This window comes from Rhizobium leguminosarum bv. trifolii WSM2297 (assembly GCF_000271845.1).
Map to the genome: position 1 here is coordinate 164,265 of NZ_JH719395.1, position 110,256 is coordinate 274,520.

The window sequence follows — 110,256 nt, forward strand, 5'->3', positions numbered from 1 at the left end:
AGGGCGGCGAGCGCTGCCGCCGTCGCCAGCCGGTTCATGCCGAAATGATTGCGGATCTTGTCGAAGGCCTGCGCTGTTCCGGCCGTCGAGATCACATAGCCGGTGCGTGAGCCGGCCAGTCCGTAGGCCTTCGAGAAGGTGCGGGTGCGAACGACGTTCGGCAGCTCGATCAGCGAGGCGATCGACGGCAGCGACCCTGCCGGCCCGGTCTCGCTATAGGCTTCGTCGAGCACCATCAGCGTCGTCTCGGGCAGCGCCCGGGCGAAAGCAACAATGCTGTCGGCATCCCACCAGCTTCCCATCGGATTGTCGGGATTGGCGAAATAAACGAGCGGCGCATTCTCCCGCTTGACGGCATCGAGCAGGCCGGCGAGATCCTCGCGGTCGTTGGCGTAGGGAACGCTCACCAGCCGGCCGCCGAAGCCGGCGACGTGGAAATTGAAGGTCGGATAGGCACCGAGCGAGGTGACGACGGGCGCGCCGGGTTCGATCACCAGCCGGACGATCTGGCCGAGCAACTCGTCGATGCCGCTGCCGATGGCGATATTGGCGGCCGAGACGCCGAGATGGTCTCCAAGCGCTTGCCGGAGCGCGAAATTCTCCGGGTCATTGTATTTCCAGATATTGCCGGCCTCCTCGCGCATTGCCGCAAACACCGATGGGGCGGGGCCGAAGCCGTTCTCATTGGCGCCGATGCGAGCCGAAACGGCAAGTCCGCGCTGGCGCTCGATGGCCTCGGGACCGACGAAAGGAACTGTGGAGGGCAGGGCGCCGACAATAAAGGTGAAGCGCGAAAAGGCGGACATGCGAAGGCGGTTTCCCGGATATATTGACGATCGGCGCAACAATAGGCCCGGGCACCGCCGACGCAAGCAAGATTATTTCTGCAACCAACTGGCTGTCGGGCTATTCACGCCCGGAAGATCGGCGCCCGCCGGGCGGCGATGGCTTCCATGTTGCCGACAAGGAAATCGGTGCGGACGACGCGGCGCAGAACCTCGGGGTCCATGATGTTGATGAACCGCACTCCGATGCGTTCCTTGTGGCGGTAGACCTCGGCGCAGCCGATCCGGTAGGCGAGGCCGAGAATGTTGAGATAATAATGTTTCGGCAGACCGGCGGTGGTCGACACGACGAAGGTGGCGCCGCCCTGCGAGATATCGATGATCTCGGCGCTGCGCATCGAGACGCCGGTGAGGCACGGCCGGACGGCGACGATGCGGGCGGGCCGCTTGACGCTAAATTCTTCCCAGCGCAGGTCGTAGACAGCGGACTTGACCGTCGCAAGGTGTGTGGCGCGGAGCATAGTCATCTTACATTCTCCGTCAGTCAGGGCACATTTGGGGTTCTTGCTCCAGCCAACGTCACATGAATGTTTTGCACATTCGTCAAAGATAAAATGACAATTTTAACGAGTTTAAATTTTGTTCCCAAGCGGGACGCCTGATGTGCATTATCGGGACGCGAGCTTAGCTTCCAGCTCCAAGGCAAATGGTGCCGGCATAGGCGAACAGCGCTGTTTTCCTCGTCGATCTCTCGAACCTGCTTTCGACGCAGAAGAGGCCGCCCCGATCGCCGCCGTCCGATTTCGGCGCAATTTTTCCCGAACTCTTTCAATTGCCGGGCGTTCTGCCTTGATCGATGACGCACGGCGCGCTTCGAATGACGACGCGAGGAGTTGAAAATGACCAACGTCAAAATCCCTTGGGAATCATGGGTCGTGGTCTGCGACGGAGCCAAGGCTCTGATCATGCAGAATGCCGGCGATGCCCAGCTGATGAACCTGAAGGTGCTGGAAACCCTGACGCAGCCGAGCACGCCGGATCGCGAGATTGGCGCCGACAAGCCTGGCCGGACCCATGCAGCAGACGGCTTCAGCCGCAGCGCTGTCGAGGAGACCAGCTGGCAGGACCAGGCCGAAGCCGAATTTCTGAAACAGGTCGCGGAAAAGCTCGACGAGTTGGTACAGGAAAAGAGCGCCCGTCGCATCGTCGTCGTTGCACCGCCGAAAGCGCTCGGCACATTGCGGCCGGCGCTCCGCGCCGATACGCAGGCCGCGATCACCGCTGAGGTGGCGAAGGATTATACCAATATGCCGGTCGACGAAATCCAGCGGCATCTCGCTGCCTGAGGCGGCAAGCCGATCTCCCAGAAAACAAAGGTATAGATGAAACGCGGGTCTTACGGCCCGCGTTTTCGCGTTATATCGACGGTCTCCGCCCGGCAAACAACTCTTCATGATCGGCAAACAGCGCCGCCAGGCGGTCGATGACAATCCTGACCTCGGGCCGCTGCCGCTCGTCGTCATGCGCAACGATCCACATGTCGTAAGTCAGCTCGTCGATGAGAGGCCCGGCGCGGACGAGCTTGCGGTCCCGATCGCCGATGAAACAGGGGAGCACGCCGCGGCCAGCACCCCCGCGGATCAGGTAAAACAGCATATGCGGCGTGTTCGTCCAGCTGGTGATCCAGTAATCCGGCTGTTCGAACGTCCATTTGTCCGCCGGCGTGACGGCGGTATCGGTGCCGAGCGAGATCCAGTTGCAGTTGGCCTCGTCATAATCTGCCGCCTGGTAGGCCGCATGCGCCACCTTGACCGAGCGGCGGATCGCGACGTTACCGCTGTCCGGCCTGTTATGGCCAACGGCGATATGCGCCTCGCGGTAGGTGAAATCGACGCCTGCGTCGCGGGTCTTGTAGCACATGCGGAAGCTGTCCTTCGGCGTCCAGACGCTGGCGAGATGGTCGGCGATGAAGCGTGAGGTCCAGCTGTCGGCCGCCGTCGAGACGATCGGCAGCGTCAGAACCTCGCCGCGCCAGTCGGAGATCGCACTCGCCGCATCCTGCATCAGCCGGACGCGGTCGAGCAGCTCCTGCCCGTCCCTGGCCAGTAGATAACCGGTGGGGCCGCGGTTAAACAGCGATCGGCCGGTCACCCGTTCAAGCGCCAGCATGCGACGGCCGATGGTCGGCGCGCTGAGCCCGGTGCGCGCCGCTGCTGCCGAAAGCCCGCCGCCGGTTGCGACATGGAAGAAAAGTTGCAGGTCGTCCCAGCTGGCATCTTTCATGGATGAAAACCCCCTTTCCCCAGCGCCTCTACATCGGCAGGGCGCAAAGACCTAGCTCCAGTGCTTGAGCCAATAGATGGAGGATGAAGCAATGCTTCTCAACTGGGTTGTTCTCTTCAATGAATTGCAAATCTATAATCGGCGGGCGCGCCGCGATCCCTTCGCCGACCCGCTCGAGGGGCCGCAATGGCGCGGCTTGCTCTGGGCCGCTTCCGCCATCGCGCGTCTGGCCGCAAGGCAGGGCCGGGAGAGAAAGCCGTTGCGCTGCGATACATCGCGGCCGGAAAGCCTCAGCTTTCGAAGCTCAGCCGCAGCACGTGGTGCAGGAATTCCGGATTGAGCAGCATGTTGAAGCTGACCGTTACCCATTCACCCTCGCGCTTGACCATGGTCGAGCCGATCTCGTCATGGATGCCGAGGATTTCGAGGAAGAAATGGCTCGGCATTTCCAGGTTCGGGCTCACTTCGAGCAGTGCGCCGGCGAGCGTGATCGTCCGGATAAGGCAGCGCACCTGCGTTCCGGTGCTGAGGTGATGGCCGACGAAAATGATGTTGCCGGGCCGGTCGAGATTGAATTCCCTGTAAGCACGTTCCGGCTTGGGGTGTTCTGTGTCGAGGTGCATCTGAAAGGCCCTTTTAGCCTCCGCTTGTTCTACCACAGGATATTAGCTGAAGAATGCTGACAGTTCCTGAAGAGCATCGTTAAGATTGAAGCCTTTTGCAAAACCCGCGGGAGAATCGCACCGATTTCGTCCAGATTTGCCCCAAATCTGCTCATTCCGTGGTGCCTGCGCCATTCTTGACATGTCGGCGGCGTTCGCGCATACAAAGGTCGGTTCGAGGCACCGGCCGCTCGCGGATGAAAATCCATGGTGAAGCCCTCGCGATCATGGTCACGGCCCTTGTGCATGCTGACTGGCGGCAATGCGAGCTCCCATCCACAGTCGAAGAGCATGCCTTGCGAAGGCTCACTCCATGACGACGACCTATCCTGCCATTGACGAACTGAAGGCCCAGGCCAAGCGCTTGCGCCAGGCGATGAACGATCGCGGCACCGCGCTGACCCACAGTGCGGCCCTCGAAATGATTGCCCGCCAGCACGGCGCGCGCGATTGGAACACGCTGGCGGCCCTTGCGGCAAAGCCGAATGCCGGTCCGAAGACGCAGCTCTTCGTCGGCGCCCAAATTCGCGGCCGTTATCTCAATCAGCCGTTCACCGGCGAGATTCTGGCGCTTTCGGCCCTGCCGGGTGGCGATCTCCACCGGATCACCATTCATTTCGACGAAGCGGTTGACGTCGTGACTTTCGAGAGCTTTTCGGCCTTCCGCCGGCGTGTGACCGCGCAGGTCGATGCCGACGGCGTCTCGCCGAGAAAGACCTCGAACGGCGTGCCGCATCTGGTGCTCGATCTCTAAATTTTTCGATTTCTTCGAGACCATCCGTATCCGCATGATTTCAACCCGGATCGGATCGCGCTCGATATCGCACGGATTCTCCATGACCGATCTTTCCAAAAGCAATGGCTTTCTCACTGGCTGGCTGCCGGGCGTCTTCATCAAAACGGCGGCTCCGATCGTCGCGATCACCACCGTCAACGGCCTCTTCAGCGTCGTCGACGCCTATTTCCTCGGCGCCTATGTCGGCCCGGACGCGCTCTCTGCCGTCAGCCTGATTTTCCCGGGGCTGATGCTGTTGATCGCTTTGCAGTCGCTCGTTTCGAACGGCATGGCGAGCATTCTCGCCCGCCGGCTCGGCGCCGGTGATCGCCAGGGCGCGGGCAGGGTATTTGCCGGCGCCCATACGCTGGCTCTGGCCGTCACCCTGATCCTGAACATGCTCTACTGGACCACCGGCCGGCAGATCATCGATACCGGTGCTGCCGGCAACACCGCGGTGGCCGATGGCGCCATGCTGTTCATGGGCGCCATGATTGCCTTTGCGCCGGTGAGCTTCTTCCTGTCGCTGCATCTCGACGGACTGCGCTGCGAAGGCAAGATCGGTTTCATGACGCTGGTGACGCTGGCGGCCTCGCTGCTCAACATCCTCGCCAACTGGCTGTTCATGGCGGTGATGCATTGGGGCGTGCCCGGTTCGGCGGCCGGCTCCATCGCATCGCAATTCGTCTGCCTGGCAGCCGTACTTGCCTACCGCTGGCGTCAGCCGGCGGCACTCAGGCCTTCCCGAGGATTCGGCCTTGCCGAATGGCGCGGCATCCTCGCCTTCGGCGCGCCGATGAGCCTCGGCTTCATCGGCATATCGCTCGCATCAGCCGCCATTCTCGTCAATATCTCGCTGTGGAGCACAGGTGATTATGCCGCGACGGTTGCCGCCTACGGCATCATTACCCGGATCCTGACCTTCACCTATCTGCCGCTGCTCGGCCTCAGCATCGCGCTGCAGACGATCGCCGGCAACAATCACGGCGCCGGCCTCGGGCTTCGCGTCGGCCGCAGCCTGCAGATCGCCATGCTCGCGGCACTCATCTATTGCACCCTGGTGGAGATCGCCGTCGAACTGATGGCCGGTCGCCTCGGCGCCGTGTTCGTCGCGGACCCCGCCATAACAGCCGAGGTCAGGCGAATTCTGCCCTGGACGATCGCCGCCTATTTCCTCTTTGGGCAGATGCTGATCCTGTCGTCCTATTTCCAGGCGATCGGCGATGCGCCGCGCGCGGCGATCTTCGGCCTGTCGCGGCCCTATCTGCTCACCCTGCCGCTCACCTTCCTGCTGCCCTTTATCTTCGGCGAGCAGGGGATCTGGATGGTGCCGGTCTTTGCCGAGGCCGGCATGGTCGTTCTTGCCTTGCTGGTGCTGTCGCATAACGCCAGACGCCGCGGCTGGCGCTACGGGCTTCTTCCCGTTTGAAAAGTGCGGCCAAAGAACAGACCCCGAAGTTGCACACCAACTCCGGGGCTGTTCACCGGCGCCTGTGCCTGATGTCGTCTATTCCCCGCCTGTTGAAGCGGACGATCTCGCGGCTTCCGCCTCGTTGAGCGCCTCGGCGCATTCCTGGCAGCAGACCTCGACGCTCTTGCCGCCGAGCTTCACGGTGATGGTCTCGGCGCCGAGTTCGCAGTCGCAGGCAGCGCATGTTGTCTTCTTCATCGGATGATCCTCCTGTTGATCGTCCCCGGATCGGGACAGGCTGATAAGATCATCGAAGACGGTATCGCCGCTGTCGAAATCTTTAGCGATCGATCTTCATCTTCGCCGCAGCTGCGCCGCGCGCTGAAATTCGCCCGGGCTTTGCCCGAAGGCCTGCTTGAAGGAAGCGCTGAAATGGCTGTGGCTGGAAAAACCGAGATCGAGCCCGAGCGCCGTCAGATCCTCATACTGGCCGAGCAGATCGAGGGCGCGGGCAAGCCGCAGCCTGAGCTGATAGCGATAGAGCGGGGTGGCCTCGACCTGCTGAAAGACCTGGGTGAGATAAACCGGCGAGACGCCGACTTCGGAGGCGATCTCGGCGAGCGTCCAACGCCGGGCAAGATCGGAGGAAAGCACCAGCTTTGCCCGGTCGACGAGTTTCTGCCGGCCGGCGCTGGCGCCCGCTGCATGTGACGTGCGCTCGCCGAGCGAGCGGCGCACCAGCGTCAGCGCCAGTGTTTCCGCCTCCAGCGTTTCGGCGATGTTGCGGCTGAGACCGTGCCGCAGCAGAGCGACCAGCGCCTGAGCGCGCGGATCGATCCGCCGGCGCTGGCGGCGGAAGGAAAAGGACGGGCCGGGCTGCACCTGGTCTTTCGGTGCGAGTTCTTCGAGTAGGTCCTCGTCGATCGCCAGGTCGATGCAGGCATCGCCGCCTTCGATCGGATGGCTGATCCGATATCCCTGGCCGGCATTGAAGAACAGCACCTGATTGGCTTCGGCTACTGTGTCATTGCGGCCGACATGCCGCATGAAGACGCCGCGATAGGGATAGACGAGGCTCGTCTTGTGGGCGCATTCCTCGTCGCTCTTATGGCGGCACTCGCCATTGCAGACGATATCACGAATGGTGACCATCTTCGTTTGCAGGAGCGGTGCTGTTGAAAACTGCGACATCTCATCTTCCCGGTCACACAGGCCGCCACGAGGCGGCCTGGACACAATATCACAACTGATGCCTGTATTTCAGTAGCGACTATAGACGTGAACGTCGCTTTCTGTCTGCCCCCTGGAAAGGCCGATATCCTTCAGCTGCTCGTCGGAGAGCTCCATCAGCGCATTGCAGTTGCGCCGTTCGTCCATCTTGCGCGCCAGCCAGCGGACTGCCGTGACTGTTGCATGAAGCAGGCCGGGCCGCATAGCACGCGAAGAGCGGTTGCTGCGGGCCGGTATCGTGAAATTCGAGCACTGCATGATGATCCTCCATCCTTGTTGGATGGAGGCAGTGAACCATCAGCGGCGGTTTGGCGCTGTCAGATTATTTAGCGATCTGAGGCATCCCTCAAGCCTTGATCAGCCACTCGTGCTCGACGGCATTGTGGAATTTCCAGATGCGCTTCGGCCCGGCCATGACGTTGAGATAATAGAGATCGTAGCCATGCGTTGCCGCGCAAGGGTGATAGCCCTTCGGCACTAGCGTCACGTCGCCATCCTCGATCGCCATTACTTCGTCGAGCGAGCGGTCGTCGGTATAGACTCGCTGGAAACCGAAGCCCTGCGGCGGGTTGAGGCGATGATAATAGGTCTCTTCCAGGAAGCTCTCGTTCGGCAGGTCGTCCTGGTCATGCTTGTGCGGCGGATAAGAGGAGGTATGGCCGCCCGGCGTGATCACCTCCACGACGAGCAGCGAATGCGCCGAGCTGTCATCCTCCGGCATGATATTGTTGACGTAGCGCACATTCGTGCCCTTGCCGCGCGTGAACTGCGAATGCGTGCCGGGTGGGATTTCTTTGGCTTGGTACGTGCCGCCGCCGGGCGCCGAGCAGACGGCGAGCTCCAGATCGGTCTCCGCCGTCACCGACCATGTCGATTCCATCGGGATGTAGAGCGCATGCGGCGCGCCTTCGAACGGGCTCATGCGGCCGCCGAGCGTGCCGAAATCCTTGGTGCCGGCCGAGGCCTTGCCCTTGCCGGTTACCCAGACGAGGCAGACTTCCCGATCGCCGGTCTCTCCCGAAACCGTCTCGCCCGGCTTCATCCGGTGCAGGTCGAAACCCACATAAGTCCAGCCGGCATTCTCCGGGGTGACATGGGTGACGCGGCCATGCGTGCCCGATGGTTTCACCTTGAGGTTTGGCATTGGTGTTTTCCTTCGTTACTTGGAAAATTCCCCTCCCCAACCCCTCCCCACAAGGGGGAGGGGCTAACCTGCCGTGCTGTCTCGCCCATATTACGGCGTTCCGGGGCCGCTGTCTGGTGCGGGGCGTTGCCTCAAGTTAAGTCCCTCCCCCTTGTGGGGAGGGGTTGGGGAGGGGTCTTTCGTTCCCTTATCCCTTCGGGAAACCTTCGGTCTCGACCGTGTAGCCCGCAGCCGTCATGACGCGCATCAGTTCAGCATGGCCGATCTCGGCCATTTTCTGCGGCGGCGCCTTGCGCGGATCCTGTTCGGCTTCGACGACGAACCAGCCCTCATAGCCGTGATCGGCGAGCCGCTGGACGATGGCTCCGAAATCGAGCGAGCCGTCGCCGGGCACCGTGAAGGCGCCGAGCGCCACCGCATCGAGGAAGGACTGGCGGCTGCGGTCCAGCCCGTCGACGACAGCCTTGCGGATGTCCTTGACGTGAACATGGTTGATGCGGGCGTGGTGATTGTCGATGGCGCGCAGCACGTCGCCGCCGGCAAAGGCGAGATGGCCGGCATCCAGCAGCAGTGGAATGCCTTCGCCCGAAGAGCGCATGAAGGCGTCGAGTTCCGGCTCGGTTTCAACCACGGCGGCCATGTGATGGTGGTAGGAGAGCGGCATGCCCTGTTCGGCGCACCATTCGCCGAACTCCGTGACGCGGCGCGCATAGGCCCTCATCTCGTCGTCGGAAAGGCGCGGCTTGGTGGCGAGCGGCTTGGAGCGGTCGCCCTGGATGGAGCGGCCGACCTCGCCATAGACGATGCAGGGCGCATTGACCGCCTTGAACAGGTCGATCATCGGCGCGATGCGGTCCTTGTTGGCCGAAAGCTCCTCATTGACAAGCGTGCCGGAGAACCAGCCACCGCACAGCGTCACGTCGGCGGCGCGCAGGATGGGCAGCATCTCCTGGGGATTGCTGGGGAAACGGCGGCCTTGCTCCATGCCGGTGAAACCGGCGCCGCGCGATTGCCGCAGGCATTCCTCGAGCGATACATCGTCGCTGAGCTCGGGAAGATCGTCGTTCCACCACGCGATCGGCGACATGCCGAGTTTGGCCTTCATCAACATTCTCCTTAAAAGCATTGTGGAAGAGCCGGGACCGCTCTTCCTGATAAATGACACCAATCGAATCAGCCGATGCGCTGGGCGGCGCGTGCTTCGACATAGCCCTTGCGCGCCTCGTTGACCTCACCGCGAGGGCTGACCTCAGGCACCGCGACATCCCACCAGTGGCCGCCGGCCTCCGTGGTCATAAGCGGATCGGTATCGATGAGGAAGACCGAGGTGCGGTCGTTCTTCTTCGAATCAACGATCGCCTGTTCCAGCTCGGCGATCGAGCCGACCTTGACGGCGATGGCGCCCATGCTCTCGGCATGCGCGCGGAAATCGATCTCCGGCATCACCTCGTGATAGGAGTCCTTGAGCAGATTGTTGAAGTTGGCGCCGCCGGTTCCCATCTGCAGCCGGTTGATGCAGCCATAGCCGCGATTGTCGAGCACGACGATGTTGAGCTTGAGGCCGAGCATGACCGAGGTCGCGATCTCGGAATTCATCATCATGTAGGAACCGTCGCCGACCATGACGACGACATCGCGTTCAGGACGCGCCATCTTGGCGCCAAGCCCGCCGGCGATCTCATAGCCCATGCAGGAAAAGCCGTATTCCATGTGATAGGTGCCGGGCGTCGTCGCCGGCCAGAGCTTGTGCAATTCGCCGGGAAGGCCGCCCGCAGCGCAAAGCAGCGTGGTGTTGTCGCCGCCGATCGAACGCACCACCGCGCCGATCACCTGCGCATCGGAGGGCAGGGCGGCATTGGTCGTCGCCATCGCCCTGACAGCGGCCTCCATCCACACCTTCTTTTCCGCCGCTGCCTTTTCGGTCAGTGCTGCCGGCGCCTTCCAGCCGGCAAGCCCTGCCGAAAGTGCCTTCAGCCCTTCGCGGGCATCAGCCACCAGCGGATGGCTGTCATGCTTCACCGCGTCATAGGCGGCGATATTCAACCCGATCATCTTGAGCCTGTCGTTCTTGAACAGCGCCCAGGAGCCGGTGGTGAAATCCTGGCAGCGCGTGCCGACGGCGATGACGAGGTCTGTCTCTTCGGCGATCGCGTTCGCCGCCGACGTACCGGTGACCCCGACCGAGCCGAGCGCCAGCGGAAGCGTCTCGTCGATCGACGATTTACCGGCCTGGGTGACGACGACGGGAATGGCGTGGGCCTCGGCAAACGCGGCAAGCTCCTTCGTCGCCTGCGAATAGAGCACGCCGCCGCCGGCAACGATCACCGGCTTTTCAGACGCCTTGATCAGCGCGATGGCATTGGCCAGCTCGTCCGCATCCGGCTGCGGCCGGCGGGTCGTCCAAACTTTTTCGTCGAACAGGCTTGCCGGATAATCGAAGGCTTCGGCCTGAACGTCCTGGCAGAGCGACAATGTCACCGGGCCGCAATCGAGCGGATCAGTCAGGACCTGCATGGCGCGCTTCAGCGCCGAAATGATCTGCTCCGGGCGGGTGATGCGGTCGAAATAACGCGAAACCGGGCGGAAGGCGTCATTGGCCGAAACCGTGCCGTCGCCGAAATCCTCGATCTGCTGCAGCACCGGATCCGGGGCGCGGTTGGCGAAAACGTCGCCCGGCAGGAAGAGAACGGGAATACGATTGACGTGTGCCACGCCGGCAGCCGTCACCATATTCAGCGCGCCGGGGCCGATCGAGGTCGTGCAGGCCATGAAGCGCGTGCGGAAATTCGCCTTGGCATAGGCGATCGCGGCATGCGCCATGCCCTGTTCATTGTGGGCGCGATAGGTCGTCAGTTCGCCGCGCACCTGATAGAGCGCCTCGCCCATGCCGGCGACGTTGCCGTGACCGAAGATTGCCCAGACGCCGCCGAAGATCGGCACTTTCTTGCCGTCGACGACGGTCATCTGCTTTTTGAGGAAATGCGCGACGGCCTGCGCCATCGTCAATCGTATCGTCTTGCTCATCGGGTCCTCCCGCAAATCTTCGCGTTTTTCCCCTCCCCAACCCCTCCCCACAAGGGGGAGGGACTAACCTGCCGTGCCGTTTCACGCGTATCGCAGCGTCTCTTCCAGCAGGGCCGTTGCCGCCTAGTGCGAGGCGGCGCCTCAAGTTAAGTCCCTCCCCCTTGTGGGGAGGGGTTGGGGAGGGGCTTTCCTATTAATGCGCGCGCGTCTTCAACCACGCCTCTGTCAGTTGCCGGAAGCGGCCGGCCATATCGGCGATCGCCTCCTCGTCATTCATGGCTCCCGAGAGCCAGGCGCGCGCCGCATCGGCAAAGATCGTCCGGCCGACGGCAAAGCCCTTCACCGAGGGAGCGGCCAGCGTCGCCTCGAAGCAGGAGATCAGCTCGTCGGCGGGCGCTTCGAGCCCGAGCAGCACGATACCACGGCACCACGGATCGTTTTTGGCGATCACGGCATCGATCTTCTTCCAGGCTTCGCTCGAGGCCTGCGGCTCCAGCTTCCACCAGTCCGGCTTGATGCCGAGTGCATAGAGTTCTTCCAGCGCGGTCGCGATCGTGCCGTCGTCGAGCGGCCCGTTCTTGCCGGCGATGATCTCCACCAAGAGCTCGCGCCCGACCTTGCGCGCGGCCTCGAACAGCGTGCGCAGCTTCTCCTGCTGCTCGCTCTTCAATTCGGCCGGATCGTCGGGATGATAGAAGCACAGGCACTTGATGCAATGGCCGAGCGGCCATTCTACCAGTTGCGAGCCGATATCCTGGCTGAATTCGAAGCGCAGCGGCTTCGAGCCCGGCAGTTCCACCGGCCGGCCGATCCAGGAGAAATTCTTCGTCGCCGCATCGAAGAAGGCGTCGCGGCCAAAGCGTTCGTCGATCAGCATGCCGTAGCCGTCGCGTCCATTCGAAACCCGCGCCGCTGCCGAGACCGCCAGCCGCTTGAAAGCGACGATCTTGTCGTGGCCGACGCCGAGTTCGTCGGCGACGCTGACCAGCTGTGAACGGTGGTCGATCGCCAGCGCCATCAGCAACGGGATTTCGCCGCGCCGGGTCGATGCCCAATGGATATGATTGATCGCCTCGTCCTTGCGCAGCGCCCGATGTTGGCTGCCGTTTTTCAGGAAGAAGTCGAGTTCCGCCCAGGTCGGATATTCCGGCGAGCAGAGCAGGCGGGAGACGGCGAAGGCGCCGCAGGCATTGGCCCAGGTGGCGCAGGTCTTCAGCGGTTCGTCGCGCAGGAAGCCGCGCAGGAAGCCGGACATGAAGGCATCGCCGGCGCCGAGCACGTTGAAGACTTCGATCGGAAAACCCTCGCCGACGATGCCGGCTTCGAGGTCGTCGGCGATCGGCCCGTCATAGACGATGCAGCCCATGGCGCCGCGCTTGAGCACGATCGTCGCCGGCGATAGGCGGCGGATCTCCTTCAGCGCGCCGAGCACGTCGTCGGCGCCGGAGGCGATCAGGATTTCCTCCTCGGTGCCGACGATGAGATCGCAATCGGGCAAGGTCTCCTTCATCTTCGAAGAGACCCTGTCGGATTTCACGTAGCGTTCGAAGCCTTCGGCATGGCCGGCAAGGCCCCAGAGGTTCGGCCGGTAATCGATGTCGAAGATCACCTTGCGGCCGTTCGCCTTGGCGATGCGGATCGCCTTGCGCTGCGCGGCCTCGGTATTCGGCCTGGAAAAATGCGTGCCGGAAACGAGAACGGCGCGCGACGATCTGATGAAGTTCTCATCGATGTCGCCTTCGTCGAGCGCCATGTCGGCGCAGTCGGAGCGATAGAAGATCATCGGCGACACGCCCTCGGCCTCGACCGCCAGCAGCACCAGCGCCGTCAGCCGCTCCTTGTCGGTGACGATGCCGTCTGTTGCCACGCCTTCGCGCGCCGACTGGTCGCGGATGAAGCGTCCCATCTGCTCGTCGCCGACGCGGGTGATGAGGCCGGATCTGAGGCCGAGCCGCGCCGTGCCGATGGCGATATTGGCCGGGCAGCCGCCGACGGATTTGGCGAAGGAGCCGATATCCTCCAGCCGCGAACCGATCTGCTGGCCATAAAGATCGACCGAGGAGCGGCCGATGGTGATTACATCAAGCGCCGGCTCCGGCTGTGTGCCCGGATTCGATTGTACCATGATGTCCTCCCGCTAGATTTTGCGCGGCTTCCAGTGCCTGCGAATTTGTGAATAATGAAACATCGGTTCCGATATTTTGTCAATTCGGAATGTTTATTCCATTTTCGTTTTTCCAGCTTTTGAATGCTGAGGCTTGCGCCGCCGCTCGGCGATGGCCACCGGCAGCGCCATCGTCAGCGCCATCGAGGCTGAAAGCGAGCGGAAGCCAGCGAAATCGGCTTCCGCCACTTCGAACCAGTGCGTGGCGCAGGCGGCAAGCGGCGAGAAGGCCGAATCGGTGATGGCGATGACGGGCACGCCGCGGTCGGCAAGCTCCTGGCTCTGGCTGAGGCTGTCGGCCGCATAGGGCGAGAAGCTCGCGGCGATCGCCGCATCCCTGGGTGTTGCAAACTGGACCATTTCGGGATCGACGCCGTTCGGCGAGGCGACGATCTGGTGGCGGATGTTGAGCTTGGAAAAAGCGTAGGTCATGTGCGCCGTCAGCGGATAGGAGCGCCGTTTGGCGATCAGATAGATCGTCTCGGCGGCGGCAAGGATATTCACCGCTTTCGTGAATGTGTCGCTCTGCACCGTCGCCGCCAGCCGGTTGACCGACTGGCTGGCCGCGGCAATGAAGCCGGAGAGCAGATTGGCGTCCTCGTCGTCGCCGCTCGCCTGCTCCAGCGTGACGAGCCGCTCTTCATAGCTCAGCGTCCGGTCGCGCAATCGTTCGCGAAAGATGCTCTGCAGGTCGGAGAAGCCTTCGTAACCCAGATGATGCGCCAGGCGGACCAGCGTCGAGGGCTGGACGTCGGAGGCGGCGGCAATGCTCGCCGTCGTGCCGAAGGCGATTTCATCGGGATTACCGAGTGCGAAGGCGGCGACCTGTGCCAGCCGCTTCGGCATGCTTGTCTTGCGCTCGATGATGGTGCTGCGCAGGCTTTCGAAGTCGCGCGGTACACGCGCCTGTCTCTGGGGATCGTTATCCATGCTTGCGGCTCACGAATGAAACAAATATTCCATATTGCCGAGCATAGACGATTTCAAATGACACGCCTAATTGTTTTTAATCGCCTGTAATTCAAGGGTTTTAAACAGGAAATTCGGTGAGGGAGGCGGAAATGCCGACGGAGGGTCCCTTGTCAAAATGATCTAAATATTCCAAAAATTGCCGCACAGTTCCTGGAGGAGTCGGAAATGAAGCCACTTGGCATCGGGTTGATCGGCACCGGTTATATGGGCAAGTGCCATGCGTTGGCGTGGAATGCTGTGAAGACGGTGTTCGGCGATGTCGAGCGTCCGCGTCTCGTGCATCTGGCCGAAGCCAATGCCGGGCTTGCAGAGGCGCGTGCTGGTGAATTCGGCTTCGAGAAGGCGACGGCCGATTGGCGGGCGCTGATTGCCGACCCCGAGGTCGATGTCGTCTCGGTCACCACCCCCAATCAGTTCCATGCCGAGATGGCCATTGCAGCGCTTGAAGCCGGCAAACACGTGTGGTGTGAAAAGCCGATGGCGCCGGCCTATGCCGATGCCGAGCGCATGCTGGAAACGGCGACGGAGTCCGGCAAGGTTGCAGCGCTTGGCTATAATTACATCCAGAATCCCGTCATGCGGCACATAAAGACGCTTATTGGTGAGGGCGCCATCGGCACGGTCAACCATATCCGCGTCGAGATGGACGAGGATTTCATGGCCGATCCCGATGTCTTCTTCTACTGGAAGAGCGAGCTTTCCGCCGGCTACGGCGCGCTCGACGATTTCGCCGTGCACCCGCTGTCGCTGCTCTGGTATCTGTTCGGCCATGTCGAGGCCGTCATTACCGACATGGTCAAGCCCTATGCCGACCGGCCGCTGAGCGGGGGTGGTCGGCGTGCCGTCGAAAATCACGATGCCGCCAACGTGCTGATGCGGCTTGGCGGCGGCATCTCCGCCGTGTTGATGGCGAATCGCGCCGCCTGGGGCCGCAAGGGCCGCATCGCCCTGCAGATTTATGGCTCGAAAGGCTCGATCGTCTACGACCAGGAGCGAATGAACGAATTCGACCTCTATCAGACAGAGGGCCGCGGTTCCGAACAGGGCTTCCGCAAGATACTGGCGGCGCCCGCCCATCGGCCTTATGATCGCTTCATCCCGGCACCCGGCCACGGACTCGGCTTCAACGATCTGAAGATCATCGAATGCCGCGAGCTGATCCGGGCAATATCGGGCGAGCCGTCGTCGATCGTGACATTTAAAGACGGTCTCAGGATAGAGAAGTCGGTGCATGCCATGGCACAGTCGTTCCAGGAGCGTCGCTGGATCGAGATCGGCTGAAGGTAAGAAGCCGCTTTCCGTTGACGGCGTGCAGAGCAGGGAATAGGCCTTGGCGTTGTTGTCGGGCGCAGTTTCAGGAGTGGGATCGTGACGGATAGACTGGTGATCATCGGCGCAGGGCAGGCCGGTTTCGCATTGGCGGCCAAGCTGCGTGCCTTGAAGGACACGCGCCCGATCACCCTTATCGGCGCCGAAGACGTCGCGCCCTATCAGCGCCCGCCGCTTTCGAAGAAATACCTGCTCGGCGAAATGGCTTTCGACCGCCTGCTGTTCCGCGCCGACCATTGGTATGGCGACAATGATGTCGACCTTCGCCTTTCCACATGGGCCGAACAGATCAAGCCGGACAGCAAGCAGGTTCTGCTGCAGGACGGCTCCGTTCTCGACTACGGCACGCTGGCGCTGACGACAGGCTCGACGCCGCGCCGGTTGCCGGCGGCCATCGGCGGCGATCTGGAAGGCGTCTATGTTGCCCGCGACAAGCGCGATGCCGATCTGCTTGCCGAGGAGATGCGCCCCGGTCGCCGCGTCCTTATCATCGGCGGCGGTTATATCGGTCTCGAGGCGGCAGCCGTTGCCCGCCACCGCGGCCTTGAGGTCACCGTTATCGAGATGGCCGATCGCATCCTGCAGCGGGTCGCGGCGAAGGAAACCGCCGACATCATGCGTGGGATCCATGAGACCCACGAGGTGGTGATCCGCGAGAAGACCGGGCTCAAGCATCTGGTCGGCAAGGATGGCCGCGTCACCGGCGCCGCATTGTCCGACGGATCGGTGATCGATATCGACTTTGCTGTCGTCGGCATCGGCGTCGTGCCGAACGACCAGCTTGCCAAGGAAGCCGGCCTCGAAGTCGCCAACGGCATTGTCGTAGACGATTTCGCCCGCACTTCCGATCCGGCGATCTTTGCTGCCGGCGATTGCGCGGCCCTTCCCTGGCAGGGTGGCCGCATCAGGCTCGAATCGGTGCAGAATGCCGTCGACCAGGCCGAAGCGGCGGCAGCCGTCATCGCCGGCGGCAGCGAGCCCTATGATCCGAAGCCATGGTTCTGGTCCGACCAGTATGATGTCAAGCTGCAGATCGCCGGCTTCAATCTCGGTTATGACGAAACGCTGCTGCGCCCCGGCGCCCGCGAAGGCGCACATTCGGTATGGTACTTCAGAGAAGGCCTGCTGATCGCCGTCGATGCGATCAACGACGCGAAAGCCTATGTGACCGGCAAAAAGCTGCTGGAATCAGGCACCAATCCCGACAGAGCGATTCTGGCCGACCCTTCAGCCGATCTCAAGAGCCTGCTCGGCTGAGCCAATGCAGGCAGTCCGGAAATTTACAGCGGTTCCGGGAAAACGCATCAACGAGGAGCTAAAGCGCGTCGCATGAATCAAATTGGGTACGACGCGCTTTAGGAGAACATCTTCAAGGATTGCCGCCGGCGAGACCATTGTGACGGTGCGCGATCCTGTCGTCCGCCGGGCCGGGTGGGGCGAATGCCGCCGCTGCATTTCTTCTGGTGAAACCTGAAAAAACCCTTGCATTCACAGACCGGTCACCATAGTTAGGCCGCACCGGAGAGGTGGCCGAGTGGTCGAAGGCGCTCCCCTGCTAAGGGAGTATACGTCAAAAGCGTATCGTGGGTTCGAATCCCATCTTCTCCGCCATTTTGATTTTCCCAGTTCAGATCGATCCTTTAGTCTCCCGTCAGAGCATCGCCTTCGCTTAGGCGGCTATCTCTCGTGGCCGCTGGACGGCAAGGCTTGATGGCCACTCGATGAGAAAATGCCTCCGTCTTCAGCGAGAGAATCGCCAGTCGGAATCACCGCCCGCTCGCATGTCCCGGCAAGCACTGTAACCGGATCAGTGCATCTTCGGTTACGCTTACAGCGGTGGAGATATCCCCTCCAGCATCCGGATATCGTCAAAAAAACGTCGCAAATGTGTTGCGAAGCCCATGTCCAGTTGGCGGTTCATCTGACCTAAGTCGCCGCAAAATCAGGGTTTTCTTAACAAAGCATAAAGGAAATCGCGGCGGTTTGCCCAACTTGTGTCCTTTCAGCAACAGAATGTCGGGAAGGCTTCCCCAAACCCCCCATCCGAGCAAGTTGGTGATTGCGTGACGGCCGCCGTCTTGTATTTTCACCCTCGGAAGCAAGGGCGACTGATCGTCCACTTCTTGAAACACGGGAATGGGGCAGGGAACGCTGCTCAGCGAAAGATCCCAAACCCGATCGAAACTTTGAATTGGAGGTCATTTATGAACATCAAGAGCCTTCTTCTCGGCTCCGCTGCTGCTCTCGCAGTAGTTTCCGGTGCTCAGGCTGCTGACGCTATCGTTGCTGCCGAGCCGGAACCGGTTGAATACGTCCGCGTCTGCGACGCTTACGGCACCGGCTACTTCTACATCCCGGGCACCGAAACCTGCCTCAAGATCGAAGGCTACATCCGTTTCCAGGTTAACGTTGGCGATCGGGTTGGCAATTCGCTGACGCGCGGTAACGACTCCGACTGGGATGCGGTTACTCGCGGTCAGGTTCAGTTCACTGCCAAGAGCGACACCGAATACGGTCCGCTGACCGGTGTTATCGTCATGCAGTTCAATGCTGACAACGCCACCGATCAGAGCGCCAAGCTCGACTCCGCTTACCTCGATATCGCTGGCTTCCGCGCTGGTCTCTTCTACAGCTGGTGGGACGATGGTCTCTCTGGCGAAACCGACGACATCGGCTCGCCGGTCACGCTGCATAACTCCATCCGTTATCAGTACGAAACCGGTGATTTCTACGCTGGCATCAGCGTCGACGAGCTGGAAGACGGCTTCTACAAGACGGACGAAGACCCGAACAACGTCGGCGTTGCCGTTGGTCTCGGCGGCAAGGCTGGTGCCTTCAGCTACCAGATCACTGCCGGCTACGACGTCGACAATGAAGAAGGTGCTGTCCGCGCAATGGGTACGGTTGACATCGGTCCCGGTACGCTCGGCCTCGCTGCCGTATACGCTACTGGCCCGAGCTCCTACTACACCAAGGCTGAATGGGCTATCGCTGCCGAATACGCTATCAAGGCAACCGACAAGCTCAAGATCACTCCTGGCGTCCAGTACTACAGCAACTACTACGTTGCTGGCGACGACTTCAGCGATGACGACGCTTGGAAGGTTGGTCTGACGGTTGATTACCAGATCGTTGATAACTTCTACGCCAAGGCTTCGGTTCAGTACCTCGATCCGGACAATGCTGACGACTCCACGACGGGCTACTTCCGTCTGCAGCGTTCGTTCTAATCTGATCTGACTTCGGTCAATCAGGAAAGCCCGGCTCTCTGAGCCGGGCTTTTTGCATTGGGCGGATCGCGCCTCTGCCCGCCGCCCGGCTTCGATGAGACAAATTCATGTCGCCCGGAAGTGTGCGGCGCTTCCCGGATAATGAAATGCATCAGTACAACGAGCGAAAGCGCGGCGCTTGATTCAAATGAGACCAGTGCGGCGCGCTTTATCGGCAGGAGGCGAGAAAAGCTCGAATCGCTGCGGGGATATTGCCGAGATGCAGAAGAGGCGCATGTCCTTGTCCTTCGGCGGCATGAAGGATCATGCCCGGATGCCGCCGTGACATTTCGTCTGCGGTTTCCCGTGAAAGCAGAGACGTATTTTCGCCGCGGATCAGCATCAGCGGTAAGTGCGCCAGGCGCTCGAATTGCTCCCAGAGATCGGGCAGCGGCTGGCTGAAATCGATCGATTTCAGCGCTTCGGCGATCGCCGGATCGAAATCGGCCACCGGCCTTCCGCCGCCATCGCGATAAAGCGCTAGCGCCATCTCGCGCCAGTCTTGCTCCGCAAGCGCGGCAAAGGACGCGCCATGATTATCCCTCAAGATATCGACCGCCTCACCCCAGTCTATCGGTTTTCTGCCGCTGTTGAGGTAGTCGCGGATCAGCGCCAGCCCCTCGGCCTCGAGCACGGGCCCGATATCGTTGAGAATGACCGCTTCGAGAAGATCCGGCCTGGTCGCCGCGAGCAGATGCAGGATCAGCCCGCCCCGGGACGTGCCGATGAAGACCGCCCGCTCGATGCCGAGCGCCGCGCAGGCGGCAACGACGTCCCCGGCTTCCATAGTAAGATTGTAGTTCGCTTTGTTCTCGTCCCGCGCCGAATTTCCCCGTCCGCGCGAATCGAGCGCGATGACCCGGTGCGGTGCTGTCATGTCCCGGGAGAGAAGCAGCGCCAGCCGATGAAAATCCCGCGTATTGCGGGTGAGGCCGGGCAGGCAGATGACCGGCAGCCGTCCGGCAGCCACCGTCTCGTCCGGCCGATAGTCGCGGGCATAAAGCGTCAGACCATCGGGAGAGGTGTAAAACCGTTCCTGGAAACCGCTTGGATTCGTATCCGGCATCGCATCCCTCGAGAGTTGTTGATCCCGAAGATGTAGCCTGCTTTTCGAGCCGCGCCAAACGGCTTCAGGAGGCGCTGCGTCCGCCGATGAGGTCGCGCTCGATATCTGTGGACTGGCCGAGACGAGCTTTGTAGACCTCGTAATTCTCCATCACCCGCTGGACGTAGTTCCGCGTTTCGGGGAAGGGGATGCGCTCGATCCAATCGACGATCTCGTCGATCGATTTGCCGCGCGGATCGCCGTAGCGGCCGATCCATTCCGGTACCCGCTTCGGCCCGGCATTATAGGCGATGAAGGTGAGGATATAGGAGCCGCCGAAGGCGTCGATCTGCTCGCCGAGATAATGCGCGCCGAGCGTGGCGTTGTAGCCGGCATCGGCGGTCAGCTTGTCTTTCGAATAGGCGATGTTGTGGCGCTTGGCCACCGCCTGGGCCGTCCCAGGCAGAAGCTGCAGCAATCCCCGTGCATTGGCCGCCGAAACGGCCGCCGGGTTAAAGGCGCTTTCCTGCCGGGCGATGGCATAGGCAAGCGCCTTGCCTGAGCCTGAAATATTGGCGTTCGCGGGGATGACGCCCACCGGAAAGGCGAGCGCTGCGACATCGATGCCGCGGCCATAGGCGATCTTGCCGATCTGCAGCGACAGATGATGATCGCCGGATTGCTCGGCCTGTGCCGCAAGCACTGCCAGTTCACCGGGGCTCTGCAGTTGGTCGGCGAGAGCGAGATAGAGAATGTCGGCCCGCCAGCCATGGCCGGCGGCTTCCAGCCGGGCGATGGCCTGCACGGCTTCGCGTGCCTGGAAGTGTTGTCGGTCGGCCGTGCTCGGCGAGGGATAGGTAACGTTCAGCGTTTTTTGCCCCAGCCGTTCTGCCGCGAGCTGGCCATAGAAAGTGCCGGGGAAGGTCGCAGCCTTCGCATAGAATTCGCTCGATTTGCCAGGACCTCCGGCCTCCGCCGCTCGTCCCAGCCAATACCAAGCGCGGGAAACCGAGATCGGTCCGTTCGAGGTCTGGAGGATCTTGCGGAAATGTTTTTCCGCCGTTGCCGGATCCTGCAGGCCACGAAGCGCGTACCACCCGGCATGGAATTCAGCCTCGACAATATCCGTCGGGCTCGTTGCAGCGTAGTTTGCGACGATGCGATAGGCAGGCTTGAACTGTCCCTGGTCGACGAGGCCGCGGCTGACGATGCGCTGCTCGTTCCACCACTCGCCGGAATTGACGAGCTCGCTGCGCTCGGGCGGCATCTGTCCCAGCAGTGCCGCCGCCTCGGCATATTTGTCCTGCTTGCGCAGATATTCGATCCGCGCAAACAGCAGGCCGGCATCGCTGCGCCATCGCGCATCGACGGCGTCGAGCAGCGCGCCGGCATTGCCGGCTTTGGCGTCGACGGCGGCCCATGCCTTGTAGAGCGTTTGAGCCTGGCCCATGTCGCCGAAGCGCTTGGCCTGCGCCACCCGGCCGCGATACATCAGATAGTCCATCCGAGCCTTATGGTCGGCCGGCGTCAACAGCGCGGAAAATTCGATGAGGATCTTGTCCTCGGTCGCCTTGTCGAGAGCCTCTCCGCGCCAGACCTTGCGGATATATTTTGCTGCCTGCGCCTGTTTGCCTGTTGCAACCAGCGCCCGGCCGAGGATGACGGCGCCCTGCATCGTCTCAGGCGCGGTATCGCCGAAGGCGGCAAGCACAGCCGATGGGGCGGGGTTTTCGTCATAGAGCGCGCGTTCGGAATAGGCACGCAGCCGCGAAAGGCCCGGCCAGCTCTTGAGCTCCTGCGCAGCACCGGCGATTTCATAGGAGGGAACGCCCCTCAATCCGGAAACGGCGATCGCCCAGGTGAGGATATGGCGGTCGAGCGTACCCGCTTGCATATTGTCGCGGATCGATAGCGCCAGCCGCGGATCCTTGTCGGAAAGCGCGTCGAGGCCGGATTTCAGGTCGCCGTTGACGGGCGCGATGGCCGGATTGCGCGGAATGGCGCCGGTTGTGATCGATTCCGGCATGGATGTTTCGGGAACGAAGCCGATCGGCTTCACAGCGGGCATGGCCGTGCTCTCGCCGGGAAGCGGCGACGCTACGCTGCTCCACGCAGCGGCAATAAAGCCGAAGGCGGACAGAATCAGGACAGCTTTCTTCATCCAGGATCTCGCAACGAAAACACGCCCTGCCATTTGGCTAGAGGCATCTTAACGAAACCTTACCGTACCAGGTAAAATTCATTCACATCTGCTATCGGAATTTGCCCTAAACCGAACTCTACGCGCTTGTCGCGATGATTTCGGCGCTCTATGGTGCGCAAAATATTCATGGAATGCGGCCGAAGCAAGGATTTGGTCGTGAGGAGCTTTGCATGTTCAATGGGTCCATTCCCGCCCTCGTCACCCCCTTCACCGATGCCGGACTGATCGACGAAGGCAGCTTCGCCGCGCATGTCGACTGGCAGATCAAGGAAGGCAGCAGTGGTCTCGTTCCTGTCGGCACGACGGGCGAATCCCCGACGCTGTCGCATGCCGAGCACAAGCGGGTCGTGGAATTGTGCATCGAGGTTGCTGCAAAACGCGTTCCCGTCATGGCCGGCGCCGGCTCGAACAATACAGGCGAGGCGATCGAGCTTGCCCAGCATGCCGAAAAGGTCGGTGCGGATGCGGTTCTGGTCGTCACTCCTTACTACAACAAGCCGACGCAAAAGGGCTTGATCGCGCATTTTTCGGCGATCGCAAAGGCTGTCGATCTGCCGATCTATATCTACAATATCCCCGGCCGCTCGGTGGTCGACATGACGCCGGAAACGATGGGCGCGCTCGCCAAGGCGCATGGCAATATCGTCGGCGTCAAGGATGCGACGGGCAAGATCGAGCGCGTCTCCGAACAGCGCATCACCTGCGGCAAGGATTTCCGGCAATTGTCCGGCGAGGACGCGACGGCGCTCGGCTTCAACGCCCATGGCGGCGTCGGTTGCATTTCGGTCACGGCCAATGTCGCCCCGCGCCTCTGCGCCGATTTCCAGGCGGCGACGCTGAAAGGCGACTATGCCAGCGCGCTGGAATATCAGGATCGGCTGATGCCGCTGCACAGGGCGATCTTCCTGGAACCCGGACTTTGCGGCGCCAAATACGGGCTCTCCCGGCTTGGCCGCATGAGCCGCAACGTCCGCTCGCCGCTGTTGTCGACGCTGGAGCCGGCAACGGAAGCGGCGATCGACGCCGCCCTTCGCCATGCCGGGCTGCTGAACTGAGGAGACCGGCCGTCTTCACAAGGCCGGGTCGTTCCCTTACATAGAGGGCAAGCAATGAGGGCGCAGCTTTTGCGCCCCGAAGGGAATATTGTCATGGCCCCCAAAGGCAGCCAGCGCGTGGTGAACAAGGTCGTGGCCGAAAACCGCAAGGCCCGCTTCAACTACGAGATCATCGATACTTATGAGGCCGGCCTCGTGCTGATGGGCACGGAGGTCAAGTCGTTGCGCGAAGGCAAGGCCAATATCGCCGAATCCTATGCGTCGGACGAGGGCGGCGAGATCTGGCTGATCAATTCCTACCTGCCGGAATATCTGCAGGCGAACCGCTTCAATCACGAACCGCGCCGGCGCCGCAAGCTGCTGCTGTCGGGTCGCGAGATCCATCGCCTGCGCTCTGCCGTCAACCGCGAGGGCATGACGCTGATCCCGCTGAAGATCTATTTCAACGATCGCGGTCGGGCGAAGATGGAACTGGCGCTCGCCAAGGGCAAGAAATTGCACGATAAGCGCGAGTCCGAGAAGGAGCGCGATTGGAACCGGCAGAAGAGCCGCCTGCTGAAGGATAACGGCTGACGATTGCCGTTTTGCATGGCAACCATAGGGTTACGGTTACTCGGTTTCGGGATAACCGGCCAGATCAGTCCTCGAAGTCGCTGGCCGGCGCGACTTCGGCAGGGCGCGGGGCGCGCTCGGCGGGATCACGACCGATTTCAGCCTTCAACGACAAGAGATCGATGAAATGATCGGCCTGGCGGCGCAGGTCGTCGGCGATCATCGGCGGCTGGGTCGCCATGGTCGAGATCACCGAAACCTTGCGGCCCCTGCGTTGCAACGCCTCGACGAGGTTGGTGAAGTCGCCGTCGCCCGAGAAAATGACGAGATGATCGACCGTTTCGGACTGTTCCATCGCGTCGATCGCAAGCTCGATGTCCATGTTGCCCTTGATCTTTCTGCGACCCATGGAATCTGTGAATTCCTTGGCGGGCTTGGTCACGACCTTATAGCCATTATAGTCGAGCCAGTCGATCAGCGGCCGGATCGAGGAATATTCCTGATCCTCGATCAGAGCGGTATAATAGTAAGCGCGCAGGAGATAGCCGCGTTTCTGGAATGCTTTCAAGAGCTTGCGGTAATCTATGTCGAAACCGAGGCTCTTGGATGCAGCGTAGAGATTGGCGCCGTCAATGAAGAGTGCAATTTTTTCGCGTGGGTCAAACATCGCTTACCAATCCAATGAGAGCAATCGAAATCCGCAGGACCAAAATTCAATAAAATCAATGAGTTGTGTTTTTGATTTTGCTCTGATCCATACTTTAACAATTATTCATATATGAAAGATTTAGGGCACGATTCGGCATATTCCAAGCAACCTCAGGTGGAATTGTGACATTCTCCATGGAAATTTAGCTCAGCCGCTTATAAAGACGAGGGGAGCCGGAATGAAAAACTTGTATTTGCCCGGTTTTAATTGTATCGGGCGTGCTAATCCCGAAATGACGACCGTAAAGGACAGGCAATGGCCCGTGTCACAGTTGAAGATTGCATCGACAAGGTGGAGAACCGCTTCGAGCTGGTTCTGCTCGCCAGCCACCGCGCCCGGCTGATTTCTCAGGGCGCCTCGATCACCATCGATCGCGACAACGACAAGAACCCGGTCGTGGCGTTGCGCGAAATCGCCGACGAGACGCTTTCGCCCGATGACCTCAAGGAAGACCTGATCCATTCGCTGCAGAAGCATGTCGAAGTCGACGAGCCCGAGCCCGATCCGGCCAGCATGATCGCCGCCGGCGGTGTCGCCGCAGCCGACAGCGAGGAGCAGGACGACCTGCCGGAAACGATCACCTTCGACCAGATGTCGGAAGAAGAACTGCTTGCCGGCATCGAAGGCCTGGTGCCGCCTGAGAAGAGCGACGACTACTAAGCGGGCAGGCTGATCCCAGGTCGTATGTGATCCCGGTCGCATGCGAACCGAAAATCATGCGATGCGAAAGAGCGATGATTACCAATCGTCAATCTTGCGCCTTTATTGCTTAGGCATATTATTGCCCATGTGTGCGCCAATCGTTGATTGGCGCGCTTTTATTTTTACCGGAGTGGCTTTGGAATGATGCGGCAGTACGAGCTCGTGGAGCGGGTTCAGCAATACAAGCCCGATGCCAATGAAGCACTGCTGAACAAAGCCTATGTCTACGCCATGCAGAAGCATGGCCAGCAAAAGCGCGCCAGCGGCGATCCCTATATTTCCCACCCGCTCGAAGTCGCCGCTATCCTCACCGACATGCACCTCGATGAATCGACGATCGCAGTGGCCCTGCTGCACGATACGATCGAGGATACGACGGCGACCCGCGCCGAAATCGACGAACTCTTCGGCGAGGATATCGGCCGCCTGGTCGAGGGTCTGACCAAGATCAAGAAGCTCGATCTCGTCACCAAGAAGGCCAAGCAGGCCGAGAACCTGCGCAAGCTGCTGCTCGCCATATCAGACGATGTGCGCGTGCTGCTCGTCAAGCTTGCCGATCGCCTGCACAATATGCGCACCCTCGATCACATGTCGGCCGACAAACGTGCCCGCATCTCCGAGGAGACGATGGAAATCTATGCGCCGCTCGCCGGCCGCATGGGCATGCAGGATATGCGCGAGGAGCTGGAGGAACTCTCCTTCCGCCATATGAACCCGGAAGCCTACGACACCGTCACCAAAAGGCTGGAAGAGCTTTCCAAGCGCAACGAGGGCATCGTTAAGAAGATCGAGGCAGAACTGCGCGACCTGCTTGTCGCAAGCGGCCTGACGAGCGCCTATGTCAAGGGCCGGCAGAAGAAGCCCTATTCGGTCTTCCGCAAGATGCAGTCGAAGTCGCTTTCCTTCGAGCAGCTTTCCGATGTCTACGGTTTCCGATTGATCGTCGAGGACATTCCGTCCTGTTACCGGGCGCTCGGCATCGTCCACACCCGCTGGCGCGTCGTGCCCGGCCGCTTCAAGGATTATATCTCGACGCCGAAGCAGAACGATTACCGTTCGCTGCACACCACCATCGTCGGCCCCTCCAGCCAGCGTATCGAACTGCAGATCCGCACCAAGCGCATGCACGAAATCGCCGAATTCGGCATCGCCGCCCACACGCTCTATAAGGACGGCGCCACCAATGCCGACGGCGACATCCTCTCGCGTGAATCCAATGCCTATTCCTGGCTGCGCCATACGATCGAGGCTCTGGCCGAGGGCGACAGCCCGGAGGAATTCCTCGAACACACCAAGCTGGAGCTCTTCCAGGACCAAGTCTTCTGCTTCACGCCGAAGGGCAAGCTGATTGCCTTGCCGCGTGGCGCCACGCCGATCGATTTCGCCTATGCGGTGCACACCAATATCGGCGATACCACGGTCGGCGCCAAGATCAACGGCCGCATCATGCCGCTGGTGACGCGGCTTGCCAATGGCGACGAGGTCGAGATCATTCGCTCCGGCGTGCAGGTCCCGCCCGCCGCCTGGGAGGAGATCGTCGTCACCGGCAAGGCGCGCGCCGCCATCCGCCGCGCCACCCGCATGGCGATCCGCAAGCAATATGCCGGCCTCGGCCACCGCATTCTCGAGCGCACCTTCGATAGGGCCGGCAAGATCTTCTCCCGCGAGGCGATGAAGCCGGCGCTGCACCGTCTCGGCCAGAAGGATGTCGAGGATGCGATCGCTGCCGTCGGCCGCGGCGAGATGTCCTCGCTCGATGTGCTGCGCGCCGTCTATCCCGACCATCAGGATGAGCGCGTCACAGTGAAGCCTTCAGGCGACGACGGCTGGTTCAATGTTCGCAGCGCAGCCGGCATGATCTTCAAGATCCCCGGAAAGGCCAAGCCCGGGCTAGACGGCCGCCATCCGGAAGTCGACACGGACGTCGATATCGGGCCGATCCGCGGCCTGTCCGGCAATGTCGACGTCAAGTTCGCGTCAACGGGCGCGGTGCCCGGCGATCGCATCGTCGGCATCATGGACCAGGGCAAGGGCATCACCATCTATCCGATCCAGTCGCCGAGCCTGCAGCGCTTCGACGATCAGCCCGACCGTTGGATCGACGTCCGCTGGGATCTCGACGAAGCCAACAAGTCGCGTTTCATGGCGCGCATCATGGTGAATGGGTTGAATGAGCCCGGCACGCTTGCCAAGGTCGCCCAGACGGTTGCAGGCCTCGACGTCAATATCCGCTTGCTGAATACGGTGCGGGTCGCGGCCGATTTCACCGAAATGATGCTCGAGGTCGAGGTCTGGGACCTGCGTCAGCTCAATCAGCTGCTCGCCCAGATGAAGGAACTGGACTGCATCGCCACGGTCCGGCGGCTCTACGAGTAGGCTTTTGTTAATCCTGTCCGCCCTTGAACCGATAAATTGCACATTTTGTGATCGTTTTGTGGTCGGGATGGCACATGGAAACGGCAAGCAATGCGCTTAACGCATGGCTGTCTCCATGTTGCGGCGGTGGTAATTAACCTTTGCCGCGACTATCTTCTGGTCATCGAAACGTAAACAGAAGATGAGACAAGATAATGTTTGACCCTATCAGGAAAATCGCTCGCGCCCTTCGCGCTCCGACTGCCCAGGAACGTGAAATGGCTTATTTGAACGGCTCGTTCGATCGTATCGATCTCGAGTTTCGTCAGCGCCAGGTCGACCGCGGTCTGTTCCGCAATCGCTGATACTGAACTTTATACTTGAACCGAGTGAGGGACGTTATGCATAACGGACGCCCCTCGGCATGAACAAGCTCTTCTCTGCTGAGAGGACTGAGCTGTTTTTTCGGCGGTATCATTTGCCGCCCTTGTCATGGTCAGGTGCGCTGCACTAAATACCGGCCATGTTATTTCGCCGTCGCAAGCCCGCCGGGTTCAAGGAAAAGATGCGAGAGCTTCTATGGCCCCGCAAAGGTTTCCTTCGCCCGCTCCGTTACCTCTCAATGCGCATCCTGCGCCTGAGCGCTTCGCCGCACGCGGTTGCGGCCGGCGTCGCTGCCGGTGTCTTCGTCTCGTGGACGCCTTTCATCGGCGTGCATTTCGTCATGGCCTTCGTCATCACCTATTTCCTCTCCGGCAGCATGGTGGCCGCCGCCCTCGGTTGCGCCGCCTTCGGCAATCCGCTGACCTATCCCTTCATCTGGGGCATCACCTGGGAGATCGGGCATCTACTGCTCAGCCGTGAGGATCATCTGGCCGGTCAGGCGATTGATTTGGCCGCTCTGTTTCACAAGCTGAACTTCAGTGAGCTATGGAGGCCGGTGCTGGAACCGATGCTGGTCGGCGCCATTCCGCCGGCGATCGTCACCTCCGTTGCGCTCTATGCGCTGACATTCTACACCGTGAAGGGTTTTCAAACGCGCCGCCACACCCGGCTGCTGGAGCGGGCGCGTCTGCGTCTGGCGAGCCCTGCCGGCGACATGCCCAGCGTATGAACCTGGTCAACAAATCTTAAGCGACGGAAGGTTCCGGCATGATCATCGGCATTGGCAGCGATCTGATCGACATTCGCCGCGTCGAGAAATCCATCGAGCGCTTCGGCGACCGTTTCACCCATCGCTGCTTCACCGAGATCGAGCGCGCGCGGTCCGACCGCCGGGCAAATCGCGGTGCCTCCTATGCCAAGCGTTTTGCCGCCAAGGAGGCTTGTTCCAAGGCGCTCGGCACCGGCATATCCCAGGGCGTCTTCTGGAAGGACATGGGCGTCGTCAACCTGCCGAGCGGCAAGCCGACCATGGTTTTGTCGGGTGCTGCCGCCCTGATCCTCGAATCGATGCTGCCCGCGGGCCACAGGCCCGCCATTCATTTGACAATAACGGATGATTATCCCTTGGCGCAGGCCTTCGTGATTATCGAGGCGTTGCCCGAGAGTCTGTGATCGCGACCCCGGAAGCGTTGACGCGACCTCTCGTCGCTTTTGACATTGTCGCCATTGCCGCAACCGGCCGAAGCCGCTAGAGAGAACGACAGAAAAAATTGCGCCTCCGCGGCGTCTTGAAGGAATAAGACTGCGTGTCCGAAAAAGTCGAAGCCAAGCCGAACGCCCTCTGGGAAAATATCAAGGTCATTATCCAGGCGCTGATTTTGGCGATGGTGATCCGAACGGTGCTGTTTCAGCCCTTTACCATTCCGTCCGGTTCGATGATGCCGACGCTGCTTGTCGGCGACTACATCTTCGTCAATAAGTTCGCTTACGGCTATTCGAAATATTCGTTGCCCTTCTCGCCCGACATCTTCAGCGGCCGCCTGTTCGGCGCCGATCCGAAGCGCGGTGACATCGTCGTCTTCCGCTTCCCGCCGAACCCCGAGGTTGATTACATCAAGCGCTGCATCGGCCTGCCGGGCGACCATGTCCAGGTTACGGACGGCGTGCTCTACGTCAACGGAAAGCCGGTTCCGAAGGTGGCCGACGGTACCTTCACGTCGGATTACAAGCTTGATCCGGGCGCCGATGTGCCGGTCTTCCGCGAAACGCTCGACAGCGGCAAGACTTACGACACGCTCGATCAGTCTCCCGTGTCGCGCGGCGATAACACCCGCGAGTTTATCGTGCCGGAAGGCCATTATTTCATGATGGGCGACAACCGCGACAACTCGCTCGACAGCCGCTTCGACGTCGGCTTCGTGCCGGCCGAGAATCTTGTTGGCCGCGCCAGCGTCATCTTCTTCTCGCTCGGCAACGACACCTCCTTCCGCGAAATCTGGAAATGGCCGACGAACATGCGCTGGGACCGCCTCTTTAAGGTTGTTGAATGAGCAAGGCGCAGACGCTTTCTGCGGCAGACCGCGCAAAGCTTGAAGGCCTGATCGGTCACGACTTCGCCGAAAAGGAACGCCTCGACCGGGCGCTGACCCATGCCAGCGCCCGCACTGAGAAGGGCGGCAATTACGAACGGCTGGAATTCCTCGGCGACAGGGTGCTCGGTCTCTGCATTGCCGAACTGCTGTTCCGCACCTTTGGCACGGCGGGGGAAGGCGAACTCTCGGTTCGCCTCAACCAGCTGGTCAGCGCCGAAACCTGTGCCGCGGTCGCCGACGAACTCAATCTTCATCTCTATATCCGCACCGGCGCCGATGTGAAGAAATTGACCGGCAAGCGGATGATGAACGTGCGCGCTGATGTCGTCGAAAGCCTGATCGCCGCGATCTATCTCGATGGCGGCCTCGAAGTTGCCCGCCGCTTCATCCTGCGCTACTGGCAGGGCAGGGCGGTCAGGGCCGATGGCGCTAAGCGCGACGCCAAAACCGAGCTGCAGGAATGGTCGCACGCGAAATTCGGAGTCACGCCCAACTACCGGGTTGATGAACGCAGCGGACCGGATCATGATCCGCGTTTCAAGGTGACGGTGGAAGTTGCTGGCATAAAGCCGGAAACCGGCGTAGAGCGATCGAAGCGTGCCGCGGAACAGGTTGCGGCGACGAAGATGCTTGAGCGCGAAGGCATTTGGCAGCAATCGCCTGCCGGAAACTGACGGGACAATGACACAAGAAGAAGATATCGCGGCCGAAGCTGCCGCAGAACCCAATGGTCCGACACATTCGGGCTTCGTCGCGCTGATCGGGCCGACCAATGCTGGCAAGTCGACGCTGGTGAACCGCCTCGTCGGCGCCAAGGTCTCGATCGTCAGCCATAAGGTGCAGACGACACGCGCCATCGTCCGCGGCATCGCCATCCACGACAACGCCCAGATCGTCTTCATGGATACGCCCGGTATCTTCAAGCCGCGCCGCCGGCTCGACCGCGCCATGGTGACCTCGGCCTGGGGCGGGGCGAGGGATGCAGATCTGATCGTGCTCTTGATCGACAGCGAGCGCGGCCTGCGCGGCGATGCCGAAGCCATTCTCGAAGGCCTCAAGGAAGTCCGGCAGCCGAAGATCCTGCTGCTCAATAAGATCGACCGCGTCAACCGCGAGGATCTGCTGGCGCTGGCGGCCGCGGCTAACGAGAAGATCGCCTTCGAGCGCACCTTCATGATCTCAGCCGAAAATGGCTCCGGTTGCGATGACGTTATGGACTATCTGGCGAAAACGCTGCCGGAGGGGCCGTGGTACTATCCGGAAGACCAGATCTCCGATCTGCCGATGCGCCAGCTCGCCGCCGAGATTACCCGCGAGAAGCTGTTTCTGCGCCTGCACCAGGAGCTTCCCTACGCCTCGCACGTTGAAACGGAAAAGTGGGAAGAGCGCAAGGACGGCTCGGTGCGGATCGAGCAGGTGATCTATCTCGAGCGCGACAGCCAGAAGAAGATTGCGCTCGGCAAGGGTGGTGAAACCATCAAGGCGATCTCGACTGCGTCGCGCAAGGAATTGTCGGAGATTCTCGAGCAGCCGGTCCATCTCTTCCTGTTCGTCAAGGTTCGTGAGAATTGGGGCGATGATCCGGAGCGGTTCCGCGAAATGGGTCTCGATTTCCCGAAATAAGCATGGCAAGGATTTCGTCGGTTAGCCGCCAGCCCCTTGTTTCCGCATAAAAAATCCGCTTCGCTGACGGAACAATTCAGTGGCTTGTGCATTCCTTAATGAACGGCGCGCCACGGACGGCGCGCCGATTTTGCGACGGCAAGGGCAAACATGGTGACGTCGAGACCGATCCACTCTTTCAAGACCCCTTGCCAGCAATGTCCTTTGCGGCCCCTGCCGCATTTCAGGGAATTCAGCCGTGACGAGCTGGAATTCGTCTCGCATTTCAAGAGGGGCGAGCTTGCCGTCGATGCCGGCTCCACCATCCTCGTCGAGGGCGCTCATAGCGCTCATCTCTTCACGGTGCTTTCCGGCTGGGGCTTTCGCTACAAGATGCTGGAGGATGGGCGCCGCCAGATCCTGAATTATATCATGCCGGGCGACCTGATCGGCCTGCAGGGAACCATTGCCGGCGAGATGCAGCATTCCGTCGAAGCGCTTTCGCCGGTCTCTCTGTGCGTCTTCGAGCGCGACAGGCTGATGACGCTCTATAACAAACATCCCTCACTCGCCTTCGACATCACCTGGATCGCCGCGCGCGAGGAGCGCATTCTGGATGAACACCTGCTCTCCATCGGCCGCCGCACGGCACTGGAAAGAGCAGCCTACCTGATCGCTTTCCTGTTTGAGCGTGGCCGGAAGCTAAATCTCTTCAATGGCCGCAAATTCATTCCCATCACCCAGCAGCACATTGCCGATACACTCGGCCTTTCCATCGTCCACACCAACAAGACCTTGAAAAAGCTTGGTGAACGCGGGTTGATCCGCTGGCAGGAGCGCGGCTGTGAAGTGCTGAACGGCGAGGAATTGATGGCTATTTCCGGCTGGGAAGGGCTCGGAGAGAGCAAGCGCCCATTCATCTAGCCAAGGGCCTTATGTCTTTTTTAAATGCGCATTAGCTTTTGGGAAAATAAGGTCGGCCGTCATCTTTCCTCGATTTGATTCTAATCGGCCGGGCAAAATGGTTTATTCAGAAATGGTGGCGGAATTCACCGATGGCGTGCCATGCGGGGCACCGGAGGGCAATGATGTTGGCGAAACGGCCAGGGCGCTGCTGCAGGCGCCCGATGGGGTGCATGGAATCATGAGCGCAATCCGTGTTCTGGTTCTTGAAGACAGTCTGATCATTGCGATGGAGGCGGAGGATATGCTGCGCCTGGCCGGCGTCGAGAATATCGATATCGTCGGCAGTGTGGAGCAGGCGAGGGCTGTCATCGCCGCGGAGACATATGATTTCGCCCTTCTCGACGTCAATCTCGGCGAAGGCATGAGTTTCGGATTTGCCCGTCATCTTCTCGATCTCGACATTCCCTTCGGTTTCGTCAGCGGCTATTCCGATACCGGCGATTTCCCGCCCGATCTGCAGCACATTCCGCTTCTGGTGAAGCCTTTCGACGAAACGGCGATGCGTGAATTCCTGCTGAGGCTTTTCCCGGCTGTCGTCTGACGCGGTCCATGACAGCAGCCAGGCCTTTCCGATTTTCGGGGTTATGCGCTAGGATGGATTCGTCAGCCGTAAGGACTTTCTTTCGATGCAGTGGCAGGACCATGCGATCATCCTGGGCGTCAAGCGCCATGGCGAGACGAGTGTCATCGCCGAGGTGATGACGCGTGATCGCGGCCGCCATCTCGGCTTGGTGCGCTCCGGCCGTTCGCGCGCCATGCAGCCGGTGCTGCAGGCCGGCAATGCCGTGGAGGTCATCTGGCGCGCCAGGCTGGACGAACATCTCGGCGAATTCCGCGTCGAGCCGGTGACGCTGCGCGCCGCCCGCCTGATGGAAACGGCCACCGCCGTCTACGGCGTCCAGGCGATGGGCGCGCTGCTGCGGCTGCTGCCGGAGCGTGACCCGCATCCGCACCTCTTCGATGCGCTGGAGGTCATCCTCGATCACCTGCACAACCCGGCCGATGCCGGCGAACTCTTTGTGCGTTTCGAGCTTGCGGTGTTGAATGATCTCGGCTTCGGCCTCGATCTGGCCGAATGCGCCGCGACCGGCGCCCGGTCCGATCTCGTCTATGTCTCGCCGAAATCCGGCCGCGCCGTCAGCCGCAGCGCCGGTGCCCCCTGGGCGGATAAGATGCTGCTGCTGCCACCGTTTCTCGGTGCCGAAGGCAACCAAGCGGCCGACTTCGATAGTCTCGCGGCGGCATTCCGTCTGACGGGTTTTTTTCTGCATCGTCACGTCTATGAACCGCGCGGCATCGAAGCCGCGGCAGCCCGCGACGGCTTCGTTCAGGCGGCGCTCAAGGCGCTCAATCCAGCCTTGCGGACACTTTCGGGTCCGAATGGTATTTCCGCCTGAACTCCGGTTTTTTACCAGTGCAAAACATCCTCCGGATTTGGCGGTTTACCCGCATGAGAGCCCCTCCTATGTCTTGTGGGACTGCCAGCCAAGGAGGATCTCATGCTGACCAAGACCGCAACCCCGACAACGATCACGCTCTGGAACGGCCGCGAAATTCCGCGTCTCGGTATGGGATGCTGGGCGATCGGCGGTCCCTTCTTTGCCGGTGACACGCCGCTCGGCTGGGGCGAAGTCGACGACGATGAATCCGTCGAGGCGATCGGCCGCGCCATCGAACTCGGCATCCGCTTCTTCGATACGGCCTCCAATTATGGGGCCGGCCATTCTGAGGAGGTGCTCGGCCGGGCGATCGGCAATCGTGACGACATTCTCATCGCTACCAAATTCGGCTTTGCCACCGACCCGGACACCAAGCAGGCAACCGGTGCCTTCGCCGATGAGGCCTTCATCCGCCGTTCGGTCGAGACCTCGCTGCGTCGTCTCAAGCGCGACCGCCTCGATCTCCTGCAGTTCCACATCAATGATTTTCCGTTGGAACAGTCGGATGCCGTATTCGATACGCTGGAAGCGCTGCGCGCCGAAGGCAAGATCGATGCGTTCGGCTGGAGCACCGATTTTCCGGATCGTGCCGCCCGTCATGCCGGCCGCACGGGCTATGTCTCCGTTCAGCATACGATGAACGTCTTCGAGCCGGTGCCGGAAATGATTGCGGTGATCGAAGGGCAGGGGCTGATCTCCATCAATCGCGGCCCACTGGCCATGGGGCTCTTGACCGGCAAGTTCACCGCCGACAAAGCGGTGGGCGCCAAGGATGTCCGCGGTGCGGCCCTCGACTGGATGGTTTATTTCAAGGACGGGCGCATGGCGCCGGAATTCGCCGCAAGGCTCGACGCCGTCCGCGATCTCCTGACCTCGGGTGGCCGCACGCTGACGCAAGGGGCGCTTGCATGGCTCTGGGCAAAATCGCCGCGCACGCTGCCCATTCCGGGCTTCCGCACAGTCGCCCAGGTGGAGGAAAATGCCGGCGCGCTGGAAAAGGGACCACTGCCGGCCGATGTCCTGGCGGGGATTGATGCCGCACTGGGGCGCGGGTAGGAGACGGGCGCAACGCTCAACGCCTCCAACATGTCAGTCCGCCCGAACTGCCATCCATTGGATTCGTCAAAGTGGTAAGGTTGCGGCTTGCCTCCCTCTTCTCCCCAGCGGGGAGAAGGTGGCCCGAAGGGTCGGATGAGGGGGCCGCACGGCACACCTTTCATTGCGCTTCGCTCATGCTCAGCACATTCGCGGTTTTGCCGCTCACCCCCTCAACCGCCTGCCGGCACCTTCTCCCCGCTGGGGAGAAGAGACGTGTAGCACACGCCTTGTCACCTCTCCTCATTCAGAGCAAGGCGTGTCTGAGGACGTTGCTCTTTGCTCTTTCATCCTGTCCTCCGATCGGCCCGAGCGTAGGAACGAGGATGTCGCGACGTATTCGGGAGAAAGCGTCGTTCTCTTCCGCAATTCGACCTACCCTCGCGCACGAACCTTCAACGCCCAGCCCTCTGGCCGCTCTTCGACGACGCGGACGGTGTCGCCGATCGTGATCCTGCCGCTGCCGCGCGGGGTGACGTTCCAGCCGAAGAGCGGGCCGGGCACACGTCGGTCGGCCGACATGCGGATGCGGCCCATGGCCGGCATCGGGTTCGGCACCTCACCTGAGCCGGTCAATTGGTCCTGCGTCGTCATGATGCAGCGCGAGCAGGGTTTGACGAGGTCGAAGCGAATGCCTGATATTTCGATCGCCGCCCATCGGTCTTCCGGCCAGGCCTCGTCGATATCGATGACGATGTTTGGCCGGAAGCGTTCCATGCCGACGCTGCCTTCGCCATGAGCGGCGAGATCGGCATTCAGCGCCTTCAGCGAGCCGGTCGTCGTCACCAGGATCTGGTATCCGTCGGTAAAGGTGACCGGTGCGCCTTCGCCGGCCCATTCGGCATTCGCCGTCCGCTGCGCCTGGCCATCGAAGAAGACCAGTTGCACCTCGCGGCCGAGCCATTCGGAAAGCTGCCGGTTGCTCTCGGCATCGGCGACGGCGGCGCTGACGGTCGATTTCCACACGGTCACATCCATGCGGCTGTCACGCCGCGGCGGCGGCACCGATATTTCCTGTTTTCCCTCCATCAGCAGCCGAAAAGCGCCAGGTTCCGGCCGCAACTCGATGCGCGCGAGATCCGGCAATTCGCGCTGGGTGATGAAATGGCCCTTGGGATCGGTGATCATCGCCCGCCGGTCGCCGGGAAGCCCGTAGGCGTCGATCTCGGCCGAAGGCAGTGCAATGCCGCGGGCGCTCTTGAGCGGGTAAATAAAGAGGTCGCTGATCCGCATGCCCGTTCTCCTGGATTTCGTCCCCTGATGCATGTCTCCCGGAAGTGTGCAGCGGTTCCGGGATAACGACATGCATAAAACAAAGAGCTAAAGCGTGTCACGTGAGAGAAATCTAATGCGACGCGCTTTAGATTTCGCCCATGAATTCCGAGAGGAAATCGCGCAGGCTCTTGTCCCGCGCGGCCGCCAGCTTGCGACCGGTCTCGGTCTGGAATCCGTCCGCCAGTTTGAACAGCTTCGTCTGGAAATGGTCAACGGCATAACGCTTGTCATCGAGCGGGCGGTTTGCTGCCGCCGGGTCGAATGGATCATAGAGCCCGGATCCCAGTCGGCCGGCGATATAGAAGCAGCGGGCGGCGCCGACCATGCCGATCGCGTCGAGCCGGTCGGCGTCCTGCAGGATCTTGGCCTCCAGCGTTTGCGGCGCCACCCCGGCCGAGAAACTATGCGCGGTGACGGCATGAGCCACATCTTCGATATCCGCCTCTCTCCAGCCGAGATCTGCCAGGATCGCCGATGCCTTTTCCGCCGCCAGAGCCGATGCTTTTGCTCGTAGGGGCGAATTCTTCTCGACGGCGACGCAGTCGTGCAGCAGCACGGAAGCGGCAAGAACCCGCCCGTCGCCGCCTTCTTCAGCGTGGATGCGCATGGCGTTGCGGAAGACGCGCAGGATATGGGCGAGATCGTGCGAGCCGTCGTCGCCATCGGCCGCGTGTGCGATCAGCGTCGCTGCAAGGGTTTCATGAGGGGAGAAGGCTTCAGCTTCGAACATTGCGTCACCTGTTATGCGGATGCGGGATCTCGGTCAAAACACGCGACAATGAAGGCTCGGGGACCGTGGCCGGTTTTGTAGCGGCTTGCCGTGCGAGTCGCAATTGAGGCCGGTTTCAGCGCCTGGCTTCGGGAAGATGCGTCTCGGCGCCATTCTTCGGCAGGGAGAGAAGACGAGGCACGTCACGCGCGGGTCTCGGCGGACTGATGTGATAACCCTGGATCTCGTCGCATTCCTCGCATTCGAGCAGCGCCAGCTGCGCGGCCGTCTCGACGCCTTCGACCGTGACGCGCATGCCGAGCGCGTCGCCAAGCAGGATGATCGCGTGCATGATCGCATGCGCCTCCTTGTTGTCGACGATGTCGTTGACGAAGGATTTGTCGATCTTGATCTTGTCGAAGGGGAAGCTCGACAGATAGCTCAGCGAGGAATAGCCGGTGCCGAAATCGTCCATCGAGATGCGGATGCCGCGCTCCTTCAGCGCATGCAGGATCGGCAGCACCTCGCTGAGATTTTCCATCAGCACGCTCTCGGTGATTTCGAGCTCAAGCCGCGACGGCGACACCGCGGCGGCGGCAAGAGCCTCGCTGACATCCTTGGTCAGGTCGCTGTTGCTGAATTGGATCGCCGAAACGTTGACGGCGACCTTGATGCCCTCCGGCCATTGCGCCGCATCGCTGCAGGCTCGGCGCAAAACCCAGCGGCCGATATCGACGATGAGGCCGACCTCTTCGGCGAGCGGAATGAAATCCATCGGCGCAACGCGGCCGCGGATCGGGTGGTTCCAGCGGATCAGAGCCTCGAAGCCGCAGATACGGCGCTGCGAAAGGTCATAGAGCGGCTGGTAATGCAGCTCGAATTCTTCTCTCTCAACGGCGGCTTTGAGGTCTGCCTCGAGCGCGTGGCGCAGCTGCATCTGTACTTCCATCTCGCCGGCGAAGAAACGCTCGCGTTTACGCCCGTCCGCCTTGGCATGCGACAGCGCCACGGCGGCATTCTTCAAGAGGATATCGGTCTCCTCGCCATCCCCCGGGGCGACTGCGATCCCCATGGAGACATCGAGTTCCACTCGTTTCTCGCCGTGGGAAAATGGCTCGGAAAGCGCACGGCGGATCTGCTCGGCAAGGGCGGTCACGTTCCACGGCTGCTGCCTGCCTGTCTGCAGGATGGCGAATTCATCCGAGCCGAGGCGCGCCAAGGCGTTTTCCGAACCGGCCGAGGCTCGGATGCGCTCGGCGACCTGCTGCAAGATCGTGTCGCCGACTGACACGCCCATCATGTTGTTGATCGATTTGAACCGGTCGAGATTGAGGTGAACGAGGGCGATCTGCTCGTGCGGCTTGCGCTCGATGAGCATCGCATCGACCTGCTCGCGGAAATGGATGCGGTTCGGAAGGCCGGTCAGCGGGTCATGGTGGGCGAGATAGGTGATGCGCTCGGCCGCCTTTCGATCCTCGGTGATATCGGCATGAATGGCGATGCTGCTGCCGTCGGCAAGGATGGTCACCATGCTCTGGATGATGCGGCCGTCGTCCATCAGCCATTCGCGCCGACGAATACTGCTGCTGTTTGCGGTTGCAGAAGAATGTCGCCCGGCTCGCCGGGCGGCCTTGGCGCCCTCGGCACCGCGCATTTTGTCGACGAGATCGGCGATCGTCGCGCCGGCAGTGACATCGTCCTGCGTCAGGCCGAACAGCTGACGGAAGCGAATGTTGGAAAGCGTCAGCCGCTGGTCTGCGTCGAAGACGCTGAGACCGAGTGGCAGGTTGTTGAAGATGATTTCGAAGAGTCGCTGCTGTCCATCGAATGCCTGACTGAGGGCCGACATATTGCCGCGCAGCGCATGATTTTCCCTCAGCAGCGTTTCCGCGCTTCGCTCGATTTCGTCATAGTCATTTTCATGGACGCGGTAGGTCGCGATCACAAGCTCCATCAGACGATGCGCATCGACCGATCCATCGGCCGTAATGGCCTGGCTGCATTGTTGCCAGAAGAGCGCTTCAGCTTTCATGTGGAGGCGTCTTGCGGTCGGCGGCGACGGCAACGGTCCTCTTTGGTTGATGAACGTACCTCATCGCGTCGGAAAACCTTTCAAAGAATGAACGTGAAATTGATTTTTTATAAGCTGATCGTCTGAGTAGTGTCTTGTTGCGCCCATTTTGGATCGGCGGGATTAATATTCGGTTGCAGTGCAGCAACAGTCTCGCCTCGGTAGAGATTTGTTTTTTATGTGAAAAAACCCTGAAATACCGCGATCTCCTATGGCTGCAAGCAGCCGAAAGCTCCGCCTCCAGGCATTTCGTTAACCATTGTCAATCATCGTTAATGAGAAGTTAACAACTTATTGACGCACTGCGCAAATCAGTTTAACCAGCGAGTCAATCAGTGATTTTCCACATTCGTATTGCGTACAAACACCACCGGCAAAAGGCGGTGAATGGAGGTTTGTATGACCAGCACCACATCCGTTTCCGACACTTCATATGCATATCTGGCGACACTCTCGCGGCTTGATGCCAATGGCGATGGCGTGCTCAGCCGCGGCGAACGTGCCGCCGACGAGAAGCCCGGCATCATCAAGGAACTTCTGGACGAGGATCACACCAGCGAGACGCAGCCGAAATTTTCCGGCAACCTGATTGCGCTGATGATGGACTCGCGTGACAGCGGCATGGCAAGCAGTATCGCCGTCCCTTATCCGTTGCAGCAGACGGCGCCGATATCGGGCGATCAACCGGACGATCTCTATCGCAATACTTACGGCCAGTTCGACTTCGACGCCGTCGCCTGAGCCGCTCCCGAATCGGGTCATCTGCAAGCCAGCCGTTTGGCCGGCTTTTTCCGTTCTGCGCTCCCTGCGCATAGCGCCACTACTAAGCGGTGGCGCGTCCTTCGCGCCTTCTGGGGCGCGCGGCGCTCTAAAATAGGAACACCTTCCGGGTTGATACGTTCAGAAGGACAACCGGACGGAAGGAGATCTCCATGAAAGCCATGTGCACTATCGCCGCCCTGAGCTTGCTTGCCGTTGCATTGCCGGCGGGCGCTCAAGACAAGCAGACGGCGGTCGCCAATTTCGTCGGCAAGGACGGCAAGGAAGACGGCCGCGCGCAACTGACGGCTGCCGCCAGCGGCGGTGTCCTGATCGAGGTCGAGATATCGGGGCTGCCGGCGAACAAATGGGTCGCCTTCCATATTCATGAGACCGGCCGCTGCGACGCCGCGACCCATCACGAGTCGGCCGGCGGTCACTTTAATCCTGAGAAGGCCGAGCACGGCCTCCTTGCCGCCAAGGGTCCGCATGCTGGCGATATGCCCAATCAATATGTCGGACAGGACGGGATGCTCAGGGCGCAGGTCTTCGACAGCATGGTCACACTCGACGGCAAGACCGACGGCATTCGCGGCCGCGCATTGATGGTGCACGCCAATTCGGATGATTATCGCAGCCAGCCCTCGGGGGATGCCGGGGAAAGACTGTCCTGCGGCGTCATTCAATAGTCTGCCGTATGAATTCCTGGATCAATGTCTCACTGCCGCGTCGGCGCCGGCTTTTCAGCCGCCGCCCTGCCGTTGGACGTCTTTGCCGGCGCGGGGTTCGGTGCATCCGGCAACGCGGCCGGGTTGTTCTCGTCGAAGGCGAGTTTTACGCGTTTTGCCATGTCACGGCTGACCCCCCACCAGTCACCGGTCTTTGCCCAGTAGCGCAGCGTCACGAAGGTCGCACCGTCGCCGAGGCTGTCGATGAAGACGCTGGGTTGCGGTGACGTCAGCACCCGGGAATCGGCTTTGGCAAGGCCCATCAAGGTTTCCATCGACTGATCGAGGTCATCCTCCACCTTGATTTTCAGCTCGTTCCGCCGCGTCGCCTCGCGGCTGAAATTGGTAATCGGCGTGTTCCAGAGCGTCGAATTCGGCGCCAACCGGTAGAGCCCGTCGGCGGTCCTCAGTTCGGTCGCAAACAGCCCGATTTCGCGCACCGTGCCGGCCACGCTGCTGGTCTCGATGTATTCCCCGACCCGGAACGGCCTGAGAATCAGCAGCATGATACCAGCGGCGATATTCTGCAGCGTTCCTTGCAGTGCCAGTCCGATCGCCAGCCCGGCTGCGCCGAGGGCCGCGATGATCGAGGCGGTGTGGACGCCGAATTGGCCGAGCACGGTGATGAACACCAGGATGAGCAGCGCGTAACGCAGCACATTGGTGAAGAATCGCGCCAGCGTCTCGTCGATGCCATGCACGCGCGACAGGCCTTCATAAGCCCAGCGGCTGGCAAAACCGGCGAGCGCCCAGCCGAGAACGAGCAAGATCACCGCCCCGAGCACGGAGAAGGAATATTGCACCGCCAGCGCGCTCGCCTGGCTGAGCGCCGTTTGCGTGGCGAGAAGGACGTCGGCTGCCTGTTGTTGCATGATCTGGCCTTGTCGATTGTAAGTCGTCGGGCCTAGATGGGGCGGCTGGCGGCAGCGTCAACCGCAGGCGGCGTCCCGGATGGCAAGCACGAAGGGCGTCTTGCCGTCGGCATCCGCACCGCGTCCGATTGCCCGCACTGCCGCAACCAGCCGGCCGCCGCGGTTAAGCAGGGCGTCGCCGATCTCGATCAGCCGGGCATTCGGCGTCGCGAAAGGCGAGGCCGCCCGCAGCCGGCGGGCAAGCGTTTCCTCGCTCTGATCGGGTGTAAGCGACAGCGCGGCGATCAGGGCTGCGGCGGGCGATCGCGACACACCCATCCAGCAATGGATGAGAAGCGGCGTCTCCTGCCGCCACGATGCGGCAAAGTCGATGATCCCCTGCACATGCGTCTCGTCGGGCGCCACCAGGCCGCCGGTGCCCTTGAAAGTGATGTCGTTCATCGCAAGCGTCAGGTGACGGTCGGCGGCGATCACGCCCGGCCGGTGAAAGGCCTGCTCCTTGGCGATCAGGCTGATCATGTCACGCGCCTTGTGGCGCACCGCCATCTCGGCGATGCGCGACAGCGGCGAGACGACGATGAAGCTCACGACACCATCTCCCGCTCGGCTTCCAGCGCCGCGAAGCGTTCGCAGAACAGCCGCTGCGCTTCGATCGCCGGCAGTGGCTCGATCAGCAGCATCTCCCTGCTGACGCCGCGCGGCTGGCCGAAGAATTTCTGCGCTTCGGCGGGTGTGAAGCCGGCCAGCACCGTCGCCTCGAAATAGGCGGCGATCGTATCGGCCTTCTTGATTCGGTCCTTAAGGTCGCGCGAGGGATGCGGCGGCAGGCCGAAGCGCAGGTGCACGGCGGCCTCCAGCCGCTTTTCCACCGTCTTGTAGCCGCCGCCGACCACCGATTTGAACGGCGAGATCATATCGCCGATCACATATTCGGGCGCGTCATGCAGCAGCGCCATCAGACATTCCTGCGGGGAGGCATCATTGAAGCGGCGGAAAATGTCTTCGACGACCAGACTGTGCTGCGCCACCGAAAAAGCATGATCGCCCGATGTCTGGCCGTTCCAGCGGGCGACACGCGCCAGCCCATGGGCGATGTCGATCAGTTCGACATCGAGCGGCGAGGGGTCCAGCAGGTCGAGCCTGCGCCCGGACAGCATGCGTTGCCAGGCACGCGGAGCTTTCGCAACTGTCACGCGCTGGCCTCGTCGGCACTGGTGGGAAAGGCAAGGCCGGACCATTGCGGCAGGACGAGGGAAACCGGCGTTTCGCCGGCGAGCAGGGGGGTACCTGCCGCCATCGCGGCGCCGGCGCGGTCGATGCGCACGATCGCCAGTCCATGGTCGCCTTCGACCGAACCGAGTGTGCCAACAGGTTTGCCGGCGGCGGTGATCTCAGTTCCCGTCGCTGGCAAGGCTGTAGCGGCGGAAACGGTCACAACGCGCCGCCGTGCAGTGCCGCGGTGCTGCATGCGCGAGACGACCTCCTGGCCGACATAGCAACCCTTCCTGAAGGAGAGGCCGTCATTGAAATCCATCAGCACATCATGCGGGAAGGCGTCCTGCAGGGTAAAGTCCGGTCCCGACGTAACGATGCCGTGGCTGATACGCAGCGCATCGTAGAGCGCTTCCTCACCATTGCCGTGTTTGCCGGGCCGACGAAATAACGTGACTCCTGCCTTGGCGAAGCGACTGTCCCGGACGCCCTGGCCGTCCTGAACATGCTCGACACCTTCGCCCCAGGAAACGGTGACACCCTCTTCGGCGCGCGGCGCCAGCGTGACGGCTGCGCGCAGCTTGTACATCGTCAGCCGCTTCAGCAGGCCATCGCGCTGATCGGTGTCCGTTTCGATCGTATAGCCGTCGCCATCCTGCCAGATCATGAAGTCGAACAGGATCTTGCCCTGCGGCGTCAGCAGCGCGCCCGGCCGCGCCTCGGCGGCCTCAAGCGCGATGATATCGGTAGTGATCAGGTTCTGCAGGAAGGATTGGGCTTCCGCGCCGCTGATAGAGATAAGCGAGCGGTCTTTCAGGAATACGGCTGGCATGGCGGAACCTGTCGCGTTGGTCATCGCTCAGAGGTATGTCTTCATGAGATGGATCGCAAGCGCCCCATGCGAAACGCAAAACGCGCAAGCGACGTGGGTCAATCGCCCGCCGTGAAGAATTTCCATTTGCCCTGAGGCGTTATGCCGAGGCGGTAGAAATTATATCCGCCGAATTCCTGCATATCGGAAAGATCGCCGGCAGTGACGATGCGCAGCAGCTCGACGCGCTCCGGCGGCGTCAGCGACTTCAGATCCTTTTCGGCGAAATAGGGCCAGACATACATCTCGTCCGCCGTACCCTGGCCGACATGCACGAAGCCGGTCGAGACGATGTCGAGCATGATGGCGAGGATCTCGTCTCCGTCAGGATCGCCCGAAAGATCCTTCAGCGTGCCGATCGGATCGTCCGTGGGCTCGCCCACAGTCACCTGCGTCTGCTCGGTGCCGGTGCCCATCAGCGGCCGCAGCCGTTCGAGATCGCCGGAGGCGGCCGCCTCGACAATCTGCTCGCGCATCTTGCGAACCGGCTCGGGCACCTTGCTGATGTCGTAGATCACTTCGGCGGGTTTGGAAGCATCCTGGGCGCTCGGCGTCTTGTCGACACCCTGATTGTTCTGGCTGTTGACCAGCGGTTCGGCCATGGGAACGCTTTGAGCGGTTCCGCCCTGCGGCTGGCTCTGTCCCTGAGCGCTTCCCGGCGCGGCGGGCGCGTCGTTGGCCGCCTGGCCGGGGATCTTGTGCAGTTCGGAAAGCGCGTAGGCTGCCGGCGCGAGGAAAATATTGCCGGCGGCAAGGCTGAACGCAAGCAGCACCGGCGCGAGCGGAATTCGCGAAATTTTCTCTTTACCGGTATGCATCAAACTCTCTGATAACAATTATTGCAGGGTGCGGTTTGCGGAGAATTCGCCGGCAAGCATGCGTTCACGCAGCGAATCCAGCAAGGCTTCGGCGCTGCTTTCCCCGTGCAATCTGATCGTCTCGCGCAGTGCATGCGCTATCGCGGCATCAGCGATGATCTCAGGCTCGATTCCGTCGGCCATGCCGTCGGCCCAAGCCTCGTTCTGGTACTCCAGAGCCGCCTGCATCTTTTCGTGGACGATCATGTCGTCGATCTCGTTGAGGCTTGCTTCCATTGTCTTTTCCTCAGAACTTCTCATGTCTTACTGCACCGTTAACAACACTAACAGCCTTTTCCCAAAACGACACGTCCACATGCGAAAACAGGTTAATTAAACGTCAATTTCCAAAACGCGAGGTAATTTCTGTGGCAAGTGTTGCACCTTCGTTACGGTAGCGCTCTTCTGCCACGATGGCCGCTGGGGTGCAATCCGTATAGACGGAGGCGAAGGCGCGGTAGCCGCGATTGAAGGCTGCGGTCAGCCTTTCCTTGCGCTGCGGCTCGCCTCCGGTCTCCGAATCAAGCAACTGCTGCATGCCATTCCGCCACTCGTCGCCGCCTGCCGCCTTGCAGAGCGTTCTCAAATAATGCACCGAACCCAACACCTCGGCGAGCCGCGCCAGCTTGTCGTCGTAGGGCACGGTCGCCGGGGGCGGCGGCGCAATCTCTTCCACCTGTGGAGGCGGCGTGTTCTTGCCCTGCGCCAGGGTGGGGCCGGCGAGCACGATCAGGGACAGGAAAACGCGTCGAACGGGAATCATGTTCATGAGTTGATACGTTGAGCATGACGGCAACAAGGCGCGCCTGAGAGTTTCCACTCCTATTCGCCGCCTGAAAGCCGCTCCGCACATTCGAGCACACTCTGCGGCACCGGCAGCCGCCGGATCTCTTCCACCGTGTACCACCCAAGCGCCGCCGCGTCGTCGGCGGCTTCCGCCACCACCTCACGGTCGGCATCGACGCGAAAGACCGACAGGAAGAAATGGCTGCTGAGGCCGCCGTCGGCCGCATGCGTTTTCAGGTCATACGTCGAAAACAGCCGGGGATTGCGGACCGAAATGCCGGTTTCCTCGCGGAATTCCCGCAGCGCGGTTTGCTCCGGCGTCTCGCCCGGTTCGGCACGGCCGCCCGGAAAGGCATACATGTCCGCGGAAGGCGGATTGCGCCGCAACACTAGAAGGAATCGTCCGTCGCGTTCCAGAATGGCGGAGGAGGCGGCTTTGGCGGTTGGGGTCATGGGCTGCTCCTGGCTCGGATCGCCATCCTACCCGATCAACCGACATTTGCATGCGGCCACTGCTTGGCTTCCCCAATTTTCGTATGGTGGCGCCGAGCGAGGCCGCCTGCCAAACCTTCGCCGAGGCGCCTTGACCGGACTCAAGCCGGGTGCAAAGACAAGCCGATGTGTGGACGTTTCGCCCTGACTATCTCCAGCGCCGACCTGCGCGACTTCCTCTCCGGTGTCGATCTCGACGATTTTCCGGCGCGCTACAATATCGCCCCGACGCAGCCGATCCTCGTCGTCATAGCGGGCGAGGGCAGAGAGCAGGGCAGCAATTTGGCCGACCGGCGCGCCGTGCTCGTGCGCTGGGGCCTCACGCCGGGCTGGGTCAAGGATCCCAGGGACTTCCCGCTGCTGATCAATGCGCGCTCCGAAACCGCGATCGGCAAGGCCTCCTTCCGTGCGGCGATGCGCCACCGCCGCGTGCTCATTCCAGCCTCCGGTTTCTACGAATGGCATCGCCCGTCCAAGGACAGCGGCGAGAAATCGCAAGCCTATTGGATCAGGCCGCGCCAAGGCGGGGTTGTCGCCTTTGCCGGGTTGATGGAGACATGGTCCTCGGCTGATGGTTCCGAAGTCGATACCGGTGCGATCCTGACGACTTCGGCCAATGCCGGCATATCGGCAATCCATGATCGCATGCCTGTCGTCATCAAGCCCGAGGATTTCTCGCGCTGGCTCGATTGCAAGACGCAGGAGCCGCGCGAGGTGGCCGACCTGATGCAGCCCGTTCAGGAGGATTTCTTCGAGGTCGTCCCGGTGTCAGACAAGGTCAACAAGGTTGCCAACATGGGGCCTGACCTGCATGAACCGGCGGTGATCGAAAAGCCGCTAAAGGCTCCCGAAAAGCAAAGGCCGGATGGCGGCCAGCTCAGTTTCTTCTGAACGGCATGCGCCGTTTCTCCGATGGCGCGTATCCACTTCTTCAGCCGTGCGTGACGCTTGTCCAAGCACGGCGAGGTTTCGGCGTGGCCGCAGTCGTCAAGCGAGGAGTTTCGCAGCGGATCGTTGTTTGAACCGGCGCTTCACGCGGATTTTTTGACGCTGCCCGGCTTGTGTTTCGCCATCAGCGACGCTGCGGCAACGGCCTTCAGGCCGACGGGGCGGTAGTTGGCAGCGAGGTCAGGCTTGGCCGCCTGCTGTTCGCTGGTACTGCTCTTCTTCGAAGTCACGGATACTCTCCTTACGTGGTTCTTCCCTGGGTATTTTCTATTTTGAAGTTTCATCACGAATAGCGACAAAATGGGGACGCAGCTTATCAGGATTTGTAAACGCGCACCATAATTCGCGAGGCTTAACTGAAGCCTACGTTGGTTAATACTTACTGAAGGGAGGGGTTCCAATAAAACTCAGAAAGCAGTTTTTTTGGGGAAAGGCACGCAACGGTTTTCCCTGATGCAATCGCCGGGAAGTGTGCAGTGGTTCCGGGATGACGATAAGGCGCTAAAGCGCCTCGCATGAAACACGTTTCATGCGAGTTGCTTTAGAAAGCCCATGGGCTTTTCCGGGCGCGGTGAGAACGCAGCGAGAGACGCATTCCCGTGACTCCGAGAAATCAGAAAATGCGCAAAGATCAAATGTGACGGCCGATATCGTCGTCGCCGACACCGGGTTCCTGGATCGTCAGCGTCCCGTATTTCCGCCGCCATTTCCGCGCGCCGAAGGGAAGCGATACGAGGTAGGCGGCAACGGTGAGGACCATCACTTCCCAGGTGTAGCTCATCAGCAGAGCCACATAGAGCACGACGCCGAGCATCATCGGCAGCACGAGGTCACGCCGCAGCCGGTTGCCTTCCGATTTGCCCGACCAGACCGGCAGCCGGCTGATCAGCAGGAAGGCGATGAGTACGGTATAGATCGACGAGACATAGGCGAAGGTGCGGTCCGTCGCCAGGCCGAGGAAGCCGAGATAGACCGGCAGCAGCACCAGCATGGCGCCGGCCGGCGCCGGCACGCCGACGAAATATTCCGATTGCCAGCTTGCCTTGTTCTCGCGTTCGGCCATGACGTTGAAGCGGGCAAGCCGAAGCCCGGCGGCGATCGCATAGATCAGCGCGGCGATCCAGCCGAGCGAGCGCGCCTGGTCGAGCGCGAAGACATAGACGACGAGGGCGGGGGCGACGCCGAAATTGACGATATCGGCAAGCGAATCCATCTGTGCGCCGAACTTCGAGGTCGCCTTCATCAGCCGCGCCACGCGCCCGTCGATGCCGTCGAGGAAGGCGGCGAGCAGCACCATGGCGACGGCGAGCTCGTAACGGTTTTCGAAAGCCAGCCGGATGCCGGTCAGCCCGGCGCAGATCGCCAGAATGGTGATGAGGTTCGGAAAGACGAGGCGGAGCGGGATTTCGCGCAGACGCGGGCCGCGGGCGGAATCATCGGGACCATTGGGCTCGAAAGGCGGAAAGGGCGTTTCCATATCGCGTTCCAATCTGAACCTGGAGTTTAGCTGCGGCGGCTGATGATGGGACCCTTGGTGGAGGCGAATTCGGCGATCACAGTTTCCCCGGCAATCGCCACCTGGCCAAGCGAGACGCGTGGTGCGGCACCGGCGGGCAGGAACACGTCGAGCCGGGAGCCGAACCGGATCAGCCCGAAGCGCTCGCCGGCATCCACCGGCTCGTTGGGGTTTGCCCAGCAGAGGATGCGCCGCGCCACCAAGCCGGCGATCTGCACGACGCCGATCTGGCCGTGCCCGGTTTCGATCACCAAGCCGTTGCGTTCATTGTCTTCGCTCGCCTTGTCGAGCTCGGCATTGACGAAGCTGCCGGAGCGGTAATTGATGCTGACGATGCGCCCGCGCATCGGCGCCCGGTTCACATGGCAGTTGAAGACGTTCATGAACACCGAGATGCGCAGCATCGGCTCGGAGCCGAGATTGAGCTCGGCCGGCGGGGTGACCATCTGGATCGCCGAGACCTTGCCGTCTGCTGGAGAGATCACCAGATCGTCGTCCTGCGGGGTCACGCGCTCGGGATCGCGGAAGAAATAGGCGCACCACAGCGTGAAGATCATGCCGATCCAGAAGAGCGGCTTGAAGATCCAGCCCAGGATCAATGACGCGACGAAGAAGGCGGCAACGAAGGGATAACCCTCCTTATGCACGGGGACGATCGTGTTGCGAACCGTGTTGAACAGGCTCATGCTGCCGGTCTCCTTGCGTTGTCGTTTTTTGCTGGTTAGCGAAAAACCGTCTCCGGGGCAATGCTGTGGCCCCGGCCCTGGTTCCGACGCCGCAGTTCTGAACAACAAAAGCTTGGCCGTGCCCCTCCCGGCTCAGCCTGCCGGAGCAAGCCGCGTGATCACGCCCATGTCGTCGCTTTCGCGCACCTGCTTCAGATGCTCCTCCGCCTGTGTCGCCTCGCGCTGGCGGTTCCACATCGAGGCGTAGAGACCGTTCCGCTCGAGCAGGGCGGCATGCGTCCCGCGCTCGGCGATCTCCCCGCTTTTCAGGACGATGATCTCGTCGGCGCCGATCACCGTCGACAACCGGTGGGCGATCACCAGCGTCGTCCGGTTTTTCGAAACCACGTCGAGCGCCGTCTGGATTTCCCGTTCCGTCGTCGTGTCGAGCGCCGATGTCGCCTCGTCGAGGATCAGGATCGGCGGTGCCTTGAGAATGGTGCGGGCAATCGCCACGCGCTGCTTCTCGCCGCCCGAAAGCTTGAGCCCGCGCTCACCGACCTTGGTTTCGAAACCCTCGGGCAAAGTTTCGATGAAATGGGCAATCTGCGCCACCTCGGCCGCTGCAAAGACCTCGCCGTCGCCGGCCGATGTGCGGCCGTAGCGGATGTTGTAGGCGACAGTATCGTTGAAGAGCACCGTATCTTGCGGCACCATGCCGATCACCGAGCGCAGGCTCTTCTGCGTCACCGTCCGGATATCCTGGCCGTCGACGGTGATCGCGCCGCCCTGGATGTCGTAGAAACGATAGAGCAGCCGCGACAGCGTCGATTTGCCGGCCCCCGAAGGACCGACGACGGCAACCGTCTTGCCGGCCGGCACCTCGAAGGAAATGCCCTTCAGGATCGGACGGGCCGGGTCGTAGGCAAACTGCACGTCCTTGAAGGCGATAGCCCCCTGGCCGATGCGAAGCTCGGTCGCATCGGGCGCGTCCCTGACCTCGGCCTTGACCTCCAGGAGATCGAACATCTGCTCGATGTCGGTCAAGCCTTGACGGATTTCGCGGTAGACGAAGCCGATGAAATTGAGCGGCGCTGAAAGCTGCAGCAGCATCGAATTGACGAAGACGAAATCGCCGACCGTCTGTTCGCCTCGCTGCACGGCCAGCGCCGACAGCACCAGCATGATCGTCGTGCCGATACCGAAGATGACGCCTTGGCCGAAGTTCAGCCAGCCGAGCGAGGTCCAGACATCGGTCGCCGCCTTCTCGTAGCGTTCCATCGATTTGTCGAAGCGTTTTGCCTCCATCTCTTCGTTGCCGAAATATTTGACGGTCTCGAAATTGAGGAGGGAGTCGATCGCCTTGGTGTTGGCGTCGGTATCGCTGTCGTTCATCGACCGGCGGATGGCGATGCGCCAGTCGGATGCGCGGATCGTGAACCAGATATAGGCCCAGACGGTAAAGGCGGTGACGGCGAGGTAGGAAAAGCCGTAGCCCCACCAGAAGATCGCCGCCGTCAGCAGGAATTCGATGACGGTCGGGACCGAATTGAGGATCGTGAAGCGCACGATGGTCTCGATGCCCTTGGTGCCGCGCTCGATGATGCGCGAGAGGCCGCCGGTCTTGCGCTCGAGATGGAAGCGCAGCGACAGCTCGTGCATATGCACGAAGGTCCTGTAGGCGAGCTGGCGCACCGCATGCTGCCCGACGCTGGCAAACAGCGCGTCGCGCAGCTGGTTGAGGCCGAGCTGGATCAGCCGGGTGATGTTGTAGGCGATCACCAGGGCGATGGCGCCGGCCAAGAGCGGCGGCACCGAGCCGGCCAGATCCATCCTGCCGTTCAGCGCATCGGTCGACCACTTGAAGAAATAGGGAACGAGCAGCAGCACGAATTTGGAAATCAGCAGGAAGACCGAAGCCCAAACGACACGCATCTTGAGGTCGGGCCGTCCGGCCGGCCACATATAGGGCCAGAGGTTGAGAAGCGTCTGCAGCAGGTTGGATTCCGAGACTGTCTTGCTGTTTGCCATGCGTGTCTCCAGCCCGGTTGGGCTTGCCGCGGTCGCGCGCTTCGATGCCGGCAAGAGCGCGAAACCGGGATATGCCCGAAGCGCTTTCCCCGCCACCGCCAAATAGGACGCCGGACGGATGAATACAACAAGTGCGGGGTCCAGGAAAAGAGAGGCCGGGCGGTTATCCCGCCCGGCCTCGTCATGTTGTTTTGGCGCTTAGAGATGCCGGTTGGACATGCGTTTGCGGTGCAGCTCTTCGGCGTTCGGCAACGCATCCTTCGGCAGGCCGAAGATCTGGCCGGGGCGGATGCGATCCGGATCGATGATCTTGTCCTCGTTGGCGATGTAGATCGTCGTGTAACGAACGCCGAGGCCATAGGTGCGGCGCGAAATCTGCCACAGCGTGTCGCCGCGGCGAATGATCACCGCCGCGTTATTTGCCGTCAGCGGCGCCTGTTCGATCGTCTTCGGCTGGTTGTCTGCCGCGTCGTTTGCGGCCGGTGCGGTGGCCGCGGGCGCGGGCGCAGCCGGGGATGCCGAGAGTTCGGCGATGATCGCCCCCAGTCCGTCGAGGCCTGCGCCGACGGATTTTGCATCCTTCGGCAGGCCCTGCAGCACCTTCAATGCGCTGGTCGCGGTCTGTGAGGCTGCACCCGACGCTTGCTTGAAGGTATCGGGCGCATCGGCGCCCGGACGGAAATCGGCGAGCGAGCGCAAGGCGAATTCGGTTGCCGAGCGCGCCGCCGCAAGCTGTTCGACGCCGGGCAGCTTGCCATCGGCAAACAGCCCCTTCAGCAGGCCGAAGGCCTTGCCGGCTTCAGCCTTGCGCTTGCCGAGTTCGCCTTCGTCGAGCGGCACCATCGAGGAGGCACCGTTCGCGTCAGCGGGAACGGATTGCGCGGCGACCCTGACCTGGTCGCCGGCCGGGCGATTGAAATTCACCGCTGCCCGCACGATCACCTTGCCGGCGGGATCGACGACATCGACGCGGATCTTGTGGTCGCCGACCGAGAGCGCCACCACGCCGTCGATGACGAAATGGCCATCAGAGCCCGCCGTGTCCTGGCCGACGAGGCTGTCGTCGGCATAACCGAGGACCTTGGCGTGGGCGCGCGCCGTGCCGGCGATGAAGATCTTGTTGCCTTCGATCTCCACGGCATTGACCATCACATCGGGCGCGTTGGACTTGTCGGGTTCGGCCACGCCGGCGGCGGTGTCGGTGAGATTAGGCGTCTGCAACGCCAGCTCGCCGGTTGGCGCATCGGTAGCGGCGGGCGCAGTGGAAGTTTCGCCCGTTGCCGGCTTGTCCGCAGCCGGCGCCATCGGGTTGGAGGCATCGGCGACTTCGGTGCCGGCCTTGGGCGCGGTGATGATGCGGCTTGCTGCACCAGGTTTGGAGACCATGGCGAGCAGATTGGCGCCGTTGCCGTCCTTCGGCACGGAGATGGTCGCAACCTCTTCGGAAAGCGTGCTCTTGCCGTCCTTGCCGGTAAACTTGAGCACAAGCTGATGGTCGCCCGCCGCAAGCGGATCGTCGAGCACGGCGGCAAAATCGCCGCTGGCATCGACATCGGCTGTGGTCACCACCTTTTCGCCGTCAAGCACTTCGAGCTTGCCGTTCGGTTCGGCGGAGCCGGCAATCACCGTCGAGCCGTCGGGCTCGACGCGCAACACGTCGAAAGCCGGAAGCTTCGGCCCGCTGTTCTCCGCTGCCGTATTGGCGGCGGCAGATTCGGGCGCGCCGGTCAGCGCAGCTTCGGCCTTGGCGATCGCGGCCAGCGCATCGGCGACATTTTCAGGCAGCGATTGCACGAGCGCGAGCGCCTTTGCGGCGCCATCCTTGGCCTTCACGGTGAGAGCCTGGGTCGCGGGATCGAGGCCATCGGGGATGGCGAAATCGGCAAGCGTCTTCAGCGCACCGACCGCTTTGGTTTTGGAGGCGGTGAGCACATCTGCGGCCGGCCCCTTGCCGTCGGCAAACAGTGTCCTAAGTTCGCTAAGCGAAGTGCCGGCGTCGGCAGACAGGCGGCCCACCTTTTCGGCGACCGCAGCCGAGTCGGCCACGGCGGAGCGTGATGTCTTTGCCGACTCGTTAACCGTGTTCTTGAGGTCCGTGCTCGCCTGGTTTATGGCATCGCCAACTTTGTTTGCATCACCGCCGATACGCGGCATGACGAAAAACACCATCAGTAGGATTGCGATTACGAGCACTGCAAGGGCCAGCAAGCCGGCACGGTTCTTCATCATTATGTCTCCCAAGGCGGCAAATTGCCGTAGTACCCAAAATTGCTAGCGATTCCCGTTGCTTTTCACAAGCATTCAAAGCAATTAGGGCAAGCTAGGCACGCTGCTTTTCAGTCAATTTTCTTGACTGCATTGAAATGGAATAGTTGTTTCGCCTCCATGACCGAACAATCTGTATCGATTCGATCCATCTGCGTTTACTGCGGCTCAAGGCCGGGACGCGATCCCTCTCACATGGCGGCCGGGCGTGCTCTCGGACAAGAGATCGCCGAATACGGCCTGCGCCTCGTCTATGGCGGGGGCACCAGAGGCATTATGGGCGCGGTTGCAAGCGGTGCGCTTTCAGGCGGCGGTCAGGTCACCGGCATCATCCCGGAATTCCTGATTGATATGGAAGCGACTCGCCACTCGCTCGGTCAGCTCAACGAACTTATTGTAACCCCTGACATGCACGCGCGCAAACACACGATGTTCGAGCGCTCCGACGCTTTCGTCGCGCTGCCCGGCGGCATCGGTACGCTGGAAGAGATCGTCGAGATCATGACCTGGGCGCAGCTCGGCCGCCACGAAAAGCCGATGGTCTTTGCCAACATCAACGGTTTCTGGGATCCGATGATGGAACTGATGCGTCATATGACCGAAGAAGGCTTCCTCCACACCGCCCACCGGGTGCAGCCGCTCCTCGTCGACGAGATCTCCGGCATCATCCCGGCGATCATGGCCCAGGCAGCCCAGCTCGCCGCCGACCGCGACGGCGAGGATGAGGTGATCTCGAAGATGTAGGCGGCGTAGCAGCCCCTGGAGCAACCCCGCCGTTTCGCCGGCAATTTCAGCTATAGGCCGAAACAAGCTCAGTCACCTGAGATCGCATCCATCGATTGGCGGGATCATTGTCGCTTGCCGCCGACCAGACCATCGATATCGGGCTCACCGTCAAATCGAGGGGAACCTCGGCGGTCGCCAAGCCGAACAGGCCGGCATAGCGCTTGACGATTCTGGTCGGCAGGGTGGCGATCAGGGGCGCTTCGAGGACGGTGGTCAGCACTGTGAGGAATTCCGGCGCTGCCACAGACACGTCGAGCCGCACGTTGATCCGCTTCAACGCATCATCAATGCAGCCTTCGATGGCGTCCTTCTGGGAAACCAGGGCATGCTTGAGGCCGACATAGCTGTCGCGGTCCAAAGTTTCGGGAAGATCAAGAAGCTTCGGATTGTAGCAACACATCAGCGATTGCTCGAACAGCAGGCTCCGCCGGTGTCTGTTGTTGCCGTCATCGTAGCAGCCGACGCCAAGGTCGATGACATTGTCGTCCAGGAGCTTATGGACCAGCTCGGGATTGACCGCTCGCGCAAGCACTTTGATACCGGGGGCCGTCTCGCTCAACATAGCGGCGAGACGCGGCACGAGCAGCACCTCAAGCTCGCTGGAAAAGCCGATGCGGAATATCTGCTCAGCCCGGCCCGGCTCGAAAGTCGCCGGCGTTACGATCGCCTGCTGCGTGCGGGTGAGTATCTGCTCCACGGCTTCGGCGAAACGCAGCGCCCGATGGGTCGGCTGCATGACCTGGCCGACACGCACGAACAGCTCGTCCTCAAGCAACGTCCGGAGAGTCCCGAGATTATGGCTCATGGCGGGCTGCTGGATTTTCAGCCGGACAGCCGCCTTCGTCACGCTCCGCTCCTTCATGAGGGCATCGAAGGCGACGAGCAGGTTAAGGTCGAAAGACCACAAATTGAAATGATCGATGGAGACAATTTCATTCATCGATTTGATCGTTGCACGAATTCTCCCTACTGTCCATAGCCATCAGACAGCGCTGTCCCGGTCCAGTTCAACTCGAAAGGAAATTCCATGAGCGATCTTGGAAAGGAATATCGTATTGCCGGCGTGACGGTCAGAAAGGTGCAGGAGCAGTATCTGCACAACGTTCCGGCCTCATTTCTCTACCCGACTGCCGGATCCGAGGAGATCAAGGCGGTCGAGCCACGTCTTTCCGCCGTCGATATGGAAGAGGGCCGCGATGCCCTTGTGGTGAGCATCCATAGCTGGCTCGTCAGGACGCCCGACCACGTCATCCTCATCGACACGGGTTCGGGTAACGATAAGGAAAGACCGCGCAATCTCGCCTTCCATCAGCAGACGATCCCGTTCCTCCAGAGGTTGCGCCAGGCAGGTGTCGAGCCCGAAGACGTCGACTTCGTCATAAATACCCATCTCCACGTCGATCATTCCGGCTGGAATACCGTGCTCGAGGACGGAAGATGGATCCCCACTTTCAAAAACGCACGCTACGTTTTCCCGCGCGCCGAGCAGGAATATTATGCGTCGACGGCAAGCCACAACGACGTCAACATTCCCAGCGCCGGCGTCTATGAAGACAGCGTGCGGCCGGTGATCGAGGCGGGGCTTGCCGATTTCATCGACGGTGCAGGCGGTCCTTTCCTGGATCACTTTACCTTCTTGCCGACGCCTGGGCACAGCATCGGCCATATGTCCGTTCTGCTGAAGGCGGACAATCAAGCGGCAATCTTCGCCGGCGATGTCATGCACCATCCGATCCAGGTGGAACGGCCCGACCTCAACACGGTCTTCTGCGAATTCCTGGATCAGGCTGCCCAGTCCAGACGGCGCGTGCTCGAACTCGCTGCCGATAATCACGCCATGTACTTCTCCACGCACTTTCCCGGTTCGTCTGCTGGATATGTAACCCGCGACGGCGAAAAATTCAGGTGGTCCTATGTCTGATAACAAGCTCGCATCTTCAGCTTTTGACGCCGGCGAGATCGTATTCGACGAGCATTACGTTGATAGCGGAACCGACGGCATCAAGCTTTATCTCCGCAATAAGCGAAGGAAGGACCACAAGGTCTTTCTCGCGGGGAAAACGATCGTGATGGTGCATGGGGCGACCTTCTCGTCCGGAAGTCTTTACGACGTTCCCTTCAACGGGATGTCCTTCATCGACTTCCTCGCTCATCGAGGCTTCGATGTCTTTGCGGTTGATGTCCGGGGCTATGGAAAATCGACCCGCCCGCCGGAGATGCAGGCGGCGCCCGATCTCAACCCCCCGCTTGTCGCCACAGACACCGGCGTAGCCGACTTCGCAACGGCCATCGATTTCGTCCTTGGACTTCGCGGCCTGAAGGCTGTTAACGTCTTTGCAATGTCGTGGGGCGGTACCGTCGCCGGTGCATATGCTGCGCGCAACCCCGACAAGGTCGTCAAGCTCGCCTTGCTCGCGCCGCAATGGCTCAGTGACGTTGCCATCCCCATCGATCAGGGCGGCGCGCTCGGCTCCTACAGGCTTGTTCCCGTCCATGCGGCCCTGGCGCGTTGGCTGGGCACCGCACCCGAATACGCGCGTGAACGTCTTGTGCCTGAGGGCTGGTTCGACCTCTGGACCGCACTGACCCTCTCGGAGGAGCCGTCGCAGGTCGACAGAGAGCAAGGCAAACTCCGGGCCACCAACGGGCCGATCCAGGACATCCGCACCTACTGGAGAGCTGGAGCCCCTTATTATCGGCCAAGCGAGATTCGCGCGCCGGTGCTGCTGTTGCACGGCGAATGGGACATCGACGTCCCGCTCGATCTGGCACGGGCCTATTTCGAGCAACTGACCGGTGCCTCTTACAGGCGATGGGTGGAAATCGGGGAGGCGACGCATCTCGCCCTCATGGAGAGCCAGCGCATGCAGGTCTATTCCGAGGTTGCCCGCTTCTTCGAGGAAGATTTCAAACCGGAATAGCGTCTGAACGACGTGGCTCCGGGATCGAACCCGGAGCCCACTTTCTCCATCAAGCCGGCCGCGCGTTCACCGTCCATCAAACCAGCCGTTCCCATGACAATTCTGATCACCGCCATCCTGGATGCCGGACGAAGTGCCGTCGACATTGCCATATTCACCTTTCTGCCGCTGATGATCGTGACATTTTCGCTGATGCGCTACCTCGAGGGCATGAGCGCACTGCGATCAATCACCGGCAAGGCCAACCCGCTCTTTAGACTTTTCGGCCTGGACGGTTTTGGGGCCTTGGCGATCATCCAACTCAGCCTCGTAAGTTCGGCTGCCCCGGTTGCTGCCCTGTCGCTGATGGCGCACAAAAGAACATCGGAGAAATTTATGGCCGCCGCCTTTGCGGCGGTGCTTGCGGCTGCGCCGGCAAATGCCAGTTTCCCGCTCGCAACTATCGGTATCGATCCCGGCTTGATCATAATAAACGGCGTTTGCGGAGCGCTCGTTGCGTCCACTCTCGCCTGTTGGATCGTTGGGCGCCGTTCCTTGCCCGGAAAGCCCTGTTCTTGCGACAGGGCGGATAACCACGACGTGGCGAGGCGCGATCTGCTGGCGGCGATAAATCGCGGTGGCGCAGATGCCATCGGCGTCGTTTCTGCGATCCTGCCGGTGCTCGTGATCTCACTGGCTCTGGTAAGGCTTACCGAAAGCACAGGCGCACTTTCCGCCTTCACGTCCGCTGCGCAGCCATTGCTTCAGCTGCTCGGCGCCTCGCAGCAGGATGTCGTCTTCCTGCTCACAAAGTGCCTGGCAGGGTCGAGCGCAGCGGTCACCCTGTTGCTTAACGCCCACAAGGAACTGAGCCTTCCGCCGGAGAAAATCATTCACGGATCCGCATTTCTGCTAAACCCTCTCGATCTTCCCGGCCTTTCCATTCTTGTCGCTTCGGTGCCGGCGCTCCGCTCGGTGGCGGGGGTTGCCGTCTTGAGCGCATTGACCGGAATTCTCGTCCGCGCAGCGCTGCTATCCTGGCTTTGAGCCAACGCTCCGGCTTGCGATTAGAGAGCGGCTACATCCTTCCGCGGCTCCCCTTCAGCATCGACCAGCTATAGAGGAACAGCCCCGCCCAGATCAGCGGGAAGGCGATCATGCGCGCCGTGCCGAGCGGCTCGTGAAAGATAAAGACCGCGATCAGGAAGATCATCGTCGGCGCGATATACTGCATGATGCCGATCGTCGACAGCTTCAGGAGCTTGGCGCCGTTGGCATAGATCATCAGCGGCACGGCGGTGATGACGCCGCAGCCGAGCAGCAGCGTCGTGTCGGCAAGGCCGGTGCGGTAGAGATGGCCCTGGCCGCTGCCGAATTCGAGATAGAGGATATAGAGCAGGGCAGGGCCGCTGAGGATCAGCACTTCGAGGAAGAAGCCCTGGTTCGGCCCGAGCGGCAGCGTCTTGCGCAGCAACGCATAGAAACCCCAGCTGATGGCCAGCGTCAACGCCACCCACGGAATGCCGCCGCTATCGAAGGCCAGAATGGCGACGGCAAGAGCCGCCAGTGCGATCGCCGCGATCTGCAGCGGCTGCAGCTTCTCCTTCAGCAGTACCGCGCCGAGGAAGATGCTGAACAGCGGATTGATGAAATAGCCGAGTGCCGCATCGAGCGAATGGCCGGCGCCGATCGCCCAGACATAAGTGCCCCAGTTGACGGTGATCAGCGACGCCGTCAGCGCCGCCATCGCCAGCATGCGTGGCGAGCGCAGCGCCGTGGCGATATCGCTCGTGCGTCCGAGCAGCATCAGCACGATGCCGGCGAGCGGCAGCGACCAGACGATGCGATGAGCAATCACCTCGGCCGGCGAGATATGCGCCACCGCCTTCATATAGATCGGCAGGAAGCCCCACAGCAGATAGGCCGTCAGCGCGAAGGCGAAACCGCGCGGACTGTCTTCGTTCTTGGCCAAAGGAACGGATGCATCGGTCGACATCGGGCGTTTCCATCTTTGTTCTTCTTCTGATCCGGCCTAGCTTAAGCGCCGTGAATAGGCCAATTCATTTCTTTGAATGAAGGGTGAGAGGATTTGAAGCGGAAACGGGGCAACGGACGGATGACGGCGGCAAAGGCCGGCATCGGCCTTCGCGCGGAGGAGCGGCGGAATAGACTTATTCAGCCGCGATCTTGCCGGCGAGCTGCCGGTTTTTCATCAGCTTGTAAATGACGGAATCCATCAGCGCCTGGAACGACGCGTCGATGATGTTCTCCGAAACGCCCACCGTCCACCAGCGCACGCCGTCGCTGTCGGTGGATTCGATCAGCACGCGGGTGATCGCCTCCGTGCCGCCATTGAGGATACGCACCTTGAAATCGGCGAGCACCAGATCGTCGATCTCGTGCTGGTATTTTCCGAAATCCTTGCGCAGCGCCAGATCGAGCGCGTTGACCGGGCCTTCGGCATCGGCAACCGACATCAGCGTCTGGCCGTCGATGGTGATCTTCACTACCGCCTCCGAGACGATCTTCACACGGCCAAGACTGTCGAAGCGGCGCTCGATCATCACCCGGAAGCCTTCGATGGTGAAGAATTCCGGGATGGTGCCGAGCGTGCGGTGCGCCAGGAGCTCGAAGCTCGCATCGGCGCCCTCATAGGCGTAGCCGATGGACTCGCGTTCCTTGACGATCGAGATCAACAGGTCGAGTTTCGGATCGTCCTTGGCGACCACGATGCCGCGCCGTTTCAGCGCATTGATGAAGTTCGCCTTGCCGCCCTGGTCCGATACCATGACCTTGCGGAAATTGCCGACGCTCTCAGGCGGCACATGTTCATAGGTGCGCGGGTCCTTGATCAGCGCCGAGGCATGGATGCCGGCCTTGGTGGCGAAGGCGGAAGCGCCGACATAGGGCAGCTGATGATCGGGCGAGCGGTTGAGCAGCTCATCGAAAGCGTGCGAGAGCCGGGTGAGATTGAGCAGCCGCTCCTCGTCGATCGCCGTTTCGAAACGTGTATTATAGGCGCTCTTCAGCGCCAAAGTCGGGATCAGTGTCACCAGATTGGCGTTGCCGCAGCGCTCGCCGATGCCGTTCAGCGTGCCCTGGATCTGCCTGACGCCGGCTTCGACGGCGGCCAGCGAATTGGCGACTGCCTGGCCGGTGTCGTTATGGGCATGGATGCCGAGACAGCGGCCCGGAACACCTGACGCGATCACCGCCTCGATAATGGCGCGCACCTCCGGCGGCTGCGTGCCGCCATTGGTGTCGCAGAGCACGACCCAGCGCGCGCCGCTCTCATAGGCTGTCTTCGCGCAGGCAAGCGCATAGGCCGGATTAGCCTTGAAGCCGTCGAAGAAATGCTCGCAATCGACAATCGCTTCCTTGCCGGCGCCGACCGCCGCCTTGACGCTTTCGGCGATGCTTTCGAGGTTTTCCTCATTCGTGCAGCCGAGCGCCACCTCGACGTGATAGTCCCAGCTCTTGGCAACGAAACAGATGGCGTCGGATTTCGCCTGCAGCAGCCCGGCAAGACCGGGATCGTTGGAGACCGAAACGCCCGCGCGCTTGGTCATGCCGAAGGCGACGAAGGTCGCCTGGCTGGTGCGCTTCTCGCTGAAGAAGGCCGTATCGGTCGGATTGGCGCCGGGATATCCGCCCTCGACGTAATCGATGCCGAATTCGTCCAGCATCGCGGCGATCGCAATCTTGTCCTCGACCGAGAAATCGATCCCGGGCGTCTGCTGCCCGTCCCGGAGCGTCGTGTCGAAGAGGTAGATTTTTTCCTTAGTCACCGCGATGCCTCCCAGGCATTGACTGCTTTTATGTGGGGCTTACCCCCCTCTGCCCTGCCGGGCATCTCCCCCACATGGGGGGAGATCGAAAATTCGCCAAGCTGCAGTCCAGACCACCGAGGTTTGGGCAAGGAGCCCACGCCCAGCTGATCTCCCTCCTTGTGGGGGAGATGCCCGGCAGGGCAGAGGGGGGTAGTCACGGCATGCAGCATCAGTGTGTCTTCCCGGCAAACTTATCCGTCGCCCGGATCAGCCGATCGAGAATTCCGGGCTCCGAATAGGCATGGCCCGCACCCTCGATCAGGTGGAATTCCGCCTTCGGCCAGGCTTTGTGTAACTGCCAGGCATATTTTGCCGGGCAGGGCATGTCGTAGCGGCCATGGACGATGACGCCGGGAATATCCTTGAGCTTGACGGCGTCGCGGATCAATTGTCCCTCGTCCATCCAGCCGGCATTGACGAAGAAATGGTTCTCGATGCGCGCGAAGGCATAGGCGAATTCCGCCTCCTCGAACTTGCCGCTCGTCGAAGGCTCGGGCAGCAGCGTAATCGTTTCGCCTTCCCAGATGCTCCAGGCCTGTGCAGCTGCAAGGCGCACGGACCGATCTTCATGCGTCAGGCGGCGATGATAGGCATGCATCATCTCATGCCGCTCGTCCGGCGGGATGGGAGCGATGAAACGCTCCCACTTGTCCGGGAACATCTCCGAGACGCCGAACTGATAGTACCAGTCGAGTTCGGCCTTGGTCAGTGTGTAGATGCCGCGCAGGATGAGTTCCGACACGCACTCCGGGTGCGTCTCGGCATAGGCGAGCGCCAGCGTCGAGCCCCAGGAGCCGCCGAACACCTGCCAGCTGTCGACGCCGGCCATTTCCCGCAGCCGCTCGATATCGGCGACGAGGTGCCAGGTCGTATTGGCATTGAGTTCGGCATGCGGCGTCGACTTGCCGCAACCGCGCTGGTCGAACAGCATGACGTCGTAGAGGTGAGGATCGAAAAGCCGCCGATGAGCGGGCGAGAAACCGCCGCCCGGGCCGCCATGCAGGAAGACGGCCGGCTTGGCACCGGGCGTTCCCGAGCGCTCCCAATAGATCACATGGCCGTCGCCGACATCGAGATGGCCGGAGGCATAGGCTTCGATTTCGGGATAGAGCGTACGCAGGATCTCGGTCATATCTTCACGCCTTTCGCAGACCAGACTGCGGTATCGTGGTCGGGATGCTGGAAGGAGATGATCGCCTCCTGCCGGGCGTAGAAATCCGGATCCGTATGAACGGGCGCGTCGAAGATCGCCTCGACCCAGGGCAGGCGGGCATCGTAATTAACCTGGACTTGCGGTGCGAGATCGCTGCGGTCGTCGAAGGTGCCGATCGCCAGTTCCAGCCCGCCCGGATGGCGATAGGTCATCGGCGTGCCGCAATTGCTGCAGAAGCCGCGCTCGATATTGACCGAGGACTGGAAATAACCCGGCTCGCCGCGCGTCCATTCCATCCCTTCCTCTGGTGCAGTGACGAGCGCGGAGAAGAAGCCGCCGAACTGCTTCTGGCACATGCGGCAATGGCAGATCGAGGGTCGCCCCAACTTGCCTGAGATGCGGAAGCGCACGGCGCCGCATTGGCATCCGCCTGTCTTTATCGTGTCCGTCATGAGGTTTCTCCGAGGGGCCAGCTTTTCGTGTCGTGGTCGGGATGCTGATGATTGCTTGCTGCGATCGCGGTCTCGCGGTCCGGCGTTTCAGGCTCCGGTTCCAGCGGCAGGCCGTCGATCGCATGAAACCAGGACATCTTGCGGCCGGTGTTCGATTGCATCACCGGCTTGACCGCATCGGGATCATCGAGCGAGCCGAGCGTGATGTTGATGAAGTCCGTTTCCGGAATATCGTAAAACAGTGGTGTGCCGCAATCGCCGCAGAAGCCGCGCCGCACCAGATCGGACGAGCGGAACCACTTCGGCGCGCCGCGCGTCAGCTCGAAATCCTTGCGCCCAGCCGCCGCCAGCGGCAGGAAATAATTGCCGGCGGCCTTCTGGCACATTCGGCAATGGCAGATAGGGGGATAGCCGAGTTCGCCGCGGGCGCGATAACGCACCGCGCCACACTGGCATCCGCCGGTCTGCTCTGCCACCCCGGTCAAGGGCGATCCTCCGGCGGCCAGACGGTCGTATCGTGGTCGGGGTGCTGATAGGAAACCAGTTCGTGCAGAAACGAACCTGCCGTGAGATCCGCCTCGGTCCTCTCTCCGGGCAGTTCGTGCAGATGATCGACGAAGCCGATCTTGCCTTCCACGCCCCACTGAATGGTCGGCGGCAACGACGACGGATCGTCGAACGCACCCGCGGCAACCGCCATTCCGTCAGGCGCCTCATAGGTCAGCGGCGTGCCGCAGTCACCGCAAAAGCCCCGCTCGACGAAATTCGAGGAGTGGAAGGTTTTGCGCTCCCCCCTGGTCCATTCGAATTCCATTCCACGCACCGAAACCAGCGGCGCATAATAGCCGCCGAACGCCTTCTGGCACATGCGGCAATGACAGATCGACGAATCCTGCGGCGTTCCCTGCGCCCGAAATCGGATCGCCCCACATTGGCAGCCGCCGGTGTAGCTGGTCATGGCTTATTCCTCCACAGGGATTCCAGGCTGGGCGCCAAAACCCCTCCCCACCCTCCCCACAAGGGGGAGGGCTCTCTCGTGGCGCCGCCTTTATCTCCGCCTCGAATGCTTGCACTTGCGGTGAAGTCGCTTCGCAGCAGTGCGGCACCGTAGTCCCTCCCCCTTGTGGGGAGGGGTTGGGGAGGGGTTTTATCCCAAGACACCACTCTCACCGCTTGACCTCCCACGTCGTCACCCGCTCGCCGGTCGCTGCATCCCTGCCGTCCTTCAGCTGGATGCCCTTGGCCGTCAGTTCGTCGCGGATCTTGTCGGCCTCGGCGAAGTTCTTCGCCTTCAGCATTTCCAAACGCATCGCCACCAGCGCATCGACCGCCGCTGCGACGGCTTCGTCGATTTCGGCTTTCTTCGGCAGCAGGCCGAGGAGGGCAGCCGTTGCGGCAAAGGTAGCCCCCGCCGCGGCATCCGTGTGAGCGGCCTGCGCCAGCGCATGCAACGCCTGCACTGCGGCGACTGTGTTGAGGTCGTCCGCCAGCGCGTTCAGCACGCTTTCGTCCGGCGTGGCGTCGCCGGCTTCTGTTGCCGGCCATTTGGCAAGCAGGCGTTCGGCCTCTTCCAGCCGCTTGATCGAGAAATCGATCGGCTCGCGGTAGTGCGTCATTAGCATGGCAAGACGCAGCACTTCGCCCGGCCATTTCCGCCCGCCGAAAATCTGCGTGTGCAGCAGATCGTGGATGGTGACGAAATTGCCTTCGGACTTCGACATCTTGCGGCCTTCGACCTGCAGGAAACCGTTGTGCATCCAGACATTCGCCATCACCTCGGTCCCATGGGCGCAACGTGACTGGGCGATCTCGTTTTCATGATGCGGGAAGATCAGGTCCAGCCCGCCGCCGTGAATGTCGAAGACATCGCCGAGATAGCGCTTGCTCATCGCCGAGCATTCGATGTGCCAGCCGGGCCGGCCGCGGCCCCAGGGGCTCTCCCAGCCGGGTTCGTTGTGGCTCGACAGCTTCCAGAGCACGAAATCGCCCGGGCTCTTCTTGTGCGCGTCGACGGCGACGCGGGCGCCGGCCTGCTGCTCGTCGAGCGGGCGCTTCGAAAGCTGGCCGTAATCCGCCATGGATTTGGTGTCGAACAGCACTTCGCCGGCTGCGACATAGGCATGGCCGTTGCCGATCAGCTTCTCGATGATCTCGGTCATCTCCGCGATATTGTCGGTGGCGCGAGGCTCGACATTCGGCTCCAGGCAGCCGAGCTCGGCGACATCGGCGTGAAACTGCGTCTCGGTCTTTTCGGTGACCGCGCGGATCGCTTCGTTGAGCGGCAGGCCTGGATGATCTCGGAGCGCCCGTGCATTGATCTTGTCGTCCACGTCGGTGATGTTGCGGGCGTAGGTGACGTGGTCTTCGCCATAGACATGGCGCAGCAGCCGGAACAGCACGTCGAAGACGATGACCGGCCGAGCATTGCCGATATGAGCGAAATCATAGACGGTCGGGCCGCAGACATACATGCGGACATTATTCGGATCGATCGGCGCAAACACCGATTTTTCCCGTGTCAGCGTGTTGTACAGCTTCAATTCCGGCGTCGCGTCCATTCCACTCTCCAAATGCACGATCAGAAATATTGCGACCGGCGGGCCGGGGCGTTTCGCATCTTGACTATTTGGGAGACGAAAACGGCCGGGCCAGCGCTCGCGCTAGCGAATAATCTTCCGGCAGATAATGCAGGTAACCGTTTTCATGGCGCGATTTATGGCGTGGGAATGGCATTTGGTCAAGGGGGACGAGGAACGATCCGGCGGCACGGCTCGTCCGCCATTTTCACGGCACAAATCGCGAATAGCCAGCTGGGAGGCTACCGAAAATAGGGGGAAATGCGTGAGAAGCTTGGTTTGGGGCGCGATCGGCGCAACTGCAATTCTGGCAGTCGCGTCCGCTGCTTATTTCGCATACGATTTCGGCATGCTTCGCTTCAACAATCCATCTCTCAGCCGCTATCCGATCCAGGGCATCGATGTCAGCCATCACCAAGGCGACATCGACTGGAAGAGGGTTGCCTCCCAGCCGAATGTTCGCTTCGCCATGATGAAGGCAACCGAAGGCGGAGATCACAAGGATTCCAAGTTCGCCGACAACTGGCAGCGCGCCGGAGACGCTGGACTGGTCAGGGGCGCCTATCATTTCTTCACCTTCTGCCGGCCGGGCCAGGACCAGGCGCAGAATGTCCTGGCGACCGTACCGAAGCAGCCGGAAACGCTGCCGATCGCGGTGGACCTGGAGTTTGTCGGAAATTGCAACAAGGTCCCGACGCTCGAGGAAATGGCGACTGAAGTAAACGCCTTCTTCACCGAGCTGAAGGGCACCTTTCCGGAAAAGCCGATTTTCTACGTCACCCAGGAGTTCTACGATCAATATCTGAAAGGCAACGAAGCCCGCTTCCCCGACCATTACCTCTGGCTGAGAAGCGTATTCAAGGAGCCGGCGCAGGAAGACTGCAGTCGTTGGTCGATCTGGCAATTTGCCGACAACGGCACAGTCGACGGCATCCAGGGAGCCGTGGACCTCAATGCGCTCTGCCCATCGGAGACGGGTTTCGCCCATCTGTTCCCGGCCGTTGCGACGAAGTGAGCCGTTCGCCTATTCCGGCAATCGGTAATCGACGAGCTTGTTTTCCCGTACGATGAACAGCTTGCCCGTTTCGGTCACGCCGGGACCGAGCAGCGGAAGGATCGCCTTGGCGACCTCGGACGGATGGGGCAGCGTCTGCGGGTCTTCGCCGGGCACGGCCTGCGCTCGCATCGCCGTGCGCGTCGCGCCGGGATCGACACTGGTGATGCGCAATGGCGTCGATTGGCTCTCGCCGGCCCACGTGCGAGCCAGCGCCTCGACGGCGGCCTTGGAGGCGGAGTAGGCGCCCCAGAAGGGCCGGCACTTGTGGGCGGCGCCCGATGAGAGGATGACGGCGCGACCGGCATCCGAGCGGGCCAGCAGCGGATCGACCGAGCGGATCAGCCGCCATGTCGCGGTGACGTTGATGGTCATCACCTTCTCGAATACCTTCGCCTCGATATGGCCGATCGGCGAGATCACCCCGAGCACGCCGGCATTGGCGACCAGGATATCAAGCTTGCCCCAGCGCTCGAAGATCGAGCCGCCAAGAGCGTCGATCGCGTTCATGTCGGCAAGGTCGAAGGGCACCAGCGTCGCCGTACCGCCGACCGCCTTGATCGCGTCGTCGAGATCCTCGAGACCGCCGACCGTGCGGGCGCAGGCGATCACATGGGCGCCGGCTTTCGCAAGCTCCAGCGCCGTGAAATAGCCGATGCCGCGCGACGCACCGGTAACGAGTGCGATCTTGCCCTCAAGATTGATGTTCATCTGCTGCGGTTCCGGATTTGCTTGCAAAGGCGAGGGGCGTAGTAGCCCCTCGGGAGGTAGGTTAAAGCAGCGGCGGCTCAGCCGTTGCTGGCAAGCATCGAAAGCTTGTTGCCCATGGACTCGCCGTTCTTGTCGAGCAGGCGGGTCGGGTAGTCACCGGTGAAGTAGTGGTCGGTGAACTGCGGGCGGGCCGGATTGCGGTCCTCGCCGCCAACGGCGCGGTAAAGCCCGTTGATCGACAGGAAGGCAAGCGAATCCGCGCCGATATATTTGGTCATGGCTTCGACATCGGCATATTGGTTTGCCAGCAGCTTTTCGGCATCGGGCGTGTCGATGCCGTAGAAATCCGGGAAGAAGATCATCGGGCTTGCGACGCGCAGATGAACTTCGCGCGCGCCGGCTTCACGGATCATCTGCACGATCTTCAGCGAGGTCGTGCCGCGCACGATGGAATCATCGACCAGCACCACACGCTTGCCTTCGATCATCGCCCGGTTGGCCGAATGTTTCAGCTTCACGCCAAAGGCGCGGATCTGCTGCGTCGGTTCGATGAAGGTGCGCCCGACATAATGGTTGCGGATGATGCCGTATTCGAAGGGAATGCCGCTTTCCTGTGCGTAGCCAAGCGCCGCCGGCGTGCCGCCATCCGGCACCGGCACGACAACGTCGGCATCGACGGGCGATTCCTTGGCGAGGTTCATGCCCATGTTCTTGCGCGTCGTATAGACGTTGCGGCCGCCGACCACCGAGTCCGGCCGGGCGAAATAGACATATTCGAACAGGCAGAGGCGTTCCGGCTGCTGTTTGCCGGGCTTGCGCGCATCGATGCTGATCGAGCCGTCAGCCTGGATTTCGCAGATGACGACCTCGCCGTTTTCGACGTCGCGGATGAACTTGGCGCCGATAATGTCGAGAGCGCAGGTTTCCGAGCAGAAGATCGGCTTGCCGTCGAGTTCGCCCATGACTAGCGGGCGGATGCCGGTGGGGTCACGCGCGGCAATCAGCTTGGTGCGCGTCATCGCGAGCATCGAATAGCCGCCTTCCATCTGGCGGATGGCGTCGATGAAACGGTCGGAGGTGGATGCATGGCGGGAGCGGGCGATGAGGTGCAGGACGACTTCGGTATCGGAGGTCGATTGACAGATGGCGCCGGTGGCGATGATCTGGCGGCGCAGCGTCAGGCCGTTGGTGAAATTGCCGTTATGGGCAATGGCGATGCCGCCTTCCTCCAGTTCGGCAAACAGCGGCTGCACGTTGCGCATGGCCACTTCGCCCGTCGTCGAGTAGCGCGTATGACCGATCGACATGTTGCCGGGCAGCCGGGCGAGCGTCATCGGATTGGTATAGTGGTCGCCGACGAGGCCCATATGGCGCTCCTGATAGAAGCGCTTGCCATCGAAGGAGACGATGCCGGCCGCTTCCTGGCCGCGGTGCTGCAGCGCATGCAGGCCAAGAGCCGTCAGCGCTGCGGCATCGGGATGTCCCAGAATTCCGAAAACCCCGCATTCTTCGTGCAGCGTATCTCCGTCGAGCGGATCGTCGGTCGGGAAGGAATGGGACTGGTTCATTTCTGCGGGCCTTTGCTCTCACAAGAATGGATCGGCATTTCCAGAAATAGCTAAGCCCGGCGGAGCTGAATGCCCGGCCGGACTTCATTTCACGTCCCGCTCAAATGGCAATTGCCGGAAGGCGGGTCAAGCTCTTGAACACTGTGTCAATTCGCCGGCTGCTGTGCAGGCGCGGTCGGTGCGTCTTCCGCCGGAGCCTGGTCGCCCGTCGGCGGGTTGGTACCTTCAGCGCCCTGTGCCGGCGGCTGAAGCTTATCACGGATGCTCGCCGGTATCATCTGGGCAAATTGTTCCGGCAGAGCCGATTTCAGCTTCACGACCATCGAATCCAGGAAGGGCTTCGACTTCGCTTCGTTGACCCAGGCCGGGCGGTGGTCGGCATCGACCAGCCAGTTCCAGAAGGCGACGGCGACGACCAGCAGCAGCACGCCGCGCGCTGCCCCGAACAGGAAGCCGAGCGTGCGATCGAGCGCGCCGACGCGGCTATCGATGATGAAATCGGCTATCTTCATCGTGATGAAGGAGATGACGATGAGCGCGATCAGGAAGACGACCGCTGCCGAACCGATGATCGCGATGCGGTCGTCATCGGTGTATTTCTTCGCATAGGGCAGCAGGTACGGATAGAGGTAATAAGCCGCCGCTGCTGAACCGCCCCAGCTTGCGATCGAGAGGATCTCACGGGAGAAGCCGCGGACCATCGCCAGCACGGCGGAGAAGAGCACGACGCCGATGACAATACCGTCGAAAATCGTAATGGGCATGTAAATTCAACTCCAGGACTGCCGCTTGGCGGCCGTGTCGTGTGCCTCCTATATCATTACCAATCTTGGCAATGAAAGGATCAAACCTCGTCTTCCACACGCAGCGCCCCCTTCGACCCGGCGATGCGCGCAACCAGATCCGGCAGGCTTTCGACCTCGCTCCAGCGCCCGCCGGAACCCTTCGGCAGTTCGGCGGAGGCGGACGGAAGCAATGCTGCGGAAAAGCCCAGCTTCTCGGCTTCCTTGAGGCGCTGGGCGGTGTGCGCAACCGGCCGGATGGCGCCCGACAGGCTGACTTCGCCGAAATAGACGCAATCGGCGGGAAGGGCAATACCGGCAAGCGAGGAAACGAGCGCCGAGGCGACGGCGAGATCGGCCGCCGGTTCGGTGATGCGGTAACCGCCGGCGACATTGAGGTAGACGTCGTGCTGGCCGAGCCGGACGCCGCAATGAGCTTCCAGCACCGCGAGGATCATCGACAGCCGGGCCGAATCCCAGCCGACCACGGCGCGCCGGGGCGTGCCGAGCGAGGTCGGCGCCACCAGCGCCTGCACCTCGACGAGCACCGGGCGCGTGCCCTCCATGCCGGCAAACACGGCAGCACCCGGCGATTTTTCGTTGCGCTCGCCGAGGAAGAGCTCCGAGGGATTGGCGACTTCGCGTAAGCCTTTGTCGGACATTTCGAAGACACCGATCTCGTCGGTCGGGCCGAAGCGGTTCTTGACCGTGCGCAGGATGCGGTAGTGATGGCCGCGATCGCCCTCGAAATAGAGCACCGCATCGACCATGTGCTCGACGACGCGCGGGCCGGCGATCTGTCCATCCTTGGTTACATGCCCGACGAGCACCATGGCGGCCCCGGTCTGCTTGGCGAAACGGATCATTGCCTGCACGCCGGTGCGCACCTGCGTCACCGTTCCCGGCGCGGATTCGGCAAGTTCGCTCCATAGCGTCTGAATGGAATCGATGATGACGAGGTCCGGCCGCTTGCCCTCGGCAAGTGTTGCCAGAATATCCTCGACATTGGTTTCGGCCGCCAGCATCACGTCGGTATCGGCCGCCGCGAGGCGCTGCGCTCGCAGCCGGACCTGCGCCACGGCTTCTTCGCCGGAAACGTAGATAATCTTGTGGCCGCGCCGCGCAAGGGCGGCGGCAGCCTGCATCAGCAGCGTCGATTTGCCGATCCCCGGATCGCCGCCGATCAGCACCGCCGATCCCCGCACGAAGCCGCCGCCGAGCGCCCGGTCGAGTTCCGACATGGCGGTATGAATGCGCGGCGCCTCCTCGATCTCGCCCGACAGCGCGGTCAGTGTCACCGGCCGGCCCTTCTTCGGTGTTTTGCCGGGACCGGATCCGATCCCGCCCATCGGGTCTTCTTCGACGATGGTGTTCCACTCGCCGCAGTTCTCGCATTTGCCGGCCCAGCGGTTATGAACCGTGCCGCAATTCTGGCAGATGAATTGTGTCCTGGCCTTCGCCATCAAATACTCTTTCAGTCCCGGGTCTCGAGTGGAGCAGACGTCTGCTTCATCGAATCATTGTCGTGCTTGAGATAATGGCTATCGCGACGGATCAAAACTAATGATTTTCCCATCAGCGCTTCCCGTGCCTATCCTTTGCCTCTGCTCATATTGAACGGTGGAAGATGTTCGATTATTCGCTCGCGCACTGGTTTGCATTTCTCTCGGCGGCGGTTCTGCTCAACCTGTCGCCCGGGCCCGACATCGCCTTCATCCTCGGTCACACGATGAGAGGTGGAAAACGCGCCGGTTTTTCCGCGCTGTTCGGCGTGTGGTCCGGCGCTTGCCTGCATGTTTTGATGGCCGCGCTCGGCCTTTCCGCCGTGCTTGCCGCCTCCGCCGTCGCTTTCTCCGCGGTCAAATGGATCGGTGCCGTCTATCTCGTCTGGCTGGGAATCCAGGCTCTGCGCGCCGGAGGCGGCGATGGCCTGATAAAGGCTGCCGGTGAAAAACTGCCGGCCGCAAGGATCTACCGGCAGGGGATTCTGGTGTCGCTGCTCAATCCGAAGGTGGCGATTTTCTTCCTGGCCTTCCTGCCGCAATTCGTCGTCGAAGGGGCAGGGCCCGCATGGGCCCAGCTCATGCTGCATGGCGGCCTCATCATCGTCGTCGCCGCCTTCATCGAGCCGCCGCTCGTCCTTCTCGGAGGGCGCCTCGCAGAGGCACTCAGACACAATCAAAAAATCGGCCTATGGCTCGATCGTGGCCTCGGCGCGCTTTTCCTGGCGCTCGGCGCGCGTCTTGCGCTCAGCAGCCGCTAACGGGGCGCTACTCCTCCTCGGCCACATAGCGCCGCTCATGGCGCAGCCCCATGCTGGTCAGGATCTCGTATCCGATCGTGCCCGCCGCCCGCGCCACGTCGTCGACGGGCATGTTCTTGCCGAATAGCTCGACATAATCTCCGGCGCGCACGGCATTGTCGGGCAGGTCGGTAATATCGAAGATCGTCAGGTCCATGGTGATCCGGCCGGCGACCGGCACCTTGTGCCCGGCAATGAAACCTTGCCCGCCCTGCGGCACGGCCTGGCGCAACGGCACGCCGCCGCTCGACTGGCTGCGCATATAGCCGTCGGCATAACCGGCGGAGACGATCGCCAGCCGGCTTTTGCGGCCAAGCTGCAGCGCCCGGCCGTAGCTGACGGTCTCGCCGGCCTCGACGCTGCGGACCTGGATGATGCGGGCTTCAGCCGTTGCCACCGGCCGCATCGGATTGGCCATGCCGCCGACCGCTTCGCCGCCATAAAGCGCGATGCCGGGACGGGTCAGGTCGAAGTGATAATCCGCGCCAAGGAAAATGCCGGCCGAGGCGGCAAGACTTGAATCGATGCCTTCATAGGCGGCGCTAACCCTGTGGAATGATTCGAGCTGCCGCCGGTTCATCGCATGACTGGAATCGTCGCCGCAGGCGAGATGGCTCATGACCAGCACCGGTGCGAAACTCGCCGGCCGCGAAACGTCGTCGGCGAGCGCGATCGCATCGTCCATATGCAGTCCGAGCCGGTTGAAGCCGGTATCGACATGCAGCGCGCAGGGGTAGTCGCCATAATCGGCAAGCACCGCCATCCAGAAGGCGAGCTGCTCGTCGGAGGAAATCACCGGCACCAGATCGTTTTCGAAAAAGCGCCGCTCGGTTCCCGGCCATATGCCTGAGAGCACGAAGATGCGCGCCTCGGGCGCATAAAGGCGAAGCGTGACGCCCTCGTCGACTGTGGCAACGAAGAAATCCCGGGCGCCAGCCATATAGAGAGCTTCACCGGCATCCTCGATGCCCATGCCGTAGGCATCCGCCTTGACGACGGCCGCGGCGCGCGCCGCACCGGAGCGGCGCGCCATGTCGCGCCAGTTCTCCGTGAGCGCCGTCAGATCGACGGTCAGCCGCAGGCCCGCGGAAGCGAAAAGATCGTCATCTTCGAAGGGGATGGGAAAATCTGTCATGAATCGCCGTGAACTAATGGAAGGAAATCGCTCAAAGCCAGTCTAGAGAGCATTATGGCCAAGGGAGGTCACATACCACCCTTTGCCTGTCGTAGGATCACTTTTGTTCAAGACGCGTGCAGGCTTCCGCGATAATCTGACTGGATGCAGAACGTATCGCAAAAAGAGGCGGCGGAGGCCATGCCGCTTGCGAACGTGGAATCGGCCCGCTTCTGGCGGGATAGCCGCTTCCGCGGCATGGAGTGTTTGAGCGCCACCTTCCTGACGCACGAATATGCGCCGCATGCGCATGACACGTTCAGCATCGGCGCGATAGAAAGCGGCACGCAGATCGCCACTCTGAGCGGCAGGCGGGAAGAAACCGGCCCGGGCGACCTTTATCTCATCGACCCCGGTGTCATCCATGACGGGGCTCCGGGCGGCGAGGGCTACCGCTACCGGATGATCTATCCCGATATGAAGTTGTTCGTCGATATTCTGGAGGATGTCACCGGCAAGGCCTTCCATGCGACGCCCTCCTTTTCCGGCGGGCTTCCACGCGACCCGCAGTTCGCCAACGCCTTCCACGCCGCCCATCGAACGCTTGAGAGCGGGGCAGGCGCGCTGGAATCCGATGAAGGAATGTTTTCGGTGCTGGCAGCGATCTTTGCGCGTCACGGCAGCGCAATCATCGTTCCCGTCGATACAAGGGAACGAAGTGCGGTGGCCCGCGCCCGCGAATACCTCATCGAAAACTTCGACAGCGATGTCGGCCTCGAGGAACTGGCCGGAGTGGCGGGGTTGAGCCGCGCTCACCTCATCCGCGCCTTCCGCAAGGAATATCACATCACCCCGCACGCTTTTCTGACCGATCGGCGCGTGCAGGTGGCTCGCCGGATGCTGCGGCAGGGGCGCATGCCGGCCGATATTGCGCTTGAATGCGGTTTTGCCGATCAGGCGCATTTCACCCGCCACTTCAAGGCACGGACAGGCGTAACACCCGGCCAATTCCGCACGGGCTGATCACTTTCGTTCAATACAGCCATTATGACCTCGGCTACTTCTCCGTCATCTTGATGTGGAGGTTGCCAATGTTGCAGCAAAGCCGGTCATCCGGCGAGTTCCTTGCCGGAATGCGTGCCATTTTTCCGCTTGTTGTCGCCGTCTTGCCGATCGGCCTGGTCTTTGGCGCCGTTGCCGTCACCAAGGGGCTTTCGCCGTTGGAAACGACGTTGATGAGCGCGCTTGTCTTTGCCGGCGGTTCGCAATTCGTGGCCATGGACATCTGGACCCATCCGGCAAGCTGGATCGGCGTCGGCTTTGCAGCCCTGCTGGTCAATATCCGCCACGTGCTGATGAGCGCGTCGATCGGCACGAAGATGCAGTCCTTCTCCGGCGTCAAACGATATATCGCCATGCTGTTCCTGGCAGATGAGCTGTGGGCCATGGCGGAGTTCCGCGCCGGCAGCACGCGGCTGACACCGGCCTGGTATGCCGGCATCGTCACGCCCTTTTATCTCACCTGGGTCGGCTCTTCGCTGACAGGCGCACTGCTCGGCGCCTTTTTCGGCAATCCAGCGGTCATCGGCCTCGACTTCGCTTTTCCGGCTGTCTTCATCGTACTCGTCATGGGTTTCTGGAAGGGGCCGGAAACCGGCGCCGTCCTTGCTGCAAGTGGTGCCGCATCCGTTGCGGTCCACCATTTCGTGCCGGGGGTCTGGTATGTCGCCGCCGGCGCTCTGGCCGGGCTGGCAACGGCCCTATGGCAGGGCAGGCCGCGGGAGCAGGCGGCATGACGCTCGATCTCAACATTATGCTCGCCATCCTCGCGATGGCTGCCGCAACGGTGTTCACCCGCGTCAGCGGCCTCGTATTGGTCCGTCATGTCGAGATGAATGAGCGGCGGAGAACGGCGATCGAGGCCATTCCGCCGGCCGTGCTGATGGCAGTCATTGCCCCGACCGCCTTTACCGCGGGCTGGGCAGAGACCTTGGCCTGCGCGGCGACGGCAATCGCCGCGCGCCGTCTGCCAATGCTTGTGAGCGTCGTGATTGGCGTCGCAACGGTTGCCCTGTTGCGGGCCGTCGGGCTCTAAAGGAAATTGACGCGCGAAACCGCGTCAATGTTCCTCGTAATGGGTGAAGGACGGATCGGCGAGATCGGCGAAGCGGGTGAATTCCGACTGGAAGGCAAGCTTCACCGTGCCTGTCGGCCCATGTCGCTGCTTGGCGATGATGACGTCGGCGGTGCCCTTCACCTTGTCGAACAGCGCTTCCCATTCCGGATATTTCGGATCCTGGATGTCGCGCGGCTCCGAATTTTTGACGTAGTATTCCTCGCGGAACACGAAGAGCACGACGTCGGCGTCCTGCTCGATCGAGCCGGATTCGCGAAGGTCGGAAAGCTGCGGCCGCTTGTCGTCGCGGCTTTCGACCTGACGCGAGAGCTGCGACAGCGCGATGATCGGAACGTTGAGTTCCTTGCCGAGTGCCTTCAGGCCGGTGGTGATCTGGGTGATTTCCTGGACGCGGTTGTCGCTGGATTTACCCGAGCCGGTCATCAGCTGGATGTAGTCGACCACCAGCACGTCGAGGCCGCGCTGGCGCTTGAGACGGCGCGCGCGCGCCGAAAGCTGGGCGATCGAGATGCCGCCGGTCTGGTCGATATAGAGCGGCACCTTCTGCATCATCATCGAGCAGGCGACGAGCTTTTCGAAATCGGCATCGTTGATGTCGCCCCGGCGGATCTTCGAGGAGGAGACTTCCGTCTGCTCGGAGATGATACGGGTGGCAAGCTGTTCCGACGACATTTCGAGCGAATAGAAGCCGACGACGCCGCCGTTTTTCGCCTTCATGCTGCCGTCCGACTGGACTTCGCCTTCGTAGGCGGCGGCGATATTATAGGCAATGTTGGTGGCCAGCGAGGTCTTGCCCATGCCGGGACGTCCGGCAAGGACGATCAAGTCCGAACGCTGCAGGCCGCCCATCTTCGAATCCAGCGAATGGATGCCGGTGGAAATGCCGGAAAGCCCGCCGTCACGTTCCTTGGCGACGGCCGCCATGTCGATTGCCAGCGCGACCGCATCGTTGAAGGCCTGGAAGCCGCCGTCGTAGCGGCCGTTTTCCGCCAGTTCGAAAAGGCGGCGCTCCGTATCCTCGATCTGCGACTGCGGCGGCATGTCGAGCGGCGCGTCATAAGCGATGTTGACGACGTCCTCGCCGATGGTGATCAGTGCCCGGCGCAGCGCCAGATCGTAGATCGCCCGGCCGTAATCCTCGGCATTGATGACGGTGACGGCGTTGCTGACGAGGCTCGCCAGATATTGCGAAACCGTCATGTCGCCGACCTTCTCGTCGGCCTTCAGGAAGGTCTTGATCGTTACCGGATTGGCGATCTTGCCCATGCGGATGATATCGCCGGCAACCTCGAAGATCTTCCGGTGCAGCGGTTCATAGAGATGGATCGGCTTCAGAAAGTCGGACACCCGGTAATAGGCGTCGTTGTTCATCAGGATAGCACCCAGAAGCGCCTGCTCGGCTTCGATATTGTTGGGTGCTTCGCGATAATGCTGCTCCGACGGAGCAACAGCTGCAATCTTTCGAGCGGCGTCGTTCATCATCATCCGTTCCGTCTTTTTCCAGCTCCGGATTTGCAATTCCGGACGCGAAAATCAAGAGGCTGCGAAAGGAGCGGGGGCTCGCTTCGCGTAAATCCTGAACGCTGTGCACGTTGTTCGACTTCTCCACAGTCCCGGCCGACACAAAGGAGAAATACTGCCAGTGTCACCCGCACGACACGGCATGGTGCCGACTCAGCCCATCCGTTCGGAGAATGCCATTTTAGCGCGATGCCATAAGGCACGCAGCAAAAACATCCGGACCATCCCCAACGAAAAAGCCCGGCGCGGTGGCCGGGCTTCCTTCACGCGGATCGCTCCGGCGATATTATGCTTCGTCTTCGTCGACGCCGTCGGCTTCCGGATCGAAGAAATCTTCCGGACGCAGAGCGTCTTCGTCGACGCCGTAGATCGCGTCGACCGAGGTGAGTTCTTCACCCTTGGCCTGGCGCTCTGCCTCTTCGGCAGAACGGGCAACGTTCAGCTCGACGTGGATTTCGACTTCGGCATGCAGCTGCAGTTCAACCTTGTGCAAGCCGATCGCCTTGATCGGCGTGTTGAGGTGAACCTGGTTGCGGCCGATGTTGAAGCCTTCGGCGCCGAGAATTTCGACGACGTCACGGGCAGCAACCGAACCATAAAGCTGGCCGGTTTCGCCGGCCGAACGCACGACGATGAACGACTTGCCGTCGAGAACGTCGGCGACCTTCTGGGCTTCCGACTTGCGCTCGAGGTTGCGGGCTTCGAGCGTCGAACGCTCGGCTTCGAAGCGGGTCTTGTTGGCGGCGTTGGCGCGTAGCGCCTTGCCAAGCGGCAGCAGGTAGTTACGGGCAAAGCCGTCGCGAACCTTTACGGTTTCGCCCATCTGGCCGAGCTTGGAAATGCGTTCGAGAAGGATGACTTCCATTTTCTTTTACCTTTCTTGTGTCTCAGATTTTCGTGTCAGATTGTTTGGGGGCATCAGCATCTTTCGTCGGGGTCAGCGCGATTGCCTTGCGCGTATCGCTGAGACCGAGGACGAGGATGAGGAAGGCTGGCAGCAGCATGAGCATCGAAGCCAGATAGCTGAGGATGAGGGCGGGTATGCGCCAGTCCTTGCCGCGCGTGCGGAAATGCAGCGAGGCGAAACCGGAAAGCATGAAGCCCGCGCCGAAGCTGCCGATCACCGTCGCGCCGACCAGCGCCGGAACGCCGCCGAAGAAGCAGGCGGCAAGCCCGGCGAGAAAGATGAAGATCGAGTTGCGGTTCATGCGCAGCGACGAGGGAATGTCCTCGCGCGGGCGAAGGCCGCGGCCTGACGCTGCGACGATGCGTACGGCGAAATAATAGGCGGCAAACAGCATGGAGACCCACATGCCGCCCTGCAAAGCCGGCAGCATCAGCAGGATCAGCGACTTGGTCTGCGCGGTCGCGGCCGGATCGGGCATGAATTCCGGCTGCTGCTGCTTGAGCGAGGTGATCAGCAGATCGACGACCGGATCGGTGATATCAGGCCCGTAGCCGATCATCACGCCGATGACGATGACGGCGATCGTCACCAGGCCGCAGAGATGCAAAAGGATATCGGAGAGCGGATACCAGGCAAGCAGATGGTCCGGGCCGCCGAGTTCGGAGGCGGGCCGCGCCAGATTGGCGAGATGGCTGAGCCAGCCGGCCGGCAGCAGCGTCACCAGCGTCATGATCAGCGCGAAGGACGGCGAAATGACGATTGCGCCGAGTGCCGCTGCGGTGGCAACGGCCGAGATCGCCGCCGCATTGCCCCAGCCGAGCCCGACGATCAGGATAGGCAGCGCCGAGGCTGTATAGAGCAGCGCGCTGAAAAACGACGGCTGCATGCTCGCGCCCAGCACAAGCAGGGCGGCGGTCAATCCGGCGAGTGCGCCGATCAGCAGCGTTTTAAGGTTCGGTCGGTTCAAGGTCGCTGTCCTGCTTCATCAAGCAGTTAGAGGATGTTGCTGAATCGAATTCAGAAACGTCTCAACATGGGTTTTAAGAGTTCCGATCCGCGCCCATCGCGGAAGGGAGGCAACCCCCAGATTAGCAATCTGGGGGTCACATATTCGATTAAGCTACGACGTAAGGCAGCAGGCCGAGGAAACGGGCGCGCTTGATCGCCTGGGCGAGTTCGCGCTGCTTCTTCTGGGAAACGGCCGTGATGCGCGACGGAACGATCTTGCCGCGCTCGGAAATGTAGCGCTGCAGCAGACGTACGTCCTTGTAGTCGATCCGCGGCGCGTTGGCGCCGGAGAACGGGCAGGTCTTGCGGCGGCGATGGAACGGGCGACGGACCGGAGCGGAGGAAGTTTCAGACATATCTCAGATCTCCCTTATACGCGGTCTTCGCGCGGACGGCGCGGACGGTCTTCACGGTCGCCGAAGCCACCTTCACGCGGCGGACGCGGGCCGCGGTCACGATCACCGAAGCCGCCTTCACGCGGGCCACGGCCGCCTTCGCGCGGACGGTCGTCGCGGTCGCGCTTCTGCATCATGGCAGACGGACCTTCTTCATGCTTCTCGACGGCGATCGTCATGTAGCGAAGAACGTCTTCGCTGATGCGCATCTGACGTTCCATTTCCTGGACGGCAGCAGCCGGTGCATCGATGTCCATCAGGGCATAATGCGCCTTGCGGTTCTTCTTGATGCGGTAGGTGAGGGACTTGAGGCCCCAGTTCTCGATACGCCCGACTTTACCGCCATTCGCTTCGATCACACCCTTGTACTGTTCTACGAGGGCATCGACCTGCTGAGCGGAAATATCCTGCCGGGCAAGGAATACATGTTCATAAAGAGCCATGACAGCTTTGCCTTTCTTGCGTTTGGTTCAACCCGATATTCGGCGGCTAAGCCTCAACGACTGCTCCTGATTGGGCGGACCCAGGCAAGAAAGCGTTTCCGAGACGGTCGAGAGCGGAGACACGGGAGGCTGGAACGCTTCCGTTCCGAACGATTTCCACGGGGGAAACCGGCCCTCCGTTCAGCCACCAGCCAGAAGACCGGGTTAACGAACAGGGCGGCTTATACGGATTTTTCGCGGGAAGGCAAGCCCAATCGGACATTCGAGCCCGACGCAGACCGATCGGCAGCGTCGGGCCGGACGAGAGGGATAGGATCAGAGCGTCAGCGGATACTGCCGGTGCACCTTGGCGATCTCCGCCAGCACCTCGTCCGAAAGCGTCAGGTCGGCCGCGCCGATATCGACTTTCAGCTGCTCCATCGAAGTTGCGCCGATGATGGCCGAGGCCATGAAGGGTCTGGACAGGCAGAAGGCGACAGCCATGGCCGCCGGGTCCAGACCGTATCTGGCCGCGATCTGCAGATAGGCCTTGGTCGCCGGCTCCTGCAGCGGCTGCAGGCGGCCGCCGATATCGGGGTTGATGGAAGCGCGCGAACCCTTCGGCCTAATGCCATCGACATATTTGCCGGTCAGGATGCCGCCGGCGAGCGGCGAATAGGCGAGTAGCCCGACATTCTCGTGATGGGAAAGCTCGGCGAGATCGAGGTCGAAATGGCGATAGAGCAGATTATATTCGTTCTGGACGCTGGCAACGCGCGGCAGGCTCTTCTGTTCTGACAGCGTCAGGTATTTCTGGATGCCCCAGGTGGTTTCGTTGGAAAGGCCGATCGCCCGGATCTTGCCTTCCTTGACCAGTGCGCCCAGCGTTTCCAGGATGTCGAGCATATTGGCGATGGCCTTGTCGCGATCCTGGTTGAAGGGATTGTAGCTCCAGTTCTGGCGGAAATGGAAATGGCCGCGGTTCGGCCAGTGGACTTGGTAGAGGTCGACATAATCCGTCTTCAGCCGCGTCAGGCTGGCTTCGAGCGCCAGGCGGATATTCTTTGCATCCGCACCTTCGCCGCCGCGCAGATAATCGCGGCCGCGGCCGGCGACCTTGGTGGCGAGCACGATATCTCCTCGCTTGCCTGATTTTTCGAACCAGCTGCCGATATAGTCTTCGGTCCAGCCCTGTGTTTCCGGCGACACCGGGGTGGTTGGATAGAGTTCGGCGGTATCGAAGAAATTGACGCCCTTTTCGACGGCGTAATCCATCTGCGCATGAGCGTCGGTTTCGCTGTTCTGCGAGCCCCAGGTCATGGTGCCAAGGCAGATTTCTGAAACGGAAATGTCGGTGCGGCCGAGTGAATTATATTTCATGAGAAAACCTTGGGAGAGAGCTGAGCCTTTGGAAGGAGCTGAAGCTTGGGAAGGATCGGGCAAATTTAGGCCGGATTTGGCGGAGCGCAAGAGTAAAAACCGGGCTTTTGCGCGCGCGCGAAAGGCTTTGCGGAGAATGAGCCGCCACTTGACTCTGCCGGAAAGAATGTCAATTGGAGGCAAAACAGCCTCACGGGGCGCGCGCAATCAGGGGCATGAGCCAGGGACACGAGAATGACCATTGCTTTCACTTTTCCCGGTCAGGGCAGTCAGGCCGTCGGCATGGGCAAGGATCTGGCCGAGAATTTCGCGGAAGCCCGCGCCGTTTTCCAAGAGGTCGATGAGGCACTCGGTGAAAAGCTTTCGGACGTCATGTTCAACGGTCCCGAGGAGACCTTGACCCTGACGGCGAACGCCCAACCGGCGCTGATGGCCGTCTCGATTGCCGTCGTCCGCGTGCTTGAGGCCAAGGGGCTGGATCTGAAGTCCAAGGTCGCCTACGTCGCCGGCCACTCACTCGGTGAATATTCGGCCCTTTGCGCGGCCGGCACGTTCTCGCTCGCTGACACGGCGCGGTTGCTGCGCATCCGCGGCAATGCCATGCAGGCGGCCGTCCCCGTCGGCGTCGGCGCCATGGCAGCGATCATCGGCCTCGAGCATGCCGACGTCATCGCCGTCTGCGAGGCGGCTGCCGCGACCGGCGCCTGCCAGATCGCCAACGACAATGGCGGCGGTCAGATCGTCATTTCGGGCGAGAAGGCAGCCGTCGAAAAGGCCGCCGGCCTGGCCACCGACAAGGGCGCCAAGCGCGCCATCCTGCTGCCGGTCTCCGCACCCTTCCATTCCAAGCTGATGGCGCCGGCCGCCGAGGCCATGCGCGAAGCGCTGGCAAAGGTCGCCAAGTCCGATCCCGTCGTGCCCGTCATTGCCAATGTCCGTGCCGCGCCCGTGACCGGCGCCGACGAGATCGCCAGCCTCCTGGTCGAACAGGTGACCGGTCAGGTCCGCTGGCGCGAGACGGTGGAATGGTTCGCCGGCAATGGCGTGACCACGCTTTATGAACTCGGCTCCGGCAAGGTGCTGACCGGCCTTGCCCGCCGCATCGACAAGACAATCAACGGCATCTCCGTCAGCGGTCCGGCGGATATCGACGCGGCCGTCGCCGCCCTCATGGCCTGATTGGTATTTCCAGATATCCAGATATAAGGAACGTTTTCATGTTCGATCTTTCTGGCCGCAAGGCTCTCGTCACCGGCGCATCGGGCGGTATCGGCGAGGAAATCGCCCGCCTTCTTCATAAGCAGGGCGCCATCGTCGGCTTGCACGGCACCCGCGTCGAGAAGCTGGAAGCGTTGGCGGCCGATCTTGGCGAGCGCGTCAAGATCTTCCCGGCAAACCTCTCCGACCGCGATGAGGTCAAGGCGCTCGGCCAGAAGGCCGAGGCCGAACTCGAAGGCGTCGATATCCTGGTCAACAATGCCGGCATCACCAAGGACGGCCTGTTCGTGCGCATGAGCGACGAGGACTGGGATGCCGTTCTCGAAGTGAACCTGACGTCGACCTTCCGCCTGACGCGCGAATTGACGCATCCGATGATGCGCCGCCGCTATGGCCGCATCATCAACATCACCTCCGTCGTCGGTGTCACCGGCAATCCCGGCCAGGCCAATTACTGCGCCTCCAAGGCCGGCATGATCGGCTTCACCAAGTCGCTTGCGCAGGAAATCGCCACCCGCAACGTGACGGTCAACTGCGTGGCGCCGGGCTTCATCGAAAGCGCCATGACCGGCAAGCTGAACGACAAGCAGAAGGAAGCGATCATGGGGGCGATCCCGATGAAGCGCATGGGCACGGGCGGCGAGGTTGCTTCGGCGGTCGCGTATCTTGCGTCCTCCGAGGCTGCCTATATGACGGGCCAGACGCTGCACGTAAACGGCGGCATGGCGATGATCTGAAACGACAAACCGCTGGCATGGGAGTATTTCCGCCAATAGCATGTTGAGCAATCACGAACCGTTGATTTTCTCGCTTTGCGGCGGACCTAAAGCATGTTAAGCGGGCCATGACTGTCAACAGTCGTCCCGAGAAAGCAGACGGACCGGCGGGCTTTTCGCAAGCCTGGGACATCTCTGAAGCCGGGTAAACGAGTTTGCCGAGGATGTCTGAAAACATCGCAGGCTGAAACAGGGTAGGGGTGCCGCAACGGCATTCCGATCAGGACATAAGGTCGAGGAAACCGACATGAGCGATATCGCAGAACGCGTAAAGAAAATTGTTATTGATCATCTTGGCGTCGATGCCGACAAGGTCGTCGAGAGCGCCAGCTTTATCGACGATCTGGGCGCTGACTCGCTCGACACGGTCGAACTGGTCATGGCTTTCGAAGAAGAATTCGGCGTTGAAATTCCTGACGACGCTGCCGACTCGATCCTGACGGTCGGCGATGCCGTGAAGTTTATCGAGAAGGCCCAGGCCTGATTCTGTAATTTTGAGAAAGGGCGGGCCTGGAGTCCGCCCTTTTCTTTTCGGCATATATCTCCATAGAATATAAGAGACGGGGGGAAGCACGCGATGAGACGTGTCGTCATAACAGGTACCGGCATGGTATCACCCTTGGGATGCGGCACCGAGGTGACGTGGTCCCGGCTGCTTGCCGGTCAGAACGGCGCCCGCCTCGTCACCGAATTCGAGGTCGACGACCTTCCCGCCAAGATCGCCTGCCGTATACCCATCGGCGATGGCACCGACGGCACCTTCAATGTCGATCAGTGGATGGAGCCCAAGGAGCAGCGCAAGGTCGATCCCTTCATCATTTACGGCATGGCCGCAGCCGACATGGCGCTTGCCGATGCCGGCTGGCATCCCGAGACCGATGAGGACCAGATCGCCACCGGCGTGCTGATCGGCTCCGGCATCGGCGGTATCGAAGGCATCGTCGAGGCAGGTTACACCCTGCGCGACAAGGGCCCGCGCCGCATCTCTCCCTTCTTCATTCCCGGCCGCCTGATCAATCTCGTCTCCGGCCAGGTCTCGATCCGCCACAAACTGCGCGGACCCAATCATTCGGTCGTCACCGCCTGCTCCACGGGCGCGCATGCGATCGGCGATGCAGCGCGGCTGATCGCGCTTGGGGACGCCGACGTCATGGTCGCCGGCGGCACGGAATCCCCCGTCAGCCGCATTTCGCTCGCCGGCTTTGCCGCCTGCAAGGCGCTTTCGACCCAGCACAACGACGACCCGCAGAAGGCTTCTCGCCCCTATGACCGTGACCGTGACGGTTTCGTCATGGGCGAGGGCGCCGGCATTGTCGTGCTCGAGGAACTGGAACACGCCAAGGCGCGTGGCGCCAGGATCTACGCCGAAATCGTCGGCTACGGCCTGTCGGGCGACGCCTATCACATCACCGCGCCGTCCGAAGACGGCGAGGGCGCCGGCCGCTGCATGGCGATGGCGCTGAAGCGCGCCGGGCTGACGCCGGCCGATATCGATTATATCAACGCCCACGGCACCTCGACCATGGCCGACACGATCGAGCTCGGCGCCGTCGAGCGGCTGGTCGGTAATGCGGCGTCGAAGATCTCCATGTCCTCGACCAAATCGGCGACCGGACACCTTCTCGGTGCTGCGGGCGCGATCGAGGCGATCTTCACCACGCTTGCCATCCGTGACAATGTCGCGCCGCCGACGCTCAATCTCGACAATCCCGAACGCGAGACGGCGGTCGATCTTGTTCCGCACAAGGCGCGCGAGCGAGAAATCAATGTGGCGCTGTCCAACTCGTTCGGATTCGGCGGCACGAACGCGTCGCTCGTCCTGCGCCGTTACGCGCAATAAGAGTCTCGTACGCGCGGCGTAGCGGTGTCCCTTACGCCGACGGCCGCTCCTCTGCGTTGCGCATCAGCGCGTGCGGGAGCATAACGGCCGGCAGCGGCGCCGTTGAACGGCGGCAGAACCTGCTTTTGCCGCATTGCTTCGCGACATAGCGAAGTGAGGGTCAAGTTTTAGAGGATTGCCGGTGAGCGATACGACGAACCAGAGCAACGATACCCAGGGGCAGAAGGGACCGATCATCCCGAAGTCGCCGAGCGAAGCCCTGCGTCCGGAGCGCGTTCCGGAGCCGCCGAAACGGTCGAAGAAAGCCCGCGGCCAGGTCGTTCTTTTCCTGAACTTCATCATGACGATGGCGGTGCTGGTCTGCGTCGTCGCGATCATCGGCTTCTATTACGCCACATCGACCTATCGGAATCCCGGTCCGCTGCAGACCAACACCAATTTCATCATCCGCAATGGCGCTGGTCTGGCCGAAATTGCCACGAACCTCGAGCGCAACGCGATCATCAGCGATGCCCGCATCTTCCGCTATCTCACGGCAACGCATCTGTCTGCCGGTGAGAGCCTGAAGGCCGGTGAATACGAGATCAAGGCCAAGGCTTCGATGAGCGATATCATGGAGCTGCTGAAATCGGGCAAATCCATTCTCTATTCGGTTTCCTTCCCCGAGGGCCTGACGGTCCGCCAGATGTTCAACCGCATGCTGGAGGACAAGGTGCTGGAAGGCGATCTGCCCGCCGCCCTTCCGGCCGAGGGCAGCCTGCGCCCAGATACCTACAAGTTCTCGCGCGGCACCAAGCGCTCGGAAATCATCCAGCAAATGGCGGCGGCGCAGCAGAAAATCGTCGATCAGATATGGGACAAGCGCGACTCCTCGCTGCCGCTGCGGTCCAAGGAAGAGTTCGTGACGCTCGCCTCGATCGTCGAAAAGGAAACCGGCGTTGCCGACGAACGCGCCCATGTCGCCTCGGTTTTCCTGAACCGGCTCGGCAAGGGGATGCGCCTGCAGTCCGACCCGACGATCATCTACGGCCTCTTCGGCGGCGACGGCAAACCGGCCGACCGGCCGATCTACCAGTCGGACCTGAAGCGGGACACGCCATACAACACCTATGTCATCAAGGGCCTGCCGCCGACGCCGATCGCCAATCCCGGTAAGGATGCGTTGGAAGCCGTCGCCAATCCCTGGAAGACGCAGGACCTTTATTTCGTTGCCGACGGCAGCGGCGGCCATGTATTCGCTGCGACGCTCGAGGAGCACAATGCCAACGTCAAGCGCTGGCGCAAGCTCGAAGCCGACAACGGCTCGGACCCCAACATCGCCGTCGACGGCCAGCCGGAAGAGCAGCCGGCGGATGACGGCGCTGCCGTCGCGCCGCCGAAGAAAAAGAAGATCAACTGATAGCTTCTGGAGGCTCGTATGGCTTTGCAGTCCATGACCGGTTTTGCGCGGCGCGAGGGAACGAGCGGCCGCTGGCGCTGGGCATGGGAACTGCGCTCGGTCAACGGCAAGGGCCTCGACCTGCGGCTGCGCCTGCCACCCGGCCTCGAACGCATGGAGGCGGACGTCCGCCGCCTTGCCGGCGAAAGCTTCAGTCGCGGCAATCTGCAGGCATCGCTCTCCGTCACCGCCGACGAGAACCGCTTCGAGGCAGTGCTGAACAAGCAGGCCCTCGCTGCCGTGCTTGCCATGCGCGAGCAATTGGACGGGGTAATCGATCCGGCGCCGCTGAAGCTCGATACGCTGCTTCTGGTGCGCGGCATCGTCGAATTCCGCGAGAGCGAGGATGGCGAGGAGGCGCTTGCCGCCCGTGACGCCGATATCGCCGCCGGCCTGTTGGCAGCGCTTTCAGATCTCAGAGCGATGCGGGAGCAGGAAGGGGCGGCGCTGACCCGCATTCTTCTCGACCATGTCACGACGATCGAAGGCCTGACGCGGACGATCGAGGCCGATCCCTCACGCTCGCCGCAGGAGATCGCCGCGCGGCTTGCCGCGCAGGTCGCCATGTTGATGGACGGCATGGCAGCGCTCGACCGCGACAGGCTGCATGCCGAAGCCGCATTGCTGGCGACCAAGGCGGATCTGCGTGAGGAGATCGACCGTCTGAAAGCGCATATTGCCGCAGCGCGCGATCTCCTGGTGAAAGGTGGTCCTGCCGGACGCCGGCTGGACTTCCTTGCACAGGAATTTAACCGCGAATCGAATACCATCTGCTCGAAGTCGAATGCCTCGGCGGTCACTGCCGCCGGCATCGAGCTGAAAGTCGTGATCGACCAGTTCCGCGAGCAGGTCCAGAATTTGGAGTAAGACATGAAACCGGCGAAATCCTCGCCCGTGCAGATCGCCCGCCGTGGTCTGATGCTTGTCATCTCGTCGCCCTCGGGCGCCGGCAAGTCCACCATCGCGCGCACGCTGCTGGAGCAGGACAGGCAAATCGGCCTCTCCGTCAGCGTCACCACGCGGCAGCGCCGCCCGAGCGAAGTCGAGGATGTGCATTACCACTTCAAGAGCGTGCGCGAGTTCGAGCGGCTGCGCGATAGCGACGCGCTGCTCGAATGGGCCGAGGTGCATGGCAATTTTTACGGCACGCCGCGCGAGCCGGTCGAGCAGGCCATGGCCGAGGGCCGCGATATGCTCTTCGATATCGACTGGCAGGGTGCCCAGCAATTGCAGGAGAAGATGTCGGCCGACGTGGTCTCGATCTTCGTGCTGCCGCCGACCATGACCGAGTTGCAGTCGCGGCTGCACCGCCGCGCCGAGGATTCCGCGGAGGTCATCCAGACGCGCCTCGCCAACAGCCGCGCCGAGATCGCCCACTGGCGCGAATATGACTACGTCATCGTCAACGACGACCTCAACGCCGCCTTCGACGCCGTTCAGTCGATCGTCAAGGCCGAACGGCTGCGCCGCGATCGCCGCCACGGCATGTTCGATTTCGTCCGCGAATTGCTGGAAGAGACGCCGTCGCTTTAAGGTGTGATGCCGAAAGGCCGACTGTGTAGGGTTTTACGTCTTTGCGCGTCTGAAAAGACGTGGCGCTCTACAGGCTGTTTGCCAGAAGGCAGAATTCCTCGACCGACAAGGTTTCCGCCCGCCGGGCCGGATCGATCCCGGCCTTAACGAGCAGGCTCTCGCCGCCGAGCGGTTTCAGGCTCTGGCGCAGCATCTTGCGGCGCTGGCCGAAGGCCGCCTGCGTCACTTTTTCAAGATTGCCGACAGCGCAGGGGATGGGGTTGTCGCGGGGTGTCAGATGCACGACCGTCGAGGTTACCTTCGGCGGCGGCGTGAAGGCCTGCGGCGGCACGTCGAAGGCCATACGGGCCTCCGTCCGCCAGCCGCAGAGTACGCCGAGGCGGCCGTAATGATCGTCGTCTTCACAAGCGACGATTCGCTCGCCGACTTCCTTCTGAAACATCAGCGTCAGCGACTGCCAGAATGGCGGCCAGGCTTTCGGCAGCAGCCAGTTCACCAAAAGCTGCGTGCCGACATTGTAGGGCAGGTTGGCGATGATCTTGATCGGGCCTTCCGGCGCCAAGGCCTCGAAATCGGTCTTCAGCGCATCGCCTTCGATCACCTCCAGCCGGCCGGGATAATGATCGGCGATTTCGGCGAGCGCCGGCAGGCAGCGTGTGTCCCGCTCGACGGCGATGACCTTTTTGGCGCCGAGCGCCAGGATTGCCCGCGTCAGTCCGCCGGGGCCGGGGCCGACCTCGAAGATAGTGGCATCTTCGAGCGCGCCCGCCGTCCGGGCGATCTTCTGCGTCAGGTTGAGGTCGAGCAGGAAGTTCTGCCCGAGCGCCTTGCGCGCATCGAGGCCGTGACGCTGAATGACGTCGCGAAGCGGCGGCAGGCCATCGAGTGCTGCCATCAGCGGTGGCTTTCCGCACTGCGGCCGAGCTGGGCGGCGAGCTTCAGCGCCGCAACGAGGCTCTGCTCGCGCGCCAGTCCCTTGCCGGCAATGCCGAAAGCGGTGCCATGATCCGGCGAGGTGCGGACCAATGGAAGCCCGAGCGTCACATTGACGCTGTCGTCGAAACCGAGTGCCTTGGCCGGGATCAGCGCCTGATCGTGATACATGCAGACGGCAACGTCATATCGCGCCCGCGCCTCGTCATGGAACATCGTGTCGGCGGGCAGGGGGCCGATCGCATCGATGCCCTCGTCGCGCAGGCGCTCGATCGCCGGGCGGATGACATCCTCGTCCTCCCTGCCGATCGTCCCGCCTTCGCCCGCATGCGGGTTGAGGCCGGCGACCGCCAGTCGCGGCGCCGCAATGCCGAAGCGCTGCTTCAGGTCTTCATGGGCGATCCGGCAGGTTTCCACGATCAGCTCGCTTGTCAGCGCCTGCGGCACGTCCCGGACCGGGATGTGGATGGTGACGGGAATGGCCCGAAGCTTCGGTCCTGACAGCATCATCACAGGCGTCACCGGCCTGCCGGTCGCCCTGGCGGCGAGATCGGCGAGAAATTCGGTGTGGCCGGGAAAGCGGAAACCTGCCTCGTAGAGCACGGCCTTGGCGATCGGATTGGTGACGACCGCGAGCGCCTCTCCGCCGATGACAAGCGACACGGCTTTTTCGATCGCCGCGATCGTGCCCTTCGCCGTTGCCGCATGCGGCTCGCCGGCAACCACCTCGATACCGGCAGGCACCGTCATGACGGGCAGCGCGTCGGCAAACATGCCGGCAGCCTCGCCGGCTTTATCCGTTTCGCGGATCGAAACCGAAAGGTTGAGCTGGCGGGCTCTCAACGCCAAGACATCGGGATCGCCGATCAGGAAGAAAGGCGGCAGCCCGAGTTCGCGCCGCCGGAGCCAGGCCATCAGCGTAATATCCGGCCCGATGCCGGCGGGGTCGCCCTGGCTCAGCGCAAGCGGTCGCGAAAACGGTATCGTCATCGCAGGTCAGCGATAGGCGATCTGCGCCTTTTTGCGCAGTTCATCCAGGTATTTCTTGCTGTTTTCGTTTTCCGGGCTGGCGTCCTTGTCGGCCTTGGTCTTGCCGAGATCTTCCTGGCGGAAGACCATTTCGGCCGCCTGGTCGTCGGAAACCTGGCGCTGGCTGCAGATCGCCAGATATTCGACGCCCTTGTCGGTGACGCGGGTTCCCGTCGTATTGCCTTTGGCCTGCTCGACCAGCGGCTTCCAATCCGGCGGAATCTCGGGGGCGAGCATACGGCCGAGATCACGCACGGAAACGTCGCGCATCGTCGCCGCAAAGACCTTTGCCTGGTCGCAGCCCGGAAATTTCGAGCGCGACGCCTCGGCTTCGCCCTTGCGCTTGCCGGTGATGGCGTTGCGCTTGGCTTGCGGAATGACGAAGATGATCTGCTGCAGCATATATTCTGTTGTGACCGGCTTCTGCTTGTTGTTCTGCATCATGCGCGAAACGAGGTCATAGTTCGACAGCCGCGAGGTCGAACCATAGCGGGCGTTGACCACCCGCGGCCAGCTCATCTGTACGGCGATGAAACCTTTGAAATGGTCGACACCGACGCCGGCGCGATCGAGGATCTGAGACATCTGCTCGACGGAAAGCTTATTGCCGCTCGAAAAGCGGGCGAAAGACGCGTCGACGTCCTGCTGCGAAACCGACATATGGACACGGGCGACCTCCTGCCGCTTCAGCGTCTCGTCGATCAACTGCTCCTCGGCAGCCTTGGCATCGGCCTTGGTGTGCTGCAGGCGCAGGAAGGCCTGGCGCTTGGCGACGTCGCCGCTGGTGATGGCGGTGCCGTTGACCACGGCCTTGACCTCGCTTGCGGCAAATGCTGGCGCGGCAACACCCGTCAGCAAGGCAAGCGCTGCCCCCGCGAGGAACTTGGTTATGGCTTTTTTCGCGTCAATCATCTGTTGACCTCCCGATAGCGCCGCGAGACGGTGTTCGCGGCGTTTTTTACCACAGTGCGAGACACGCGGACATCGCTTCCGTCACGGCGCGAAACCCCTATGCCTCAGATATCGACTGGCGGCAATGTCCTGCACAGGCATACGGCGAAAGAATGGCTTCAGGCCATGTTTGCGCCGGCCGCCAGTCATTGCAGGGTGTCTGTACCGATCTTGATGTCGCCGAGCGTGCGGAAGGTCAGCCTTGCGCCGATCGTCCAGTCGCTGGCCGACTCGTCGTCGGAGTCCCGGGTATCCGTATAGGCGATCGTGAAGATCGTGCATTCGTCCTCGTAGGTGAGGCCGAGCGTCCGGCGGCTGAGCACATCATTGTTCAGATCCCAGGCGATGCCGCCGAAGATCGACCAGTAATCCTTGAACTTGATTCTACTGTTAGTCTGGATCTCGTCGTTGTCCTCGGCAAAGCCATATGCCGGCTGAGCGCTGAGATGGGTGTAGGTCACCTGCGTCTGGAAGGTATCGTTCTGGTAGGCCGTCGTCAGATCGCCGCGGCGGAACTCGAAATCCTTCTCGTCAAGGCGATAGGAGGCCGCGACCGAAACGCCGTAGGGTGTTTCGACGCCGCCAAGACCGACATAATCGGAGCGGTCGGTCTCTAGGCCCGAGTCCGCACCGACATTGACGAGGTCGTCGGTTGCAAAGGAGTTCTGGCCGGCAATCTGATAGGATTGGCCGAAGATGCCGTGCAGTTTGTAGCCGCTGTCGAACGTGCCGGTATACTGGACGCCGAGATTGGCGCGGGTGCCGCCTTCGACGCGGTCGTAGCCTGAGAATTTATCGCGATCGAAAAGCGAGGTGGCGTCGAAGACGAAGCTCTGCGCGTCCTCGTTCGGCAGCCGGCCGGCGAGCTGCTCGTCGGGGCGGGCATAAATCTGCGCGATCGGTTCGAGAATATGGGTGCTGTTCTCCGTCGTCATCAGGATCGGATAACGCACCTCCAGCCCGGCGGTGAACATCGAGCGGGTGGCGGAATTGTCGTCGAGATAATTGCCGTTGTAACCCGTTGGGTCGTCCATATTGAGCGCGAAGGCGTCGCCGCGCGCAGCCAGCAGCGGTGTGATCACCAGGCCGGTCGGCGTGACGTAGGTACGCTTCCACTGCAGTTCGGCCGTCAGGCGCGAGGTCTGTCCCTTCAGACCGCGGAAGCGGTCGAAGCCGTCGACAGTATAGAAGTCGTCATGGGTGCGCGAAATATTCGTCAGGTTGACATCAGCCGACAGTTCACCGCCGGCCAGCGGCTGCGGCGCCACATAGTGATAGTCGAGCGAGGGATAGACGATCGCCTGCTGTTTTTCGGCCGTGTTCGTCCGGTCGGCATCCTGGACGTCGAAATAGAACGCCCGCATGTCGAAATAATTGCGTTTCCCAAGTCCCGTCAGGTAGATCTGGTTGGTGCGATCCGTGCCGCTGAGGTCCTTCAGCTTATAGGTTTTCGAGAAATTGTTGTCGCTCTGCATCATGACGTCCCAGCCGAACGTCCAGCGCGGATTGATGCGGAATTCAGCCTTCGAGGTCACCATGCCACGCTGGCTGGCTTCGGCATCGCTGGTGCCGGAGCTGAAATTGCCGGGCTTCGCCTGGTCGATGCCGGCAACGCGCAGGATATGCGTGCCGTTTTCGAAGCGCTGGCGGAATTCGCCTTCGACGAGGAAGCCCTGGGCGGTGTAGCCGGTGGTGGTGACCGTCGCGTCCATGCTCGGCGAGATCACGTAATAATAAGGAATGGAGAGTCCGAAGCCGAGATTCTGCGACAGGCTCATCGTCGGGAAGAGAAAGCCCGACTTGCGTTTCACCGTATTGTCGGGAACTTCGATGAAAGGCAGGAAGGCGATCGGATAACCGAGCAGCTCGAAGCGTGCACTCTCCAGACGGATCGTGTGCGTCACGCCGTTCTGGATCACCCGCTTGGCCTTGACCTGCCAGAATGGCGCGCGCTTTGGATCTTCGGCGCAGGGAAGGCAGGCGGTGTAGACCCCCTTGTTCAGAATCATCTTCGTGCCGCCGATGCGCTCGCCGCTTTCGGCGACGATACGGGTATTGTCGGCGGTTTCGATGCGCAGCGAGTTCAGGAACCCGTCGGCGAAATTGTCGGTCACGTCAAGGTTGTCGGCATAGATGCGGTTGCCGTCCGGGCTGACCAGCTCGACATTGCCTAGCGCCATCATCCGGCCGGTCTTCTGATTGTACTCGACCTTCTGCGCGACCATTTTATAGCCGCCATAGTTGATCTGCACGCCGCCGACCGCCGACACCAGATCGGCGTCACGATTATAGACGAGTTCATTGGCCGAAAGCAGAAGCTTGGCCCCTTCAGGAATATTCTTTCCAATCGTTTGGTCGGGCGCGCTGGCCTGGCCGTAGGAGACCGCAGCACTGCCGAAATAGGAACTTAGAGTCGCGCCGACGAGCAGGGCAACCAACTGTTTACTAAAATACTTGCGGTCGCCTGCCGCCACTAGCCGTCCTCCTGATGAAGCAGAATAGTCGCACCCAACGCCAGCGCGACGATCACCGGTATCCACGTCGCCACGAAGGGGGGCACAACTCCACTGCTTCCGAATGCCTTTACAAGCACGGTGATGACATAAAGCATGAAGCCCGAAAGGATGCCACCCAGAATCACGGAGCGGGATTGGTTGAACCGGCTAAATTTTAGGGACACTGTTGCAGCAATGAAAGTCATCGCCACCAGCAGCAACGGCTGGGACAACAGGGAGTTGAATTGCGTCTCCAGTGCCTTGGTCGAGATACCGAAGGATTTGGCCGCGGCAATGCGGTTGGAAAGGTCAAAGAAACCAATTGTTTCCGGCGCCGTCAGCCGCTCCTGGACGAAGTCCTGTTTCAGATTGGTGCGAAGTTGAAGCGAAGCTTTACGCACGGGGATTTCGCCAGGCTTGCGCTCGACAACGTTGTTAAGTTGCCAGTAACCATCTTCCAATTTTGCCGTCGCGGCGTCCTGTCTCAGAATGACCTGGCCGCGTGAATCGAAATGGATCAACACGGCGTCGATCAGCTTGGTTCCGTTCTCCTGAACCGTGTGGGCGCCGATGATCACATCGTCGCGGCCGCTGATCTGGCGCAGCCACGGAATCTGCGGCGCCTTGCGCAAAACCGCGTTTTCGCCGCGCCAGTCGGACTCGACGAGCAGCGCCTGGCGCTGTCCCCAAGCGGCAATCGGGTTGAGCGCCGTCATCGTCAGCAGGCCCAGTATCAGCGAGCCGGCGATGAAGGGGAACATGAACTGCCAGACCGAAATGCCTGCGGCGCGGGTGACGACGAGCTCATATTTGCGGTTGAGCCCGATCAGCACCGTCATGCCGACGAACAGCGCGATGAACGGCACCGTCTGCTGCAGGATCAGCGGCAGGCGCACGGCGGTCATCAGGATGCCGCCGCCGATCGTGTAGCCGGGCAGGCCGGACATGCGACCGGCCGTCTCGCTGAAATCGAGCAGGAAAGAAATCGCCGAGACGCCGATCAGGAACCAGCCCATCGTCACCAGGTAGCGGCGAAAGAAATAACGCGACAATGTCCCGAATATCATTGGGCGGCGTCTCCGCCGGTCCTGCCGGTCGCGGCAAGCAGCCTCTCCTGCATCCGTCTCCAGAAAGACGACACTCGGTCCCGAATGAACGACGGTATGGCCAGTCGTTTGTGCAGGCCGAGGAAGACGATCGAAACGATGCTGCTGCCGATCGGTATGGCATAGAGAACGGCGATATATTCAGGATCGGTGTCGATCTGATTGGCCGCGTAGAATGCCGCCCATCGCAGCGCGAAGGCATAGGCGAGCGCGCTCACCATCGGATGCAGCCGCGCTTCGCGGTGCGAGCGCGCATCGCCGGCGATTGCCAGGGAAAACAGCGCAAAGACGACAGGCAGGATCCAGTCCGTCAGCCGGCGATGCAGTTCGGCGCGGTAGCTCTGCGGTCGGATCGTATAATCCTTGTCGGCCGGATCCGGATTGATCAGGAACCACAGATCACGGTCACTGGCGCGCAGCGTCGCCTGGCCGCGATTCTCGGTCATATCAGAGAGGTCGAAAGAATAGGAATCGAAATTGATCACCGAGACATTGCCGTCGGGCGTTTTGCGGTGCACTTCGCCCTCATGCATGATCAGCGTCGTGCCGGTATCGTCGACGGCACCTTCCTTCGCATAATAGATCAGCTCGTAGGCCGGATCGCGCTCGTCGGCGACGAAAAGGCCCTTCAGCATGCGGCCGGCCATCCGCTTCGAGATCTGCACATACAGGCCTTCATCAAGCTTGCGGAAGGTCTTTTCTTCGATCACCGAAGACAGCAGGTCGGCATAGGTCTCGGCGATCATCTGGCGCACGACAGTCTTTGCGCGCGGCTCGACGACGTTGTCGACGAAGAAGGAAAAGACGCTGACGACCGCGGCCAGCAGCAGGATCGGACGGATCAGCACGCTGCGCCGCGCCCCGGCCGCGTCGATGACGGTGAGCTCGGAATCATTGTTCATCGTCGTCAGCGTCTGGGTGATCGCGATAACGAGGGCGAAGGGCAGGACAACGGGAATGATCGACGGCAGGATCATCGTCGCGAGCTTGGCGAACGAGCCGATCGACTGGCCGCTGTCGGTGACCAGGTTGATGCGCTGCAAAACCTGAGTCGTCCAAATGATCGCCAGAACGGGCAGGAGCGCCACGAGAAACATCTGGCCGACGCGCCGCAATATGTATGTCTCGAGTAGTTTCATGCCTGCCCTTGAAAGCACCTGCACGCCCAAACGGCTTTGCAGGAGAATCCCTCTACGCTCTTTGTCGCGGTTTTGCGACAAGCCGGTGTCAAAAATTCATTCAATTTTCAGAATTTTTTTGATGCTGTTGCGACTCAGTTAACGCCAGCAACGCGGCGAAGACGACAAGCGACGAAAGCCATCCGAGAACGACGTCGGAAAGGTAGTGTGCGCCGAAGGATAGCCGCATGGCGGGCGTCAGGATCGAGATCGCCACCACGGGTGCCGCCAGTGCATAACGCAGGGATTTCGGAACGAAGAGCAGAAGGCAGAAAAGCCAACCGGCGCTTGCTGCCTCGCCCGAGATGAATGAGCAGTTCGAAACGCATTTTCCGGCCATCGACCCTGCCTCGACGAAATGCAGCGCACCACCGAAAATGTCCGTCTGTATCGGCCGCGGCCGACCCCAATGTTCCTTCAGGACGACGTTGACGAGCAGCACCGGTCCGATCAGCAGCGTTCCGAGCGCGACTTTCAGCTTGCCCGCCCGCTCGGTGTTGAAGGTTGCGCCATGCTGCTGGTAGCATTCGATGAGTTTCCACACCATCACGATCGCCACGACATAGGGCAGGCGGAAGAAGATGGTGCGCAGCAGATCGAAGTCCCCCGAGTCGCGATAGGGGAAGCCACCGCAGATGCTTCCGGCGGCGGCAGCCAAGTCGCAATCTGCACTCATGAAAAAAAGCTGGGAAAAATAGATGTCTATTCCGGGGAAGGCGCGGAAGACGGCAAGCAGCGCCCACCACGTCCAGAACAGCCACATGAATGCGCCGAAAGTCGTCTTCGGCAGGCGGATTGCCGGGCTCCGCCATGGATTTTTCGAAAAAACTGTCAACGCGAATATCTACGAAACTGACGAAAACATGAGGGCCGTTATGGCCGCGGGCGACCATAACAATTGTCGCCAGCCATTGACAGACCCGCCAAACGCGAAATTATCCGCCGGGGACGGATTTCATAGAATCCCAGCGGAGAAGACATGTCAGCAAAGTTCGAAATTTCATTCTCAAAGTCGGCAAAGCTCAATGGCGGCCTGGCGATCTTGTTGAAGACCTCCGACGCCGACAGTCCTGCGGGCGCCGAAACAGTCGATCCGGCCGGCGTAATTGCCAAGGCTGCTCGGATCGCCCGATTCTCCGCGAAATCCATGGGCGCGCTCGATATTGTCGCTCCCGAAGGTGCGCCCGTCGAACGCATCGTCGTCATCGGGCTTGGCAAGGCCGCCGATCTCAATGCCCATGACTGGCTCAAGGCCGGCGGGACTGCGGCGGCGAGAGTCAAGAATACCGACAAGGCCGCCGTCTTCATCGACGTGCCCGGCCTTCAGGTGAGCGCGCAGGCAGCGGCCGATTTTGCGCTCGGCATGCTGCTGCGCGCCTATAGTTTCGATACCTACAAGACGAAGAAGGGCGACGACGAGGAAAAGGCGGCGAAATCCGTCAAAGTAACGATCGTCACCGCCGATCCGGCCGGTGCCAAGAAGGCGTTTGCCGATTCCGAAGCGATCGCCGGCGGCGTCAATCTTGCCCGTGACCTCGTCAACGAACCGCCGAACGTGCTCGGCCCCGTCGAGTTCGCCGCCAAGGCGAAGGAACTGGAAAAGCTCGGCGTCGACGTGGAGATCCTGACCGAGAAGGAGATGCGCCGTCTCGGCATGGGTGCCCTTCTTGGCGTTGCCCAGGGTTCGGTGCGCCCGCCGCGCCTGGCGGTGATGCAGTGGAAGGGCGGCAAAGCCAAGGATCGTCCCGTCGCCTTCATCGGCAAGGGCGTCGTCTTCGATACCGGCGGCATTTCGATCAAGCCGGCCGCCGGCATGGAGGACATGAAGGGCGATATGGGTGGCGCCGCGGCCGTCACCGGCCTCATGCATGTGCTCGCCTCGCGCAAGGCCGCCGTCAACGCCGTCGGCGTCATCGGCCTGGTCGAGAACATGCCTGACGGCAACGCCCAGCGTCCCGGCGATATCGTCACCTCGATGTCCGGCCAGACGATCGAGGTGATCAATACCGATGCCGAAGGCCGTCTCGTGCTCTGCGATGCGCTCTGGTACTGCAACGACCGTTTCAAGCCGCAGTTCATGATCAATCTCGCCACGCTGACCGGCGCGATCGTCGTGGCGCTCGGCAATGTGCATGCCGGCCTGTTTTCCAATGACGACCAGCTTTCCGCCCAGCTGACGGCGGCCGGCCTTTCCACAAACGAGAAACTCTGGCGCATGCCGCTCGGCAAGGACTACGACAAGCTGATCGACAGCAAGTTCGCCGACATTAAGAACACCGGCGGCCGACAGGCGGGCTCGATCACCGCTGCGCATTTCATCAAGCGCTTCGTGCAGGATACGCCCTGGGCACATCTCGACATCGCCGGCACGGCGATGGGCTCGCCTCAGGACGAGATCAACCAGTCCTGGGGTTCCGGTTTCGGTGTGCGCCTGCTCGACGAACTCGTCCGCGCCCATTATGAATCCTGATGACCGACGTTCTCTTTTATCATCTGACCGAAACCAGGCTGGAAGATGCGCTTCCGCCGCTGATCGACAAAAGCGTCGAGCGCGGTTGGCGCGTCGCCGTCCAGACGAGCGAGGCAGCGCGGCGTGATGCTCTCGACGCGCATCTCTGGACGTTCCGCGAGGAGAGCTTCCTGCCGCACGGCACCGACGAGGGCGATTTCGCCGAAAGCCAGCCGGTGCTTTTGACGGTGACACCTGGCAATGCCAATGCTGCCACAGTGCGTTTCATCATCGACGGCGCCGAGCCGCCGCCGGTCGATGCCTATGAACGCGTCGTCTTCATGTTTGACGGTCACGACCAGGCACAGCTGGAGGCCGCCCGGGCGCAATGGAAGAAGTTGAAAGGCGAGGGGCATAACCTCACCTATTGGCAGCAGACGCCGGAAGGGCGGTGGGAGAAGAAGGCTTGAATATTTTCAGGCCAAACCGGCTTCGGCAAGAACCTTGTCGATGAATTCCTTCTTCGCGCCGGTGTAGGCCGCGCGGCTCTCGGCAAACTTCTGCGCAAGGCCGATCTTCAGCTCCTCATAGGCCAGCGCGAGCGTGGGGTCGTTCTGCAGCCTGTCGCGGAAGAAAATGTTCCGCCTCCAGTTAAAACCTTGATATTCGACGACGTGGGCGAGATGCGTGCGCGTCTCGCCGACGACGCCTCGGCCGAAGATATGGTCGTCAGGCACCATATCCGCACCGGCATAGTCGTAGCCGATCTTTTCCATCGGCCCGATACAGGCAAGCCCATCTTCGAGCCGCGGGACGCCAACCAGGATGTCGATGATCGGTTTTGCCTTGATGCCTGGAATGGCGGTGCTGCCGAAATGCTGGATATCGAGTAACAGGGGCCCAAGCGCATCGCGAATCCTGGCCTCCTCCAGCAGATAGGCCTCGCGCCATTTCGCATTCGGGTCGGAAAGCCTGACCGTCAGATGCGGGACGCCCAATCCAAACCATTCATCCTGCTGCTGCATGGAACGGCCTTCGATTGTTAATGCATGGCGCCCCGGAAATGTGCAGCGGTCCGGGGATAACGATATGCATAAAACAAGCGTATCGCATCAATCAAGTTTGATGCGATACGCTTTGGTGCCGCTACCTTAGCATTGCGCAGGTGCGATGGCATCTGCCGGTGAAAGTCGCTCAGTCGTGGAACGCGTCGACGAACTTCCGCTTGCCGAGCATGAAGGCGTCGGCGACGTGGCGCAGCGGCGCCAGATCGACATCCGAGGTGCCGGCTTTGACGATTTCGGCGAAACGGCGGTAGAGCGAGGGATATTCCTGTTCCGGCTCGGCGAAAGTCAGCGTGCCGTCGATGGAAAGCTTGGCGCCGCCCTCGGCGAGAACCATCTGGCCGGCCGCCGTTTCAGCGACGATGTCCCAGCTCTGCTTGCCGGTCTGGCGCCAGTCGAATTCGGCATGAACCGGCAGGCCGTCGGCGTCGCGGAAATGGATGTCGGCAGCGATCGGCGCATCGCGGTTTTCGGGAAATTCGAGCACGGCCCCGGTGATGAAAAGCCGCGGCAGGATATGGGTGACGATCGACAGCGCGTTGATGCCGGGATCGAAAACCCCAAGGCCGCCTGCCTGCCAGATCCAGTCCTGGTTCGGGTGCCAGTGGCGGACATCCTCCTTCCAGATCACATGCACGCTTTTGATCGTCGTCGAATCCAGAAACGCCTTGGCGGCCTCAACGGCCGGCGCATAGCGCGAATGCCAGCTGGCAAACAGCGACGCGCCCTGCTTGGCGGCAAGCGCCTCGAGATCGGCCACTTCGCTCAATGTTGCGCCGGGCGGCTTTTCCAGGAAGACATGCTTGCCGGCAGCGAGCGCCTTGTAGGCGGCCTCGTAGCGATATTGCGGCGGCATGCAAAGCGAGACGGCATCGATGGAAGGCTCGGCGTCGAGCATCGCCTCGATCGTCGTATAGCTGTTGATGCCTTCGACCGTGCCATGGCGGCTTGCCGTGGCGACGAGCTTGAAATCGGCGTTCTTGGCGATGGAAGGGAGGTGCTGGTCGCGGACGATCTTGCCGACGCCGACGATGGCGAGGTTGATTGGGGACATGGTTTCGCTCGAGCCTGTGAAAAGTATGATTTATTGCGCTTCTTTTAGCAGAAAGGAGAGCGCCGACAAGCTCTCCCTTCATTGTCTTCTATCCTACCGCATGACGGGCCATCTACCGCATGATAGTTTGGCGAAGGAAGCTGTAACCCATCGCCGCCCGGGCGGCGCGCTCGTGCGAATTACCGTCGCCGCCATGCCCGCCCGAGCCGAACTCATAAAAGAACGGCCGGTGTCCGGCTTCCTCCAGCCGCGCGGCGAAGCGGCGCGCATGCGAGGGATGCACCCGGTCGTCATTGGCGGAGCTTTCGATATAGATTGGCGGATAGGTGACCTCGGTTACCGGCTCGACATTGTGAAGCGGCGAGTAGCCGAGCATGAAATCCCGATCCGCTGATATTTCCGGATCGCCATATTCGTCCATCCAGGCCTGTCCTGCGCTGAACAGGTGGAAGCGTGTCATGTCGAGCACCGGCACCTGGCACCAGACGGCGCCGAAATCGTGCGGGTAACGCGTCAGCATCACCCCGGTCAGCAGACCACCATTGCTGCCGCCCTGGCAGGCGATGCGCGACGGCACGGTGTAGCCGCGAGCGACGAGATCGCGGGCGATGGCGACGAAATCGGCAAACGCCCGGTCTCGCCCCAGCCGCTTGGCGCTGCGATACCAGTCGGGCCCGAATTCACCACCGCCGCGGATATAGGCCTGCACATAGGCGCCGCCCTGTTCCAGCCAGAGTCCGGTCACGCCGGAATAGTTCGGCGACAGCGAAACATCGAAGCCGCCATAGCCGTAAAGCAGCACCGGCAGCGCGCCCTTGGTCCATTGCTTCGGCAAGACCAGCCGGTAGGCAACCCTGGTTCCGTCATCGGAAACCGCTTCCAACAGCTCGGATGACATATCGGCCGCATCGAAATAGCTGGGCGCCGCGGCGAGGAAAATCGGCTCGGCTTGCCTGCCGCGATCCGACAGCTCCAGGCGGTAACAGGCCGGCGGCTGCAGGAAGCCCTGGCCGATGATGCAGAGCGTATCGTCGCCGAGATGCAGGTCCGCATAGAGCGGCCTGAAATGAGCCGTCTGCATGTCCAGAGGCAGCGCGATCTCGTGCTGTTCGGCATCAGGCTTCGTCAAGTCCAGCACCATGAGACGCGGACGCAGCCGATCGGAGATGATGAAGACGCACCACTCGCGCATCAGCATCAGCTGCGAGATCGACTGGCCTTCGCCAGGCTGAAACAGGATCCGCTCAGGCCCGAGTGGATCTGTCTCCGAACTGGGATCGAAGCGTTGCAGCACAAGGCTGCCGGTGGGAACGCGCTCATCGGTCTTTGCCCGCCAGAGGCAATGATCGTGATTGAAGTGAAAATCGGCTTCCTTCGGCAGATCGATGCGCCGCTGGCTTCCGTCCTCGGCGATCAGGAACGCGCTTGCGACGCCGATCTCATGGCTGGCGACGAAAATGTCGATCAAGCCAGCATCCGCCGAAGCGCCCGACAGGGCTGGGTCGATGACGAGATTGTAGCCGTAGACGTCCTCGTCGGCGGCCTCGAACATGATGGCGGCCTCTTCCGGCCGCTGCCCGCGCTTCAATCGCCGCCCGACGCGCGGCCATCCAGAGCGGGTCGCCGAAAATCGGTCGATGGAGCCGAAATAGCAGATCTCGTCGCGGCTCAGCCAATTGGCATGCGATCGTGCTGCCGGGGTATCGAAACCGCCCTCGACGATCTCTTTGCTCTCGGCGTCGAATTCGAGCAGCCGGAGAAGATCGGAGCCGCCGTCCGAAAGCGTCAGCAGCACCCGCGTCGGTTCCCACGGGCAGGTGACGGCGCCGCGCCAGTTCCAGCGCTTGCCTTCACTGACGCAGAAGGCATCGAGATCGAAGACCGGCTCCCAATCGGCGTCCGCCAGCGGCTGCTGGTCGGCAGGCAGACGGAGCCAGACGCCGAGAGGATTGTCCTTGCTCTGCCGGAAATCGAACAGCCACGCACCGCGGCGCATCGGCACGATCAGCCTGTCCTGCCGCTCGATCAGCGCCTGGATGGCGTCGCGATCCCTGACGAATTCGGGTGTTCGCAATGCCGCGTCCGAAAGCGCGTTGTGTTCGTCGATGAACTGGCGGGTGCGCGGATCGTCGTCCGCTTCGAGATGAAGGTTCATGTTCGACCTGCCGGCTCCTGTTGACGTCGAAGAGATCTAGGCACCCGGTCCAGACTTGACAACCCGCCTTAGCGGATCGTCACGAGATCGGCCGAGGCGAGGACGTTGTTCGGCGCCTGCGTCTTTTTGAATTTCAGCGTCACGACCTTGTAGCCTTCGGCTTCGAGATCCGAAAGCAGGGTCGGCAGCATCGTTGCCGTGCGTTTGTGGATGTCATGCATCAGGATGATGCCGCGGCCGCGCTTGTGCAGCAGGTCCATCGTCCGCTGCGTCACCGAAGCCGGCGTGATGGCGAAATAATCCTTGCTGTCGATATCGACATCCATAACCACCAAGTCGCGCATGGCGATCTCGGCGCGCAGCCTGTGGCTCTCGGCAAGATAGGGGAAGCGCAAGAAGGAGACGTCGGTTCCCGTCGCCTTGGTCACCGCCAATTCGCCCTTGACCACTTCGGCGATCGCCGCGTCGAAATCAAGCGAAGTCAGGTTGGCGTGGTCATAAGTGTGGCTGCCGATCGTGTTGCCGTCCTCAGCGACCTTGCGGGCCAGCGCCGGATGCATTTCTGCCATTTCGCCGACCATCATGAAGGCGCCCTTGACGCCGAACCGGTCGAGGATCGCCAGCACCTTGTCGGTCCGGCCGGGGATCGGACCGTCATCGAAGCTCAGGATCACTTCCTTGTCCTGCAGTTTGAGGTCGGCGAGCGAGGAAACCTCAAGCGTCCGCCCGGCCAGGCGGTGCCAGCCGGTCATGCGCGGTGCCGGATCGTCACCGGCATAGGTAAGTTTCCGTTCCTCGGGCGCAATCACCGAGGAGGTCTTGATCGAGGTATCCGGGGCCTGTTTGGTGGTGCTGCAGGCGGACAGGGCAGCCACGAGGGCGATGCAGGACAGATTGAAAAAGCGATGCATGGAAAGGGCTCAACAAATCGGTAACGAATGTTGAGACAACCTTTCGAATTATGGTTAACGATCGGTTGAGATCGGCAGGAATTGTGCCGATACGCGGCACTTCGCCGCGTTTAGTCAGGGGCTGTGGCTATCCCGCCATGGCCTCTTCGTATTCGGCCGAAAGCGTCAGCCAGTCTTCCTCGGCGGCAGCCAATTTTGCGGCAGCTTCGCCGCGCTGCTTTGCCTTCTCGGCGGCCTTGGCGGGCGTCTTTTCATAGAGGGCCGGATCGCCAAGTTCCGCATCAAGCGCCTGAATCTGTTTCTCCAGCTTCGCCGTCAAGGATTCGATTTCGTTGATCTTTTTCCGAAGCGGCGTCAGCGAGGCGCGCTTTTCGGCATTGAGCTTGCGCTGCTCCGCCTTCGAGGTCGCGTCTTCAATTAGCTGCGGCTTTTCTTCTTTTTTTTTACCTGAAGTGACGATCAGGTCGCGATATTCGTCCATGTCGCCTTCGAAGGTCGTCACCGTGCCGCCATTGACCAGCCACAGCCGGTCGACCGTCGCCTCGATCAGATGGCGGTCGTGCGAGATCAGAATGACCGCGCCTTCATAATCGTTCAGCGCCTCGATCAGCGCCCGGCGGCTGTCGATGTCGAGGTGGTTCGTGGGTTCGTCGAGGATCAGCAGGTTGGGCGCGTTGAAGGCGGCAAGCCCCATCAGCAACCGGGCCTTTTCGCCACCGGAAAGATCCTTGGCGGCCGTTGCCATCTTCTCGGTCGCAAGCCCCATCTGGGCTACGCGGGCGCGCACCTTGGCCTCCGGCGCGCCGGGCATAAGGCGGCGCACATGCTCCACGGGCGACTGCTCGGGAATGAGGTCGTCGAGCTGATGCTGCGCGAAGAAGCCGATCTTCAGGCTCGGCGCGATTTTCACTTCGCCGCTTTCCGGCGCCAGCCGGCCGGAGATGAATTTGGCGAAGGTCGACTTGCCGTTGCCGTTCGAGCCGAGCAGGGCGATGCGGTCGTCATTGTCGATGCGCAGATTGAGGTTCTTCAGGATCGGATTGCCGGGTTCGTAGCCGACAGCACCGCTCTGGATGGCGACGATCGGCGATGCCGGCTGCTTTTCCGGCTCGGGAAAGGTGATCGGCGTGACGTGGTCTTCGATCACCGCGGCGACCGTTCCCATGCGCTCCAGCGCCTTGACGCGCGACTGCGCCTGGCGCGCCTTGGAGGCCTTGGCCTTGAAGCGATCGATGAAGCTCTGCAGATGTTTGCGTGCCGCCTCGTTCTTGGCCTTGGCCTTGGTCTGCAGCTCGTCGGCCTCCGCCTTCTGCCGCTCGAACTGGTCGTAGCCGCCGCGGTAGAAGGTCAGCTTCTTCTGGTCGAGATGGACGATCGAATTGACCGCATTGTTCAGGAGGTCACGGTCGTGGCTGATGATGATGACGGTGTGCGGATAGCGGCGGATATAGTCTTCCAACCACAATGTGCCTTCGAGGTCGAGATAGTTGGTCGGCTCGTCGAGCAGAAGCAGGTCCGGCTCGGCAAACAGCACGGCGGCAAGGGCAACGCGCATGCGCCAGCCGCCGGAGAAGGAGGAGGCGGGGCGGGCCTGCGCCGCCTGGTCGAAGCCGAGGCCGGCGAGAATGCTCGCAGCGCGCGCTTCGGCCGAATGCGCGTCGATATCGACGAGGCGCATCTGGATTTCGGCGATGCGATGCGGATCGGTCGCCGTTTCTGCTTCGGCAACGAGCGCCGTGCGTTCCTTGTCGGCTGAGAGCACAATCTCGATCAGCGCGTCCTCGGTTGCCGGTGCTTCCTGCGCCACCTGGCCGATGCGCGCGGCCTTCGGGATCGATACCGATCCGGTCTCGGAGCCGAGATCGCCGGTAATGACGCGAAACAGCGTCGACTTGCCGGCGCCGTTGCGCCCGACCAGCCCCGCCTTCGTGCCCGAAGGCAGCGAGACGCTGGCATTGTCGAGAAGCAGGCGCCCGGCGATACGGGCGGAAATATCGGTAATCGTGATCATGGCCGGCGTTTTGGCCGAAAGAACTCGTTAAGGCAAGAGCTCGCCCCGAGAGAAGCGCGCTTGTCGCCGACAAGCGAGCTTATCCCGCGGCAAGCTTGCCTGTCCGCGCCTTTAGTGGCCGAAAGCTTGCACCGGCCGTCGGCGGTTCGATTGTGCGGCGAGCAGCGCCACCCGGGCATTGGCCTGCAGCTGCCCCGGAGTTGCCGCATCGGTGCTGAGCGCCACGCCGATCGAGATGGTCAGCCTGCCGCGATCGGCCTTGTCCGAGGTCGCAAAGACAAGATTGTCCTCGACCGAGGCGCGCAGCCGCTCGGCGATGGTCATGGCGTCCTGCATGCCGACATTGGCAAACAGGATGGCGAATTCGTCCGCCTCGGTGCGGGCGACGAAGTCGTTTTTCTTGACCGACTTGCGGAAAAGGCCGGCGAGCTTCTTCAGCAGCTTGTTGCCGGCCTGGCTGCCGTATGTGTCGTTGAGATCGGTGAAATTGTCGATATCGACCATGATCAGCGCGCTGCCGGCTGCACCCTCTTCGCGCTCGTAGAGCTCTGATATCACCCGGTTGAGCGCGATGCGGTTGGGAAGTCCGGTGATCCTGTCGGCCACACTGGCCGATTGCATCGCCGAAATACCGCGTTCCAGCCTTTCCATCCGCCGGATGTCATCCTCCAGCCGAGCGCCGATTTCCGTCTCCGCCGATAGCACTGCCGCAAGCGAGGCGGAGAGGTAATCGACCTCGCCGATGAAGGCGGCAAGGCTCTGGTCGTCGTGGCTGGAGACCGATTTCAGGATCGTGCTGCACGCGTGCGCAAAGGCGGCTCTGTGCCGCAGCCCCTCGGCAAGCTTTTCCGCCACCTCACGCAGCATCCGGCTCGCCTCGTTGCGCGCGGTCTCGCCCGCCAGCCCGCAATGGCCGACGAGGCGGTATTTTAATCCGAGCTCGTCGAGCATCGCCTGTTGCGGCTGGGTCCCGAGTGCGGCGATATCCTGCGCAAGGCCGGCATTGAGCCCGACGATCGCCTCATGAAACAGTTCGTAGTTGCGCGGCATCGCGGCGACGTTCAGGCGCGCCAGGTGCTGGGCGATCTTCTGAATATCGGCCACATCAGCCGGACGTGCCGCCTCGCGTGGCACCAGTGCATTTGCGCTTGCATTCTGCATGACGATCCCTCGCGATCCGGCATTTTTCTCCATCTTCCGCTATGCGCGCAAGCTTTTAAGAGACCCTGAATTTTTGGTCGGGAAGCGGCGGCTTGGCAGTGGAACCGGCAAAGGCGGTTAATTCAGTCTTGATCGCCAAGGCTGTTTCACATCCACTCGCGGCCCTCACCGCGCAGGAAATAGAGCAGGTCCAGCCCGAGGCTCGGCTTGCCGAGCGCCGTCAGCGTCATGTGGCACTGGCCGCGATGATGGGTCTGGTGGTTGAAAAGATGGGCCAGCGCTAGGGACAGCGGCTGGGTGATTTCGATCGGCTGCGTCACCGGCGAATAGGTGAAGTTGGCGGCGAGGGTTATCGCATCGAGCGTGCCCGTCCAGGCAACGATCCGCTCGTCCTCGGCTCTGCGTGCCGCTGCAAGCGCATCCAGTTCTTCGTAGAGCACAGCATCCAGTGTTTTCGGCGCGTCGCCGGTGCCGGTGAAGCGCTTCATCCAGATCCGGTCGGCGACGAGCAGGTGATTGAGCGTGCGATGCAGCGAGCCGAAGAAGGCGCCGCGGTCGCTGCGGAATTCCGCATCGCTGAGTTCGGCCGCCGCCGCATAGACCTGGGCATTGGCCCAGCGGTTATAGGCGGCGAACATCCTGTACTGTCTGAGCATCCGGTCCCCCTGATCGTCGCGGCAGTCTAACCCGTCTTCCCCGCAAATCGCAGTGATGCGCCCATGAAATTTCCTGATTTGATCGCGGGCGCTTTCTGTCGTCGAATGGCTGACGCTGCGATCTCGAAAGGACTGTTATGACCAGAGCGCTCTATTCCCTCTGCGGTGCCGACGAACGGCGCTTCTTCTCGCCTCATTGCTGGAAAGCGGTGATGGCGCTGGCGCATAAGGGCCTCGATTTCGAGGAGATTCCGACGACTTATGCCCGCATCCGCGCGATCGGCGGCGGCGTCTCGTCGACCGTGCCCGTTCTCGACGACAATGGCCGGCTGATCCCCGATAGTTTCGACATCGCCCTCTATCTGGAAGAGGCCTATCCCGAGCGGCCGTCGCTGTTTAACGGCGAGGGCGGCAAGGCGCTGTCGCGCCTGGTGGAAGGTTATTCGCAGATGATCATCCATCCGGCGATCATGCGCATCGCCCTTCTCGACATCCATGCGAACCTCGACGAGGGGGACAAGGCCTATTTCCGCGAGAGCCGCGAGGTCAGGCTCGGCAAGCCGCTGGAGGTGGTTGCCGCCGACAGCGAAGCGGAGAAGGCCGCGTTTGCCGCCAAGCTGGAGCCGCTCCGCCACATGCTGAAGTTCCAGCCCTTCATCGGCGGACAGACGCCGCTCTTTGCCGACTATATCGTCTTCGGCGCCCTGCAATGGCTGCGTGTCTCCGCCGGCCTCGCCATGCTGGCCGCCGACGATCCGGTCGTGGCCTGGTTCGAACGCTGCCTCGATCTTCACCAAAGCCGGGGCCGCACTGTGACAGCGGCGTGAAATTGCCGTCGACCTCTTGTTTTCGGGCGTTGGGGCGGGTAAAGACCGCCCACTTTTCCCGAGAAAACAGAGGATTTGACTATGGCGATTGAACGTACCTTCTCGATGATCAAGCCGGATGCAACCAAGCGCAACCTGACGGGCGCCATCACCAAGATGCTCGAGGATGCCGGCCTGCGCGTCGTCGCCTCCAAGCGCGTCTGGATGAGCCGCCGCGAAGCCGAAGGCTTCTACGCCGTGCACAAGGATCGTCCCTTCTTCGGCGAACTCGTCGAAGGCATGACCTCCGGCCCGACCGTCGTCCAGGTGCTGGAAGGCGAAGGCGCCATCCTCAAGAACCGCGAGATCATGGGCGCAACCAACCCGGCAAACGCTGACGAAGGCACGATCCGCAAGGTTCACGCTCTGTCGATCGGCGAAAATTCCGTTCACGGTTCGGATGCGCCTGAGACGGCTGCTCAGGAAATCAAGTACTGGTTCTCCGACACCGAAGTCGTCGGCTGAGGCCACGCTTCGGCATTATCTTGCAATGCCTTGAATTGACTCTCGAAAGCCGGGGCCTCGCTCCGGCTTTTCCATGCCGGGCATGGTCTATGTCGGGCATTTATCGGTATTCGAAAAATCGACACTGCCGTCAGGCTTGAAGACCTCCGGGTTCTTGTCATAAAGCGCACCGACGACGAGCGGCTTGCTCGGCAGCACGGTCTGGTCGAGGTCGGACCGGAACTGCGTCTTCAACTCCTGCAGCACCTTGCCGTCCTTGTCGACCAGCCGGACACTCACCGAATAGGGACGGTCCTTGCGCACGCAGTGCAGCTTTTCACTCTGCAGCGCGATCTTGTCATCGATCGGGTAGATTTTCTGGTTCAGCACCAGCGGATCACCGCCCTCCGGGTTTTCGAATTCGGCGATGATGACGGAGCCATCGGGGATGGGACCGGTCTTCTTCAACGTCAGCAGATAGGTGGCGCTCGCCACCCGATAGTTGAAGACGAAGAGATGGCCGGTGACTTCGACCAGGTTTTCCGCCTGGCGCTGGCAGGCGGACAGTACGAGGGCGGTTGCTAAAGCAATTCCAGCAAAAGTGTGCAGCGTTTTTGCGTTCGGAATTGCGCGAAAACAAGACGATAGAGCATTTCCGTAATTCGAAGAAAAACGGAGATGCTCTATCGCCGTTACGATCAGATGTTTCCTCATGGCGTCTCCTCCTTCTTGCGGCGGTAGTGCCGGTTCGCCTTGGCGCGGTTGCCGCAGACCGCCATGTCGCACCAGGCGCGGCTCCTGTTCTTGCTGCGGTCGATGAACAGCCAGCCGCAATTGCCGCAGATCTTCATGCGCTCCGGGTCGGGCATGGCGATCAGCCGCAGCACCGAATGGGCGGTGGCTGCTGCCACGCTGCCGGGACTTGCTTGGCGCAACGTTCTGGCCACCGCCTCCAGCAGCACGGCCAGCAATTGGTCGTCGTCGCCATCGAGTATACGCTTGCGGAAATAGAGGTCGATTGCTTCGCGCAGCGCGATGAAATGCCTCTCATTTTCGGCCGAGACCGGCACGATATTGCCGAAGAGGGCGCGTTCGGCGCAAAATTCAGCGGCGGCGTGCGAAAAATCCCGCAGCTGGTCGCTGATTGCGAAGCGGTCGATCCGCCGCGCTGAATCGTGGCGTAGAACAACGCTGTTGGCGACATCGAGCGCCAGTGCGCCGCCGGCAAAGCGGTGAGGGGTCCAGGAAAAGCTCATGATGAAATTATAACTGGCGAAATAGGTTTTACCAGTTATAATTTTGATGTCGCGGAGTGCATGGAATGGCCTATCTTCTACAGCAGCTGGCAAACGCGGTTCCACTGGCCGCGCTCTATGCCGCGCTCGCCTTCGGTTATGCGGTGGCCTTCGGCGTGACGAAACGGGCCGACATCACCTATGGGGCGATCTTCGCTTTCGCCGGCCAGATCCTGCTGCTGTTTACCGAATTCGCCTTCAACCGCCTCTGGCTGGTGTTGCCGGCGGCCCTTGCCGTCGGCGCCTGCGCGTCGATCGTCTATTCGCTGGCGGCGGGCCTGTGGATCGGCCGCGCGATCATGCTGCCGCTGGTCAGCAAATCGCCGAACACGGTGATCGTCGCAGCCCTCGGCATCATGATCGTGCTGATGGAGACTGCCCGGCTTGCCGCCGATACAAGGGCGATCTGGCTGCCGCCGTTCCTGAACGGCACGGTGGTCTTCTGGAGCGACGGCGCATTCAAGGTGACGCTGACCTATATCCAGCTGATCGACACGGCGTTGATGGCAGCGATCGTTGCGATCGGCACGCTGATCCTCAGGCGCACGGCCTGGGGCCGCATCTGGCGCGCGGTCACCGACGATCCTCTGGCTGCCGAGCTCTGCGGCACCAGCGCCAGCCGCGTCTTTCTCGTCGCTTATGCGGCTGCCGCCCTGGTCGCCACGATTTGCGGCATTCTCGCCACCTTCTATTACGGCTCGATGGATTTCGGCGCCGGCCTGATGTTCGGGCTGAAGGTGCTGCTGATTGCCGCTGTCGGCGGCTACTCCGATCCGCTGCGCTCGGCAGGCGGTGCTGCCGGCCTCGCCGTCGTCGAAACCCTATGGGGCGCCTACGGCCCCTTCGTCTGGCGGGATCTCGTCATCTTCTCGCTGCTCGTCCTGATTTTGGTCATGAGCCGCCGGGAGCGCGTCGTCCTCTAACTACTTCCACTTGTCGCGCGCCGAGTCGTCGGCGTTTTTCGCCGCGACCCAGTCGCCGGTGGCGCCGTTTTTGCCGTGCTCCTTCTTCCAGAAGGGGGCTGCGGTCTTCAGGAAATCCATGACGAAATTGGCGCCGTCGAACGCCGCCTGCCGATGCGGCGCGGCTGCGACGACGAGCACGATATTCTCGCCCACGGCGATCTTGCCGTAGCGGTGGATGGCGGTGAGGCCGAGAAGCCCGAAACGGGCAATGGCAAGTTCGCCGATGCGGACCATTTCGGCCTCGGCCATGCCCGGATAATGCTCGAGTTCCAGCGCCGCCAGCGTGCCGCCTTCATCGCGACAGAGGCCGGAGAAGGTGACGACGGCGCCGACGCCGGGTTTGCCTTTGGAGAGGCGATCGACTTCGGCCTGCAGGTCGAAGTCCTCGTGCTGGACGCGGATGGTGGGGGTGATGGTCACGACAA

At 61.6% G+C, this 110,256-nt stretch carries 111 protein-coding genes and 1 tRNA gene (1 of these 112 cut by a window edge); 45 read left to right on the plus strand and 67 right to left on the minus strand.

What is annotated here, in order from left to right; all coding sequences use genetic code 11:
* Positions 1-806 carry the 5' portion of a pyridoxal phosphate-dependent aminotransferase gene (locus tag RLEG4DRAFT_RS16040; protein WP_003578225.1) on the minus strand. 307 nt of this gene lie to the left of the window's left edge, so 806 of the gene's 1,113 nt are visible here — the first part of the coding sequence; it begins with the start codon at positions 804-806; the stop codon falls past the left edge of the window.
* A gap of 104 nt (positions 807-910) precedes the next feature.
* Positions 911-1,312 carry a pilus protein PilZ gene (locus tag RLEG4DRAFT_RS16045; RefSeq protein WP_003578226.1) on the minus strand — a complete coding sequence of 134 codons (402 nt, stop codon included), beginning with the start codon at positions 1,310-1,312 and terminating at the stop codon, positions 911-913.
* 372 nt (positions 1,313-1,684) lie between these two features.
* On the opposite strand from RLEG4DRAFT_RS16045, the gene RLEG4DRAFT_RS16050 reads away from it, so the two are divergent.
* Positions 1,685-2,131 carry a host attachment protein gene (locus tag RLEG4DRAFT_RS16050; RefSeq protein ID WP_003578228.1) on the plus strand — a complete coding sequence of 149 codons (447 nt, stop codon included), beginning with the start codon at positions 1,685-1,687 and terminating at the stop codon, positions 2,129-2,131.
* 70 nt (positions 2,132-2,201) lie between these two features.
* Here RLEG4DRAFT_RS16050 and RLEG4DRAFT_RS16055 read toward each other — a convergent pair whose 3' ends face one another.
* Positions 2,202-3,068 (minus strand): LysR family transcriptional regulator, encoded by an 867-nt coding sequence (locus tag RLEG4DRAFT_RS16055; RefSeq protein ID WP_003578230.1) that lies wholly within the window; start codon positions 3,066-3,068, stop codon positions 2,202-2,204.
* A 290-nt stretch (positions 3,069-3,358) separates the two neighbouring features.
* Positions 3,359-3,691, minus strand: a complete 333-nt coding sequence (locus RLEG4DRAFT_RS16060; RefSeq protein ID WP_003569227.1) for a hypothetical protein — start codon at positions 3,689-3,691, stop codon at positions 3,359-3,361.
* Between the two features lie 352 nt (positions 3,692-4,043).
* Between RLEG4DRAFT_RS16060 and RLEG4DRAFT_RS16065 the strand changes: the two genes are divergently transcribed.
* On the plus strand, positions 4,044-4,484 hold the full coding sequence (locus tag RLEG4DRAFT_RS16065) for a glyoxalase superfamily protein (protein WP_003578233.1): 441 nt from the start codon (positions 4,044-4,046) through the stop codon (positions 4,482-4,484).
* 82 nt (positions 4,485-4,566) lie between these two features.
* Entirely contained in the window at positions 4,567-5,934 is a 1,368-nt protein-coding gene (locus tag RLEG4DRAFT_RS16070; RefSeq protein WP_003578235.1) for an MATE family efflux transporter, read from the plus strand.
* A 78-nt stretch (positions 5,935-6,012) separates the two neighbouring features.
* Here the strand turns inward: RLEG4DRAFT_RS16070 and RLEG4DRAFT_RS40875 are convergent, their stop codons facing one another.
* From RLEG4DRAFT_RS40875 to RLEG4DRAFT_RS16105, 8 genes are all read right to left on the minus strand, one after another.
* Complete coding sequence (locus RLEG4DRAFT_RS40875; RefSeq protein WP_003578236.1) at positions 6,013-6,174, minus strand: hypothetical protein; 162 nt, start codon at positions 6,172-6,174, stop codon at positions 6,013-6,015.
* A 96-nt stretch (positions 6,175-6,270) separates the two neighbouring features.
* The gene (locus tag RLEG4DRAFT_RS16075) at positions 6,271-7,107 is read right to left on the minus strand and encodes a helix-turn-helix transcriptional regulator (RefSeq protein ID WP_003578238.1); all 837 of its coding nucleotides are present in this window, start codon (positions 7,105-7,107) and stop codon (positions 6,271-6,273) included.
* A gap of 69 nt (positions 7,108-7,176) precedes the next feature.
* Positions 7,177-7,404 carry a DUF1127 domain-containing protein gene (locus tag RLEG4DRAFT_RS16080; protein WP_003578239.1) on the minus strand — a complete coding sequence of 76 codons (228 nt, stop codon included), beginning with the start codon at positions 7,402-7,404 and terminating at the stop codon, positions 7,177-7,179.
* An 88-nt stretch (positions 7,405-7,492) separates the two neighbouring features.
* Complete coding sequence (iolB, locus tag RLEG4DRAFT_RS16085; protein ID WP_003578242.1) at positions 7,493-8,290, minus strand: 5-deoxy-glucuronate isomerase; 798 nt, start codon at positions 8,288-8,290, stop codon at positions 7,493-7,495.
* Between the two features lie 187 nt (positions 8,291-8,477).
* Positions 8,478-9,395 carry a myo-inosose-2 dehydratase gene (gene iolE, locus RLEG4DRAFT_RS16090; protein ID WP_003578244.1) on the minus strand — a complete coding sequence of 306 codons (918 nt, stop codon included), beginning with the start codon at positions 9,393-9,395 and terminating at the stop codon, positions 8,478-8,480.
* Positions 9,396-9,463: 68 nt separating this feature from the next.
* Complete coding sequence (gene iolD, locus RLEG4DRAFT_RS16095; RefSeq protein ID WP_003578246.1) at positions 9,464-11,314, minus strand: 3D-(3,5/4)-trihydroxycyclohexane-1,2-dione acylhydrolase (decyclizing); 1,851 nt, start codon at positions 11,312-11,314, stop codon at positions 9,464-9,466.
* A 193-nt stretch (positions 11,315-11,507) separates the two neighbouring features.
* Entirely contained in the window at positions 11,508-13,439 is a 1,932-nt protein-coding gene (locus tag RLEG4DRAFT_RS16100; protein ID WP_003578248.1) for a bifunctional 5-dehydro-2-deoxygluconokinase/5-dehydro-2-deoxyphosphogluconate aldolase, read from the minus strand.
* Positions 13,440-13,532: 93 nt separating this feature from the next.
* A complete protein-coding gene (locus tag RLEG4DRAFT_RS16105; protein WP_003578249.1) occupies positions 13,533-14,408 on the minus strand; it encodes a MurR/RpiR family transcriptional regulator in 876 nt (291 codons plus the stop codon).
* 207 nt (positions 14,409-14,615) lie between these two features.
* Here RLEG4DRAFT_RS16105 and RLEG4DRAFT_RS16110 point away from each other — a divergent pair, with 207 nt between their 5' ends.
* From RLEG4DRAFT_RS16110 to RLEG4DRAFT_RS16125, 4 genes are all read left to right on the plus strand, one after another.
* Positions 14,616-15,731 (plus strand): Gfo/Idh/MocA family protein, encoded by a 1,116-nt coding sequence (locus RLEG4DRAFT_RS16110; protein WP_003578251.1) that lies wholly within the window; start codon positions 14,616-14,618, stop codon positions 15,729-15,731.
* Between the two features lie 87 nt (positions 15,732-15,818).
* Positions 15,819-17,036, plus strand: a complete 1,218-nt coding sequence (locus tag RLEG4DRAFT_RS16115; RefSeq protein WP_003578253.1) for an NAD(P)/FAD-dependent oxidoreductase — start codon at positions 15,819-15,821, stop codon at positions 17,034-17,036.
* Positions 17,037-17,299: 263 nt separating this feature from the next.
* A tRNA-Ser gene (locus tag RLEG4DRAFT_RS16120) sits at positions 17,300-17,390 on the plus strand.
* 593 nt (positions 17,391-17,983) lie between these two features.
* Positions 17,984-19,009 (plus strand): porin, encoded by a 1,026-nt coding sequence (locus tag RLEG4DRAFT_RS16125; protein WP_003578255.1) that lies wholly within the window; start codon positions 17,984-17,986, stop codon positions 19,007-19,009.
* Positions 19,010-19,217: 208 nt separating this feature from the next.
* Here the strand turns inward: RLEG4DRAFT_RS16125 and RLEG4DRAFT_RS16130 are convergent, their stop codons facing one another.
* Entirely contained in the window at positions 19,218-20,114 is an 897-nt protein-coding gene (locus RLEG4DRAFT_RS16130) for an alpha/beta fold hydrolase (RefSeq protein WP_003578256.1), read from the minus strand.
* A gap of 64 nt (positions 20,115-20,178) precedes the next feature.
* The gene (locus tag RLEG4DRAFT_RS16135; RefSeq protein ID WP_003578258.1) at positions 20,179-22,254 is read right to left on the minus strand and encodes a lytic transglycosylase domain-containing protein; all 2,076 of its coding nucleotides are present in this window, start codon (positions 22,252-22,254) and stop codon (positions 20,179-20,181) included.
* Positions 22,255-22,466: 212 nt separating this feature from the next.
* On the opposite strand from RLEG4DRAFT_RS16135, the gene dapA reads away from it, so the two are divergent.
* Together dapA and smpB are read left to right on the plus strand one after the other, a co-directional pair.
* Positions 22,467-23,351, plus strand: coding sequence for a 4-hydroxy-tetrahydrodipicolinate synthase (dapA, locus tag RLEG4DRAFT_RS16140; protein WP_003578259.1), 885 nt, complete (start codon positions 22,467-22,469; stop codon positions 23,349-23,351).
* Between the two features lie 93 nt (positions 23,352-23,444).
* Positions 23,445-23,924, plus strand: coding sequence for an SsrA-binding protein SmpB (smpB, locus tag RLEG4DRAFT_RS16145; RefSeq protein ID WP_012557117.1), 480 nt, complete (start codon positions 23,445-23,447; stop codon positions 23,922-23,924).
* Between the two features lie 64 nt (positions 23,925-23,988).
* Here the strand turns inward: smpB and RLEG4DRAFT_RS16150 are convergent, their stop codons facing one another.
* Positions 23,989-24,570: an NYN domain-containing protein gene (locus RLEG4DRAFT_RS16150; protein ID WP_003578261.1), complete on the minus strand. Its 582-nt coding sequence runs from the start codon at positions 24,568-24,570 to the stop codon at positions 23,989-23,991.
* Positions 24,571-24,867: 297 nt separating this feature from the next.
* On the opposite strand from RLEG4DRAFT_RS16150, the gene rpoZ reads away from it, so the two are divergent.
* From rpoZ to RLEG4DRAFT_RS16205, 12 genes are all read left to right on the plus strand, one after another.
* Entirely contained in the window at positions 24,868-25,272 is a 405-nt protein-coding gene (gene rpoZ / locus RLEG4DRAFT_RS16155) for a DNA-directed RNA polymerase subunit omega (protein WP_003574261.1), read from the plus strand.
* 183 nt (positions 25,273-25,455) lie between these two features.
* Positions 25,456-27,690, plus strand: coding sequence for a RelA/SpoT family protein (locus tag RLEG4DRAFT_RS16160; protein ID WP_003574259.1), 2,235 nt, complete (start codon positions 25,456-25,458; stop codon positions 27,688-27,690).
* 194 nt (positions 27,691-27,884) lie between these two features.
* Positions 27,885-28,034 carry a DUF3563 family protein gene (locus RLEG4DRAFT_RS38895; protein ID WP_003578264.1) on the plus strand — a complete coding sequence of 50 codons (150 nt, stop codon included), beginning with the start codon at positions 27,885-27,887 and terminating at the stop codon, positions 28,032-28,034.
* Between the two features lie 158 nt (positions 28,035-28,192).
* Complete coding sequence (locus RLEG4DRAFT_RS16165) at positions 28,193-28,783, plus strand: DUF2062 domain-containing protein (RefSeq protein WP_003578266.1); 591 nt, start codon at positions 28,193-28,195, stop codon at positions 28,781-28,783.
* Between the two features lie 38 nt (positions 28,784-28,821).
* Positions 28,822-29,226, plus strand: coding sequence for a holo-ACP synthase (acpS, locus tag RLEG4DRAFT_RS16170; RefSeq protein ID WP_003578267.1), 405 nt, complete (start codon positions 28,822-28,824; stop codon positions 29,224-29,226).
* A gap of 134 nt (positions 29,227-29,360) precedes the next feature.
* A complete protein-coding gene (gene lepB, locus RLEG4DRAFT_RS16175) occupies positions 29,361-30,104 on the plus strand; it encodes a signal peptidase I (RefSeq protein WP_003578268.1) in 744 nt (247 codons plus the stop codon).
* On the plus strand, positions 30,101-30,820 hold the full coding sequence (gene rnc, locus RLEG4DRAFT_RS16180) for a ribonuclease III (protein ID WP_003578269.1): 720 nt from the start codon (positions 30,101-30,103) through the stop codon (positions 30,818-30,820). The genes lepB and rnc overlap by 4 nt, the downstream gene beginning before the upstream one ends.
* Before the next feature lie 7 nt (positions 30,821-30,827).
* Complete coding sequence (era, locus tag RLEG4DRAFT_RS16185; RefSeq protein ID WP_003578270.1) at positions 30,828-31,769, plus strand: GTPase Era; 942 nt, start codon at positions 30,828-30,830, stop codon at positions 31,767-31,769.
* A 150-nt stretch (positions 31,770-31,919) separates the two neighbouring features.
* Positions 31,920-32,672, plus strand: coding sequence for a Crp/Fnr family transcriptional regulator (locus RLEG4DRAFT_RS16190; protein WP_003578271.1), 753 nt, complete (start codon positions 31,920-31,922; stop codon positions 32,670-32,672).
* 97 nt (positions 32,673-32,769) lie between these two features.
* Complete coding sequence (locus RLEG4DRAFT_RS16195; RefSeq protein ID WP_037093785.1) at positions 32,770-33,255, plus strand: response regulator; 486 nt, start codon at positions 32,770-32,772, stop codon at positions 33,253-33,255.
* Positions 33,256-33,340: 85 nt separating this feature from the next.
* Positions 33,341-34,111 carry a DNA repair protein RecO gene (gene recO, locus RLEG4DRAFT_RS16200; protein ID WP_003578273.1) on the plus strand — a complete coding sequence of 257 codons (771 nt, stop codon included), beginning with the start codon at positions 33,341-33,343 and terminating at the stop codon, positions 34,109-34,111.
* A gap of 102 nt (positions 34,112-34,213) precedes the next feature.
* Positions 34,214-35,209, plus strand: a complete 996-nt coding sequence (locus tag RLEG4DRAFT_RS16205) for an aldo/keto reductase (protein ID WP_003578274.1) — start codon at positions 34,214-34,216, stop codon at positions 35,207-35,209.
* A 414-nt stretch (positions 35,210-35,623) separates the two neighbouring features.
* Here the strand turns inward: RLEG4DRAFT_RS16205 and RLEG4DRAFT_RS16210 are convergent, their stop codons facing one another.
* From RLEG4DRAFT_RS16210 to RLEG4DRAFT_RS16220, 3 genes are all read right to left on the minus strand, one after another.
* Positions 35,624-36,481, minus strand: coding sequence for an MOSC domain-containing protein (locus RLEG4DRAFT_RS16210; protein ID WP_003578275.1), 858 nt, complete (start codon positions 36,479-36,481; stop codon positions 35,624-35,626).
* Between the two features lie 127 nt (positions 36,482-36,608).
* A complete protein-coding gene (locus tag RLEG4DRAFT_RS16215) occupies positions 36,609-37,253 on the minus strand; it encodes an HD domain-containing protein (protein ID WP_003578276.1) in 645 nt (214 codons plus the stop codon).
* Positions 37,254-37,368: 115 nt separating this feature from the next.
* Entirely contained in the window at positions 37,369-39,264 is a 1,896-nt protein-coding gene (locus tag RLEG4DRAFT_RS16220) for a putative bifunctional diguanylate cyclase/phosphodiesterase (RefSeq protein WP_003578278.1), read from the minus strand.
* Positions 39,265-39,690: 426 nt separating this feature from the next.
* Between RLEG4DRAFT_RS16220 and RLEG4DRAFT_RS16225 the strand changes: the two genes are divergently transcribed.
* Both RLEG4DRAFT_RS16225 and RLEG4DRAFT_RS16230 read left to right on the plus strand, forming a co-directional pair.
* Positions 39,691-40,044: a hypothetical protein gene (locus RLEG4DRAFT_RS16225; protein ID WP_171898216.1), complete on the plus strand. Its 354-nt coding sequence runs from the start codon at positions 39,691-39,693 to the stop codon at positions 40,042-40,044.
* Positions 40,045-40,235: 191 nt separating this feature from the next.
* Entirely contained in the window at positions 40,236-40,751 is a 516-nt protein-coding gene (locus tag RLEG4DRAFT_RS16230; protein ID WP_003578282.1) for a superoxide dismutase family protein, read from the plus strand.
* 29 nt (positions 40,752-40,780) lie between these two features.
* Here the strand turns inward: RLEG4DRAFT_RS16230 and RLEG4DRAFT_RS16235 are convergent, their stop codons facing one another.
* From RLEG4DRAFT_RS16235 to RLEG4DRAFT_RS16270, 8 genes are all read right to left on the minus strand, one after another.
* Positions 40,781-41,662, minus strand: coding sequence for a mechanosensitive ion channel family protein (locus tag RLEG4DRAFT_RS16235; protein ID WP_003578283.1), 882 nt, complete (start codon positions 41,660-41,662; stop codon positions 40,781-40,783).
* Positions 41,663-41,719: 57 nt separating this feature from the next.
* The gene (locus tag RLEG4DRAFT_RS16240) at positions 41,720-42,250 is read right to left on the minus strand and encodes a tyrosine phosphatase family protein (protein WP_003578286.1); all 531 of its coding nucleotides are present in this window, start codon (positions 42,248-42,250) and stop codon (positions 41,720-41,722) included.
* Complete coding sequence (locus RLEG4DRAFT_RS16245; RefSeq protein WP_003578288.1) at positions 42,247-42,855, minus strand: YfbR-like 5'-deoxynucleotidase; 609 nt, start codon at positions 42,853-42,855, stop codon at positions 42,247-42,249. Before RLEG4DRAFT_RS16245 ends, RLEG4DRAFT_RS16240 begins: the two co-directional genes overlap by 4 nt.
* Positions 42,852-43,706: a YgfZ/GcvT domain-containing protein gene (locus tag RLEG4DRAFT_RS16250; RefSeq protein WP_003578289.1), complete on the minus strand. Its 855-nt coding sequence runs from the start codon at positions 43,704-43,706 to the stop codon at positions 42,852-42,854. Before RLEG4DRAFT_RS16250 ends, RLEG4DRAFT_RS16245 begins: the two co-directional genes overlap by 4 nt.
* Positions 43,707-43,804: 98 nt before the next feature.
* Positions 43,805-44,563 (minus strand): hypothetical protein, encoded by a 759-nt coding sequence (locus RLEG4DRAFT_RS16255; protein WP_003578291.1) that lies wholly within the window; start codon positions 44,561-44,563, stop codon positions 43,805-43,807.
* Between the two features lie 18 nt (positions 44,564-44,581).
* Positions 44,582-44,839: a hypothetical protein gene (locus tag RLEG4DRAFT_RS16260; protein WP_003578293.1), complete on the minus strand. Its 258-nt coding sequence runs from the start codon at positions 44,837-44,839 to the stop codon at positions 44,582-44,584.
* A 103-nt stretch (positions 44,840-44,942) separates the two neighbouring features.
* The gene (locus tag RLEG4DRAFT_RS16265) at positions 44,943-45,365 is read right to left on the minus strand and encodes a TIGR02301 family protein (protein ID WP_037094634.1); all 423 of its coding nucleotides are present in this window, start codon (positions 45,363-45,365) and stop codon (positions 44,943-44,945) included.
* 59 nt (positions 45,366-45,424) lie between these two features.
* Positions 45,425-45,841 (minus strand): NUDIX hydrolase, encoded by a 417-nt coding sequence (locus tag RLEG4DRAFT_RS16270; protein ID WP_003578297.1) that lies wholly within the window; start codon positions 45,839-45,841, stop codon positions 45,425-45,427.
* Positions 45,842-46,006: 165 nt separating this feature from the next.
* Between RLEG4DRAFT_RS16270 and RLEG4DRAFT_RS16275 the strand changes: the two genes are divergently transcribed.
* A complete protein-coding gene (locus RLEG4DRAFT_RS16275; RefSeq protein WP_003578298.1) occupies positions 46,007-46,771 on the plus strand; it encodes an SOS response-associated peptidase in 765 nt (254 codons plus the stop codon).
* Between the two features lie 140 nt (positions 46,772-46,911).
* Here RLEG4DRAFT_RS16275 and RLEG4DRAFT_RS40880 read toward each other — a convergent pair whose 3' ends face one another.
* From RLEG4DRAFT_RS40880 to RLEG4DRAFT_RS16295, 5 genes are all read right to left on the minus strand, one after another.
* Entirely contained in the window at positions 46,912-47,058 is a 147-nt protein-coding gene (locus RLEG4DRAFT_RS40880; protein WP_003578300.1) for a hypothetical protein, read from the minus strand.
* 401 nt (positions 47,059-47,459) lie between these two features.
* Positions 47,460-48,305 (minus strand): CDP-diacylglycerol--serine O-phosphatidyltransferase, encoded by an 846-nt coding sequence (gene pssA / locus RLEG4DRAFT_RS16280; RefSeq protein WP_003578301.1) that lies wholly within the window; start codon positions 48,303-48,305, stop codon positions 47,460-47,462.
* A 26-nt stretch (positions 48,306-48,331) separates the two neighbouring features.
* Positions 48,332-49,138 carry a phosphatidylserine decarboxylase gene (locus tag RLEG4DRAFT_RS16285; RefSeq protein WP_348529938.1) on the minus strand — a complete coding sequence of 269 codons (807 nt, stop codon included), beginning with the start codon at positions 49,136-49,138 and terminating at the stop codon, positions 48,332-48,334.
* A 24-nt stretch (positions 49,139-49,162) separates the two neighbouring features.
* Complete coding sequence (locus RLEG4DRAFT_RS16290; RefSeq protein WP_003578303.1) at positions 49,163-51,040, minus strand: ABCB family ABC transporter ATP-binding protein/permease; 1,878 nt, start codon at positions 51,038-51,040, stop codon at positions 49,163-49,165.
* A 198-nt stretch (positions 51,041-51,238) separates the two neighbouring features.
* The gene (locus RLEG4DRAFT_RS16295) at positions 51,239-53,269 is read right to left on the minus strand and encodes a LysM peptidoglycan-binding domain-containing protein (protein ID WP_003578304.1); all 2,031 of its coding nucleotides are present in this window, start codon (positions 53,267-53,269) and stop codon (positions 51,239-51,241) included.
* Positions 53,270-53,425: 156 nt separating this feature from the next.
* Here RLEG4DRAFT_RS16295 and RLEG4DRAFT_RS16300 point away from each other — a divergent pair, with 156 nt between their 5' ends.
* Positions 53,426-54,049, plus strand: a complete 624-nt coding sequence (locus RLEG4DRAFT_RS16300) for a TIGR00730 family Rossman fold protein (protein WP_003578305.1) — start codon at positions 53,426-53,428, stop codon at positions 54,047-54,049.
* 46 nt (positions 54,050-54,095) lie between these two features.
* Here RLEG4DRAFT_RS16300 and RLEG4DRAFT_RS16305 read toward each other — a convergent pair whose 3' ends face one another.
* Complete coding sequence (locus RLEG4DRAFT_RS16305) at positions 54,096-55,031, minus strand: LysR family transcriptional regulator (RefSeq protein ID WP_003578306.1); 936 nt, start codon at positions 55,029-55,031, stop codon at positions 54,096-54,098.
* Positions 55,032-55,118: 87 nt separating this feature from the next.
* Here RLEG4DRAFT_RS16305 and RLEG4DRAFT_RS16310 point away from each other — a divergent pair, with 87 nt between their 5' ends.
* The 3 genes from RLEG4DRAFT_RS16310 to RLEG4DRAFT_RS16320 all read left to right on the plus strand — a co-directional run bounded on the left by RLEG4DRAFT_RS16310 (position 55,119) and on the right by RLEG4DRAFT_RS16320 (position 58,038).
* Positions 55,119-56,012: an MBL fold metallo-hydrolase gene (locus RLEG4DRAFT_RS16310; RefSeq protein WP_003578307.1), complete on the plus strand. Its 894-nt coding sequence runs from the start codon at positions 55,119-55,121 to the stop codon at positions 56,010-56,012.
* Entirely contained in the window at positions 56,005-57,012 is a 1,008-nt protein-coding gene (locus RLEG4DRAFT_RS16315) for an alpha/beta hydrolase (protein ID WP_003578308.1), read from the plus strand. The genes RLEG4DRAFT_RS16310 and RLEG4DRAFT_RS16315 overlap by 8 nt, the downstream gene beginning before the upstream one ends.
* A 93-nt stretch (positions 57,013-57,105) precedes the next feature.
* Positions 57,106-58,038: a hypothetical protein gene (locus tag RLEG4DRAFT_RS16320; RefSeq protein WP_003578309.1), complete on the plus strand. Its 933-nt coding sequence runs from the start codon at positions 57,106-57,108 to the stop codon at positions 58,036-58,038.
* A gap of 31 nt (positions 58,039-58,069) precedes the next feature.
* Here RLEG4DRAFT_RS16320 and rarD read toward each other — a convergent pair whose 3' ends face one another.
* The 7 genes from rarD to cysS all read right to left on the minus strand — a co-directional run bounded on the left by rarD (position 58,070) and on the right by cysS (position 64,984).
* Positions 58,070-58,987, minus strand: a complete 918-nt coding sequence (gene rarD / locus RLEG4DRAFT_RS16325) for an EamA family transporter RarD (protein WP_003578310.1) — start codon at positions 58,985-58,987, stop codon at positions 58,070-58,072.
* Positions 58,988-59,162: 175 nt separating this feature from the next.
* Positions 59,163-60,779, minus strand: a complete 1,617-nt coding sequence (gene cimA / locus RLEG4DRAFT_RS16330) for a citramalate synthase (protein ID WP_003578311.1) — start codon at positions 60,777-60,779, stop codon at positions 59,163-59,165.
* 211 nt (positions 60,780-60,990) lie between these two features.
* Positions 60,991-61,953: a prolyl aminopeptidase gene (gene pip, locus RLEG4DRAFT_RS16340; protein ID WP_003578315.1), complete on the minus strand. Its 963-nt coding sequence runs from the start codon at positions 61,951-61,953 to the stop codon at positions 60,991-60,993.
* Positions 61,950-62,426 (minus strand): GFA family protein, encoded by a 477-nt coding sequence (locus RLEG4DRAFT_RS16345; RefSeq protein WP_003578317.1) that lies wholly within the window; start codon positions 62,424-62,426, stop codon positions 61,950-61,952. The genes pip and RLEG4DRAFT_RS16345 overlap by 4 nt, the downstream gene beginning before the upstream one ends.
* Positions 62,423-62,911 carry a GFA family protein gene (locus RLEG4DRAFT_RS16350; RefSeq protein ID WP_003578318.1) on the minus strand — a complete coding sequence of 163 codons (489 nt, stop codon included), beginning with the start codon at positions 62,909-62,911 and terminating at the stop codon, positions 62,423-62,425. The genes RLEG4DRAFT_RS16345 and RLEG4DRAFT_RS16350 overlap by 4 nt, the downstream gene beginning before the upstream one ends.
* A complete protein-coding gene (locus RLEG4DRAFT_RS16355; RefSeq protein WP_003578320.1) occupies positions 62,908-63,384 on the minus strand; it encodes a GFA family protein in 477 nt (158 codons plus the stop codon). The genes RLEG4DRAFT_RS16350 and RLEG4DRAFT_RS16355 overlap by 4 nt, the downstream gene beginning before the upstream one ends.
* 208 nt (positions 63,385-63,592) lie before the next feature.
* Positions 63,593-64,984: a cysteine--tRNA ligase gene (cysS, locus tag RLEG4DRAFT_RS16360; RefSeq protein WP_003578321.1), complete on the minus strand. Its 1,392-nt coding sequence runs from the start codon at positions 64,982-64,984 to the stop codon at positions 63,593-63,595.
* Positions 64,985-65,267: 283 nt separating this feature from the next.
* Here cysS and RLEG4DRAFT_RS16365 point away from each other — a divergent pair, with 283 nt between their 5' ends.
* On the plus strand, positions 65,268-66,017 hold the full coding sequence (locus RLEG4DRAFT_RS16365) for a glycoside hydrolase family 25 protein (protein WP_003578323.1): 750 nt from the start codon (positions 65,268-65,270) through the stop codon (positions 66,015-66,017).
* Between the two features lie 9 nt (positions 66,018-66,026).
* On the opposite strand, the gene RLEG4DRAFT_RS16370 is transcribed toward RLEG4DRAFT_RS16365, so the two are convergent.
* From RLEG4DRAFT_RS16370 to radA, 4 genes are all read right to left on the minus strand, one after another.
* The gene (locus RLEG4DRAFT_RS16370) at positions 66,027-66,767 is read right to left on the minus strand and encodes an SDR family NAD(P)-dependent oxidoreductase (RefSeq protein ID WP_003578324.1); all 741 of its coding nucleotides are present in this window, start codon (positions 66,765-66,767) and stop codon (positions 66,027-66,029) included.
* Between the two features lie 77 nt (positions 66,768-66,844).
* On the minus strand, positions 66,845-68,335 hold the full coding sequence (gene purF, locus RLEG4DRAFT_RS16375; protein ID WP_003578325.1) for an amidophosphoribosyltransferase: 1,491 nt from the start codon (positions 68,333-68,335) through the stop codon (positions 66,845-66,847).
* A 146-nt stretch (positions 68,336-68,481) separates the two neighbouring features.
* Positions 68,482-69,099, minus strand: coding sequence for a CvpA family protein (locus tag RLEG4DRAFT_RS16380; protein ID WP_003578326.1), 618 nt, complete (start codon positions 69,097-69,099; stop codon positions 68,482-68,484).
* 80 nt (positions 69,100-69,179) lie between these two features.
* Positions 69,180-70,580, minus strand: coding sequence for a DNA repair protein RadA (gene radA, locus RLEG4DRAFT_RS16385; RefSeq protein WP_003578327.1), 1,401 nt, complete (start codon positions 70,578-70,580; stop codon positions 69,180-69,182).
* Positions 70,581-70,744: 164 nt separating this feature from the next.
* Here radA and RLEG4DRAFT_RS16390 point away from each other — a divergent pair, with 164 nt between their 5' ends.
* Positions 70,745-71,380, plus strand: coding sequence for a LysE family translocator (locus tag RLEG4DRAFT_RS16390; protein ID WP_003578328.1), 636 nt, complete (start codon positions 70,745-70,747; stop codon positions 71,378-71,380).
* A gap of 7 nt (positions 71,381-71,387) precedes the next feature.
* Here RLEG4DRAFT_RS16390 and alr read toward each other — a convergent pair whose 3' ends face one another.
* Positions 71,388-72,554 carry an alanine racemase gene (alr, locus tag RLEG4DRAFT_RS16395; protein WP_003578329.1) on the minus strand — a complete coding sequence of 389 codons (1,167 nt, stop codon included), beginning with the start codon at positions 72,552-72,554 and terminating at the stop codon, positions 71,388-71,390.
* A 180-nt stretch (positions 72,555-72,734) separates the two neighbouring features.
* On the opposite strand from alr, the gene RLEG4DRAFT_RS16400 reads away from it, so the two are divergent.
* The 3 genes from RLEG4DRAFT_RS16400 (at position 72,735) to RLEG4DRAFT_RS16410 (ending at position 74,628) form a co-directional block, all read left to right on the plus strand.
* Positions 72,735-73,556, plus strand: a complete 822-nt coding sequence (locus RLEG4DRAFT_RS16400) for an AraC family transcriptional regulator (RefSeq protein WP_003578331.1) — start codon at positions 72,735-72,737, stop codon at positions 73,554-73,556.
* 68 nt (positions 73,557-73,624) lie between these two features.
* Positions 73,625-74,329: an AzlC family ABC transporter permease gene (locus RLEG4DRAFT_RS16405; RefSeq protein ID WP_003578332.1), complete on the plus strand. Its 705-nt coding sequence runs from the start codon at positions 73,625-73,627 to the stop codon at positions 74,327-74,329.
* On the plus strand, positions 74,326-74,628 hold the full coding sequence (locus RLEG4DRAFT_RS16410; RefSeq protein WP_003578333.1) for an AzlD family protein: 303 nt from the start codon (positions 74,326-74,328) through the stop codon (positions 74,626-74,628). The genes RLEG4DRAFT_RS16405 and RLEG4DRAFT_RS16410 overlap by 4 nt, the downstream gene beginning before the upstream one ends.
* Positions 74,629-74,652: 24 nt before the next feature.
* On the opposite strand, the gene RLEG4DRAFT_RS16415 is transcribed toward RLEG4DRAFT_RS16410, so the two are convergent.
* The 6 genes from RLEG4DRAFT_RS16415 to RLEG4DRAFT_RS16440 form a co-directional block, all read right to left on the minus strand.
* Entirely contained in the window at positions 74,653-76,149 is a 1,497-nt protein-coding gene (locus tag RLEG4DRAFT_RS16415; RefSeq protein ID WP_003574186.1) for a replicative DNA helicase, read from the minus strand.
* 328 nt (positions 76,150-76,477) lie between these two features.
* A complete protein-coding gene (gene rplI, locus RLEG4DRAFT_RS16420; RefSeq protein WP_003578335.1) occupies positions 76,478-77,056 on the minus strand; it encodes a 50S ribosomal protein L9 in 579 nt (192 codons plus the stop codon).
* A gap of 22 nt (positions 77,057-77,078) precedes the next feature.
* On the minus strand, positions 77,079-78,065 hold the full coding sequence (locus tag RLEG4DRAFT_RS16425) for a hypothetical protein (protein WP_003578336.1): 987 nt from the start codon (positions 78,063-78,065) through the stop codon (positions 77,079-77,081).
* 148 nt (positions 78,066-78,213) lie between these two features.
* A complete protein-coding gene (gene rpsR / locus RLEG4DRAFT_RS16430; protein ID WP_003547038.1) occupies positions 78,214-78,462 on the minus strand; it encodes a 30S ribosomal protein S18 in 249 nt (82 codons plus the stop codon).
* A gap of 14 nt (positions 78,463-78,476) precedes the next feature.
* Positions 78,477-78,944, minus strand: a complete 468-nt coding sequence (gene rpsF / locus RLEG4DRAFT_RS16435; RefSeq protein ID WP_003574183.1) for a 30S ribosomal protein S6 — start codon at positions 78,942-78,944, stop codon at positions 78,477-78,479.
* Between the two features lie 315 nt (positions 78,945-79,259).
* Positions 79,260-80,303, minus strand: a complete 1,044-nt coding sequence (locus tag RLEG4DRAFT_RS16440) for an aldo/keto reductase (protein ID WP_003578337.1) — start codon at positions 80,301-80,303, stop codon at positions 79,260-79,262.
* Between the two features lie 234 nt (positions 80,304-80,537).
* Here RLEG4DRAFT_RS16440 and fabD point away from each other — a divergent pair, with 234 nt between their 5' ends.
* The 7 genes from fabD to gmk all read left to right on the plus strand — a co-directional run bounded on the left by fabD (position 80,538) and on the right by gmk (position 87,108).
* Positions 80,538-81,482, plus strand: a complete 945-nt coding sequence (gene fabD / locus RLEG4DRAFT_RS16445; protein ID WP_003578338.1) for an ACP S-malonyltransferase — start codon at positions 80,538-80,540, stop codon at positions 81,480-81,482.
* A gap of 38 nt (positions 81,483-81,520) precedes the next feature.
* Complete coding sequence (gene fabG / locus RLEG4DRAFT_RS16450) at positions 81,521-82,258, plus strand: 3-oxoacyl-[acyl-carrier-protein] reductase (RefSeq protein ID WP_003578339.1); 738 nt, start codon at positions 81,521-81,523, stop codon at positions 82,256-82,258.
* Positions 82,259-82,544: 286 nt separating this feature from the next.
* Positions 82,545-82,781: an acyl carrier protein gene (locus tag RLEG4DRAFT_RS16455; protein WP_003547058.1), complete on the plus strand. Its 237-nt coding sequence runs from the start codon at positions 82,545-82,547 to the stop codon at positions 82,779-82,781.
* 93 nt (positions 82,782-82,874) lie between these two features.
* Entirely contained in the window at positions 82,875-84,137 is a 1,263-nt protein-coding gene (fabF, locus tag RLEG4DRAFT_RS16460) for a beta-ketoacyl-ACP synthase II (protein ID WP_003578340.1), read from the plus strand.
* 181 nt (positions 84,138-84,318) lie between these two features.
* Positions 84,319-85,536, plus strand: coding sequence for an endolytic transglycosylase MltG (mltG, locus tag RLEG4DRAFT_RS16465; RefSeq protein ID WP_003578342.1), 1,218 nt, complete (start codon positions 84,319-84,321; stop codon positions 85,534-85,536).
* Between the two features lie 18 nt (positions 85,537-85,554).
* The gene (locus RLEG4DRAFT_RS16470; RefSeq protein ID WP_003578344.1) at positions 85,555-86,442 is read left to right on the plus strand and encodes a YicC/YloC family endoribonuclease; all 888 of its coding nucleotides are present in this window, start codon (positions 85,555-85,557) and stop codon (positions 86,440-86,442) included.
* Positions 86,443-86,445: 3 nt separating this feature from the next.
* On the plus strand, positions 86,446-87,108 hold the full coding sequence (gene gmk, locus RLEG4DRAFT_RS16475) for a guanylate kinase (protein ID WP_003578347.1): 663 nt from the start codon (positions 86,446-86,448) through the stop codon (positions 87,106-87,108).
* A 67-nt stretch (positions 87,109-87,175) separates the two neighbouring features.
* Here the strand turns inward: gmk and rsmA are convergent, their stop codons facing one another.
* The 7 genes from rsmA to RLEG4DRAFT_RS16510 form a co-directional block, all read right to left on the minus strand.
* Positions 87,176-88,003 (minus strand): 16S rRNA (adenine(1518)-N(6)/adenine(1519)-N(6))-dimethyltransferase RsmA, encoded by an 828-nt coding sequence (gene rsmA, locus RLEG4DRAFT_RS16480; RefSeq protein WP_003578348.1) that lies wholly within the window; start codon positions 88,001-88,003, stop codon positions 87,176-87,178.
* A complete protein-coding gene (gene pdxA / locus RLEG4DRAFT_RS16485; RefSeq protein WP_003578349.1) occupies positions 88,003-89,031 on the minus strand; it encodes a 4-hydroxythreonine-4-phosphate dehydrogenase PdxA in 1,029 nt (342 codons plus the stop codon). The genes rsmA and pdxA overlap by 1 nt, the downstream gene beginning before the upstream one ends.
* Positions 89,032-89,037: 6 nt before the next feature.
* Positions 89,038-89,982 (minus strand): peptidylprolyl isomerase, encoded by a 945-nt coding sequence (locus RLEG4DRAFT_RS16490; protein ID WP_003578350.1) that lies wholly within the window; start codon positions 89,980-89,982, stop codon positions 89,038-89,040.
* A gap of 185 nt (positions 89,983-90,167) precedes the next feature.
* The gene (locus tag RLEG4DRAFT_RS16495; protein WP_003578351.1) at positions 90,168-92,495 is read right to left on the minus strand and encodes an LPS-assembly protein LptD; all 2,328 of its coding nucleotides are present in this window, start codon (positions 92,493-92,495) and stop codon (positions 90,168-90,170) included.
* Positions 92,495-93,583: an LPS export ABC transporter permease LptG gene (gene lptG / locus RLEG4DRAFT_RS16500; RefSeq protein WP_003578352.1), complete on the minus strand. Its 1,089-nt coding sequence runs from the start codon at positions 93,581-93,583 to the stop codon at positions 92,495-92,497. The genes RLEG4DRAFT_RS16495 and lptG overlap by 1 nt, the downstream gene beginning before the upstream one ends.
* Positions 93,580-94,761 carry an LPS export ABC transporter permease LptF gene (gene lptF / locus RLEG4DRAFT_RS16505; RefSeq protein ID WP_003578354.1) on the minus strand — a complete coding sequence of 394 codons (1,182 nt, stop codon included), beginning with the start codon at positions 94,759-94,761 and terminating at the stop codon, positions 93,580-93,582. The genes lptG and lptF overlap by 4 nt, the downstream gene beginning before the upstream one ends.
* A gap of 100 nt (positions 94,762-94,861) precedes the next feature.
* On the minus strand, positions 94,862-95,635 hold the full coding sequence (locus tag RLEG4DRAFT_RS16510; protein ID WP_037093790.1) for a phosphatase PAP2 family protein: 774 nt from the start codon (positions 95,633-95,635) through the stop codon (positions 94,862-94,864).
* 144 nt (positions 95,636-95,779) lie between these two features.
* On the opposite strand from RLEG4DRAFT_RS16510, the gene RLEG4DRAFT_RS16515 reads away from it, so the two are divergent.
* Together RLEG4DRAFT_RS16515 and RLEG4DRAFT_RS16520 are read left to right on the plus strand one after the other, a co-directional pair.
* Positions 95,780-97,270, plus strand: coding sequence for a leucyl aminopeptidase (locus RLEG4DRAFT_RS16515; RefSeq protein WP_003578358.1), 1,491 nt, complete (start codon positions 95,780-95,782; stop codon positions 97,268-97,270).
* Positions 97,270-97,719, plus strand: a complete 450-nt coding sequence (locus tag RLEG4DRAFT_RS16520; protein ID WP_003578360.1) for a DNA polymerase III subunit chi — start codon at positions 97,270-97,272, stop codon at positions 97,717-97,719. The genes RLEG4DRAFT_RS16515 and RLEG4DRAFT_RS16520 overlap by 1 nt, the downstream gene beginning before the upstream one ends.
* A 6-nt stretch (positions 97,720-97,725) precedes the next feature.
* Here the strand turns inward: RLEG4DRAFT_RS16520 and RLEG4DRAFT_RS16525 are convergent, their stop codons facing one another.
* The 7 genes from RLEG4DRAFT_RS16525 to RLEG4DRAFT_RS16555 all read right to left on the minus strand — a co-directional run bounded on the left by RLEG4DRAFT_RS16525 (position 97,726) and on the right by RLEG4DRAFT_RS16555 (position 106,261).
* Positions 97,726-98,274 (minus strand): GrpB family protein, encoded by a 549-nt coding sequence (locus tag RLEG4DRAFT_RS16525; RefSeq protein WP_003578362.1) that lies wholly within the window; start codon positions 98,272-98,274, stop codon positions 97,726-97,728.
* Between the two features lie 169 nt (positions 98,275-98,443).
* Positions 98,444-99,367: a Gfo/Idh/MocA family protein gene (locus RLEG4DRAFT_RS16530; protein WP_003578364.1), complete on the minus strand. Its 924-nt coding sequence runs from the start codon at positions 99,365-99,367 to the stop codon at positions 98,444-98,446.
* A gap of 112 nt (positions 99,368-99,479) precedes the next feature.
* Entirely contained in the window at positions 99,480-101,522 is a 2,043-nt protein-coding gene (locus tag RLEG4DRAFT_RS16535) for a prolyl oligopeptidase family serine peptidase (RefSeq protein WP_003578366.1), read from the minus strand.
* A gap of 68 nt (positions 101,523-101,590) precedes the next feature.
* Positions 101,591-102,433 carry a polysaccharide deacetylase family protein gene (locus RLEG4DRAFT_RS16540; protein WP_003578368.1) on the minus strand — a complete coding sequence of 281 codons (843 nt, stop codon included), beginning with the start codon at positions 102,431-102,433 and terminating at the stop codon, positions 101,591-101,593.
* Positions 102,434-102,560: 127 nt separating this feature from the next.
* Positions 102,561-104,444, minus strand: a complete 1,884-nt coding sequence (locus tag RLEG4DRAFT_RS16545) for an ABC-F family ATP-binding cassette domain-containing protein (RefSeq protein WP_003578370.1) — start codon at positions 104,442-104,444, stop codon at positions 102,561-102,563.
* Between the two features lie 111 nt (positions 104,445-104,555).
* Entirely contained in the window at positions 104,556-105,605 is a 1,050-nt protein-coding gene (locus RLEG4DRAFT_RS16550) for a GGDEF domain-containing protein (RefSeq protein WP_003578371.1), read from the minus strand.
* Positions 105,606-105,751: 146 nt separating this feature from the next.
* A complete protein-coding gene (locus RLEG4DRAFT_RS16555; RefSeq protein WP_003578372.1) occupies positions 105,752-106,261 on the minus strand; it encodes a DinB family protein in 510 nt (169 codons plus the stop codon).
* Between the two features lie 137 nt (positions 106,262-106,398).
* Between RLEG4DRAFT_RS16555 and RLEG4DRAFT_RS16560 the strand changes: the two genes are divergently transcribed.
* Entirely contained in the window at positions 106,399-107,088 is a 690-nt protein-coding gene (locus tag RLEG4DRAFT_RS16560) for a glutathione S-transferase family protein (RefSeq protein WP_003578373.1), read from the plus strand.
* 81 nt (positions 107,089-107,169) lie between these two features.
* A complete protein-coding gene (gene ndk, locus RLEG4DRAFT_RS16565; RefSeq protein WP_003574140.1) occupies positions 107,170-107,592 on the plus strand; it encodes a nucleoside-diphosphate kinase in 423 nt (140 codons plus the stop codon).
* 87 nt (positions 107,593-107,679) lie between these two features.
* On the opposite strand, the gene RLEG4DRAFT_RS16570 is transcribed toward ndk, so the two are convergent.
* Together RLEG4DRAFT_RS16570 and RLEG4DRAFT_RS16575 are read right to left on the minus strand one after the other, a co-directional pair.
* Positions 107,680-108,285, minus strand: coding sequence for a hypothetical protein (locus RLEG4DRAFT_RS16570; RefSeq protein ID WP_003578374.1), 606 nt, complete (start codon positions 108,283-108,285; stop codon positions 107,680-107,682).
* Positions 108,282-108,827 (minus strand): CGNR zinc finger domain-containing protein, encoded by a 546-nt coding sequence (locus tag RLEG4DRAFT_RS16575; protein ID WP_003578375.1) that lies wholly within the window; start codon positions 108,825-108,827, stop codon positions 108,282-108,284. The genes RLEG4DRAFT_RS16570 and RLEG4DRAFT_RS16575 overlap by 4 nt, the downstream gene beginning before the upstream one ends.
* Positions 108,828-108,892: 65 nt before the next feature.
* Between RLEG4DRAFT_RS16575 and RLEG4DRAFT_RS16580 the strand changes: the two genes are divergently transcribed.
* Positions 108,893-109,789, plus strand: coding sequence for a branched-chain amino acid ABC transporter permease (locus tag RLEG4DRAFT_RS16580; protein WP_003578376.1), 897 nt, complete (start codon positions 108,893-108,895; stop codon positions 109,787-109,789).
* Here the strand turns inward: RLEG4DRAFT_RS16580 and RLEG4DRAFT_RS16585 are convergent, their stop codons facing one another.
* The gene (locus RLEG4DRAFT_RS16585; protein ID WP_003578377.1) at positions 109,790-110,251 is read right to left on the minus strand and encodes a molybdenum cofactor biosynthesis protein MoaE; all 462 of its coding nucleotides are present in this window, start codon (positions 110,249-110,251) and stop codon (positions 109,790-109,792) included.
* Positions 110,252-110,256 lie beyond the last annotated feature (5 nt).

Coding starts and splice junctions, on each gene's coding strand:
- pdxA (WP_003578349.1), bottom strand. CDS start 89,031: ATGACGATACCGTTTTCGCGACCGCTTGCGCTGAGCCAGGGCGACCCC.
- RLEG4DRAFT_RS16270 (WP_003578297.1), bottom strand. CDS start 45,841: ATGACCCCAACCGCCAAAGCCGCCTCCTCCGCCATTCTGGAACGCGAC.
- RLEG4DRAFT_RS16490 (WP_003578350.1), bottom strand. CDS start 89,982: ATGATTGACGCGAAAAAAGCCATAACCAAGTTCCTCGCGGGGGCAGCG.
- rarD (WP_003578310.1), bottom strand. CDS start 58,987: ATGTCGACCGATGCATCCGTTCCTTTGGCCAAGAACGAAGACAGTCCG.
- rsmA (WP_003578348.1), bottom strand. CDS start 88,003: ATGGCAGCACTCGATGGCCTGCCGCCGCTTCGCGACGTCATTCAGCGT.
- RLEG4DRAFT_RS16540 (WP_003578368.1), bottom strand. CDS start 102,433: ATGCATCGCTTTTTCAATCTGTCCTGCATCGCCCTCGTGGCTGCCCTG.
- RLEG4DRAFT_RS16535 (WP_003578366.1), bottom strand. CDS start 101,522: ATGAACCTTCATCTCGAAGCGGACGACGATCCGCGCACCCGCCAGTTC.
- RLEG4DRAFT_RS16515 (WP_003578358.1), top strand. CDS start 95,780: ATGTCAGCAAAGTTCGAAATTTCATTCTCAAAGTCGGCAAAGCTCAAT.
- recO (WP_003578273.1), top strand. CDS start 33,341: ATGCAGTGGCAGGACCATGCGATCATCCTGGGCGTCAAGCGCCATGGC.
- iolE (WP_003578244.1), bottom strand. CDS start 9,395: ATGAAGGCCAAACTCGGCATGTCGCCGATCGCGTGGTGGAACGACGAT.
- RLEG4DRAFT_RS16560 (WP_003578373.1), top strand. CDS start 106,399: ATGACCAGAGCGCTCTATTCCCTCTGCGGTGCCGACGAACGGCGCTTC.
- RLEG4DRAFT_RS16165 (WP_003578266.1), top strand. CDS start 28,193: ATGTTATTTCGCCGTCGCAAGCCCGCCGGGTTCAAGGAAAAGATGCGA.
- RLEG4DRAFT_RS16415 (WP_003574186.1), bottom strand. CDS start 76,149: ATGAACGACGCCGCTCGAAAGATTGCAGCTGTTGCTCCGTCGGAGCAG.
- RLEG4DRAFT_RS16320 (WP_003578309.1), top strand. CDS start 57,106: ATGACAATTCTGATCACCGCCATCCTGGATGCCGGACGAAGTGCCGTC.
- RLEG4DRAFT_RS16310 (WP_003578307.1), top strand. CDS start 55,119: ATGAGCGATCTTGGAAAGGAATATCGTATTGCCGGCGTGACGGTCAGA.
- RLEG4DRAFT_RS16210 (WP_003578275.1), bottom strand. CDS start 36,481: ATGCGGATCAGCGACCTCTTTATTTACCCGCTCAAGAGCGCCCGCGGC.
- RLEG4DRAFT_RS16190 (WP_003578271.1), top strand. CDS start 31,920: ATGGTGACGTCGAGACCGATCCACTCTTTCAAGACCCCTTGCCAGCAA.
- RLEG4DRAFT_RS16215 (WP_003578276.1), bottom strand. CDS start 37,253: ATGTTCGAAGCTGAAGCCTTCTCCCCTCATGAAACCCTTGCAGCGACG.
- rpsR (WP_003547038.1), bottom strand. CDS start 78,462: ATGTCTGAAACTTCCTCCGCTCCGGTCCGTCGCCCGTTCCATCGCCGC.
- RLEG4DRAFT_RS16410 (WP_003578333.1), top strand. CDS start 74,326: ATGACGCTCGATCTCAACATTATGCTCGCCATCCTCGCGATGGCTGCC.
- RLEG4DRAFT_RS16555 (WP_003578372.1), bottom strand. CDS start 106,261: ATGCTCAGACAGTACAGGATGTTCGCCGCCTATAACCGCTGGGCCAAT.
- RLEG4DRAFT_RS16470 (WP_003578344.1), top strand. CDS start 85,555: ATGGCTTTGCAGTCCATGACCGGTTTTGCGCGGCGCGAGGGAACGAGC.
- RLEG4DRAFT_RS16390 (WP_003578328.1), top strand. CDS start 70,745: ATGTTCGATTATTCGCTCGCGCACTGGTTTGCATTTCTCTCGGCGGCG.
- RLEG4DRAFT_RS40875 (WP_003578236.1), bottom strand. CDS start 6,174: ATGAAGAAGACAACATGCGCTGCCTGCGACTGCGAACTCGGCGCCGAG.
- RLEG4DRAFT_RS16290 (WP_003578303.1), bottom strand. CDS start 51,040: ATGGCAAACAGCAAGACAGTCTCGGAATCCAACCTGCTGCAGACGCTT.
- rnc (WP_003578269.1), top strand. CDS start 30,101: ATGAGCAAGGCGCAGACGCTTTCTGCGGCAGACCGCGCAAAGCTTGAA.
- fabG (WP_003578339.1), top strand. CDS start 81,521: ATGTTCGATCTTTCTGGCCGCAAGGCTCTCGTCACCGGCGCATCGGGC.
- RLEG4DRAFT_RS16055 (WP_003578230.1), bottom strand. CDS start 3,068: ATGAAAGATGCCAGCTGGGACGACCTGCAACTTTTCTTCCATGTCGCA.
- dapA (WP_003578259.1), top strand. CDS start 22,467: ATGTTCAATGGGTCCATTCCCGCCCTCGTCACCCCCTTCACCGATGCC.
- fabF (WP_003578340.1), top strand. CDS start 82,875: ATGAGACGTGTCGTCATAACAGGTACCGGCATGGTATCACCCTTGGGA.
- RLEG4DRAFT_RS16100 (WP_003578248.1), bottom strand. CDS start 13,439: ATGGTACAATCGAATCCGGGCACACAGCCGGAGCCGGCGCTTGATGTA.
- gmk (WP_003578347.1), top strand. CDS start 86,446: ATGAAACCGGCGAAATCCTCGCCCGTGCAGATCGCCCGCCGTGGTCTG.
- RLEG4DRAFT_RS16250 (WP_003578289.1), bottom strand. CDS start 43,706: ATGCCAGCCGTATTCCTGAAAGACCGCTCGCTTATCTCTATCAGCGGC.
- RLEG4DRAFT_RS16545 (WP_003578370.1), bottom strand. CDS start 104,444: ATGATCACGATTACCGATATTTCCGCCCGTATCGCCGGGCGCCTGCTT.
- RLEG4DRAFT_RS16525 (WP_003578362.1), bottom strand. CDS start 98,274: ATGCAGCAGCAGGATGAATGGTTTGGATTGGGCGTCCCGCATCTGACG.
- RLEG4DRAFT_RS16195 (WP_037093785.1), top strand. CDS start 32,770: ATGGTTTATTCAGAAATGGTGGCGGAATTCACCGATGGCGTGCCATGC.
- RLEG4DRAFT_RS16110 (WP_003578251.1), top strand. CDS start 14,616: ATGAAGCCACTTGGCATCGGGTTGATCGGCACCGGTTATATGGGCAAG.
- RLEG4DRAFT_RS16045 (WP_003578226.1), bottom strand. CDS start 1,312: ATGACTATGCTCCGCGCCACACACCTTGCGACGGTCAAGTCCGCTGTC.
- RLEG4DRAFT_RS16345 (WP_003578317.1), bottom strand. CDS start 62,426: ATGACGGACACGATAAAGACAGGCGGATGCCAATGCGGCGCCGTGCGC.
- RLEG4DRAFT_RS16130 (WP_003578256.1), bottom strand. CDS start 20,114: ATGCCGGATACGAATCCAAGCGGTTTCCAGGAACGGTTTTACACCTCT.
- purF (WP_003578325.1), bottom strand. CDS start 68,335: ATGAACCAGTCCCATTCCTTCCCGACCGACGATCCGCTCGACGGAGAT.
- RLEG4DRAFT_RS16070 (WP_003578235.1), top strand. CDS start 4,567: ATGACCGATCTTTCCAAAAGCAATGGCTTTCTCACTGGCTGGCTGCCG.
- pip (WP_003578315.1), bottom strand. CDS start 61,953: ATGACCGAGATCCTGCGTACGCTCTATCCCGAAATCGAAGCCTATGCC.
- smpB (WP_012557117.1), top strand. CDS start 23,445: ATGGCCCCCAAAGGCAGCCAGCGCGTGGTGAACAAGGTCGTGGCCGAA.
- RLEG4DRAFT_RS16405 (WP_003578332.1), top strand. CDS start 73,625: ATGTTGCAGCAAAGCCGGTCATCCGGCGAGTTCCTTGCCGGAATGCGT.
- RLEG4DRAFT_RS16260 (WP_003578293.1), bottom strand. CDS start 44,839: ATGGAAGCAAGCCTCAACGAGATCGACGACATGATCGTCCACGAAAAG.
- RLEG4DRAFT_RS16380 (WP_003578326.1), bottom strand. CDS start 69,099: ATGCCCATTACGATTTTCGACGGTATTGTCATCGGCGTCGTGCTCTTC.
- rpsF (WP_003574183.1), bottom strand. CDS start 78,944: ATGGCTCTTTATGAACATGTATTCCTTGCCCGGCAGGATATTTCCGCT.
- era (WP_003578270.1), top strand. CDS start 30,828: ATGACACAAGAAGAAGATATCGCGGCCGAAGCTGCCGCAGAACCCAAT.
- RLEG4DRAFT_RS16455 (WP_003547058.1), top strand. CDS start 82,545: ATGAGCGATATCGCAGAACGCGTAAAGAAAATTGTTATTGATCATCTT.
- RLEG4DRAFT_RS16295 (WP_003578304.1), bottom strand. CDS start 53,269: ATGATGAAGAACCGTGCCGGCTTGCTGGCCCTTGCAGTGCTCGTAATC.
- alr (WP_003578329.1), bottom strand. CDS start 72,554: ATGACAGATTTTCCCATCCCCTTCGAAGATGACGATCTTTTCGCTTCC.
- cysS (WP_003578321.1), bottom strand. CDS start 64,984: ATGGACGCGACGCCGGAATTGAAGCTGTACAACACGCTGACACGGGAA.
- RLEG4DRAFT_RS16370 (WP_003578324.1), bottom strand. CDS start 66,767: ATGAACATCAATCTTGAGGGCAAGATCGCACTCGTTACCGGTGCGTCG.
- RLEG4DRAFT_RS16400 (WP_003578331.1), top strand. CDS start 72,735: ATGCCGCTTGCGAACGTGGAATCGGCCCGCTTCTGGCGGGATAGCCGC.
- iolD (WP_003578246.1), bottom strand. CDS start 11,314: ATGAGCAAGACGATACGATTGACGATGGCGCAGGCCGTCGCGCATTTC.
- RLEG4DRAFT_RS16305 (WP_003578306.1), bottom strand. CDS start 55,031: ATGAATGAAATTGTCTCCATCGATCATTTCAATTTGTGGTCTTTCGAC.
- RLEG4DRAFT_RS16105 (WP_003578249.1), bottom strand. CDS start 14,408: ATGGATAACGATCCCCAGAGACAGGCGCGTGTACCGCGCGACTTCGAA.
- RLEG4DRAFT_RS16440 (WP_003578337.1), bottom strand. CDS start 80,303: ATGAAATATAATTCACTCGGCCGCACCGACATTTCCGTTTCAGAAATC.
- RLEG4DRAFT_RS16225 (WP_171898216.1), top strand. CDS start 39,691: ATGGAGGTTTGTATGACCAGCACCACATCCGTTTCCGACACTTCATAT.
- RLEG4DRAFT_RS16075 (WP_003578238.1), bottom strand. CDS start 7,107: ATGTCGCAGTTTTCAACAGCACCGCTCCTGCAAACGAAGATGGTCACC.
- RLEG4DRAFT_RS16205 (WP_003578274.1), top strand. CDS start 34,214: ATGCTGACCAAGACCGCAACCCCGACAACGATCACGCTCTGGAACGGC.
- RLEG4DRAFT_RS16230 (WP_003578282.1), top strand. CDS start 40,236: ATGAAAGCCATGTGCACTATCGCCGCCCTGAGCTTGCTTGCCGTTGCA.
- fabD (WP_003578338.1), top strand. CDS start 80,538: ATGACCATTGCTTTCACTTTTCCCGGTCAGGGCAGTCAGGCCGTCGGC.
- RLEG4DRAFT_RS16275 (WP_003578298.1), top strand. CDS start 46,007: ATGTGTGGACGTTTCGCCCTGACTATCTCCAGCGCCGACCTGCGCGAC.
- ndk (WP_003574140.1), top strand. CDS start 107,170: ATGGCGATTGAACGTACCTTCTCGATGATCAAGCCGGATGCAACCAAG.
- RLEG4DRAFT_RS16050 (WP_003578228.1), top strand. CDS start 1,685: ATGACCAACGTCAAAATCCCTTGGGAATCATGGGTCGTGGTCTGCGAC.
- rplI (WP_003578335.1), bottom strand. CDS start 77,056: ATGGAAGTCATCCTTCTCGAACGCATTTCCAAGCTCGGCCAGATGGGC.
- RLEG4DRAFT_RS16570 (WP_003578374.1), bottom strand. CDS start 108,285: ATGAGGAAACATCTGATCGTAACGGCGATAGAGCATCTCCGTTTTTCT.
- RLEG4DRAFT_RS16160 (WP_003574259.1), top strand. CDS start 25,456: ATGATGCGGCAGTACGAGCTCGTGGAGCGGGTTCAGCAATACAAGCCC.
- radA (WP_003578327.1), bottom strand. CDS start 70,580: ATGGCGAAGGCCAGGACACAATTCATCTGCCAGAATTGCGGCACGGTT.
- RLEG4DRAFT_RS16520 (WP_003578360.1), top strand. CDS start 97,270: ATGACCGACGTTCTCTTTTATCATCTGACCGAAACCAGGCTGGAAGAT.
- lptF (WP_003578354.1), bottom strand. CDS start 94,761: ATGAAACTACTCGAGACATACATATTGCGGCGCGTCGGCCAGATGTTT.
- iolB (WP_003578242.1), bottom strand. CDS start 8,290: ATGCCAAACCTCAAGGTGAAACCATCGGGCACGCATGGCCGCGTCACC.
- RLEG4DRAFT_RS16315 (WP_003578308.1), top strand. CDS start 56,005: ATGTCTGATAACAAGCTCGCATCTTCAGCTTTTGACGCCGGCGAGATC.
- RLEG4DRAFT_RS16255 (WP_003578291.1), bottom strand. CDS start 44,563: ATGCATACCGGTAAAGAGAAAATTTCGCGAATTCCGCTCGCGCCGGTG.
- rpoZ (WP_003574261.1), top strand. CDS start 24,868: ATGGCCCGTGTCACAGTTGAAGATTGCATCGACAAGGTGGAGAACCGC.
- RLEG4DRAFT_RS16125 (WP_003578255.1), top strand. CDS start 17,984: ATGAACATCAAGAGCCTTCTTCTCGGCTCCGCTGCTGCTCTCGCAGTA.
- RLEG4DRAFT_RS16235 (WP_003578283.1), bottom strand. CDS start 41,662: ATGCAACAACAGGCAGCCGACGTCCTTCTCGCCACGCAAACGGCGCTC.
- pssA (WP_003578301.1), bottom strand. CDS start 48,305: ATGGAAACGCCCTTTCCGCCTTTCGAGCCCAATGGTCCCGATGATTCC.
- RLEG4DRAFT_RS16265 (WP_037094634.1), bottom strand. CDS start 45,365: ATGATTCCCGTTCGACGCGTTTTCCTGTCCCTGATCGTGCTCGCCGGC.
- RLEG4DRAFT_RS16580 (WP_003578376.1), top strand. CDS start 108,893: ATGGCCTATCTTCTACAGCAGCTGGCAAACGCGGTTCCACTGGCCGCG.
- acpS (WP_003578267.1), top strand. CDS start 28,822: ATGATCATCGGCATTGGCAGCGATCTGATCGACATTCGCCGCGTCGAG.
- RLEG4DRAFT_RS16575 (WP_003578375.1), bottom strand. CDS start 108,827: ATGAGCTTTTCCTGGACCCCTCACCGCTTTGCCGGCGGCGCACTGGCG.
- RLEG4DRAFT_RS16550 (WP_003578371.1), bottom strand. CDS start 105,605: ATGCAGAATGCAAGCGCAAATGCACTGGTGCCACGCGAGGCGGCACGT.
- lptG (WP_003578352.1), bottom strand. CDS start 93,583: ATGATATTCGGGACATTGTCGCGTTATTTCTTTCGCCGCTACCTGGTG.
- RLEG4DRAFT_RS16220 (WP_003578278.1), bottom strand. CDS start 39,264: ATGAAAGCTGAAGCGCTCTTCTGGCAACAATGCAGCCAGGCCATTACG.
- RLEG4DRAFT_RS16060 (WP_003569227.1), bottom strand. CDS start 3,691: ATGCACCTCGACACAGAACACCCCAAGCCGGAACGTGCTTACAGGGAA.
- RLEG4DRAFT_RS38895 (WP_003578264.1), top strand. CDS start 27,885: ATGTTTGACCCTATCAGGAAAATCGCTCGCGCCCTTCGCGCTCCGACT.
- RLEG4DRAFT_RS16065 (WP_003578233.1), top strand. CDS start 4,044: ATGACGACGACCTATCCTGCCATTGACGAACTGAAGGCCCAGGCCAAG.
- RLEG4DRAFT_RS16355 (WP_003578320.1), bottom strand. CDS start 63,384: ATGACCAGCTACACCGGCGGCTGCCAATGTGGGGCGATCCGATTTCGG.
- RLEG4DRAFT_RS16135 (WP_003578258.1), bottom strand. CDS start 22,254: ATGAAGAAAGCTGTCCTGATTCTGTCCGCCTTCGGCTTTATTGCCGCT.
- RLEG4DRAFT_RS16530 (WP_003578364.1), bottom strand. CDS start 99,367: ATGTCCCCAATCAACCTCGCCATCGTCGGCGTCGGCAAGATCGTCCGC.
- RLEG4DRAFT_RS16300 (WP_003578305.1), top strand. CDS start 53,426: ATGACCGAACAATCTGTATCGATTCGATCCATCTGCGTTTACTGCGGC.
- RLEG4DRAFT_RS16080 (WP_003578239.1), bottom strand. CDS start 7,404: ATGCAGTGCTCGAATTTCACGATACCGGCCCGCAGCAACCGCTCTTCG.
- RLEG4DRAFT_RS16150 (WP_003578261.1), bottom strand. CDS start 24,570: ATGTTTGACCCACGCGAAAAAATTGCACTCTTCATTGACGGCGCCAAT.